The sequence below is a fragment of the Bacillus sp. 007/AIA-02/001 genome, from assembly GCF_004634455.1.
Lineage (GTDB): Bacteria > Bacillota > Bacilli > Bacillales > Bacillaceae_G > Bacillus_A > Bacillus_A cereus.
In genome coordinates this window covers 1-115,343 of record NZ_SEIY01000013.1, presented here as the reverse complement: position 1 = coordinate 115,343, position 115,343 = coordinate 1, and the positions used below count along the sequence as shown (strand labels likewise).

Here is a 115,343-nt window from a genome sequence, read left to right as displayed (position 1 = left end):
ATAATCGCTGTTGAACATATAGGGAGCACAGCAGTAGAAGGATTAGGAGCTAAACCTCTTATTGATATGATGATTGGCGTAACAGAATTGCAAATAACTGAAAAGTGGATTGAAGTTCTATCGGAAATTGGATATGAGTATGTTCCAAAAGATGCAACCAATTGGCGTTTTTTTAGAAAGGGAAAATGGAGAGCAGGTACTCATCATTTGCATGTTTATATTTATAATAGTGACGAATGGAGGAACAATATTTTATTTCGTGACTTTCTAATAAGCCATGAATGGGCACGTAAAGAATATAGAGAATTAAAAGAGATGCTTGCTATTACATATGCTTTTGATCGTGTTTCATATACAAAGGCAAAAGCACCGTTTATTCAAAACATAATAAAGTTAGCTGAAAAAAATCAATAATAATTGTCAGTGATATTGAAATTCTCATTTTATTTTAATCTTTCTCTCATGTTCTTTTCTTTTTTATTTGATAGACTGCTTGTTACAAAGCTTTTGTGAGTAAGGAGATTAAATAAAATGGAGAAGATATTAAGAAATAAATATTTTCGTGTGTGTGTTAAAATTATGGGCATTACTATTATTATTTGTAGTGTATTGATGCTATTTATTAATGTTATATACGGCAATGTTTTGAATGTAAAATGGTTAAATAAAAAATTAGGCTCTTTTGGTGAATATGGGGCTATTATCGCTGCTTCATTATGGTTTTTACGCCATATATGGGTGTTTTTAAAGAAGAAAAATATACAAGGATTTAAAAAAGTTAAAGAAGTGTATCTATTTGCAAAAAAGTTTCATGTATTAATTGGATACGCTATAATAGCTGTTGCAATTACTCATGGTGTTTACTTTTTTATAAAAGGGAGTCCTCATATTTTACTCATATACAGTGGCATATTTTCTCTATTAGCCTTAATCGCACTAGGGGTTGTTGGGTTTTATTTACAGAAAATAAATAAGAAAGAAAAATTTATGATGTATAGAAAAGTGCATCAAATCATTGTAATTATATTTGGAATAGGATTATTTATTCATTTAATTGTCTAGGAGGAACTACCGTTGCAACACATTTTAATTATTGAGGATGAGGAAAGTTTAGCAGATTTTCTAGAATTAGAACTAAAATATGAAGGGTATAAAGTAGATATACAACTAGATGGAAGAAAAGGGTTAAGCGCAGCACTTGAAAAGAATTACGATCTCATTTTGCTTGATTTAATGCTGCCTGGATTAAATGGACTAGAGGTATGTCGTCGACTAAGAGCGACTAAAAATACACCTATTATTATGCTGACTGCTCGTGATAGTATTATGGACCGTGTGACAGGTTTAGATAGTGGAGCGGATGATTATCTTCCGAAACCATTTGCAATTGAAGAACTGTTAGCACGTATGAGAGTGATATTTAGAAGAGAAGAACATATTGAAAACAAGCAGGTTTCATTTCTTACATTCAAAGATTTGCAGCTTCAGATTGAATCTCGAACTATAACTAAAGGAAATGAAGAAATTGAACTTACAAATAAAGAATTCGAGTTATTGCTTATGTTTATGAAAAATATTAATCGCGTACTTACTCGTGATGTTTTACTGGATCAAGTATGGGGATATGATGCAATTGTTGAGACAAATATTGTTGATGTATATGTTCGTTATTTGCGAAATAAGTTACATAGTGTAGATAAGGAGGAGTATATCCAAACAGTGCGTGGTGCGGGATATATAATGAAATGATAAAAAATATTATGTTTCGAATTCGAAATCTACCTATAAAGTGGAAACTAACACTTTGGTCCACTACACTAGTATTTATTTTATTCATCTTATATAGTGCTTTGCAGTTTATTGTAATTAATAAGTGGACTATAGATTATGAACAGAAACAAATAAATAGGCAAGTTACGGAAATAGCGGCATATTTCCAAGATAAAAATGATACCCTTTCGAGTAAAACATTTAAAAACAGTAAAGATTTTCTAAACAATATGATTGATAAGCATCAAATGATTCGTATTATTGACATGGATGGGGAGCCGATTATTACTGTTTCACGAGATTTTAATGAAACGTGGATAAAGCCGAAACAGGTTATAAAAGATGAGTCATTTATAAAAAGGCATTTAGAAGATCGAATATTAGTTAAGCGCATACCAATTAAAACGAAAGAGTTTACTGGAACTATTGAACTTACGAAAAACCTAGAGACATTTGATTATTTATTAAAAGTTATTTTAGTGGTAATGCTTATTGCTGGAATATTTGGATTGATATTTAGTTTTTTAGGTGGGATTCTTATAACGAAGAAACTATTATCAAGTGTTCAAAATATAACAGATACGATGAAACGTATTAAAAAGAATGGACTAAATGAACGGGTTCCAGTACGAGAAAATAATGATGAGCTTGCAAAATTATCATTTCTCTTTAACGAGATGATGGATGAAGTAGAAACTTCTTTTACACAACAGAAACAGTTTGTCGAAGACGCATCTCATGAACTAAGAACACCGTTAACAATTATTCATGGTCACTTAGCGATGTTAAACCGATGGGGGAAAAATGATCCAGCAGTATTAGATAAATCTCTTCAATCTAGTTTAAAGGAAGTAGATCGTTTAAATAAATTAGTTTCAGAATTGCTAGAACTATCAAGAGCTGAATCTGAACAATTGCATCCAATAGCAGCTGAGCCAGTTCATGTAAATAGCGTATTAAAACATGTTACACAAAACTTTGTAGTACTCCAAAGTGATTTTCAATTTGATATGAAATTCGGGGATGACGAGGCTTATGTGTCAATGCCATCATCTTACTTAGAACAAATTATTATTATCATAATGGATAATGCAGTTAAGCATACAAAAGAGGTTAATAAATATATTTGCATAGAATCCAGTTTACAATCAGGGAAAGTTACAATTCGTGTAATAGATCATGGAGCGGGAATACCTGAATCCGATTTACCATTTGTTCTTAATCGGTTTTACCGAGTTGACAAAGCGAGAAGTCGAAAACAAGGTGGAAACGGACTAGGTTTGTCTATTGCAAAACGACTTGTAGAAAAATATAACGGAGCTATTAAAATAGAGAGTAAAGAAAATGAAGGAACAATCGTTACGATTACATTACCATGTATAATAAAATAAGCCTTCAAAGAAGGGGTGCTTCTTGCATTCCTTCTTTTTTTACGATCAAATCATTTTGTTTATTTCGAAATTTCTAGTACATTAAAATTATTAAGGGGGAATAATAATGAAAGCTATCGTACATCAATATAAAACTGGGTTTGACGGTGTAGAATATAAAATATCACCTGAGAGAGCACTTAATGATGGGGAAGTTAAAGTGAAATTAAAATCAGCAGGCTTAAATCATCGGGATTTATTTATTATGAATAATAGAAAAGAAATGCAATTACCTTTAATCTTAGGATCAGATGGTGCAGGTATTGTTACGGAAATTGGAAACGGTGTTTCTGATAACATATTACATACAGAAGTTATTATTAATCCTAGTATTGGATGGGAACATGCTACTGAAGTACCGGAGTTACCGGAAGTGCTAGGTGGGCCGAAAGATGGAACGTTTGCTGAATATGTAATTGTACCAGTTGAAAATGTTGTAGAAAAGCCGTCATATCTTACTTGGGAAGAATCAGGTGTTTTATCTTTATCCGCATTAACTGCATATAGAGCGCTTTTTACTAAAGGTAGATTGAAGCGCGGCGAACACGTTTTAATTCCGGGAATAGGCGGTGGTGTTGCTACATTTGCCATGTTATTCGCGAAAGCAATTGGCGCAAAAGTGAGTGTTACTTCAAGGGTAGAGAATAAAATGGAACTTGCTGCAAAATATGGTGCAGATATTTCTTTTCATAGTGCCGGAAATTGGGAAGAGAGCTTACAAGGTGAAAAAGTAGATTTAATAATAGATAGTATAGGTCCAGCAACTTTTTTGAAATATTTTGATGTATTAAAACCAAACGGAAGAATCGTGAATTTTGGTGCAAGCTCAGGAGATAAAATTGAATTACCATTACGCGCGCTATTTTACAATCAAATTGATATTATGGGAACATCCATGGGTAGCCGTGAGGAATTTAATGAGATGATAAAGTTTATAGAAAAACATCAAATTAAACCAATTATTGATAAAGTTTACTCGTTAGAAGAAGCAATTCGAGCACTAAGCCGTATGGAACATGGAGAACAATTTGGAAATATTGTACTTCAAATGAATTAAAAAATATGATTTTGCAATTAGTATATTTAAATGAACATGTTATGTATTCCAAACATGAAAAAAATACGAATCGCCTTATTATAAAGGTTTACGAACTTTATACATAAATAGCGTATAAAATTTGTTTTATAATTGTCACATGAGTAATAGTAAAATGAGAATTAGATGAGAAAAGTTTAAGCCCATTTTCATAATGGTATTGTATACTGTGTAAATCAAGAACACTTGTAAGTAGGGAGAGAGTATTATGAATTACACAGTATTTCAGTGGTTTAATAATTTTGCTGATTCATCCAAACTATTAGATACGATAATGGTTGCAATTACAAATAGCGCTGCATACGTAGCCATTTTATTTATGCTTATCTTATGGTTTAATAATGGAAAGAAAGAGAATGCAATTAGAAAACAATATACAGTTTTATATACGACGCTTTCGGTTATTATTGCATTAGTAGTAAATGTTCTTATACATGCGGTATATTACCATCCGCGTCCGTTCGTATCACATGATGTACATCAATTAGTACCACATGCAGCAGATTCATCATTTGTTAGTGATCATTCTGTACTTGTATTTTCAATCGCCTTCGTATTTATTCTTAGAGGAGAAAAACTGAAATATATCGCGCTATTATGGGCAGTGTTAGTCGGTATATCACGTATGTATGTAGGTGTTCATTATCCTTTAGATATACTTGGTGCAGCTTTCATAACACTTGTTACGAGCGGTTTAGTAATGCAAAGTACACGTATGTTTGAACCAATAGCGAAATTCGTATTCAAAATGTATGCATTAGTAGCGAGACGAATTCCTTTCTTAGCAAAATATAACCATATCGCATAATTTTCTTATAAAAAGTTCCCATTTGGAAATCCAGATGGGAACTTTTTATAGTAAATAAGAAAAGAGTTTAGAGTGCTATGCAATCAAGTTTTGGTGAAGTTAATATTCAGAAATTTCACGCACCGTATTTTAATTAAATAAAACAAAAAATAACAATAGTTAGTTTTGCATTGTTTTAAAGGAATTAAAAAGAAAACTTCGAAACATATAGTATCGTAAACAAAAACTACAAATTTTAAAACGTATCTTCGTACGAATCCATTCCAAAAGAGAGGAGATAAGTATGCAAAAACTTCAAACGAATAAAGGCGCTCGATATATGATGATTGCTTTTATTGTTTTGTTTCTTATTATGATTTTGCGTATATTCTATATTCAGGCAGTAGGAGTCGTGCATAATGTAAATGTAAAGGACCTCGCGGATGAACAACATAATAAAAAAGGTGTTTTAGAAGCGAATCGTGGTACTATCTATGACCAAACGGGAAAGGTGTTAGTACAAGATTCTACAACGTATCGAGTTGTTGTGAATTTAAAAGGAAAAGATAAAGTGAAAAATAAAGATGAAACCGCACAACAATTAGCCGATGTACTTGAAATTGATAAAGAAGAAGTATTAAAAAACTTTCATGAGGGGCGTACGCAAGTTGAAATTGGAAAAATTGGTCGGAACTTATCTAGGGAAACGAAGGAAAAAATTAATGATTTAAAAATACCAGGTGTATCTTTTATGTCGGAAAAAGCAAGAGTGTATCCGAATGAAGATTTTGCATCCTATATACTGGGTTTTGCTAGACCAGATGATAAAGGGAATACGGAAGGAAAGTTTGGGCTTGAAAAGAGTTTGGATAAATATTTGCGCTCTACAAACGGGAATATAGAATATGTGGGTACACGAAGAGGGATTCCACTTACGAATGATATAGGAAAAGTAGAACCTGCTAAAAATGGGAATAACGTATATTTAACGCTTGATAAACAAATTAATAGCTTTTTAGAAGAAGCGATGAACAAAGCACAAGAGCATTATGATCCTTCTATGTTAATTGGCATTATTGCTGATCCAAAAACAGGAAAGGTTTTAGCGATGTCTAGTAAACCGAGTTACAATCCTAATGTAGGTGATATCGAATACTTTTTAAATGATCCGATTGCAAATGCATATGAACCAGGTTCAACAATGAAAGTTTTTACGTTAGCAGCTGCCATTAATGAAGGTGTATATAACGGAAAAGAATATTTTCAATCTGGAAAATATTCCGTTGGTTCCTCTGATATAAAAGATCATAATGGTGGATTTGGATGGGGATCAATTACATTTGATGAAGGTTTTGAAAGATCATCAAACGTAGCTTTTTCTATTTTAGAAGATCAGTTACTGAAACCAAATAAATTTAAGCAATATATGAATAAATTTGGATTCAATCAAAAAACAGGAATAGATTTACCTGGAGAAAGTAAAAATACTTTATTATTAAATACGCAAATTCAACAGGTTACAACTTCTTTCGGTCAAGGTTCTACAGTAACTCCGATTCAATTAATCCAAGCGGCTACTGCTATAGCAAATGACGGGAAAATGATGCAACCATATATCGTTGATAAAGTTGTAAATCCAACAAACAAAGAAGTTATTATGGAAAATCAACCGAAAGAAATTGGGAATCCGATAAAAAAAGAAACAGCGGACAAGGTTAGAAGCTTAATGGAGCGTGTTATAACATCTTCAAAAGGAACTGGTACAATGTATAAAGTGGATGGTTATCCAATTGGAGGTAAGACAGGAACAGCACAAATCCCGAATCCTGAAAACGGCCGATATATGGAAGGGAAAGAGAATTACATTTTCTCCTTTTTAGGAATGGCTCCAATTGATGATCCGGAGTTAATCGTATACTTAGCTATTAAACAGCCAAAGTTAAAAGGAGATGAGTATGGAGCTCAGCCGCTTGCTGAAATATTTAAACCTGTTATAAAAAACAGCCTTGAATATTTAAAGGTGAAACCGTATACCGAAAAACAAATAGCTGATGCAGCGAAACAATCTCAATTAAAAGTACAAAATTATGTAAATCAATCGATGGGTACAGCAGAGAAAAGTGTAGAAAAAGAGAAGCTACAGCCGGTAATTTTAGGAGAAGGAAAAATAATAAAACAATATCCACAGTCTGGCGAGGTAATGAGTGAAGGTGATCGTATATTTTTATTAGGGAATAACGCACAAATGCCAAATGTAAAAGGTTGGTCCATGCGTGATGTTATGTATTTCTCTAAGCTTTTGAAATTAGATTCGAAAACTTCTGGTACAGGTTATGTAACGAGCCAAAGTATTGAAAAAGGACAAGATTTACATGAAGGAGATACACTAGAACTAGAATTAGAACCGCCGTTACAACCGTTAACAGAGGCGAATACGAATTAATTCAGGTATTTGGAAGGAGCTAGATGCAAATGGCTCTTTCTTTAGAGCTGTAAGTAATTTCACGCACCGTAATTTTCAGAAAAAACAATAAATAAACGAATCAATAGAGACATGTTATTAAATATCTGATTATTTTTTATTTACAGTTAAAAATAATTGTGATAATATGGAAAAAATCAAATGCAGTGAAGAGAAGAGTAAATAAAATGAATTTTTTACAGAGAGCTCCATTTAGCTGAAAAGGAGTAAAAATTCTTTATTGAACCAAGCCTCTGAGCAGCGCATCGGAACCTATTATTAGGGGATGGTGTGACGGGAGCTCCCGTTATAGAGCTATGGTATAAGCATGAGTTAGAATGCAGTACCTGATAAGGTTAATATGGTGACATATTAACAAACTAGGGTGGCACCGCGATGATAAATCTCGTCCCTAAGATTAAAAGTCTTGGGGGTGGGATTTTTTTATTGTTTTAAAACAATTTTGAAAGCGGGGGCCAAAAATGAAAAACTTTCTTAAAGATTGGAAATATCCTTTATTACTACTGTCCGGTGTTGGTATTGCGAATTTAGGGGCATGGATTTACTTAATAGCACTGAATGTACTTGTCTATAATATGGGTGGCTCAGCCTTAGCTGTTGCTGCTTTATATGTAATAAAACCATTAGCCACTTTATTTACAAACGCTTGGTCTGGGAGTATGATTGATCGTTTAAATAAACGGAAGTTAATGATTCACCTCGATATATATCGTGCGTTATTTATCGCTATTTTACCTTTACTTCCGTCAATTTGGATTGTTTATGTATTTGTATTCTTTATAAGTATGGCCAGTGCAATTTATGAGCCAACTGCTATGACGTATATGACGAAATTAATTCCAGTAGAACAAAGACAACGTTTCAACTCATTACGTAGTTTAATAGGATCTGGTGCATTTTTAATTGGTCCAGCGATAGCAGGGGTTTTATTAATTGCGAGTACACCAGAGATTGCTATATATATAAATGCTATAGCATTTCTCTTATCAGGATTCATTACATTACTTTTACCTAATCTTGATAAGAAAGAAGCTTCGGATACAACAAGTAATACATTATCTCTTACAGTATTAAAAAAAGATTGGAACACTGTTATAAATTTTAGTAGAAAACATGTGTATGTCGTATGCGTGTACTTCTTATTTCAAAGTATGTTCGTATTAGCAACCGCTACTGATTCACTTGAACTATCGTTTGCAAAAGAGGTATTACTACTAACAGATAGTGAATATGGTTTTCTAGTTAGTATAGCTGGTGCAGGATTTATTTTAGGTGCCATAACAAATACAATTTTGTCAAAGAAATTAGCACCTTCACTTCTAATTGGAATAGGATCATTATTTATTGCAATTGGTTATTTAATTTATGCTTTTTCAAATGTATTTTTAATAGCTGCTATTGGATTCTTTATTTTATCTTTTTCAATGGCATATGCAAATACAGGATTTTATACATTTTACCAAAATAATATCCCTGTTCATATGATGGGACGGATCGGGAGTATATATGGACTTGTTATTGCGATAGTAACAATCTTTGTTACAATATTATCTGGTGTTGCGACTCAGTTCATTTCTATACAACTTGTAGTTATTGTAGGTTCATTGATCATGTTATTTATTACTATCGTCTTGTGTGTGTTTACTTTATTCCCATCACAATCTAAGTTGTATTCTACTGAATCAATAAAGTGAAACTTTAATCAGGGGGCATCCCCCCACTGATTATCAGCCCTCACCAATCGAGCTTTTACGGGCAGCAGGGTCCCCACTTAACTTTTTTGCTTTCGCTGAATTTTGAGATGGGGGTCTTACTGTCCACAAATAGCGGGATAAATTCGAAATGAACTTTGTGTTCTCATTAACAATTTATCGTATTTAATAAAAGGGTTCTTTCCCCTTTATATGGAAAAATCAATAAGGGGAAAGAACAATACCGAAAGATAAGGGTGGTTGTCGTGATAAAAACAAAAGATGAAATTGATAAAATTGTAAAAGAAATACAAAAGAAAATAGATTTCTCTGGAGTAGTTTTAGTAAAAAAAGAAAAAGACTTAGTCTATGAAAAAGCTTTGGGTTACGCAAACCAAAGTGAATGTATAAACAATACGATACAAACAAGTATACAAAATTACTTTTAACTCCTCACATTCAAGTAAATGATAAACAGTCCTACGGCTATGGAATATGGATTGAAACACGAGAAAACAAGGTATTCAAATATCATGTAATGGGATATGATCCAGGCGTCAGTTTTCGCTCGGCTATATATCCAGAATTAGGAATAACTTTAGTTATTACGTCGAATAAAGGGGCAGGACCTGAAAAATTAATGACAGAAATAGAAAGAGCTTTTTAATTATATGGATTTAAAAGAAGAGATACGAAAATAATTTAAACGGGTTCATGATTGTTTCTGTTTTGAAAAATATTTTAGTTAACGAGGAACCCTTTATTTATTAAATAAGGGTTTTTTGTAATTCTGTACAATTATATATAATTATATGGATTTTTAAATTAGAAAACATTACTATATAGTTGTAAATTTTTATTATTAATTCATATGAAAGGATGTGTTAACAATTTGTATATGATTAACGGTAGTGTGTTTATTATTTTAGGAGTTATTTGTTATTTAATTGTACGTGGAATATTAATTGGTACCAAAAATACAAAACATGTAATTTGGTGGAAAGAAATAATAAGTTTTTTATTTGTGATCTACATTTGTATGGTTGTTGCAGTAACTTTATTCCCTTTACCAATCGGTTTTCCTTTTAATATTGAAAATCTGAATCGCTCGGTCAATATAATACCATTTGCATCAATTATTAAAGACATCAATCAAATTGGTAGTGCTTATGATGGAGATACCCTATTTATGATTGGTCTAATTGTAAGAAATGTAGGCGGGAATATTTTATTATTAATGCCTTTAGGATTTTTAGCACCAATCCTATGGGATAAATATAAGAAATTCAAAAATACAATTTTATTAGGGTTTTCTATATCAGCTAGTATTGAATTGCTACAATTAATTGAGTCTTTATTTAGTGGAGTGGGACGTATTACTGATATTGATGATGTGATCTGTAATGTTATAGGTTCTATTGTTGGATATTGTATTTATATTATCTTTTTAAAAGCTATTAATAAATTTAACATTCGAGTGTTGGGTAAAGCTAATTCTAAAGGTGTGGAATTAGTTGATAAATAGGAGTTTAAACGAGTTATTAAAGGCGTACGAGTAAAAAGTACGTCTTTTTATTTTTATAAATAATGCTTAAGGCTGATGAGAAATCACATTTTCCATCTTACACTTGAAAGTAGCTATCTTATTTCAAGTATGGAATGAAAAGAGGAGAATATAATCTTTAAAGATAAACAAGTTTATAGGAGGATTCTAAATGGATATTTTACTTGTTATTCTTATTATTGTTTTGATGCAAAGTAAAGAACGAAAAGTGAAAATAAACCGTATTTGGCTCATTCCGGCTTTGTTGTGTTTTGTAACAGTTCAATCCATTATTCATATGGGACAAATAACTTTGCTGCAAGGACTACTGTTTGTTGTAATGCTTGGAATTGGCTTATGTCTTGGGATTATACGGGGAAGAGCTTTAACATTTCGATTAGATAGTGAAACAGGTCATGTACTACGAAAAGGAAATTGGGTAAGTACAATAATCCTTCTTGTTATTTTAGGAGCAAAAATTATGATTAAACAAAGTATGTTTTCGGGTAGTACGCACCAGACATTAATGGTTGTAACAAATGCCTTTTTATGTATTACATTAGGCACTGTGATTAGTAGACGTTATTATATTTGGAAAAAATATAATGAATTAACACAAAAAGCGTAAATACATTCATCCCTTGTTTAACATTGCTAAGAACGGTAATACTAATTAACATTGAACTTTTACAACAAGGGATGATAATATGATATACATTTACACAGATTTTGGTGGAACACATACTACCTCACTAGCTGCAGCGTATCATTTAAATAAATTACCAACGGATCGCAAGTTAACGAAAGAAGAAATTTTGAATGTAGATTACTTTAATAAATTGAAAACAGAAGATATGGGAAAAATTATTTTTCATGGCATAGATGAACATGGTCATCCTGTATATACGATTGGATGCGGCGCATCAAAAGTTGTTGTACCAGCGATGAAGCATTTAGGAGAAATCTTGCAAAAACATTATCAAAGTCATGAAAAGATTATTTTTTCTAATACATCACCAACCGTACCTTTACCAATGACTTTCGGTGGGCTGTTTTCTAGAAGGTTCCATATCGATTTTATTGGCGTACCGTTACTCGTATGGGGAGCAAAAATTTGCTGTGATAATATACAAAGGCTTGTTAGTTATACAAAAGAAGCTGGCCGATTAACGAATGATTATGTTGTAATTTTAGATAATGAAACTTTTAAATAGTATATGATAACAAGAAAATCGAGCAAATTCCTTGATTTTCTTTTTTATTTGTGAAATAGACAAGAAATAGTCACATTTAATATACATCTACTATAGCCAAAACAATAAAGTCCTGTTACTATTACAGGGATATTCTCTTTTCGTAACATAAATATATAGAAAAATTAGAAAAGAGGAATTGAATTAAGGGAGGAACAACATGAAGCGTGTTGCTTGGATTACTGATAGTACAACTGCGAATTTTAAAACAGAAGGAGATAACTTTGTTATCCCAATCGAAGTTATTATTGATGGAATTTCGTACAAAGATTGTGAAGAAGGTGTACGTGAAAGGGTTTATAATGCGTTAAACGAAGGTAAAACAGTCACTACTTCACAACCTAATATTGGGGAAATGGTAGAGTTATTTACGAAATGCAAAGAAGAATATGAAGAAGGATTTGCAGTTGCTATTAGCGGAAAAGTAAGTGGAACCTATCAAAATATGAAGTTAGCTGCAGAAATGGCAGGTTTTCCATTAACGGTATTAGACAGTGAAACAACAAGTTATCCAATGGATGAACTAATTAGAAAAGCGAAATCGTTATACAATGATGGTATGACTTTACAAGATATACACAAAACATTAGTAGATGAAAAAAGAAGACCTTTTCATGTATTCCCAAAGAGTTTAAAAGGTCTATATGCAAGTGGCCGTGTAAAGGGCATGCAATTTTTACTTGGAAGTTTATTAAGTGTTAACTTAATATTAGAAGTAAAAGGTGGAGAGCTTTTACTTGAAAAGAAAGTTCGTAAAATCCAAAAATGTCGAGAATATATTAAAAATGAACTTGAAAAAGAATTACCAAAAGTACTTCACATGTTCCATGCTAACGATAAAGCTGGAGCTGAAGAATGGATTGCAGATATTAGACAAGCATTCCCTGAAATGGATTTCAAATTATATCCATTACCAATTTCATTTGCAGTTCATGCAGGTGAAGGTACAATAGCAATCAGTTATTAAAGTAAAACCCGTGAATGATTCACGGGTTTTTTCAGAGAGACCTTATATACTATAAGGTCTTTTGTACCTCTTAAAATGGCTTGAATAGCGTTTATTTGAGGTCATTAGGTAGTTAGAGATTGATGACTATCTTTAACGAAAAAAGTTGAAGTCATATTTTTCAATGTTAATAAATCAGAATATTCTTTCTGTTATTTCTGCAGTTACAATCTATTTACATATAAGATTATTAGGATTATATTGACAATGAAAGAGAAAACAATAGATGGAAGGGGATGTTTTTATGTTAAAAAAAGCAGCACTAGGGATTTCATCGTTAGCAATCACAGCGTTCGTCGGATTAGGGATGGCAACAAAAGCTTCAGCTGGACCAGCAGCACCACTTACTTCACTAAACGTCGTACAAGTAGAGTCTGAGCTAGGCGGGGTAGAAACAATTAATCAGAACAGCTTCAGCACATCGCGTAACCACGGGGGAAAATATTTATATATTACAACGAAAGAAATGGGCTATGGCCAAAACCCATTTGCTAAAATGAATGGTTCTAATGTAAAAAGTATTGATTCCACTATAATTGGCGGAAGACCAATCGTTGGCTGGTATTATAAATGGGATGCTTCTGGACACCAACAAGGAACTTTTGAGTACCAAAAGACATCTATAAATGCACCGTTTAATACAATGCGTACATCGATTTATATCCAATAATTTTGAAAGCGTTCGCACATATAGAATAGTAAAAAAGGTACTTCTAGGAGTACCTTTTTTTGATTTGAATCACGTTCATCTATATTTACAATCCTAATTTCACAGCAAGAATACTTCCCATAAAACAAAATCCTTAAACGTCTATAAAATTAATATGAACGCGTAGTACAAGTCCGCTACAGTTAAAGTACGTAACTTTACATATTTCAACTCAATGAAAAAGGAAGAAACTGCAGTACTTACGCCGCAGTTTTAAATTCATCCATGAACTCACAGTTTTTTAGATATATAAACATAAACGTACTACTTGCTACTCTTTTTTAAATTCAAGATTACAAAAGGAGTAGTTAAACTTATATAAGCTTAGCTTAATGGGGATGTGGCGGAACTTTAAAATTAATTACATCTTTTTCATAGCATAAATAATTTTGTATAGGGAGATGAAAGGATTTTTTAAAATAATAAAGAAGTATGTATAAACAAATATATAAATGGTAGTGATTAGGATGAAAATCAGTAAGTTTGCAGAAGTAAATAATGTAAGTGTAGATACGATTAGACATTATATGGACCTCGGACTCGTTATTCCCGAGAAAAAAGGAAGTCACTATTTTTTTGACGAGTATTGTCAAAAGGATATAGAACTTATATTAGAGTACAAATGGCTAGGGTTTAGCTTGTATGAAATTAAAGAACTGTTTCTTTATAAAAATTTAGGGAAATCCTTAGGCTATGAAAAGGATAATTTTTATCAATCTTTATTTAAAGTAAAATATGAAAAGATTGAACAAGAAATAAAAACTTTAGAGGAACGAAAATGCAAATTAAAGGAAGCGTTACATAATTTATCTATAGAAACTGAAATTTCGAGTTCAATTTTAGGGGTAGATTTAAAAGTACTTCATTTATTTAAATGTGTTAAGTGTAACGGAAATTTAATTCTTGAAGATGGCATTATTAATAAGAATCAAATTATTGAGGGAAAGTTAATTTGTAATTGTGGTGAAGAATACACGATTATTTCAGGGGTTTTAACAGCTGGTAACTCAGTGAAAGCGTATGAAAAGAAATCACTTGAAGATTCTATTTCGGATTATATTCATGAAACTGATACTGCTTTTTTGGAAAATGTTCAAAGAGGAGGAGAATGGGCGAAAAAGAAACTAATGCAATTAGATTTAAATGAAAAAATACTACTTGATTTAGGGTCTGGTATTGGGTTCTTTTTACGAAATATTTATGAAGAACTACCGGAAGAGTGTTTATATATTGCTGTTGATCGAGATTTGAATAAACTTTTACTTTTAAAAGATGTAATTGAGAGAAGAAATGTGAAAAGAAATATTGTATTTATCTGTGCCGATTTTCTAAACATACCTATTCAGAATTATTCTATTGATATTGTAATTGATCAATCAGGTACAAGTAATTATAGTTTTGAACATGAGGAGTTCTTATTGTGCGAATTAAATTCTCTTTTTAAACACAATAGTTATTTATTAAGTTCGTTTATTTTATTTAATAAATTTAGTATAAATAGCCAAATTGCACCTAGACTCAGAGAGAATTTTACATCTGTAAAAGTAACGAAAGAAATCCAAAATCTACAGTTTCAATCGATTGATGAAAGTACTTCAAATTATTTGAAACAAGGCGGAAAGTACGAGGATTTCTTTGTTCAAGGTGAAGAAATTTATACATATTCATTTTTAGGAAAAAGATGGGGTTAACCTCAACATAAAAAGTCCGGTTATAAAACTGGACTTTTTATGTTGATTTATACTTTTTGTGATTTAAAGAAAAGGAGAATGTTAATCTACATATTTAGCACTCACTGGACAGTCTCTTGTCGGTGTATGTCTAGTAAGAGAAAAGATAGCCAAACCTAAAGATAATAAAACTAAAGATCCACCAACCCAGGCCATATTGGCGACATTATGTACTTGTTTTAAAGCTATACCTCCAACTGCAGAGCCGAGTGAAATTCCTATTTGTAGGGCTGAATTATTAAAACTTTGCTGTATATCTGACGTATCCGGGGCAGTTTGGATTAAATAACTTTGTTGAGGTGGTGCAAGCCCCCAACTCAATGCAGCCCAAACTATCATAACAGGAATAAATAGGATAATAGAAACTGCAGTAAACGGTAATATAAATAAGATTAGAGCAAATAGAGTAATAACTATCAAAATACTTTTTTGAGCGCCTATTTTATCTGATAATACACCGCCAAACGCACCGCCACTTACTGCAGCTATACCAAACACTAAATAAAATATGCTAATCCAATAAGGACTTAGGTGAAACTTATTTTCTAAAAAAGGAGTAAAATAAGCATATAGAGTATAGTGTCCTGCTAACATAAACATGGTAGCTAGATGGGCAGATCCTAGTTTAAGACTACAAACGGCCTTTAATTGGATAGATAAAGGAGTTCGGTTTTCCTCTCCAGGTATTTTATCTAAAAATACTGAAATTAAGATAATAGACCCCAATGATAAAATAGCTATACATAAAAAAATAATTCTCCAGCCAAATGTGTTTGAAATTAATATGCCTAGTGGTACTCCTAGTACAAGTGAAGAGCTAATACCCATATAAATTAATCCTAATGCTTTTGCTCGATAAGCGGGATTAACAATTTTAGCTGCAATTGTTAGGGAAAGTACTACAACTAAAGCAGTACTCATAGCAGTTAAAATTCTTGCTATCATCATAAAAGTAAAGTTCGGACTAAAATAAGTAAGTAGATTACCAATTAGAAAAATGTAAAGTGAAATAATATATAATTTTTTTCTTTCCACTTTACTTGTGAAAATCAATAATACAGGACCTGCTATTGCATAAGTAAAGGCGAAAATTGTAATTAATTGACCAGCAGAACTTAATGAAACATTAAAATCTTTAGCGATGTCTGGCAATATTCCTCCAACGATAAGTTCTACAAGACCTACCGCTATCGTTGCTAAAGCTAATATAAATACTTTGAAATTCATTTTTTATATTCCCTTCTCTGCATTATTTACCGTAGAACAAAAAAACTCCTGACTACAAACGCTAAAAGACGCATTTTGTAGTCAGGAGTTGTTGGTTCCTGGTAGAGACCCCCAAGCCATATTCTTGGAGTTATACATGATTCTCATATGTAATTAATCAACGTAATAGAAGATACCATATTATTTTTTAGATTTCAATAAAAAATTTGCATTTGTACATGTGATCTTATTAATCATTTTATTTTTTATCGTTGTAGGAGGCACTAATATCTTCAGTTGATGTGCACGGGGTTAACCCCATCTTTTTTCATTTCTTTGTAGTAATTTTTAAACACAGTGTATTGATATTGGGTTAACCCGAGAATTTACACTTTATGTAATACAAAGAAAAGTGGGGGAAAAGTGATGGGAAGTTTACGATTATATATAGAAAATAAAAAAAGAAACCAAGAACTAAGAAATATTTGTTTATATTCAATTGCAAAAACAGTATCACTATTCGGTAGCTCAATTTATAGTTTTGCATTAGGATTGTATGTTTTACAAATAACCGGATCTGCGTTACATTTTGCGATTACACTCATATTAGGAACGATTCCAATGATTGTTATGAATCCATTTGCCGGTGTCATTGCTGATAAGGTTGATAAAAAGAAACTCGTCGTTTGCATGGATGTATTAAGCGGGTGCTTATTAATAACTGTTTATATATTAAGCAACTATTATGGATTAAACTTATTCATTATTTATACTACTACCCTTCTTATGACAGTATTTACAACGTTTTTTGGAATAGGATTAGAGGCCGTAAAACCGAATATGGTTACTAAAGAACGGTTAATGAGTATTAATTCTATAAGTAAAATTATCGATTCTATATCTTTAATTTTAGGGCCTATGTTAGGGGGCATTGTTTTTGCAATCTTGGATATAAAAACTTTTATCATTATTAACGGTATTTCATTTATCCTTTCGGCTATATCCATATTGTTTATAAACTTTAAATTGTGCGAGCAAAACATAAATGAGGAATGTTCAATTAGAGAAATTAATTTTATTGAAGATATAAAGGAGGGATACTCTTACTTATTGGAGCGGAAAAGCTTAAAAAATACTTTTAGTATTTTAATTTCACTTAATTTCTTTTTAGGCTTTGCTGTAACCGTTCCGTTGCCATACATTATTAACACAGTTCTCAATCTTAATTCTAAGCAATTTGGTATGATTCAAGGGACTTTTCCGATAGGTATGATAGTTGGTGCAATATTAGTAAAAAAGATAACTGATTGTTTTTCTTATTCTTATCTATTGAAAAAAATAAGTTTTATGTTGGCAATTTTTATGATAGTTTCAGGAATACCTGTTTTATTTAAACCTATTGTAGTAAATAATTTGGTATATGTTACTACGTATTGCATGATTATGTTCTTTTTAGGATTTATGATAGCACAAATTGATATTCCTTTAATGTATTTCATGCAAAATGAGATTCCTGAAGAATATAGAGGAAGAGTTCTTAGTATTGGATTAAGCTTAGGTAAAATAATGCAGCCAATAGCACTTGCAATATCAGGACTGTTATTAAATTTCATTCCAGCCTACACGCTTCCCATTGCAGGAGGGATTGTATTTTTTACTTTGAATAAAATTTTAGCAAATAAGTTAAATTTAGAAATTCATTCAAAAGATTATAGTGTTTAACGTAACTTAAAAAGCGCAGGATCAGCATCCTGCGCTTTTCTATCGTAATTCAGCTGTTTTTCTAATAACAATCTTATCAATATCATCTTCTTCATCACCAATAAATAACCCGCGCTCTTTTAAATACGCTTCAAAATATAAATCTGCTTCTGCACGTTCATCATACGGTTTTACAGATAAAACGAAACCTAATTTGTTTTGTTCTTCTAAATGAGAAGTGGAGATGTAAGCCGGTACATTGTGGCGTAAAAAGAGTTCTTTAACCGGAATAATCATATCTTTCATTAATTTCGTTAACATACCCATTTCAAACTCGAAATTAAAGCGATCTATACTACATAAATCAGCGAATACTACACCAATAAAACCTGTATTAAATACTTCTTGATATTCTACTTCTTCATCATTACCGTAAAAATTCTTTTCGATTAAATAATTTACAAAATAAGCAATACCATCACTTTGTTCAAATGGTTTCGTTGAAAGAACAAAGCCGATTTTCTTTTGTTTATGTAAATACACACATGACATGTATGCTGAAATGTTATGTTCTTTAAATAGAGAACTTGTTGCCCCAGAGAGGCCATCAAGTACGTGATGAACAATTTGAAGTTTTTTACGAGCGAAATAATAGGATTTCTTTTGTAACTCCAATGTATCAATAAAGACAGAGCCGATAAAGCCTGTATTTGAAATGATAGGTGTTTGCTTTTTTCTTCCTCTGCGCTTTGCTTGAGCCATTGTAAAAATCATCCCTTCATGTACAATTAAAATAAAAAGAACGTTTGTTCGTATATTTATATTTTACTATTAAAACGCTATAAAGTAAAGGGTTTTTGACGAAAAAAACAACAAAAAAGACACCTGTAAAGGGTGCCTTAAACGCTGTAGGGAAGAGGGTTCATCCCTACAATTTATATTATGATACAGAAACAATCTCTTCTGTATCTTCTACATCTAAATGACAGTCCATAGTACGAACATCTTGATCTTCATGACTTCCGAAATAAATAGTAATTTTCATATGTATCGCTCCTTTATTCTAGGAATACCTAAAATAATTACTAGTAATGTTAATATTTATTATATACCACTTTTTTCATTCCGACAACGTTATATCATTTTTAATTCTTTCAGAGCGTATAGAGTGATTTATAGAGATATTTTTATAGAAATAGTTACATTTCGTATATGTTATATTTAATACTGAACGATTTGAATACGAATTTTTATGAAAGGAGAAAAAAGAATGAATTATAAACAGTTATTAATAGATAACTTCACATATAAAACGTCATATATTGCGCGTCATGTACATGGAATGAATGTAAAAGAAACGAAGGACTACATTGCTGTAGATTGTGGTTTACCTGCAGATACATTTAATATCATTACTTTACTAAACAATGATGTAACGGAAGACATTGAGAAATTATATAAAGTGATAAACAACTATAATAAAAAGAAGTTTCCAATGTGTGTTTGGTTTTGGGATAATAGCTATGAACAGACTATAAAAAACGAATTAATAAAACTTGGCTTAAAAGAAGCAGAACAAAATATTGCGATGGTAGCAGACTTAAAGACAATTCAACCAACAATAAAAATGCCAGAAGGTTTTACGATACAAAGAGCATCTTCGTTAGGACAAATTAAAAAGTTTGGGGAAACGTTAGCTAATCTATTTGGTACATCAGAGGAAGGTATACATGTGCAAACATTTTATAATGAAACTGCTTCTTTCGATTTATGGAATAGTGAAAATATGAAACTATATTTAGGGATTTTTAAAGATGAAGTCGTATCTGTTGGTTCATTAGTATGTACAAAAGATAGTATTGGTATTTATGATATAGCAACTAAAGAAAAAATGCGAGGGCAAGGATTTGGCTCCACTATGTTTAATTACTTGCTGCAAGAAGCAAAACAATTGAAAGTTGCTCAATGCGTATTACAAGCTTCACCTGATGGGATTAATATTTATAAAAAGGCTGGTTTTCAATCTGTTGGACAAATGACTGTATTTGAAAATCGACATTTAATTGAATAAATTATTCGATCCAAATTGCTTTCATGTAGGAGTTAATACATCATTATGAAAAAGATATATATCATTACAATCATTTGCACCATTATATTACTAGGTACTTTCGTTTTACATAAAGTAGATGAACGTAAGTACACGAAAGCTATTAATCAAGCAAATCATATAAAAAACATTGCACATAGAGGCGCTTCTGCGTATGCGCCGGAACATACAATAGCAGCGTATAAATTAGGACAACAATTAAAAGGAGATTATATAGAAATTGATCTTCAAATGACAAAAGACGGACATTTAGTAGCTATGCATGATGAAACAGTAAACCGCACTACAAATGGTACGGGTCTAGTTAAGGAACATACATTAGAAGAAATAAAGAAACTTAATGCAGGTTCTTTTTTCAATGAAAAGCATCCAAGTTTAGCAAAGAAAGACTTTGAAGATGCTAAAGTCCCAACACTAGAAGAAATTATTGAAACGTTCGGGAATGGTGCAAACTATTATATTGAAACAAAATCACCAGATGAATACGCTGGTATGGAAGAGAAGCTATTAGAAATTATAAAGCACTACGAAATAAGTGATAACGTTATTATTCAATCATTTAGTGAAGAAAGTCTGCAAAAAATTCATAGTTTAGATGTTACTTTACCGCTAGTACAATTACTACCTTACAAAAAGGCAGTTCAATTAACTGAATTAGAGATAAAAAAGTATAAAACATACTGCATCGGTCTTGGGATGAACTATAAATATATTGATTCCGCTTATGTAAAGAGAATAAAGAAACACGGATTAGAAGTTCATCCATTTACTGTAGATAATGAAAAAGATATGAAAAAGTTACTTTTATGGGGCGTTGATGGGATGTTTACGAATTACCCGGATCGTTTACATTCGTTATTACAATCTTAAACTATAATGGTGTAATTATCACTGAACCAATAAAACAAGTACCCACAAGTATACAAAGATGGTTTTTGGTCCAAATGGTAAGATCATTGAATGCATAAAGCCGATATTGAAATGAAATTTGAAAAAGAATCCAATACTGTTATTGGATTCTTCTTATTTAGCGCTAAGTGACTAACTTAAAGCAATACGATCTTGAATTTATAAATAAAATATTACATTGAGTATGATTTTTCATAATAATCATCAGAAAGTAACGAAAATGTAATGAAGTTTAACTACGCTTTTTATATTTTTTTGATACACTGGCTACGAGAGGAATACCGATTAATGTAGGTAAAAACCAAAACCATATAGGCGGCAATAAATTAATTAAGGGAATATGAATACCGACATTTACTAAAAGTGCAGTAACAGCACCGATATAAGAGCCTAACATACCTCTAATATGGTGATGGAGCCAATTTTTCCAACGTTTTTTTCGTGCAAGGTATCCATAAATCGCAAATGAATAAGAGAAGATTGCTACATAAAATAAATATGCGATTTTATCCCAGTTTATAATGGATAATATAATGGCAGTAACGGTGATAACGACATAGGATGCGTGATATATTTCACCCCATTCCGTATGTTTACCTTTCTTCTTTTGAGCAACCATCGCTATTATCCCAGTTATTAAACATATCGTTCCAAATAATATGTGGATGGTTAAAAGAATGTTGAAAATGCTCATCATAATTCCTCCCTTTTTATTTTTATAGTATTGCAGCATAGGAGAAAAGTTGAAACATATTGTTTATTCACTTTAATATATTGAAGTAAAGGTACTTCAAGAACAAGTTTAAACGGACAAATTTTTCTTGAGTTTAGTGAGACACGTATTACGTGAAATGAAGGAGAGACTTCCATGTTTACATCTATTACATATTTACAATCGGGCAATGACAAGCAACAAAAAATATATGATGTTTTGAATAGCCTAAACATAATGGAGGATTTAGCTTTATATAATCCCGTTCTTTGCGGGACAATCCCGATAAGAATTGATACTCCTCAATCTGACTTAGATATTGTAATGGAAGTATATAACTTTGATGTTTTTGAGCAAGAAATGAGATCTTTATATGGTTCTTATAGAGGGTTCAACATAAAAAAGAAAAAAATGAAAGGTACTGAATCGATAAAGGTGAATTTTGAATTCGAAGGTTTTGAATTTGAATTATTTGCTCAATCTAAGCCAGTGCGTAATCAAAATGCATATAGACATATGATAGTGGAGCACATGTTATTAATGCAGCATCCTCATATAAGGGAAGAAGTTATTCACTTAAAGGAACAAGGTTTAAAAACAGAACCTGCTTTTGCTCAAGTATTAAATATTGACGGAGATCCTTATGAAGAACTTATTTTATTAGGGCAGGAAATGAAATTGTGGTAAATAAAATACGTAAAAAAATCCTCCAAAAACAAAAGAGGATTTTTTTATGCCGTTAACTTCCGAATTAATTCACTGAGCAATTTAATTCCGTTAGTCATTTGTTCTGGAGAAGCATATCCATATGATAAACGAATGTACTGATCTGATTCTTCTTCATAAATACGTCCCGGGTTTAAAAGAATTCCTTTTGATAGTGCCTCTGAAAATAGTTTTTTCATCGGAATGTTATGTACAACCTTTAGCCATATAAAAACTCCACCACTAGGAATATCCCACGATGCAATATCTGCACAATATTTATTTAAAGCTCGTATCATTATTTGTCTTCGTTTTTTCAGGTGCATTCTTACGTTTGCTACATGTTCTTCATAAAAACCTTCATTTATCCATTCAGCAGCTACTCTTTGAGATAAAGAGCTTGATCCATAGTCTGTTTGCATTTTTATATCTGACAATCTATCAATAACAGGTTCTGGTCCAATTATCCATCCAATTCTAAGTCCAGGGCTAAGTGTTTTAGAGAGACTACCAATATATAATACATGTCCATGTTTATCTATTGACTTTAAAGGAGCTGGAGGTGATTCATCAATCCATAACTCTCGGTAAATATCATCCTCGATGATAGGCAACTGCTCTTTTTTACATATTTTTAATATTTCTTTTCTTCGCTCTTTGGACATCAATATCCCCGTTGGATTTTGAAAACAAGGGATTGAGTATAAAATATTATTCTTTTGACTATATTTAATTTGTTTTAACAAGTCGTTAGGTAAAATACCGTGATGATCCATTGATATACCGGATAAGTTTATATTTGCTGATTGAAAAACATGAAGTGAATATAAGTAAGAAGGTTGTTCAAGTAAAACAGTTGATTTTCTATGTAAAAGACCAATTGATATTAATTGTAATGCTTGGAGTGCACCCGAGACTATTAATATAGAACCCGGTGATGCATGTATTCCAAATGATTTTACGTATTTGCTTATTGCTTCACGTAACGGATAAAAACCTTTTTGTTCTTCGTATCCGAAATAATCTAATTCCTCACTGACGTTTTTTATTATAGATTGCATAGTTTCGAGCGGAAAAAGATGAGGTGCAAGTTCACCTTTACTAAGATGGATAAGCGTTTTATTTGCTTCTGCTTCATTTATTTCTCGCACCATTAACTTACTTGGTTTATGAATACCGGCCTTTACATATTCACTCCAATCGGGCGGGGGATTAGTTGCTAATAATGACCATGTATTATTTGTTACAATTGTTCCTGCTCCGATTTGTCCTTGAATTAAACCATCTGCCATAAGTTCATCTAGCGCAGTTATTACAGTACTTCGATTTACATGAAATAATTTTGCTAACTGCCGCTGACTAGGGATTTTACTTCCAATTGGCCATTCTCCGTTTTCAATTTTTTCTTTCATATAGTCTATTATCTGCCGATATTTGGGCACTTTTTTATCGTTTGTCATATAAAAAAACTCCCTCGTTTATTTAAAAGATTCAAAGTGGTTGGTTTTTCCGATAAATAACTGGTTGAAGACATTGTATCAACTATTAAATATGATGAAAAGAAATAATTGGTAATTTAAAAATGGTTGGTTTATTAGGGAGGGAGAGAAAACATGCATAATAAAAAATGGGATTTACGCATTATATGTGCTCACGCTTTTACAATTCTTATATGGGGAACTGCTTTTCCAGCAATTCGTATGGGGCTTGAATCTTATACGCCTGAACACCTTACTTTACTACGCTTATTAATCGCTTCATTTATACTTTTGTTATTTTCATTTATATACAAACTACGACTACCGGATTTAAAGGATATCCCAGCATTTTTTATATTTGGTGCTTTAGGGTTTACTATTTATCACATCGCATTAAACTACGGCGAAAAAACAGTAAATGCTGGATCTGCAAGTTTAATAATTTCAGTCACTCCAATAGTGACGGCAATTCTTGCTTTTGTTTTTTTGAATGAAAAAATGAAATTAAATGGCTGGATCGGTGGTGTAATGAGTTTTGCAGGAATTGCCTTAATTTCATTTAGCCAAGGCGACGCTATTCAATTAAATAGCGGGGGATTATTTATATTATTAGCGGCAATTTCAGAAAGTCTATTTTTCGTTTTCCAAACATCTTACTTAAAAAAATACGGCTTCTTACCATTTACCATATATACAATTTTGTCTAGTACTATATGTATGCTTATTTTCTTACCTGGAGTTTATCAAGAAATACTAGCAGCTCCTCTTGAAGTTAACTTGAGCGTTATATATTTAGGTGTCTTTCCAACAGTACTCCCGTATATTGCATTGGCCTATATTATATCTCGTGCTGGTGCTTCTGAAGCAACAAGTTCTCTATATTTAACGCCAATAACTGCGTGTTTCATTGCTTGGATATGGTTAGGAGAAGTGCCAACTTTAGTTTCGATAATTGGCGGCGTGATTACTATACTTGGAATTGTGATTGCTCATATACCAGTATTAAGAAAAGAAAAACATGGGAATTTAGCAAATAATCAATCCGTATAATGTAATTCAATAATGACTTTAAGATACTTTTTTATATAGTTTCTTTCTTATGTTGATAAATATAATATTTTGTATTTCAGTTAAATATTGTATGTTACATTTTATGTAGTAAGCATTTTAAAAGGAGCTGACAACATAATGAATGGAAAAAGAAAAATTTTCACATGTATTTCTATTGTAGGAATCGGACTAGCTAGTTTTTCTAATTCTAGTTTCGCAGCAAGTGTAACGGACAATTCAGTACAAAATTCTATTCCCGTAGTTAATCAACAAGTAGCTGCTGCAAAGGAAATGAAACCATTTCCCCAGCAAGTTAATTATGCAGGTGTTATAAAACCGAATCATGTTACACAGGAAAGTTTAAATGCTTCTGTAAGAAGTTACTACGATAATTGGAAAAAGAAATATTTGAAAAATGATTTATCTTCTTTACCTGGTGGTTATTACGTAAAAGGAGAGATTACAGGTGATGCAGATGGGTTTAAGCCACTTGGAACTTCAGAAGGTCAAGGGTATGGGATGATAATTACAGTATTAATGGCTGGTTATGATTCGAATGCTCAAAAAATCTATGACGGTTTATTTAAAACAGCAAGAACTTTTAAAAGTTCTCAAAATCCTAATTTAATGGGATGGGTTGTCGCAGATAGTAAAAAAGCACAAGGTCATTTTGATTCTGCTACTGATGGAGATTTAGATATTGCGTATTCTCTTCTTCTTGCTCATAAGCAGTGGGGATCTAATGGAACAGTTAATTATTTGAAAGAAGCACAAAACATGATTACAAAAGGTATTAAAGCTAGTAATGTTACAAATAATAACCGACTAAATTTAGGAGATTGGGATTCTAAAAGTTCACTTGATACGAGACCATCTGATTGGATGATGTCACACCTTAGAGCATTTTATGAATTTACAGGTGATAAAACTTGGCTTACTGTTATTAATAATTTGTACGGTGTTTATACGCAATTTAGTAATAAATACTCTCCAAATACAGGACTTATTTCAGATTTCGTTGTAAAAAACCCACCTCAACCCGCACCTAAAGACTTCTTAGATGAGTCAGAATATACAAATGCATATTATTACAATGCTAGTCGGGTACCATTGAGAATTGTAATGGACTATGCGATGTACGGCGAGAAAAGAAGTAAAGTCATTTCTGATAAAGTTTCTTCGTGGATTCAAAATAAAACGAATGGAAATCCTTCTAAAATTGTGGATGGTTATCAATTAAATGGATCTAATATTGGTAGTTATTCAACTGCTGTATTTGTTTCACCGTTTATTGCTGCAAGTATAACAAGTAGCAATAATCAAAAGTGGGTAAATAGCGGTTGGGATTGGATGAAGAATAAGAGAGAAAGTTATTTTAGTGATAGTTATAATTTATTAACTATGTTATTTATTACAGGAAATTGGTGGAAACCTGTACCTGATGATACAAAAATACAAAATCAAATAAATGATGCAATTTATGAAGGATACGATAATTAATTAAATTTGAGAATGGTTACTCAAGAAAGGAATTAGCATACGCTAGTTCCTTTTTAATATTTTGTAAAACATTATCCATTCTAAAATTTGCATAGATATACTTGCTTTTTTCATATACATAGTTACTAATGACTCAATTTTTTCGTGAGAGGAGCGTATTTCTTGGAAAAAGTATTATTTTTCGGAGACCCAGGTATTGATGACTCATTTGCCATTATGTATGGCTTACTGCATCCCGAAATTGAAATTGTCGGTATTGTAACTGGATACGGAAATGTTGAGCATATACATGCTGCACATAATGCAGCGTATATTTTGCAGTTAGCAAATAGACAAGACATTCCTGTCATTAGTGGTGCAACAAAACCACTTACAGAAGAAATTACTACGTACTATCCTGAAATTCACGGAGCAGAAGGATTAGGGCCTATCCATGTTCCAGAAAATGTATTATCTATTCCGATATATAATTTCGGCAGTATTGCTGCGATTCTTATAAAGTACGGAAAAGATTTGACAATTGTTGATGTAGGAAGATCTACCTCGTTAGCAATTGCTTTTAATTTATGGAATGATTTAATGCTAAATGTAAAAGGAATCTATTTCATGGGTGGTGTTTTTTTAGAAGTAGGAAACGTTACGCCGTTAGCAGAGGCAAATGTGTATGGAGATCCTATAGCAAGTAAAATTGTTTTCCATCAAGCAAAGAATTTATTAATATTCCCTTTAAATGTAACAAACAAAGCTGTGTTAACACCAAATGTGTTTGACTATATTCAAGCTAATTCAAAGAATCCATTCCATACGATAATGAAACCAATGTATGATTACTATTTTTCTGCATACCAAAAACTTAATCCATCTATCGAAGGGCCATTGCTTCATGATGTGGTTGCTATAAGTGGATTAGTTAACCAAAGTTTTTTTGAATTTGCGCATCGTACAGTGAATGTAGATACATACGGAGATACGAAAGGACAAACATTTGCTGATTTTCGCCCTAACTCTAAATCTGAAGGAGCCCGTATAGCTTTAGAAATAGATGAACAAAAATTCATTCAAGATTTTATAAAAATCATGTTATAAGCTGTTGTCGAAAAAGGGAATTATTTCACTACGTTGAATATAAAAATATATCCTCTTTATAAAGGAGCTTACAATATTGAATGTCCAGTTAAAGGTTGTTACGAGAGAGAATTGGGAAGATACATTAAAGTTACAAGTAAAAGAAAATCAGTTGAAATTTGTTCCATCCGTAGCAGTTTCGCTTGCTAAAGTATATATAAAACCAGATGGTGACAATGTAGAGTACATACCACTCGCTATATACGATGGTGACCTTATGGTTGGTTTTGTTATGCATGCTGTTGTAAGAGAGACATCAGATATGTATTGGATTAACGGATTTATTATTGATCAATCGCAGCAAGGTAATGGTTATGGAAAAGCAGCATTACAAGAAAGTATTAATATAATAAAAAATACTTTTAAATCGTGTAAAGAAATTAGATTAACAGTACATAAAGATAATATCTCTGCAAAGAAACTATATGAACGATATGGTTTCATATCATTAGGACAGGAGTATGATGGTGAGCAAGTATATCGTTTATTTGTTTAACTATTATGAAGTAAAGGTGTGAAATGAAATATGCAATTTACTGAATTGAAAATTGAAGTATTCATTCCTGAAGAATATATTGAAACATTAAGGGATGAATTAAATAAAATTGGAGCATGTAAAACGGGCGAATATGACCATTGTCTTTCCTATAGTTCAGTGAAAGGATATTGGAGACCTTTAGACGAGGCATCTCCTTTTAATGGAGAAATTGGTCGAATATGCGAAGGGCAAGAATGTAAAGTTGAAATAAAGTGTAAACGAGAACTTGTAAAAGATGCTCTTGAAGTTATTAATGATATGCATCCGTATGAAACACCTATGATTTATATTATACCAATACTAAATGACTATTTTGAGCAACTATACATTGAATAACTAGGAGGAATATCAATTGAAAAGTAAATTCCATCATATTGTACGAGCAGTCATGATAAAAGATGAAAAATTATTAGTTGCTGAATATATTGGCCATCATTATTTTTTACCTGGTGGCCATGTTGAAATTGGAGAATCAGTAGAGAATGCATTAATAAGAGAGTTAAGAGAAGAACTTGGAGTAAACTGTAGTATACAACAATTTTTAGGAGTCATAGAAAATCAATGGCAAGATAAAGAAGTGCTCCATCATGAAATTAATCACATTTTTGAAGTAGAGTCACAAGATTTACATACGGACTTAACACCGAAATCGAGCGAGTCTCATTTAGCATTTCACTGGATAGATTATAATAAAGAAGCCTTAAATCATTATGAAATCATGCCAATGCCTTTAGTGAAGGAATTACTAGAAAGAAAGTTAAGTGATGAACTACTAAATTGTTGGATTAGTAATTTTTAAATCACTTTATTTATAGTAAATACGTCCATCGAATAAATATAAAGAAAATAGGCTGAAAAACAAGGTACATCACCTAGTGTAAGTTCATATTTTGTTGATGTACGCATTTAGTCTATAGTCTTGTTTCTATTTTGTTTACAAAAATATATAAACTTTAACGTTTGGGCGAAATTTATATTTATAAATGGAGGGGTTCGTAATGAATCAGTTTCAACATGAATTACAAACATTAAACCTTAATGATTATCAAACTGGTAATGTTGTGTATTGGGATCAACAACAAAGCCAATATCCATATTATTACATCCAAGGCGATGCACGTCGTTGTGGCGGATGCGGAGGTTGTGGTGGACGCTGTGGCGGTTGCGGCGGTGGCAGATGTGGTGGTTGCGTAGGTTGTGCCGGATGTTTTGGTTGCTTTAATTGCTGGAACTGGTGGATTATTTAAATATAGTACATCATTAATATTTTATATGAAAGAAAGGTGTAAATACTGTTTATACTTTTCTTTCATGCTGTAATTTTGATGTGTATTAAGGGGGATTTATTTGTATACATATGATAAGTTGATTTCTTGGGTAGAGAATATAAAAGAAAAAAATCATAGTTCTGCTACAGCACTTTGTATTATAAAAAATAATAAAGTCGTATTAGAGCATTATAGCGGTTATCACTCAAATACAGCGACTAATAAAAAAGTAACTGCATCTTCGCAATTCAACGTTGCTTCTGCTAGAAAAAGTTATTTAGGATTAATGATAGCGTATGCGCTTTACGAGGGGAAAATAAACTCTATTGATGATGAAGCGATAAAATATTTTAAAGACTTTGATCCTGCATTGCTTGGTAAAACAACGATAAGACATTTAGTAACACATTCACACGGATTAGAAGAAATGAATGACGGGACAATTTTTCGTGAATTTGAACCGGGACAAGCATGGGCATATAGAGATATTAATGTAAGAATGATGACACGTCTTATTTATCAGCTATATAACAAAAGTTTTCCTGAATTGTTAAAGGAGCGTGTTTTTAAGCCTGCTAATTTTCAAGAAACAGGTTGGAGAGTTCAGCGAGATGAAAATTTAGTTGGCGTTGTTAATAATCCAAATGAAGACGCAATTAGTGAAATTGTTACGGTAGATGACGGTACTGAAAAAAATCTGTTTGTCTCAGCTAGAGAATTTGCTTATTGGGGCAATCTTCATTTAAACCAAGGTGTGATAAACGGTAAGCAAATTGTTCCAAAAGAAGTTATAAAAATCGCTACGAGTTTGCAGAGTCCAACATATGTAAATAAAGAGCTACCACAAAATGGCTTGTTTTGGTTCGTTCAAAATGAACCTGCACAATTAAGCGAACTTGGTGAACGTGTTCCAAAAGGGTCATATCAAATATTAGGGATTACTGGACCGACTATTTTAGTAATACCTGAATATAATGTAGTTGTTGCAAAAATGTATAACAAAAGATATAACTACGGCGGTGATAATTACTTATATTATTTACGTGAATTTAGTAATTTAGTCGCTGATACATTTAGTAACGGTAATAGGGCATAATTACTCCTATAACAAAAAGGAGTGATTGTAAGTGAAAGATAAAGTGAACAAAAATAAAAAACAAAATATAAAAGATGTAAATACAGAGCAAAATGCAATTTATAGCGATCCTAAAGATGCAGCTAATATGCAAACTGTACCGCAGCCGAAGGATTTTGATGAAATTGAATATTAATTTTTCATCCGACTATATGATGAATGAAAAATACGTCTTAAGTCTCATCACATATAAGAAATTATTTGATAACATATATACATAAGCATTCGAAAATGGCTTATCTTAACAAAGCTTTCTTTAGAAACATCTGATATAACCTGCAAAAGACACTTCTTTATGAAGTGTCTTTTTGTGTATATGAACTTAATTACCATTTTCCGTACAGTATCTTGCAATTTACGATGGATATACTAACTGTGAAAATCTATGTCAAGATAAAAGAAGGGGACAGTTAGTATGAAACAAACTTCTATAAATCCGTTACTAATTGTTCTAGGTACAATCATTGTTCAAATTGGCCTTGGAACAATTTATACATGGAGTTTATTTAATCAACCCCTTGTAAGTAAGTTTGGATGGAATCTTAATTCAGTAGCGATAACTTTCTCTATAACAAGTTTTTCTTTATCATTCTCAACTTTATTTGCAGCAAAATTGCAGAAAAAATTAGGACTTCGGAAACTTATTGCTACTGCAGGAATTGTTTTAGGACTCGGCTTAATACTTAGTTCACAAGTTTCTTCCTTACCACTCTTATATTTATTAGCTGGTGTCGTTGTTGGTTATGCGGATGGAACAGCTTATATTACATCACTATCTAATTTAATTAAATGGTTTCCAAATCGGAAAGGGCTTATTTCAGGTATATCTGTATCAGCTTATGGAATGGGCAGCTTAATCTTTAGATATATAAACGGAAATCTTATCGATAATCTTGGTGTATCACAAGCATTCTTATATTGGGGCATTATCGTGTTACTTTTAGTATTAATCGGATCGTTCTTCTTACGTGAGGCAATTGTAAGTAATGCTGTAACTGAAACATTGCACAATGACTATACTCCGCGTGAAATGATGCGAACGAAACAAGTATATCTGCTATTTTTTATGTTATTCACCTCGTGTATGGGTGGTTTGTATTTAATCAGTATGGTAAAAGATATCGGTGTACAACTCGTTGGACTTAGCGCAGCAACCGCTGCAAACGCCGTTGCTATGATTGCAATTTTTAATACAGTAGGTAGAATTATTCTTGGGACGTTATCAGATAAAATCGGCCGAATGAAAATTGTCTCTGCAACGTTTATTATTATAGGATTGTCAGTCTTTACTTTAAGTTTTATTCCGCTAAATTACGGAATCTATTTTGCTTGTGTAGCAAGTGTCGCCTTTTGCTTCGGCGGTAATATAACTATATTCCCAGCTATTGTCGGAGATTTCTTTGGATTAAAAAACCATAGTACAAATTACGGGATTGTCTACCAAGGTTTCGGATTTGGTGCGCTTGCAGGATCATTTATTGGAGCGATACTCGGGGGATTTCAACCAACTTTCATTATAATCGGTGTTTTAAGTGTTATTTCCTTCATTATTTCAATATTAATCCGCCCACCAAATGTAGAAAAGAAAAAGGAACTAAAACATTTACATCGGAAATTAGCTTAATTTTAAAAAGAGTCCTCATGTTAGGGCTCTTTTTTATTCCATTAACTTTGCTTCTTTACGAACTTATTAAAGACAGGACAATTTCATTATAAAATTGAATAGATAAGTAAAAAGGAGCGTGACACTTAAAATGAAAATAGTACAGCAGTGGGTACAAGAAGATAGTGATTACATAAGAGAGAAAGTAATTGAATACAATCAAAAATATCTTGCAGATGAAGAAAAAACACCTTCAGAAAAGGTTAGTTTCATAGTAAGAAATGAAAAAGAAGAAATAGTAGGTGGGGTAACGGCAATAACTTTTTGGCACCATGTACACGTTGACTTTCTATGGGTTTCTGAAGAATATAGGCATGAAGGTTACGGAAGCAAGTTAATAAAGCTTATTGAAGAATTTGCAATTGAAAAAGGGTGTAGGTTAATTAATTTAGATTCTTTTAGTTTCCAAGCACCTGATTTTTATAAGAAACATGGATATAAAGTAATTGGAGTAAGTGAAGATCATCCGAAAGGACATAATCATTATTATTTAGAAAAACGGTTAAAAAGTATATAGAATTTGTTAACGTTAGTATTTGAAATACAAATGCAATAAGGGCGAGGTTATTATTAATTTCAGTATTAATTGAATCAATTTTTATACTAAAACTGCAAGAACGTACTTTGGATAATCTTCCTAAGGTACGTTCTTTTTTTATATCAGTAGCCTATTCTTATTAACTCCAACAATAGCGGTAAAGGCAAGACTTAACTAACTTATATATATTAAAAGGAGTTAATGGTAGAATGAATAGAAGGCAGAAAATTCCTTTTATTTAAAATAGAGGAGGTACATATGAAAAAAGTTAATGTTACATACGCGATTTTGTACGATAAAACTAATGAAAAGATCTTAATGGTAAAAAACAAAGGGGAAAATGGTTCTTATTATACATTACCAGGTGGCGCAGTTAAACTAGGAGAAACATTAGAAGAAGCAGTAATTCGAGAAGTAAAAGAAGAAACAGGGTTACATATAAACGTAAACGGGATTTGTTCTATCAGTGAAGCCTTTTTCGAGGAAAGAGATCATCATGCAATTTTCTTTAATTTTCTAGGCGAAATAATCGGCGGGGAGACATATATATCAAGGCCAAAAGAAATCGAAGAGATTACTTGGATGGAATTACATATAGCAGCACCATATTTACGCATACCAGAACATTTACTATATTTATTACAAAAGAAAGAAACAGTACCTTATTTTTTTAACGGAACAATCGTTCATCAATCTTCATAAAAATATTATCTCATGTAAGGCGGGGGAAACATGGAGTTTATCGTTAATCACAAACAATTCACTCAAGCACTTTCAGAAGTCAACAAAGCAATATCAACAAAATCTTTAATTCCTATATTATCTGGTATAAAAATAACTGCAGATCAATCTGGAATTACTTTAATTGCAAGTAACTCAAATATTTTTATTGAAAAATTCATTCCTGTTTCAATTGAAGACGAAAAGATTGCAACTATTTTAAAGGTAGGAACTATTGTTGTACCTGCAAAGTATTTCATTGAAATAATAAAGAAAATGCCAAGTGATATCGCAATAAAAAGTAAGAATGAGCAAACTATTAAGATACAATCAGAAGAAATCACATTAAGTTTAAATGGATTTCCTGCAGATGAGTTTCCGAATGTACCGCTTATAGACAATCATGCAGAAATCAAGGTAGAGACAGAGCAATTGATTGAAGTATTTAAACAAACAGTCTTTGCGGTAGCAAAAAATGAATCTAGACCTGTTCTTACTGGGGTGCATATAGAGTTATCTAATAATAAGTTAATTTGCGCTGCAACTGACTCACATAGACTAGCGATACGCGAAACATTACTTTCCTCAGATGTAAAAGCAAATTGTATTGTACCAAGCGCAACCATTAGTGAACTTCTAAAATTAATGAACAGCAATTCGGAATTCGTATATATCTACCTTTCAGAGAGTCATATTATATTTACGCTCGGAACAACTACATTATATTCAAGACTAATTGAAGGGAAATATCCTAATATTTCTAACCTTATTCCAAATGATTTTAAAACGATTATTAACATAGATAGAAAAAAGATATTACAAGGTGTAGACCGATCAAGTTTATTAGCAAGTGAATGGGCTAATAACAATGTTAACTTAGAAATCATAAACGAATCCACAATTAAAATTTCTTCAAACGCTTCTCAAATTGGGAAAATATCTGAAACGCAACAAATAGATGCGATTCAAGGTGAAAAACAATTAAATATATCTTTCGATGGGCGTTTTATGGTTGATGCTTTAAGAGCAATAAAAGAAGAAACGATTACTTTAAGTTTTGGAGGTTCTATGCGACCGATATTGATTGAAGCAGGAGAGCAATCTGCAGCAGTACATCTTATATCGCCAGTAAGAGCTTATTAAGGATAGAGGAAGGGATTAATAGACAAAGCAGCAATGGTAATCTGAAATACAAAGCAAAATAATAATAACCTGAATATAAAAGCCATAGATTAATCGATATGGGGTGAGTACGATGAAGAAAATAATTGTTTTACTCATTGGTATAGTTTTAATTATTTTTGCTTTTTATCAATACAACAAAAAAGACTATGCAGCTAAAAGTACTAACTTGTATGTAGAAAACTTTAAAGGGGAAAATGATTCAATAAAAATACAATCTGCTATTAATAAAGCAGAGTCTAGTAAAATTAAAACTGTATTGCTTGATGATAAAAAGTATAAAATCACGTCACCAATCATTGTTAAAAAAGGTGTGAAATTATTATTTGGTTATGGATCCCAATTTGTAGTTGAGGGAAACTTTAGAGTTTTAGAACTAGAGAAAAACGCATCCATTGAAGGAGCGTATATAACTATTGACGATCCTAAATTTAACTCTGAAGTTATTTATTTAGACGGTAAAAATAAATATTATAACACTTGGAACAAAACACAAATAAAAGATATAAATATTATCAATTGGACGGAAACGAATAAAGGTACCGGAATTTCTTTATACTCTGCTGGAAAAGAAAATGAAATTTCGTTTGTTAACTTCGAAAATATTAAAGTTGTAGGAATGGAAACTGGACTGAAATTAGTAGCGAAAAAACCGAGCACCGGACAAGCTTGGATAAATGCCAATCGTTTTATGAACTTTTCTTTAGAAGACTGTGTAAATATGATTTATATGGATAGTCAAGTAACTACGCCAAATGAAATTAGTGGGAATCAATTTACAAACCTTCAAATACAGCCTTCAAATAAAACAAAAAGCATTATACAGGTAAGTGGTCAACATAATGAATTTCATGGGATGGTGTGGGATTTAAATAAAATAAAACATGAAAACGAACTCATTGAACTGACTGATAAGAGTATGAATACAGTGGTTGAAATGTCCAGTGTACCAGCAAATAGAGTATTAGATAGTGGGAGATCCAATATAGTGAAATAAGTTTAAATACAGAAAAAAGAGCGAATTCTTTATAAGAGGATTCGCTCTTTTTATATTTTAAAATTAAATTTCCTTCCACCAAGCGGATAAAGGATAGTCTGTAGATTTTAACGTAATAGATTCGCCAATTTGTGGCGTTGTAATTTTAACTCCTAAACGGTTAGCTTCTTTCGTAACACGTTCTATCGGGTCACTCCATTCGTGTAATGCTAACGTAAAAGCACCCCAATGAATCGGAAGAAGTAATTCTCCTTTAACATCAATATGAGCTTGTACCGTTTCTTCAGGCAACATATGAATAGCAGACCACCTCGGATCATATTGCCCGCATTCCATTAATGTAAGATCGAATGGACCGTATTTATCACCAATTTCCTTAAAGTGAGGGGCATAACCGCTATCACCACTAAAGAAAATTTTAGTCTCTTGACCAAGAATAAGCCATGAACACCATAATGAACGATCTCTATCTGTCATACCACGTCCAGAGAAATGCCTTGCAGGCGCACATACTAACTTAATATTATCAAACGTAATTTCGTCCCACCAATTATGCTCACTAATTTTACTAGGTGAAACACCCCATTTAATAAGATATTGTGCAACTCCAGTTGGAACATAAAAGTGTTTTGCGCGATTTTTTAACTGCATAATACTTTTGTAATTCAAATGATCATAGTGATTATGAGAAATGATAATCGCATCAATTTCTTGAAGGTCATCACGTTCTAAAGAAAAAGCACCACTATAACGCTTACTATTAAACAAGGGAAATGGGGAAGAGGCATCTCCAAACATCGGGTCTAATAACAGTTTTTTACCTTCTATTTTCAAAAGAGAAGCAGAATGGCCAAACCATGTAACACTCTCTAACGCTTCATTATCTTTATTTGATAAAACAACAGGCAAATCCTTTATAGGACGCAGCTTTGATTTTATTTTAAAGTAATCCGTCATTAAACTTATAATATCTTTCGGTTTAAAACTCATATCAGTATGAATTTGATTTGTATATTTCTTATTCATTCGTTCTCCTTTTTACGATTAACAATTTACGTATGTTGTTATTGTAGCTATTTGTAGTTTAAACTATATTATTTTACCTTTCATCTAAAATGCCTTGTATTTCATAAATCCGTCAAATTCATTATTTGTATCTATAAAGTACAAATCGCATAGCAGCAGCTAAGACAAATATTAAGTACATGTAAATTGTTTTTATTTAGTAAATTCCTTCTTATACGCAACAAAGAACATATGTTTCATTGTATGTTATAGAAGAAAATATGTCTCTAATAAAAGAAAGGAAGGAGAGGATGTAAGTGCACATAGAGCGAAAAAAGAAATCAAAATGTAAACTATCAAAATCTGAGGTAACGCAGCTATATGCAGAGGGGAAAAGCACCTCAGAGATTGCTACACTTGCTAATGTGTCTGCAAGGTATATTCGTATGGTTTTATCAGACAGCAACGTCCCAAGGCGCGCTATAGGGAGTTGGAAGAGAAAGTATGACATAAAAGAAAATTATTTTAAAACTTGGTCAAATAATATGGCTTATATTTTAGGATTTATAGCAGCTGACGGCGTTATACAAAAAGAAAATCAATGCGTCAGTATATCACAAAAAGAAAGTTATATTTTAGAAGATATAAAAAAAGAATTAAACACCAACCAGCCACTTTATCAAAACAAAAAAACAGACGTATATATGCTAAACATTAATAGCAAAACAATAAAAGACGACCTTATGAACATACATGGAATCATGCCATGTAAATCATTAAATATTAAATTTCCATTCGTGCCTGAAGAATATTTACATCATTTTGTTCGTGGATATTTTGATGGGGATGGTTACGTCAAGTATGAAACGTATACAGTAAGCTTTGTAGGAGGATCATATAGCTTTATGAATTCTTTAAATCAGGTACTACAAAATCACAATTTACCAGCCGATTTACTAAATCAAAATAAACATTATCGCGTCATTTTAACCGGGAGAAAATCAATACAACTATTTTCAAATTGGATTTATAAAGACAAAGATATTTATTTGCATAGAAAATATGAAGAATTTCAGAAAGAAAGTCTAAGTCTAGATCAATTAAAAGATCGAAACCTAAAAAGAACCCAATCTGCTGTTAAGCAGAGAAAACAAAATTTCCTTAAGGAATATATGAAAAATAAATGTATCGCTAAAACTTGTTCCATTTTAGAAATAAAGGAACAAACTTTTAAAAGTTGGTTAAAAAATGATAATCAATTTAAAAAAGACTATGAAAGAATTCATTCATTATAAAAATACAAAAAACCTTAGTATATCTATGCTAAGGTTTTTAATTTGAGATTATTAGAGGATACTTATTTTCGTTTATAGAAGTTAGTAAATACATAAATCTTACAATGAATTTACTAGTAAGGGAGGGGTTATGAAGTGTTTACTAATAATATTCCGGAGAATATATTACATACAGCTTATGAAGCTAAAATGATTTTCTCTGGAGATAATTCGCCATCTATAAAAATAAAAGGAACGAAACTTCAATATTTACTTGTAATGCTTCATCTTGGATCAGTAAAGATTTAGTCTTATTGTTTAATGAAAACGATAAATCTTTAAAAGAATACTTTGCCAGCAGCAGATACTCAAAAGAAATTACTTATGAAGAGTTTTTTATCTGGTGGTATCACTTTTTCTATACAAAAGTAACTGAAGAATTAATAAAACAAGGTGTAATTATAACAAGCACAAAAAAAATCAAACGTACATAATCCATCAATAACTTTAAATTAAAGTGCTAATACACTTTTACAAATGTAGCAGCTAAATCGATAAATAATTATTAGTAAATAGAGGATAATCTGAAATCAAAACCTAACATTAAGAAAATGAAATGTTTAAAGGGGAGAAGAGCCTTGCAAAAGAAATTTATCAATCCAGAAACGATGCCACCAACTTTTGGATACTCGCATGTAGTCGAAGTTACAAACGCTAAACGAACAATTTACATATCTGGACAAGTAGCGATTAACACTGACGGTCAAATAGTTGGAATTGACGATTTAGCTACACAAACGCGACAAGTATTCGAAAATATTAAAAGTGCATTGGAAACTTCGGAATTAAAATTTAATGATGTAGTCAAATTAACATTTTTCTTAACAGATATTTCTCAAATGGCCATTGTGAGAAATATTCGAGATCAATACATTGACACTAATAATCCACCAGCAAGTTCAGCTGTAGAAGTTAGAAAGTTAATTAACGATAACTTATTAATTGAAATCGAAGCAATCGCTGTAGCAAACTAGTTATAAAAAAATATTCGTCATCATAATACAATTCGTTTAAAATGAACAGATTAAACGAATTGTATTTTTATTATTTAAAATCTAATTTATATCCGAAAATATTATTATCAATAGCTAATAAAGCGAATAAATACATAACCAATCACACATTACTAATTCGGTGGAAAAGGGGATCATAATAAACACAACTAAAACTTAGTAAGTTTATTACTTTTTTACAGTTAACATAATATATATTATAGGTAGTTAAAGAAACAAAGAGATATCAGGTATCAAAAGCCAAGTAAACTATACTTAATGAGACGAATCAGAGATTTTTAGTGAGATTCACATGAAATCTTATATAAACAAATTTCTTCAGTTTTTATCGTTTTTATTTGTTATAAATTCATCACAGCAAATTCAAATCAATAATCCATTAATAATTATCGAATCAAAAACATTTTTGATCGACAAGAAATTTTTTATACAGAAAAATTATTTCTATACAAAATATAAATTAATAATTATATTTTATGTTTTACTTTATGAATTTATTGCTATTTGCACACGTTTTACAACTTCACATTATTTGTTGTTATTTCTGTTATTTAGGCTTGACTTTCATTACACTCATTGTTTTTTTATTCTAGTTAACATAACACTTATTTTTAAAATAAAAAAATCCTCCTCACCTTCAGGAAGATTTTTTATTTGCTATTATTTTATTTATATCTTCTAGTAACAATCCCAATTGTAAATGACATTGGAAAAATCTAGATTTAACAGCTCTTCCTTACGTATAAAGAAATTAGCAACCCCAGAATCGCCCCACATAATATTTAATGAATCGTCTGTATCAATTTGCAGCAATAATATGTCATGTTGCTGGTATTTTTCTTCCCATTCTCTCGGATCTGTCTGTGTGAAAAATGGATATCCACCAATTTTATGTCCTTGATCTTTACATAAATCATCATACAGTTCGCCTAATTCTGTATTATTTTCTTCATCAACAATTTCTTCCCAATCAATGTTATCACTAAAAATCATTTCAAATCGATAATCTCTTGGTGTTACTGGTTGATAAGCTAACTCAAAATTCAGTTTTGCTGCTTCAGGTATGATAAAGTCTTCTAATTCTAAAGTGTTTAAATAACTAAAATCAGTAATTACCTTATTTAAATCTTCTATAATTGTAGAATGATAAATAATTCGAAAGTCTTTTTGGATTGTTGGATGATCAAAATCTGCTCCATAAAGCTCATCATCAGCACTTACGAAAAACTGTAACATTCCCTTTTGAGGCATATATTCAACATGCGGAATTTCTTCAAAGTTTAACTGCGCAAGTAGCATCATAGGTTGTCCATTTGAGTCTTTAGGATGCTCTTGATCTATAGGTAAATACGGATAACCACCAAACTTACTCTCAAAAAGTGTTGTCTCTGCTAATGTTCCAGACACTTTAACATACGGTTTTATACTTTCTTCTAAAATACTACGATACTGCTCTAGTTCTGTCGGAATTTGAAGTTGATACGTATTCTTCATCACATTTGCCTCCCTTTAGTAATGAATTGAAAATGCCTTACTTAATTATATAGCAAGAAATAGCTTTGTGAAAAATTGTTAAAAGTCCGTTTTCACCCTCGTTTTTTGCGCACTTGGTGGACAAAGTAAATTATGTTCTAAAACCTTTTTATTAATAGTTCGAATTAAATCCGCTGCTTCTGCCGTATTTGTATTTTCTTTTAGTCTTTCTTTTAAATCGTCAATTTCTTTTGAAAGCTCAATCCACCTAGGCAAAACATGATTATTTGCTAAAGTTCTATAAAGTTGCTTTTCAGGATTGTAAGAAAGATCTTTATCGAGATTAAGAGGTTTACCTTTACCAGGTAAATTATCAAATGACCCTTTCTTTTCTGCCTCTTTAACGATAGAACTAATATGATCCTCATACGTATAGGACCAAACTTTTTCATCTTTTACTAAAATCTCTTGCTTTTTTAGTTTTTTATCTAGTTCTTCTTGATTCATAGCTTCTCTCTCCTTTTTATTTTTTAGTGTCGTTTTTGTAAATTCCAATGCCCTTAATCCTTCGAATAGCTTTTCTCGCCACCACACGCTACCATGATCGCCTTGAAACTCTTCATAAGTAATTTGGTATTCCTTTTCTTTTAAAGCTTTATACAGACGTCTATTAGCCGTTAAAAGAGGTTTGTTTTCAAGTTCTCCTACTGCTATGTAAGAATAGAGATGAGTCGCATTAGAATCTATTGATTAAATTTGATTTTCAATCCAAGGAATTTGATTTTCATAATCATCTTTTTTCCAATGTACGGATCCAGACATTGACAACACATTTCCGAAAACATGTGGATTTTGAAGTGTTGCATAAAAAGCTGCTAAGCCACCAAGACTGAAACCAGCAATTGTTGTATGTTTTGCTTCTTGATGCACACCACGGAAGTAATTCCTCCTTGAAAAATGCATTCATTTTATCATTATAAGTTAGCCCTTCTAATCGATCGACAGGATCTATAGCAACAGCAATACAAGATGGGATTTCATTTTTGTAAATTAAATAATTAAGTGTTTTTGCGATTGGAAGGTTATGAATGAATGAATTCCCATCAAATACAATGAGAAGTTCTTGAAGATGTGAAGTGTGAGAATAATCATGAGGCGTATAAATATGAATTTTACGTGTGTTATTTAAAATCGAACTATAAAAAGAATATGTTTCAATCTTTCCGGATGGATAATCATTTGAAGGAAAACGACTGCTATACTGCACGTCCATACCTATTTTTAACACAGACGCTTTATTGGTACCTTCTCCATCACCTCTCTTTCTCCTTTGTAGTATTCTATATGTAGTTTTTTCATTAGAATCCCTATATAAAAGTAGTCGTAAGTTATGTGTTTAGAGAAGTTATTGATTAGAAAGATGATCAATTGCTTGAATAGAAAGTTCCAATGATTTTATTCTTCTTTCTAACAGTGTTCTTTGAGGACTCCCAAGCTTTGACTTAACATAAATCTTTTCAATTGATGGCAACAAACCAATTAGAACATTTCGAGCGTCTGCTAAATCCTCTTGGGTGTAATGATGGGTTTCTTGATTCCAAATACTTTCTAACATAGCTAAGCCGATACTAGCTGCTTTGAGTCTTTTTTTCACTAATGTAGTATTTGCACCTTTTTGAGTCATCTGAGATAGTGCATTTTCAAGTTTACGGATTGTTGACTGTAAAGACTGTATGGATTCTACTTTATCTACATTTGATACGTTTTTCATATTAAACCTGTCCCTTCTTCGTTTCTAAATTAGTTTTCTTGATATTTGATAATACCATTTAGAAGCGAATTTTACTCGAAATATTTGAGTTGGACATGAATTGGAAGGAAAACAGCTAACAAGCTTCTATCTCCTCCCTCTTACATATTTTATATGTACTTCTTTTTTCTCGTTAAAATACCTACATGGACAAGGTATTAATATTGTATATTTTATGAACAAAAAACGTACAAACAGCATCACTTGTACGTTTTAATTTTTATTCAGTAAGATAATAAAGTAATAGCTTACGGGTTTTTTCATAATTCATGAAATCTCTATATAAAATGGGATAATTTATAATCTCTGTTTCTAGAAAACGATATTGCGGAAACCACTCAAAAAACGATTTTCTTAGCCACTTAATTTGATTAAACACAATCTCCTGTTCATTATTATTAAGCACGTAACTTAAAGTACCTGCTGTATGCATCCAATAATAATTTAAATCAGCGCTTATACAATCATCTTCTGTAAACGTATTATTAAAATCTTTTCTTATTTTTCGAATGTCACAATTCGGAAACGGTTTATACAGTGGACTAGGCATGTTCTGCAATTCATTAAAAATAACCTTTTTACCTACCACCCCTTTATTTCTCTAGCCAATTTAATAAGTTTTCATAATGATATTGAGCATCGATATACCCAAGATTATATAAATTAACGAGCTTTTCCTTATTTCTTTCTATTCCGCTTATAGGAAGCTGTACACTTGGTTGAATTACATAAAAATTATCTTTTTGTTCTTCTTGATTCATATAAGATATCGTCTCGTTATAAAAACGATAATGGTCTACTAAATTCTCTGCGATTTTCGGATATTTTCTATATAGAATTTTAGCTAGACCAGAAAATTTATTTCGCTGCTTCTCGTATCCTTCTGGCTTTGTCATAATTACAACGTTCTTTTCATAACCATCAGTTTGAGCTTTTAAAACTGGTATAGGATCTATAATTCCTCCATCTAGTAATTTTCGATTATCATATTCTACAGCAGGTGCTATAAACGGCACAGAGCTGGATGCACGGATGATTTTTAAAATATCATTTCCATGTTCTGTTTTATTATAATAAACAGCTTGTCCTGATTCGCAATCAGTCGTCCCTATAACAAATTGTTCATTACAGTTTAAGAAAGTTTGAAAATCAAATGGAACAATTTTATTAGGTACTTCATCAAATAAAAAGTCCATTCCAAATAATTCACGTTTTCGAATTAAATTTCGATAAGATATATACCTGTAATCTGATACTAGCTCTGTATTTACTTTCTTATTTCTCCCTTGTTGACGCGACAAATAGGTTGCTCCCATACAGGCTCCAGCTGATACGCCGACTACATATGGAAAGAATAAGTTCTTTTCCATGAAATATTCGAGTACACCTGCAGTATATAAACCTTTCATTCCTCCGCCCTCTAATACTAAACCGATATTCTTCATTCTATATCCCTCTGCTTCTTTTTTCTTAATTTCATATTAGCATAAGATTTTAAGATGAGGTTATATAAACTAATTACAACAATAACCAGAAACTACTAAAGTAATGTGATAATATCTTTGTGAGTAACATGTTACAATATAAGTAATTCATTCCACATATATTAAAGGAGGAATTTAATATGGGTTTATTTAGCGGTATTTTAGGAAATGCATCAAATACGAGTTCTGAAAGTGTAGAACGTGATTTAGAGAAGATTATGCTAGACGATGAAAAAGTAGAGCATGCTTATAAATTAATTCGTGATCTAATCGTATTTACAAATCGTCGTCTTATATTAGTAGATAAACAAGGAGTAACTGGCAAAAAAACAGAATACCATTCTATTCCTTATAAAAGTATTACACAATATAGCATCGAAACGGCTGGGCATTTTGATTTAGATGCAGAACTTAAAATTTGGGTGTCTAGTATGGAGGAACCAATTACGAAAGAATTTAAAGGTGACGATAGTATTTTAAGCATTCAAAAAGCGCTAGTAACCTTTACGACAAAGTAGTGGTTTTTGTATCTTTATTCATTTTCGAAATTACTAACCCGAGTATTTTGGAAGAACATACATTATTTTTGTATATTTAATCTAAAATAACATAAAAAGGTAAAGCGTATTTTAAATGCTTTACCTTTCTTTTTTGTAATAAACAAGTGTAGTTTTATCATTTAATTTCTTTATTACTTCTGTTCTTTTATACCCCATTTTCTCGTATAGAAAACAATTTCTTTCTTCTTCTAAAATCGTAGCAAGTTCAAAACTTCGTGCTTCTGGAAACATTTCTTCAATTAAAATAAGTACCTTCTGAGCAATTCCTTTCCCTTGATAGATTGGATGAATAAACATTGGACTAATCCAAAATTTATAAGGTAGTTCTTTTGCGGATATACATATCGCTCCAACAAGTTTCGAATCTATTATCACCTTATAAAAATTACTGCTGGGATTATTTATTCTAAAAATAGTTTTTTCAATAGTTTCATTTGCTGGATTTGTTTCATAGTCTTTATATTTATGTAATAAAGAGCTAAATGAGTCTATTTGCATTTGAAATATAACTTCTGCATCAGTTTCTGTCACCTTTTCTAATATAATCTCCATGTTACCAATTTAGACGCTTTCTTAAAGAAGTAATATGAGCGGTATGGTGACGACCATGCCATGCATATAGTCCTATTGCAACAGCAAGTTTTGTTTCACCAGTTTCAGGATGGTTAAATGTCTTTTCTAAATCTTCAATTTCTAGAGAATATAAAAGATTAACCCATCTTTTATGTAATGAATCTAGCATTACTAGTGAAACATCTACCGGTAATTTTGAATCAGGTAACTCTGCCCATTTCTCTTCTTTATACGGCTTAATAGTTGGATTCTTTTCTGTCAGTGCTAATTTAAAGCGTATGTAGCTATTCATATGGCTATCAACGACGTGATGAACTACTTGACGTACAGTCCAACCTCCAACGCGATATGGTGTATCTAACTGCTTCTGATCTAAATCTTTAATTGCCCTTGTTAGTTCATTAGGTAAATCTTCAATTTCTTGAATCCATGTATCAATCATTTCTTCAGTTATAGGACGTTTGTATGTAAATTGGCCAATTGGATAACGTAAATCATTCATGAATAAGTCCTCCTTATTATAAGTGTGAAGTATTTCTCCAAATATAGTGTACAAACTTCACATGTTCTCCATTTAATTCTACAGATGTTATATCTGATTCGTTTTGATAAGAAGAAAATCCGCTTTTTTCTAGTACAATTTGAGATGCGAGATTATTAGTGGTTGTTTTAGCATAAACTTCAGTAATTTCATTATTTTCCGCTACATCTAAAATTAATTTTACGGCTGCTGTTGCAACTCCTTTTTTAGTAAATTTTTCTCCGACCCGATACCCGAGCGAACTAATTCGAGTTTCCGTATCTATATCTACTAAATTGATTCGCCCTACAATTTCTTTTTCTTCATTACGAATTAAATAAAAATAAGAATCTCCATCTGCCTGTTCTATTAATAAATCGTCTAGTAGTTTTTGGAAATATTCAAATTCAAAATATTTCGAGCCACGATTTGGTACCATTGTTTCAAAAAAAGATTTATTTGTAAGTTCAAACGTAAATAAATCCTTAGCATCTTGTTTCTTTAGTTGCTCTATGTATATTTCCATTCCGTATTCTCCTTCTTGATTTACTAACTGTTATACATTCTTTTTTAATCAATTATATTCCTGCTATTTCTTTCGATTAAGTAATACAGATAGTAGCACTTTCGGATGAAAGAGATGAAATGGACTACGAATTAAATTCATCACTCGTACTAACCGAATATAAACATCAGAATTACTTGCGGATAGTCGATATATTTGCTTCGTATACCATAGTTGAAATTTTTGTTTTGTAGTTAATTCTCTCTTTAGTTGCGGGTGACGTGATATTTCTGTTGTTGTCATATCCCAAGGAGTTTCTATTATAGTAGCTGCCTTTTTATAAAATTGTTGTGTAAATGTTTTATCAAGTTGTTTTCTATCTTGCAAAAGTAATTGTAATTGGTGAGCCTCCATAGCAGCAACTGATACGCCTTGGCCGAAAACGGGATCAAAACGACATTGCGCATCTCCAATAACTAATAATCCTTCTGGTACATTATTCACTAAATCAAATCGCCGGCGTACTTGATAAGGAATTTTGTATGTCTTTATATCAGTAATTCCCTCAGCCTTATTTAAGAAGTCTGTAACATTAGAAATTGATAGATTTTCAGCAAAATCATAAAACTCATCATCTGTTTGTGGTGCTTTCTCATTTGCGTATCCACTAAAAGTAACAAAATAACGATTATCTTCTATCGTTTGAATAAGAACGCCATAAGGGTTATCAGGGAAACTAGGAGACATTAGCATATTACAACAGTCTAACTCCTCATTTTCTTTAAGTTTGAACATTTTCGTTGCGTAAAATAAATCAATACGAACTTTCTCTTCTTGTACTTTAATTTCGTATTCTCGTAGCCACTCTATACTTTTTGAGCCAAACCCACTCGCATCAACTACAAGATCCGCATGAACTTCTTCTTGTGTGTTTGTCTCTAAATATTTAACTTTTACTCCACACACTTTGTTAAGCTTTGCATCTACCAATAACTCTTTAACCAATGTTTCATATTTAATAGTAATATTTGAAATTTGATGTATTCGTTTTTGAATATGCCATTCTAGCAAAGGACGACTTTGTTGAATCATATGTACTTCCCCTATGAACGGTTGTTTCCATAGACCGAATTGATGCCATTTCAAATCACGCGTAAAGTTGTTTATAATACTACCCGCTTCTATTAATTCATTCGTAATATTAGGAAACAATTCTTCAATTGCGTTTTCTCCACCTTTTAATAACACGTGAGGATGATTACTTTGTGGAACTCTTTTTCTCGAAGACTTTCCATCCCATCTTTCATCAGCTTCTATAATGATTACTTCTTTAAAAGAAGTTGATAATGCTTTTGCTGCAAACTTTCCTGCCATACTTCCACCAATAACGATAGCCTTATTAAACATATTTTCCCCCTTAATAAAAAGAGATCCTGCCTTGTATGAATGAAACAGGATCTTAAACTAATTAACTTCTTTATCATTATACTTAAAATACATCAGTAAATTGCAACATTAAAATTAAAATACCTAATCCCCATACGTAATACGCGAATACTTTTAAGGAGTGACGTTTTAAATATTGAATCATCCATGAAACGGCTATGTATCCAAAAAACGCTGCTGATAACGTTCCGACAATTAAAGATGTACTAGAAATAGATTCTGCTTTCCCTTGAAAAACGTCTACAAATTGCAAAATGATAGCTCCAACGATGGCTGGTGTCGATAGTAAAAAAGAAAAGTAAGCAGCAGTTTCACGGTCTAATTTTCTCCATAATGCAGCGACAATTGTCATTCCAGAACGGGAAATGGCTGGAAAAATAGCAGCAGCTTGAAATGAACCGATAATTAATGCGTCTTTATATGTTATGTCATCCATTTTTTTACGACCATTCTTTTGTTTATCTGCCATGTAGAGAAAGAATCCGGTCACTAAAAACTCCCAACCGATCGTGATTCCTGTTTTTGAAATATCTTCAAAGAAGTCTTTAAACAATAAACCAATTACAACTGCGGGTATTGTCCCAACGATAAGTAATAACATGAGCTTTGAAAATGGGTTTTTAATTAAATATATAAATTCTTTTTTGTAATAAATAAAAACCGCAAGTAAAGTCCCAATATGCAGCATCGTATCTAAAAATAAGCCAGCCTCATCTAATCGGAACAAATGCCTTCCTAAATAAAGATGTCCGGTACTACTGATTGGTAAAAATTCTGTTAAACCTTGAATTATACCTAGTATGAAAGCTTCTAACCAATTCATGATGGTCTCCTTTCTCTTTTGCTTGTACCAATATATGAGGGTTAAATTTTCGATATGAAAAAAACTATATTTCTCTATGAATTTACTTTTTATTTATGGATATATATGTAAAGAGGGTTAAGGAGGGTTATTATGTGGAAGCACACAAAATTCGGTAATGTATTACTTTGGGTGGGCCCTATCCTTGTATTTTTAGGACTATGTATGACAAATGTTATTTCAGATATTCCTTTCTTTGAGGGAAAACATAAAACGGTTGGTATTGTACTTATATTTATAGGTGTAATCTGTTTTGTTGCTGCTAATCATTTGAAAAAAGGAGAAAGATATGAAGAATAAATCTAAATAAAAAACAATCCTTGCATATTAGCTAGGATTGCTTTTTATTAATGTTGATTATTTGTAGAATACTTTATCAACGTTATATTTCGCTTTGTATTCATTAATGATATATGTTTCGTAAATTTCTCTTTCTGTTGGATCTTCTACGATACATGCATCAATGCGGTATACTTCATCACGGTGATTTTTAATTGGTGAAACATTATCTTCAAAATGCTTCTTAATACGTTGTCTAATTTTACGAGCTTTACCTACGAAAAGAAGTTCGTCATTAATATTGTAAAACATAAAAATGCCGCCTTTATCTCTAGGGAACAAGTGGAAATCAATAAATCCATTAATTGGAGTAATGATTGGCTCGTCTCCTTTAATAACTTGTTTACGTTCAGTAATTGAAACATCAGCTTCAGGAATATTAATTTTAATCAAGTTCATTCACGTCCTCTTTTATTATAAAGATAAATAATAGCATACATAAGTAAGAAAAGCTATGTTCAGAGGCATATTTCATTTTATAATTCAAATATTATAGGTGTATCATGTAAACTTTTCTTCCAAATCATATGATCACTGGATTCTCCCCAGTAATCTTTCAATACATAGCTAGGTTTTCCAAACTTTTTCATCCATATACTTTGCGCATTTTTATATCCACTATCTAAACAATATTCTGTTATCCCTCTGCTAAGTAATGTAAGAAACATTGTATGTAGTAATAAACTCCCTATTCCCTTTCTCTGATACTCCGGAAGTATGAATACAGTTCCTATTTCATACAAATTTTTAAGTACACCACCTGTACAACTATTAATCAATGTACTTGCTGGACCGATTTCGATTGTTCCAATGATTTTATCGTTACTTGTATCAATTGCTAATAAAAAGTAACGACTTTCTCCGTTACTATCAAAGTCACTTTTCAAATACTGCTTTTTTGAGTTAATTTCATTTTCTATGTCATCTAATAATTGTGACAATCCTTCATCTTTGTATGTATTCGTAATAACTATACGGAAAAATAAATATAGTTCATCTACATCATTCAAATTCGGTCTTCTAACTGCAACGTTAGTCATGAATTCAATCTCCAATCCTCATTATGCCATTGTCAATACAACACTTTATATAATCTATTCATCATTATTCTGCAAAAACCTGCATAAATCCAACAGTATAGAAAGCTCATTATAAATATTGATAAAATAATTTTTATATCCATAGTTGTATGAACAGCAGGACCAAGTACCGGAAAGTGGAAAACATCGAGAACAATCATAATACCTATAAGTAGACAAGTTGCTGAAAAAGAAACAATCCAAATTCTCCTCTTTAATTTTAAAAAGGATACTCCTAAGGCTAGACCTAATAAGCCTGTAGTAAAAGGAAAGACAATTAGTTCACTGGGCTCAATAATAAATAATAGAAAAATAGTAAGAATATAAGAAAGTATTCCCTCACGAATAGAATAGAAAATAGCAAAAAAAATCGGTAATGTCGAAAATGGACTAATGAGCAAACCTATACCAGGAACTAAGTTCCCAGCTGCTTGAAACATGGTGGTCAATGCACTCATCAAAGCTGTAAGTACTAACTTATTCGCAAGGGACAATTTTCTTTTATGAACAAAGCTCGTATCATGTTCTATCATCAGTTGATACCAATAACGTACAAACCAATTCATTAAAATACCCCCTAAAGATACCACATTCATTACTTTCTATATTATTCATACACTTATGGTTTATGAGTTGCTTTCTACTAGTTATAAATCACTATATAAAATAGATACTTATAGATTGAAGATGTTTAGGGGGACAAGTCAAGTTGTGCGTTTTGGAAGCAGAATAAACTCTTTATGTTTTTAAACTGAGAATTTATATCGTATCAAGGAATAATTTCAAAAATGGTACCTTTGTTATAATCAGTTACTTTCATAGAACTGTAAACTCCTAAATATAATTTAGTTTGATCCGAATTTGTTCCTAAACTCATATAATAAGCTGGTTGCGTACCAAAATCATAATTGGTTTCAATAGCATGAAAGTCAGCATGTTTACCGTCTGTACCTGCTCTAGTATAGGCTAAAACACCCTTAATTGGAGACTGAGATTCTCCTTTCTTGGCAAGGTCAGTAAAAACAACGCTACCTGTTAAATTTGGAATTGCATTTCCCATATATGGCTGAACTCCTGTAAGTGAAGTTCCTCCAAACTTATCTGTTCTAGAATCTTTATGAAAATAACTAAGTAGAGGCAGAATACGCTTCACTGAAGTTTGTATTGTTTCATCATAATAAACCATTGTTCTCTCATCCAAAGTCTGATTCTCAGAGCAATGTCGTATAAAAGAAGTAGGCAAATCCCCTTCCCATCCTCGCCACCCAAAATTGATAAACCCATCTTGATTGAGAGTTAACCTCATAAAATGCATTTGAACAAGTTCTGTTACCGGTATAGGTTTATATTGAACAAATGAAAAAATAGACTCTACAATATCTTGTCCGACATTTCCGGCGTATTTGATATATTGATTATAAAACCTTTGAAATGAAATGCCAGTTATATTACGTACTCCTTTTGCAATTACTGTAAGTGTTTCTTGTATAGATAAAGGAAGTTCATTAAAGCGTGTAACTACAGGAGGGTTATTTATAAATGTATTTTTACTTACATCGATTTCAATTATTTTTCCTGCTATTTCTAAATCATCTTGGCTTAAATTAAATGGATCATAACCTGATCCGCCATCTCCATTTGTAAAAACAAGTTTTCCAGTCTCAGGTGAAAAGTTTAAACTATTGACTCCGTTATGATTAAAAAATGGTCTTCTTACATTCAGTAATGTTCGTCGTTTTTGAGCTTGACCATTAGATTGTAAAGTCCATTCTTCCACTGTATCAATGTGATCATATTGCGTATTTCTATTAAACCACTTTAAATTTAACGTTTTAGGGTCACAAGGATTCGGTTTAAATTGCTCAGAAAATGCACCTGGCCCTTGAGTTCCAGCTACTGAATAATGAAGATAAAATAACCCATTTTGATAAAATTGTGGATGGAACGCAAGTCCAAGCAATCCGCGTTCATCATAACCGCTACTAGAAACACCTTCTTCAAATGTACCTAATTTAATAATTAGGTGACGAATATCTAAAAATGTCTTTATAACTCCGTCCCCTATGTAAAAAATCTCCCCTAATTGAGTTGCGATAAATAGTCTTTCGGTCGATTCACCTGGAAGTATCGTTGTTTTCAATACAGTTGGTAAATTTACGTTATGAACAATGGGTCGTAAACTAACTTTAACTTTTGTCAATTAACTGTACACCCCTTTTTCTTCTTTTTTATAGAAGAATATGATTAGAGTAGTTCTGTTAGTATCAAATAAGTCGCATTCCTTTTTATTACAATTTTGTATATAATATAATTATAAATAATCTGGGGGACGAACTATGATAATCGTACTACAAATCATCTTACCACTGATTTTCACAGTCTATTTATTTACCCTCTATCGTAAAGGGACGTATGGATCAGCTTCATTTCTTTTAGCAGTCATGATAGGAATTTTCGGTTTAGAGAATATTTTTCAGCATGCTAGTCTAACAGATCATGCTATTTATCCATATTGGGGCAGTTTGAAGGCTGTTGTTATCGTTTTATCAGTCGTATTTCTATTTAAAAAAGGTGGTTTAACAGAAAAATATTGATTTTTAATGCGTTACATATTTTCTTGTTAAATTGCTTTTATTTTATAAAAGAAGAAATATTTATGTAAAAACACGAAGGGATGTGTTACATATGTCTATAAATATTATTTCAATAGTATCTATCATAATATGGATTGTGTTAATTACAGAACTTATAAAACCTTCAAAAGAACAGAATGGACGAAAAATAGTAACTTTAGTAACTGCTGGTTCCGCATCAACACTTATTTTGACGGTTTCATTTATTCAAAATGTCCCGTTTTGGAATTGATAGTGATATAACTAACAAAAATATGTATAAATAAAAAGATTAGGATTTACTCCTAATCTTTTTATTTTTTGAGGTAACACCATATGCCCAGCAAGCTAAGGTCTTGAAATAGCCCCTAAACAAAATTTGAAATTTTTCTAAAGTTATTTATGTGAATTTAACTCGTTTTCAGGAACATATATGGTCCTTTTATAATTTGAAGTTCTTTTTAAGCTTCTTATATTTTCTATACGAACGCCTAACAATGTTTAACATAAAATACGGTATTTTAACCGGGAAAGGCAATTTATATATGAAAGGAAAATAAAAGGTGAAATATGCCTTTTCTAGATCTCTCCACTTACTATCTTCTTTTATTTTTAAGAAATCAGATACATCGACTACATATCCCCTTCCTTTTTCCATCATCACATTTTTCCCGTGAACATCACAAGGAGTTAACCCTTGTTCCCTCGCATACTCTAAAGCCTCATTAATATCAAGTATTACTTGCTTAGGAATTTTAATACCCTTATGAATAGCATCGTATAAGGTAATTTCTTTTAAACGTTTCAATACTATGAAATTTTCCCCTTTATATATAAGCTTTGAATAAGAAGGATGATCTCCAATTCTTCGGTATACTTCTGACTCTTTTTCAATTCCTTCTCCTTCTCGCACGTAAACTTTCACTACCCAATCTTTGTATTCTTTGTGCATGAATACTGCGGCATAATTACCTGTTCCTAAACACTTCCAAAGTCTAGGAATATCTTTAACTACTACAGGCTCGAATTCATCCTCACTTCTTATACTTACCTCTTTTAATAATTCGTCATTTATCAATCCCACAAAACTATTTATACTCATCATTCCCACTCCGGTTTTGCTAAAAGGGGGCCCACCCACATTTTAACGAAAATATACACTAAGCGAATTTTAGCATAAAACGAGTCATCTTTCTTCCTAAAATAAAAAGCTGACTCGTTTTATTTGAACTGTTGAATACTTAATATTTATTTCGTTATTCATAGTCAAAAACCGTACGATATAAAAATATTTCTAACTATTTTCATTTTTTCAGAGGCAACTGTATAGGGCTTTTCTTCGTGCAAGTTCTCTTCGTTCATTACCCATGCCAAATCTATAAAATATTGTTTAGAAGTGTAGCAAGGGTTTGTTAATGGTTCAATTCTTCTTCCACAACTATTTTTGTTAGCAAAAACTTTTATTGTTTTAATAGTCTTTTGTTTAATTCCCACAATGCTGTTTTGTTGCTATCCCATTTCAAAAGCGTTACTGCTTCCTCAAAGCATAACCATTTATAATTAAAGTGTTCTTTAGATAATGATATGTTTTTTGTAGGGACTTTAACTCCAAAAGAAAATTCTTTTATTACATAAACCTCTTCTCCCCAAAGGAATCCTCTAACTACATCCTCTACTGGTAGTGAAGACACAGAATCTAATTGTATATATGGACATTCTCTTGTAATACCAGCCTCTTCAAACGCTTCCCGTTTTGCTGATTCAATAGGAATCTCACCGACTTCTCCGCCACCAGCTATTCCTTGCCAATAACTATAATCACTTCGGTTGAAAATAGCATATTGAATGGAATCAGTAGTTTTTATATAAGGAAATATCAATACTTGATATGGCGCTCTCATTGCTTAAGCTCCTCTCAAAAAATAAGTTTTAAATAAATATAAATAAAGAGCCGACATCACAATTCTACATTATTAATGCAGGTTTATAATGTCGGCCTTCTATTTTTAAAGAATTTTATTTTTCATAAACAGGCTTACTCTTAACAGAGGGAAAACTGCTTATTCCTTGTCGAATTTGTTTAGCATGGTTCTTCCTAAATGTTAGCAGTACCCTATATTATTCAATTGCGCCAGCAACATCATAATCATTTAAATCTAACTCAATTGGTTGTCCCAGCGCTAATTTAGCAAGTTCCGCTCCTAAGTATGGACCAGCTGTTAAACCCGAAGCTCCTAATCCATTCGCAACGAGAATTCCTTCAAAGTTAGGTAGTGGTCCGATAACAGGTAAGAATCCTGGTGTGAATGGTCTGAATCCAACTCTCGTTTCAAGCATTGTAGCATTTTCTAAGCCAGGTGCAACTGCTAATGCCTTATGGAATACTTCATGTAAACCACCTGCTGTTACACGATGATCGAAACCAGTATCATTCTCATGTGTTGCACCAATTACGACATGCCCATTGTCAAACGTTAAAATATATTGATCGTTCGGTGGCATAACAACTGGCATATTTTCTGTTGCTGTATTCTCGATTTGCAGATGAACAATTTGTCCTTTTTGGAATGTAACTAAGAAATTAATTCCTAATGGATTCAAGATTTCATTCGCCCATGCGCCTGCAGTTACAATAACCTTTTCTGCTAAAATTGTTTCATCGTTTACTGTAACTCCCGTAATATGATTTCCTTCACGGACTAATATAGCATCGCCTTTTATTAAAGTTGCACCATGTTTTTTCGCAGCACTTATTAATGCATTGCGTAATAATCTTCCATTTACTCGTGCAGCACCACTAATATGAACAGAACTATATTCGTCTGATAATGCTGGGAATAATTTTTTTGTTTCTTCAGCTGATAAGCGAGTGATTTCACCAATCTCTGGGGCATCTTCACGTCGTTTATAAGCTCGCTCTTCCATTTGATCTAACTTTTTCTCTTCAGTATGTAAACTAATTGCACCTACACGATTATATCCTGTGTCAGTTTCACCGTCTTCTTCTAATTGCTGAATTAACGAAGAATAGTAACGTGCACCGCCTTTAACAATTTTATACCATGCTTTATTACGACGCTGCGATAGCCATGGACATACAATACCTGCTCCTGCATCAGTTGCTTGTCCTAATTGTTGGCGATCCACGATAGTAACATTCGCACCTGCCTTAGCAAGATGATAAGCAGTAGACGCTCCTAAAATTCCAGATCCAACTACAATATACGATTTCATTTCAAACACCTTTTCTCTTTTGCTAATTATATAAATATAAGAACATTCCTTAGTATAATGGAAGGAATGCTTTTTTCAATGTACTCATCACAATTAATTGTTGCAGCATTGTGACTTTCTTAATCATTATTTTTTCTTCTTACGGAATAATTCAATTGTTTTATAGCCTTGTGAAAGGATCTCTATCATTTTCTCTAGACGTTTTTCACGTGTTTTTTCTTGTTTTACAGAAAAAAGATTACGTGCCCAATCTTTCTGATATCCAGGCGTTAAACTTTGATAAAACTTAAGTTCATTCGGATGATTAGCTAATAATGCTTCAACATCTTTAATTCGATCTGCATAATCGGCAACACATTGACTCATAGCAGATGTTTTCGTTGTTTTTTTCTTCTCGCGTTTTAAACCTACAACAGTAAAGACTTCATCCATACTTACCATTCGTGCAAATTTAATGTCGCTTTCTCCCACATAACCATCTTCTCCAACGTTTAATGCCGGAAACATCTCATCACGGTGAATAAACGTACTATAACGAGCATTACCTTTTTTCGGATATGCGAAGAATACGTAACCTTTTTCAATTAGTAATTCTTCATTACTAATAATAAAATTCGTTTGTTTCACCATTTCATCAAGCGTTTCTACAAATATAAAGATAGCATCGTGTTCTTTTGAGAATGCAGTTTCTTTACCTGTAAAAATGTCATAATCACTTGGTTCGTTAATAACGACCATATTTGTATACTTATTAAGTTTCAATTTATCAATAACTGACATAATAATCTTCCTTTACATTCAAAATTCATTGTACATACTTTTTCGTACTGTTCTAGTGTATTATATGTATTAAGAAAATCAAACTTTAAATCGTATTATTCTGCTGCAAAAGAACATAATTCTTTACTAGATGGGGTGGTTTTATGCCATATGTAATTCGAGATGAAGGGCTAGTTTTACAAGGGGATGATGGAAAAGAACCAATTTTTCATACATATGAAGAAGCTGAGAAAACATTAAAAACACTAACTATACCGCAGTTTCCGAAACATATTAGAAGAAAACCATTTACACCAAAAATAATAAAGATAGCCGCTTCTGAATAAGAACCGGCTATCTTTATTATTCATAACTTAATAGCAAATAAAGTATATAAAAACTCTTTATATTGATCTTCTGTAATTTCATGCTTAGTTTTTTCCCCACGAATAGCTTCAGTTAAACTTGTATTCGTTAATGAAATATGACCGGAGTTCGTCAACTTTACTGCAATTGGTCCTTTATTAAAAATAGACTTCTCATCTTCTATCACTCTTCTTTGAACATCGTTTACTATTATCTCATCAATATTATGTTTATAAAAAGCATGACAAACTTTCCATTCTCCATCAGTATCTATTCTTTCTAAAACATAATTTCCCTTACTCGTATCTTTTCGTCTCACCCGGTACGAACCATTTTTTGAAGAAACAGACTTACCAGTAAAAGGTACAGGAACAAGAGGTACTAACGAAGCTATACCTACATCAATTAAATACTGTACATTATCATAAGTTAAAATAATTGTTATATGGCCATCCTCAAGTGCCCATGCATTTATATCGTTTTTATAAACCGTACCTAATGCCAGTTGTACATCATAGCCACAGTCTCTTAAGAAATAGTAAAAAAGAGTATTTAATTCGTAGCAAAGTCCACCACGGGAACTAGTTAAAATTTTCTCTCGTAAGTTTTCCAGAGAGATTTGATTCGTATTTCGTGCTATAACATCTAAATTCTCAAATGGTATAGTGTGTGCAAATGAAAAGAGTATAGTAGGTAATTCTTCAAACGTTACTTCATTACGTTTTTTAAGATTTAATCTTGTGAAAAGCTGATTTTGTAAACTTGTCATAATTAGCACCCCTTAAAAATTTATAAGTTTAAATAATATATGCTGATTGTAAATTTTAAGGGGCACTGTAACAATTTACATTTCATTTAACTGTACCGGTACAAAAATTACGATTCACAAGGTAAATTAATAGAAGGCGTCATTACAAATGTCTTTTCTGTAATTACTTCTTTTTGGGGAAAATCAAAAGCTACGAATATAAATTTAATAGTTTATCTATAGGCAAATTATTAATATCACTTAAATCAACAAAATAGTGAAGTTGCCACGTTTGGCTCCTTTTAGCTTGATTGCTAACAGTGGTATCCCAAACAGGATAAATTCTCATTGCCATTTTCCCTGTTTGACTTTGTGTTCTCAATATTTTTTCTTTAAGAAGAATCTCTTTAGGAAAAATAAATTGTCCTAGTTTATTATCAGCAATACAAGTGATTACTAATAAATCAGGAGCAGCTTCATAAGAGAAAGCTCTATTTCGCATATTTTCATCTTTCTCCCAAAAAGAAACAAATTGACCAATTTTATTAGGAGTAACTTTTGATTTTCTAAAACGAATGGTTTTGTTATTTAAGTGGAATAAACATCCTGCATATTCTGCGTTTTGCTTTTCTTCTTTTATATTCGTAATCATTAAATTGTTAGGTTTGTAAACTATATTGTTTAAATCACGGATCGTATCATTAAAATTGTTCAAGAAAACTCCCCCTTTATTCATCTCTTAGTTTACCACAAACATCAGTTCTTCTATATCGTATATAATCATGAACTAAGTGAAATGGGGGAATTTAGCAGGATATAATTATTACTTTAATGTACTTAGTTTTTCAATTGCTTGTTGTTCAGTTGCTAAGTAAAAAATATCTTTTCCTTTATTACATTCATAAATAAAATCCTTTAAGCTTTTACTAGTATACATAGAGAAATCTCCAACAATAGCAATCTTTACCTTGTAGTTTATAAACTTTTGAAGGATATCGCCCGCAAGCCGTGTTTTTAGATCAAAGAAATCTTCACTTATTAAAGATTTATGGATAATAATATGTTTCGCATCTACCTCATATTGAACTGTTGCCATAGTATCTAATGCAGACTGAACATCCGATATTAATACCTTATCGTTCCTAATGACTGCAATATTGATTCCATCGATTACTACTTTCTTTATTTCCATAGTCCCACCCCTTTATAATTTATACAGTATGAGTAAAATTGTTTTACAAAACTTCGTATTAATCATAGATTAAATTAGCTTCAGCTATTAAAATGGCCTCTATTTTTTGTTGTAAATATATATTTTTTATTGCTAATACGGTCAATGAAATTAATGATAGTTTCTCTTTTTTATATTTTTGAATATATATGAGATTACTTTTACTTGTTATAAAAATATTGTGGAGTAACATAACTTAACAAACTATCCAAAGTGTTAATCTCGGCATACGGTTGTATTTTGGTAGTATTCTTGATCTTCTGAGGGTTAAACCACACACCTTTTATATTTGCATTTTGAGGACCAGCAATATCCTTTTCTAAGTCATCTCCAACAAATAAAGTATTTTCCGGTTGTAAATTTAACTTATTTAATGCTAGTTCGAATATACGTTTATCAGGTTTACTAAATCCCACTTCTTCAGAAATAATGATTGTTTCAAAATACTTATTTAAATTCGTGTTAAATATTTTAGCTTTTTGCCTCTGAGTTGAGCCATTTGTTATAATTCCAACTTTAAAGTGCTTCTTTATTTGATTTAAGAAATGAATAGTATTTTGGTCTATTGAAAAACATCTAGGGAAATTATTATTCCAAAAATCTTGGATGTAATTGCGTGGCAATCTATACTTCGGCGTGAATTCATCAAACAATGATTCTAAAACTGTCGTTTTATTACTTATGCCATATTCTCTTTTATCGTGTTCTTTGAATTTCTGTAACATGTTGCTTTTAGCCGCACCATCTACATTTTCATAACACTTTTCTAAAACAATTAAAAATAATGCCTCTACTGCTTTATCCCTATCAAGTAATGTATCATCTAAATCAAACAGCATCGCTTTATAACCCATCAAATCATTTCACAACCTTTCTCGCATGATTTAAATAATCCTTAGTTCACACCTTAATCGTTTACTAAATTAGCAAAAAACTCTAAAGTTTGTGAAGTACACTCTATAATTTCGCTAGCTTTTTTTATATTGAAATTCATTTCCGTTTCCCCTTCTAGTAAGTAGCGAAAGTATATGTTCACACAGTTTAAGAAATCACATGCAGTTCCCAATATTATACATTGGTTTTTTAGAAATATAAATCGTTCAGCTTTTCATACGATAAGTTTTTTCAAGCATACAATTATTTTTTCATAAAAAGGAATATGGCTAATCATATTTTTTGGAGAATACACATTCTTGAAAATGAAGCTAATACGTTAAACGTCCTATGAAGTTCCTATTGTATCTCCACATAAACTCCAGATAGTACGGCTATAATGACTACCAGAGGTGATATTATGAAAAACTATCATATTCTCGTGGTAGAGGACGATCAAGAAATTCAGGAATTAATTAAACAATTTTTAATGACGCAGCATTATACAGTGATAGTCGCTTCAGATGGACTAGAGGGTATGACACAATTTAATAAGCAATCATTTGATTTAATTCTTCTAGATGTCATGATGCCCAATCTTAATGGGTTTGAAGTTTCTAAAATGATTCGAAGTCAGTCAAACGTACCAATTATTATGCTAACTGCGTTGGAAGAAGAGGAAGATCAAATGAAAGGATTCGACCTTGGGATCGATGATTATATAACAAAGCCCTTTTCGTTTCATGTTTTGATTAGACGAGTCGAAGCTGTACTTAGAAGAAGTTATGATAAAAATGTAAATAATCATTTGGTATTTAAAGAAGTGTGCATTGATGTTGATGCATATAGAGTATATGTAAATGACGTTGAAATTATATTAACGACAAAAGAGTTCGAAATTCTACAACTACTATTTCAAAATGAGAGAAAAGTACTGACAAGAGAAAATATCGTAGAAAAAGTTTGGGGATACGATTATTTTGGAGAAACACGAATAATTGATACACATATTAAAAACCTACGCAAAAAATTAGCTATCCCTTATATTAAAACAATAAAGGGTATTGGTTATAAAATTGATGAATAGTATTGTAAAACTCATGAAAATGAAGCAAATTACTTATAAACTCTTTATGACTACATCTCTCATTTTGTTATCCTTTGCAGTGTTGATTTATTTAACTTTATATTTCTTTCTCCCTACGTTTTATGAGCAATACAAAACAGATCAACTTCAAACAGGGATAAACGAAATCATTGATAAGTCTAAAAATCTTACGTTTCAAGATGCGATACCACTTTTTGATGAATACGCAAAAAAAAATAATGCGATGCTTTATCTTCAAAATAAAGAAGGAGTAATTATTTACTCTCCTTCATTTTCTTTTATTCAAAGTGGTACGCAAAAAACAGTAGTTACTAAAGCAACACGATTCGAGAATGCAAGTACCCTCAGCAATTCATATAATGTTACGAAACCAATTCAATTCCAAGATGGTAGTTTAACGCTTATAGTCTTTGCTACATTTCAACCGATTGATGAAGCTTCACAGGTTTTAGTACGCTTTCTCCCCTATATTAGTATCATTGTGCTCGTTATTGGTATAGGGAGTGCTTATTTTTATTCCAGGTTTATTACAAAGCCACTTATTTATATTAATGAAGGTGCACAAAAGATGGCAAATTTAGATTTCTCCGAAAAAATTGAGGTTCGCTCTACAGATGAGTTAGGAGAATTATCTAATAGTTTGAATGACATGTCTATTAACTTACAACAAGCTATGTTTGATTTAAAAAAAGCAAATGAACAATTAAAAAATGATATTGAAAAAGAAAGAGAAATAGAAACAAAACGCAGAGAGTTTTTTGCGATTGTAGCACATGAATTAAAGTCCCCTCTTACTGTAATGAAAGGATACTTAGAAGGAATGATATACAATATTGGCCCTTATCAAAATCGCGATCAATATTTAAAGAAGAATCATCAAATTATTGAAAGTATGGAACAATTAGTTCGTGAAATTTTAAGCGTATCGAAATTAGAACAACACACCTTCAAACTAAAAGTAGAGAAAGTTAATCTTTCAAAATTAATAGGTACAATTACAAAAGATCTCGAATTTTTTGCTTCTCAAAAAAACATCGAAATAATAAAAGAAATTGATTTTGACCTTTCTATTTATACAGATTGTGCTCTTTTAGAAAAAGCATGTAAAAATATTATACACAATGCGGTTATGTATTCACCACATAATGAAAAAGTCTATATAAAGTTAAGTGAGGATTCGAAACAAGGTCAAATCAAAATGCAAATTATAAATACAGGTGTCAATATTAAAGATGAAGATTTACAACAAATTTTCAAACCATTTTATCGAATTGAAAAATCAAGAAATCGAAATACTGGAGGAAATGGTTTGGGGCTATATATTGTTAAACAAATTCTTGAAACACTAGATATAAAGTATTCAATGAAAAATATGGAACATAGTGTGCAATTTTGCATGAGTATTCCATTATCTAAACATAAAAACAAACAAACTCTCCTTTAAATAGGACGAGTTTTTTTGTTTTTGTAGTAAGTATAAACTTATTAACAGGTTTTTCATTTGATGATATGTATGTTCTTAGAGCTGCTTTTGATAAGCAATCTGTGCAAGATCTTCTTGGGAATTTAATAGTTGTTCGCCAATCTACCCTGCATTTACTTAGAAGCTTAGATAAAGAAGCTTGGTCACAAAGAGGAAATGCGAATAATTCTGAAGTTACAGTTCGTGCATTAGCATACATTATTGCTGGTCATGAGCTTCATCATCTTCAAATTATAAAAGAACGTTACCTTGGTCCTGATTTATATCCAGCAACTTAATATTTGAAGAAAATGAGTCCTATTTATGTAGTGCTCTTTTTCAGTATTTATAACGAATTAGCGCTTAGAACCATGGCAATTAAATGCATTTATTTATAAAATTCACCACATAATATTTATGCTATCCCTTCTTATTCTGTACATAATTTTCTTTAGGCTGATATACTATAAACGCAATAGTTCTGGAAAGGTGATGATAGTATGTATGAACAACAAAATAATAGAGATAGAGATCAAAAAATGATGTTTTCTATGCAAGGAGTTCCCACAAATAAAATTAACATGCATCAATTACCTAAATGGATTAGAATTTTTGGCTATTGTGCGTTTGGTTGGATAATAGTATTTAGTTTAATTATGATTGTAGGTTTAATTCTGCAATAACTATACAGAGTAGGTAAACGGGACGATATTTAGGTCATACATCTAGGTAATGTCCCGTTTTTTATGTGTGATTATCCCATGATATAGGTAACCAATTATAATAAAAAGAACCTGTAGAATATCCTACAAGTTCTTTTTATTATATTATTAAAACGGGAACAACAAACTATTTTAACATTCAGTACAGGGAGACCATTTTGATTATGGCTTGATTTTATTATAAATCAAATATAAGCTTTTGAAAGGTCTAGATTTTGAAAATTATGTGAATTAAAAAGCTACGATGTTTATATTAGATTTCATTTACGACCAACTTCTTCTTACTTAAATACACTGCACGATCTGATTTTTTAGCAACCTCCTGTGAGTGCGTCACAACAATAATGCATTTATTCTCTTTATGTGCAAGTTCTTGAAATAGTTCTATTATATCCATTGCAGTTTCCTCGTCGAGGTTTCCTGTCGGCTCATCTGCAATCAGTAAATCAACATTACAAGATAGTGCTCGAGCAATTGCTACACGCTGTTGTTGTCCGCCGCTTAGTTGCAGGACGTTTCGTTTCGCTTCAACTTCTGTGAGTCCTACCCTTTCTAACAATTCTAATGCTCTTGCTGTTTTATTTTGCACTTTAACACCCGTAATTTCCATTGCTGTTAAGACATTTTGAAGAGCTGTCATATAGGTTATCAAATTATAAGATTGGAAAATTACAGATACATTTTGATTACGGTATCGATCCAAACCAATTTTTCTAATATCTTTACCATTATACAGTACATAACCATTTTTAGGGACATCCAGTCCACAACCTAAGCTCAGAGTTGTGGTTTTACCAGATCCAGATGGTCCTAAAATCGTGTAGAAATGTCCTTTTTGAAAAGAAAAGTTAACATTATCTAGTATCGCTACATTTTTCCCATTACTTTCATAATAATAATCCAAATTTTTAAACTGTAAAATCGTCTCCATATTAAGCCTCCTCATTCATCTTTTAAAAGAATTTGTTTTGGGTTTAAACGTAGAATAGATAATGATGGAAGAAGCGTTGCTATTATAGCAATAGCCAGTCCAATTCCACCCATTTTCCCTACATCTTCTCCTGTTACACTTACATCAATTTTATCAATTGGATCTTCTTTTTGGTTTTGTAGAGTACCACCAGATCCAGCCATCATTACAGTACCATGTTGCGAAGTATCTGTTTCTTCGCTTGCAGTAGCAATTTCATTCGAAAGTAAATTATCCCCGATATATTGAGAAACTTTAGCTCCTGTTGTTATGGATAATCCAAATGCTAAAATAGCGACACACACTACTTCTACTACGAATTGCGCTATCAATTTCCACTTTTTCTCTCCAATAGACAATAGAATTCCCATTTCTTTACGACGTCCTTTAATTGATAGCATAATGATTAATCCTAAAATAATTGCACCTGCAATCGATACAATATAAATAATCATTTGAGAAGTCGAAGAGATATTTTCGATAGGACCAATCATTTGCTTGTACAATGAATCATGCGCATCTAATTTATAATAATTAAAATCAATGTTAGATTTTTTTGCTTCTTTTTTAAATGCATCAATATATTGTGGATCATTCAAGAAATACACGACTTGACCACTACTTATACCTTGGTCTACTTCTAATTTTTTCATAGTTGAATGCGGCATATATAGTTTATTAGCTGGATCCATAATAGGAGGAGCCTGTTGACCCATTGCTTGCTCATTTGTTTCGTAAATGCCGATAATTTCAACCTCAAGAGTTTCCTTCTTATCCCCTGATTGTACTTTAACTTTGTCTCCTACTTTCAAATTGTTTAATTCCGCTAATCGTTTTTCCATTAAAGCTACATTCTGATCTTTCATTTGCTCTGTTATTGGTTTTCCATCAATGATTTTACTTTTTCCGTTTTTAAAGCTTTCTTGTAATGCAGTCTTGCGAACTCCCTCAATCATAAAAGAAGCATTCATATCTATTTCTGTACCAGAGCTTGAACCGCCTCGCGCAGCCGTCATTCCCACTTTACCTTTTCCTTCTTCTTCTCCTTCTGAAGCTCCTACTAGTTTAAGCCCATCAGAAATACCGAAAGTGTTAGCTATGTAATTATAATCTTTTACATACTTGGACTTCGCTAATTGATCTGTTTCTTTTGCATCGAGCTGCGGCGGATTTGGCATTTCTCCAGTTTCCTTAGCTTTTTGACCTATTTTGTCGAAATCAAGACCTAAAGTAACATCTGCACCAAGTTTTTTTCTTGCAGCATCCGCTGCTTTTTTTGATGCATTTTGGATTGTGAAACCTGAAAGAACCAAATTTGTAACAATCAGAAAAACTGCCATCAAAATTAATGATGTTCCTATCCTTTTTTTCATACTGAGAATTGCTCGTTTCATAAAATTCATTTTTCTTACCTCCTTGATAACTTGTATTCTATATAGGTTATCTAGAGTTTATATGGAGCTAATCGGTAGTTTAACTAGAGATATAAGGAGTTTATGTGTAGTTATTCATTTACCTGTTCAAGAAAAACTAGAACACAAATTCAAAAATGCAGTCGTTTTTGAATATTGGTAAGGAGTTAGTCAATTTAAGAGACTTATAGAAAAGAGAGGTTAAGCTTAATTTAATGTATATAATATAAAAAATATATTTATTGTATAATTTCTATACAATAAATATAGAGAAGCTATTTGTGAATATCTAGATGGGAATTGTTAAGTTCCTCATAGAAATTACATCTTTTAATAAGAAAAGAAACAAGTTAACATTCTTTTATAAGGATAAGAATATTAACTTACTTCTTAAATTTTAGTATAAATTATTTATTGTAAGCTTTATAATATAATATGCAAATTTATCACCTATTTTTATAATTCAAGCACCTACTATTAGGAAAAGAGAATATTTCCTAATTAATTTAAAACATAAATTTTGTCTATGTTTTAAACAATATGTATTTTGGAGGAGGTTAATTTGATTTTTTCAAAACTCATTGATCGGTACGCCTTATATGATTTACACAAAAAAAGAAGTGTAGCGTTTCAGTTTACTTCCCTTTCTAACACTTCATTAAATATAAAGAACATAGAATCTTTTTATAAAGTAAAACCATCACATTTTCATTTTGACATTAAGCATTCAAAGCAGGAAAATGAATACATAGTTGGGCAATTCAACTATAAAAGTTCGGTTCAATCCGGTGATTCACACAACGACTCTGTAACTGGGGAATTATTCTTACATAAAAATGAAAATGCACCTCATGTTATCTTTGTTCACGGTTGGAGAATGGATTCTAACGAACGTGTGAAAAAAATATTCCACGATCATATGACCAGCCTGAAGTGGAATATGTATTATTTCACTCTACCCTATCATTTTGAAAGAAAACCCGATCAATCCTTATTCAGTGGAGAGTATATGGTAAGTGCAAATATTGAACGAACATTACAAGCAACTAGACAAGCGGTAGCTGATTTACGAGCTTTGATTAAATGGATTAAAGCAAATAAAAAGGGGCCCCTGATTCTAATAGGAATTAGTTTAGGCGGATTTATTACTAACTTAACCTCTCTTGTTGAAGAAGAAATTGATGTATTAGCATCCATTTTCTATGCAAATCGACTTTCTTATTCGATTTGGAATACAACTCCAGGTAAATTTATTAGAGAAGACTTGGAACATCATGGTGTTACGTATGATGATTTAATAGATTATTGGAAAATCACTGAACCGAGTCAAGCATTGCCAAAAGTAAAAAAAGAAAATATTTTATTAATTTCAGGTAAGCATGATCTATATGTGCATTCTGAGGATACAGACTACTTGTGGGAATCTTGGGAAAGACCTCCACGATATATTTATAAATGTGGGCATGCCGGGATCGTTCTTAAACGTAAAAAAATTGCAACTGATACTATTGATTTTATTCAAAATCGATTGAACTCCCCACACTTATCCAATGTCATGCCTTAAATCGCGAGATTACTAAGTACAAAATCTTATACTTATATTGTTATATTTTTTACTAGTCACCTTTGTAAACCTTAGCCCCAAGCCTTACACGATTGAAAATGAAATAAAATAAATAAGGAACTAATTTACCATATGGAAAAACATTGCTCAGCATTTTCACCAGTGGTCCCTGTATATGCAATATTACATACAAAAATCTTTATGTATTACGTTATTAATTTAAAAATAAATTATTCATCCATAAATCTATACCATCCGTATTTACAGTTATGGATACCCTAATTACATATGAAAAAGAGAGAAGAACATTGGCTAGTTCTTCTCTCTTTGTTTATTTTTAAGATAACTATCTATAAAATTTTGCTTTTCATAATTCTTCATGAGTCTAGAAAAGAATCTAATCCTTTTCTAGACTCAAAAATAAATTTTTCTAATGTACATAATTACAACGACATTAAACCACTTTGCTCTTAAATCCACTACTTGTATTATTGATTGCATGAAACTCCTTCTTGAGAAAGGTTTTAATTTCCGAATATTCTGTTGACCGTTATAACATATCCAATTTACAATTTAATTGTGGTGTTCTTTCACAATTAAACTACTTAGAATACACTTCATTTATTTGAAAACAATTACAAATAGAGGTGCTAAAATGAAAACTAGAGTAAATCCAGAATTATTACAAGGATTAGAGATGTTTCCGGATCTCGATTTACGCCCAGAAAATTTGCAATCAATCAGAGAAGGAATAGCTCAAATGAGACCACCTACCGTTGTTGATGACTCTCTTTCTTTAACAGATAAAGTCATTGTTGGGCCTGATGATAATCCGTTACCATTACGAATTTATCGTCCAAAATCAAATCATGAATCTTTACCTGTCTTATTATGGATACATGGTGGAGGTTATATCTTAGGGTCTATAGATGATAACGATGATACTTGTATGAGGTTTGCAAAAGAAGCTAGCTGTGTGGTCGTGTCTGTAGACTACCGCTTAGCACCTGAACACCCTTACCCAGCACCAATTGAGGATTGTTATTCAGCTTTAAAATGGATTGCTGATAATGCAAAGTCATTAAACATTGATTCGAATCGAATTGGGGTTGCAGGAGTAAGCGCTGGCGGTGGACTAACAGCAGCATTATCATTATTAGCACGAGATCGAAAATATCCTTCAATTTGTTTACAAATACCACTATATCCAATGATTGATGACAGAAATGATACACCTTCAGCGAATGAAATTAAAGAGGGATTTGTTTGGAACCAAAAGGCAAATGAAGCTGGCTGGAAAATGTATTTAGGAGAAATGTATGGAACGGATCAAATCCCTGCCTATGCAGCACCTTCTCGAGCTGAGGATTATAGTGACTTACCGTATACTTACACATTTGTTGGTCAATTAGATCCATTCCGCAGCGAAACATTAACCTATGTAAGCAAACTAGCACAAGCTGGTGTTGATGTGGAGTTTCATTTATATCCAAATGCCTATCACTGGTTTGAAGGGTTAAATCCAAATGCCGATGTATCTATTTATGCTGTGAACGAAATAGTACAAGCAATAAAGACTGGTTTCAAACGAGTATCCAAGGTTGAGGCTTAATCCCATTACAAGAGAAACACTTATAAATAGTATATATGTATTTATCATTTAAATATAATAGCCGATTCTAAATAAGAATCGGCTATTAATATGTAAAATCCGCCTAATATATCAAGGTTGAGAAACAGATATAAGATGTTTAGGCGATGTGTTTATTTTCTCTGCTAATGCTTTTATGTTCATCATGATTTGAAGTATTTCTTCTTTTGTGGTTCTTGGGTTGATAGAGCAAAGTCGAATTACTACTTTTTCTTTTAATTTAGTCGTACTTAGCATAGCAAATCCTCTTTGATTAATTTCTTCCACCAATTTTTTGTTTATTTCATGAATTGTATCTGTAGATGTTAGCTCACATGGAATATAACGAAAAGTAACAATTCCTAATTGGGCAGGTGTTACTACTTCCCAATCTTTTTCTTTCCTTAAAAACTCTTCAACTTGTTCAGCTAGCATAATGCCATGATCAATTGCCTCACGAAAAGCTGTAACTCCGAATGCTTTAAAAGAAAGCCATACCTTTAATGCTCTAAATCTACGAGAAAGTTCAATTCCACGTTCCCCAAAATTCACTTTTTCTTCTATATTAGTTTCTGTATCCTTAATATACTCTGGGATCATACGGAATGTTTCACTTAAATATTGGCTATTTCGAATAAGTACACAACCAACATCATAAGGCTGAAAAAGCCATTTATGCGGGTCTAACGTTAAAGAATCGGCACGATGAATTCCACTTAATAACTCCCTTCCTTTTTCACTGAGAATTGCTGCAGCCCCATAAGCCCCATCCACGTGTAGCCATATATCTTCATCACCACATACATCAGCCAATTCATCGAGGGAGTCCACCGCTCCGCAATTCGTTGTCCCTGCATTAGCAATAACACAGAATGGTTTTTTCCCTTTTAATCGATCTTCTTTTATTTGTTTTCTTAAAGTACTAACTGAAATTTTTAAGTCTTCATCTGTCTCAATTCGGCAAATTTGATGCTGTTTAAAACCTAATACTTTAAGTGCTCGATCTACAGAAAAATGAGTTTGGTTAGAAAAATAAACAATCGCATTTTCTATGTCATTATTCAGCTTGACCTGTCTCGCTACAGTAAGTGCAGTCAAATTAGCCATGGAACCACCACTGACAAATAGTCCTTCAGCTGAATCAGGGAATCCTAGCATTGATTTTAACCAGTTAATTGTCGTTAATTCAATTTGTTCGGCACCTGCACCTACTATCCAAGCTGTAGGAAATACATTAAACCCACTTGCTAAAAAATCTGCTAATACACCAACATAATTATTAGGACCTGGCACAAAAGCCATAAAATGAGGATGATCCACATGAGTAATTTGATTAAACACATTGTTATTAAGAAAATGAAGTAATTCTTTTGGATTAGATCCGTTTTCCGGAATCGTTTCAATTAGCTTGTCTCTAAAAATATTACTATCAATCGTTTCTGAAACTGGTTTACTTTTTAAATGATTCATATGATCAACAATCAAGTCAACCGCTTGATATCCTAACTGACGCATCTCTTCGGCTGATAACTGTAATTTTTTTGTCATTTGATTTACTCCTATTCTATTTAAAAAGGCGAGTTCTTGCTCGCCTTTTCATTTTTTATAATTTGTAATCACAAATTGTTTGTATTGGATTTTGAAGAATCGTGTTGATTAACCCATGGATGTGATTTAATATTTCCTGTATTTTCTCTGCTTCATATACGGTTTGATCATATCCAAACTTTATTGTAAGTCTTTCTTCAGGGAAGCACATAATTCCATACTTTACATGTGGCTCATCAACAACTTCGTAATCCGTGATAGCAAAATGTCTGTTTTCATTTGAAGAAAAGATTGCTGGATTAGTTGGATAGTTTTCAAAAACCCAAAGATGGTCAGTCAACTCAGTTTTTAATTCACTTTGCTTTTGTATATCAACAAATGAATAGTATGCATACTCATTACATTTCAATGTCTCTAGTTGTACCTTTTGCAGGAAGTCCACAAAAGATTGCGTTTCTGTCCATGCTAATCGGATAGGCAAAACATTTGTGAACAGACCGAACATATTTTCAATTCCTTCTACTTCGGGAGGTCTGACTGATACTAGATTAGGCAATACTACTTCTCTCGTTCCGTTGAATTTGCCAAGCAATATTCCCCATACAGCTAGTAATGCCGTATTCATAGTTATATTATTTTTAGTTACAAATGTCTGTAACTGATTAGTCAAATCCTTGTCTAATGTTAAATCCATAAAAGTGAAGTTTAACCCTTCACTTTTAGATGGGACTTTCTTTTTAGGAATACTAATTTTCTGATTGTATCCTGATAAATAATCTCGCCAAAAATGACGTGCTTTCTCATGATCTTGTGCCAAAGTCCAATCTATAAATGTTTCAAAAGGTTTTACCATGGGTAACCCCGCCGTAGTTCCAGCATTTGTAGTTTCGTAGAGCTGGAATAATTCGTCTATCAAAATGCTGACGCTCCAACCATCACATAATAGATGATGGGAACTCCAAATTACTTTATGCTCGTTATTACCTAGTTGGAATATACAGAGACGTGTCATAAGTTCATCATTTTTAAATCCTCGACTTAAATTTTCATTCATCCACTGTTTTAGGAATTCTTGCTGTTCTTGTTTCGTCATCTCAATCAAGTTTTTTATTTCTGAATTTATTTGAACATCATATAGAACAGCTTGCCAAGGTTTTGCTTGTTCATCTTGCACAATTATTGTTCTTAAAGAATCATGACGATCAACTAATTGTTGGAAACACTGAATAAAGAGTTTAATATCCAGCTCCCCCTCAAGTGCCCAAATTGTTTGTTCAAAATATGCATTTGTATCAGGTTCATTCGTAGCATGCTCATAAATAACTTCCTGGAAAGGTGCTAACGGGTAAATACGTTCTATTTTTATATCCGGCATTTTTTCTTGTATTTTGTTAAGTGTATGTTGATTAAGTTGTTTATCTTTAACATTTAGTAATGTAGCTTTATTATCATTCATTATGTTTACATCATTTGTTTGTGAACTTGAAAACTGGTCTAGCTTTTTAACAAATTGAACCATGTCCCTTAATATAGGAAATGAAAATATATTTTTTGGTTCAAGCTCGAATCCTTGTCGATACAGTCTGACGGACACTTGAATCGCTTTTATCGAATCTCCACCTAAGGCGAAGAAATGATCATTTACTCCAACTTGATCTATTTTGAGTACTTCTTGCCAAATACTAGTTAATATTTTTTCCATTTCAGTTTTTGGGGCAATAAATACTTCATTTTTTTGTTTCTCCGGAGTAGGTAGCGCTTTTCTATCTAATTTCCCGTTTGGAGTCAGGGGTAATTGGTCCAAATAAACAAAATAAGAAGGAATCATATAATCTGGCAAGTGATCTCGCAAATGCTTTCGTAGTTCTGTTGTACTAATATTTTGCTCAGTTACCACATATGCAACTAAAAATTTTATTCCGTTCTCATCTGTTTGATCAATTACGACAGCATGTTCGACTTGTTTATAAGTTAGAAGACAATGAGAGATTTCTTCTAACTCTACTCGATATCCCTGAATTTTCACTTGGTAATCTTGGCGGCCTAAAAATTCAATATATCCCTCAGAATGCATTTTTCCACAATCTCCTGTTTTATATATAAGACCAAAATCAGGATGTGACACAAACGCTTCATTTGTTTTCTTTTCATCATTTACATATCCTTTAGCAAGGCCCACTCCCCCGATATATAAATCTCCAATTACACCAACAGGGCACATTTTCTTTTCATAGTTCAACACATAATACGTTTGGTTTGCCAAGGGCATCCCATATGGAATACTATTCCAATGTGATTCCACCTGTTTGACCGGATAATAAATTGACCAAATCGATGCTTCTGTTGCCCCTCCTAGTGAAACTACTTCTGCAATTGGAAAATGTCTTTTTATTTTTTCTGGTAAAGAAAGCGGAATCCAATCTCCACTATGTAAAACTAAACGTAAAGAAGGATATTCAAAATGAGAACCTACTTGATCCAATGCCAAATCCATGATTGCAGGCACTGTATTCCAAATTGTAATCCCTCTACGTTCGACAGTGCGGATTAATTCTTGCATGTCTCTTGGATCACGAATCATTATTAACATTGCACCTGTGCTTAAAGCTCCGAAAATATCGTATACAGATAGGTCAAAACACATGGAAGAGATACCAATAATACGATCATCTTCATTCACCTCATATTTTTGATTTATGTCTTGAATAGTATTTGTAACCGCTTGGTGAGTAATAATTACTCCTTTTGGTTTTCCTGTACTTCCTGAAGTGTATATAATATAGGCAATATCTTCTGGACCAGCAATAGCGGGCATATCTTCTGTTGTATAAAATGACAAATGATTTTCTTCATAAAGACTAGGTTCTAATAAAAGCTTGCATGAGCTATTTTTTAAAATATATGTTTGGCGATCTAAAGGATGATCGGGATCAATCGGAACATAAGCGGCACCTGATTTTAAAATACCTAACATATTAACAATTGTGTCAACTCGCCTTTTTGCTAAAAGACCCACTTTGTCACCTAGACCAATACCTTGCTCTTTTAAGAAGTGGGCAATTTGATTAGAACGTTTATGAAGTTCCGAGTATGTTAACCATTCTTGTTCAAATACCACTGCTACTTCATCCGGCGTACGTTTTACTTGGTCTGTAAATAATTGATACAGAGTAGTTGAAGATATTTTTTCTGTTGTTTCATTGTATTGCTTAATTAGAGTTTGATCCGATTCTTTCATATGCAAAGATGTTATATCGCTTTGTTTCACCAATTGTTCCAATAAGTCAACAAATTGGGAAAACATTGCTTCTATTACATCAACATCAAACAACTCTTCAACATAGTTCCAGCTAATTAATAACTCTCCATTTTTTTCAATTACTACATTATCCAAATACACTTGTGGAGTCCGAGCATGAATATAACGAAGAGAACCAAGTTGTTCCCAAGAGAAAGCACCTGCACCTGCTAACATCGAGGTGAAAACGATTGGCATAACTGCTTTTGGCGTCATTTGATGATATCGAGTAAAATCTCGAATAAAGTTAACTCCATCGTAATGACGATGTTCAAGGCCATCTAATAAAGTAGCTTGCGTTTCTTTTACTCTAGTAAAGAAAGTTTGCTCTGGTTTTACATCAACATCCAATAAAATAAGTGATGTGAAATCTCCAACAATCTGTTCTACTTCATCATGAACAGGATAACGGTTAAATACAGTCAAGTTAATTGCTAATCGACGTTGATTACTCCAATATGCCAACACATCACCATATATTGTACAAAGTAGAGCGGAAGGCGTTACCTCTTTCTCTTGTGCTAACTTTCGTAGCTTTGTCCATTTTTTATTATCCAGGATTTTTGTAAGTGATTGGAATTTAGGAGTAGCAATCTCTGCTGGATCCTTTTTTAACAGCAAAGAAGGTGCAAATGGAAAGTCAGAAAGCTTACTTGTCCAATAATCTTTTGCTGTTTTATATTCTTCGCTTTGTTCCATTTCATCATAGATAAACATATAATCTTGAAAATCAAAAGATAAAGATTCTAATTTTTGATTTGGTTTATAATAATAATGCAACAAATCCTGTCCAACAATGTTCATGCTTGCTCCGTCCATTAATAAAGCATCGTATCGAAAACATAATAAATACGTGTCTTCTTTTAAAAGAAAAGCTTTCAATTCAAACAAAGGCCATTGCCCCAAAGGGAATACATGGTTAGTCATTCGAGAACGCTCTTCTTGTAAGCGAGCATGGTGATTCCTATCATCTAAATCTATGAGACTCACTATTTCAATCTCGTAATCAGGAACACTTTGTAATATTTGCTGTTTTCCCTCTGGTAAAATTACAGCTCGCAACATTGGATGACGATGAATTACCTTTTGAAAACTTTTTGAAAGACGATTGATATCCAATGCTGTTTCATATTCAAAATATGTTTGAGGGGAAATACCACTTAATTCAAACTGTGAATTCCGTCCTATCATATACGCGGTCTGAACTTCTGTTAAGGAAAATGGCTTAGACAAATCTTTAACATGAGTTGGTCTACTCTCAAGGTTTTCCTCTTTATGTTCTAGCTTTACACAAGAACTCAGTTGAGCGATTGTGGGGTGCTTAAAAAAATCTGTTGTACTTATTTTTAAGCCGTCTTTTCTTAATAAATTAATTACCTGAAGTGCTTTAATAGATTCTCCTTTTAATGCAAAAAAATTATCATGAATACCGATTCCCTCGATCTCCATAACTTTTTCCCATGCACGCACTAATTTTTGTTCAATTTCATTGCGCGGAGCAACGTATGGAATTGATACATAATCTGTTTGTGTTATATCCAACAATCTTTTTCTATCCACTTTTCCATTTGGATTCAATGGAATCTCTTCTACCTGAATCATTTTTTCAGGAATCATAAACTCAGGTAATTTATCACTTAAATATTTTCTGATTTCACCAAAAGACACCTTGTTATCCGATACATAGTAGGCAGCTAATAATTTCCTATTTCCATACACTTGATCAACAACGATAGCCTGGTTTATTTCTGGATATTCCCTTAATTGAGTTTCGATTTCTCTTAATTCAATCCGATACCCCCGAATTTTCACTTGATGATCCATTCTACCTAAATATTCAAGTTCTCCATTAGGCAACCAACGAACGAGATCACCTGTATGATACATCATTTCCCCTGCCGCAAAAGGACTCGGTACAAACTTTTCATCTGTCAGTTTATTTTTACCAAGATACCCTCGTGCTACCGCTACGCCAGCAATGCAGAGTTCACCGGGAATTCCAAATGGTTTTAATTGGCCATACTTATTCAATATATAGGAATGATAATTCGGGTTAGGTTTGCCAATCGTAACTTCTTTGGAAGTGCTCAACTCTTTTACTGTTGCGCAAATGGTTGTTTCTGTGGGACCATAAATATTTAAAATTGTTGCTTCACTGATACAACGAATTTTTTCAACCAAATCAATGGAAAATGATTCTCCTGCTAATAAAATAGATTTTAAATCTTTTAGAAAAATCGCCCCTTCTGGATCACTCAAAATCACTTCCATTCGCGATGGCGTTGATTCCCATAAATCCACCTTATGTTTTTTGACCAAATGAGCCAATTCTTTTGTTGCAAACTGGTCCTCTGTAGCAATTACTACTTTTGAACCTTGCGTTAAAGGAAGACATATTTCTAACAAGGAAATATCAAAAGATACACTAGCAAGAAACAAGAACGATTGATTAGCTTTTACTTTTTCTCTCATTACATTTAAAAAATGAACTAGCGATTTTTGTTCTATCATTACCCCTTTTGGATTTCCTGTCGATCCTGATGTGTAAATAACATAAGCTAAATCATTAGGATTATGTTCTCGTACTAAATTACTTTCTTCACCTTGAAAAAGATATTCTTTATCAAGATACAGTACTTCACCTGCAAATTGTGGCAATACTTCCTCTGTTCGCTTACTAAGTAAATATTTTGCTTGACTATCTTGTAACATATATTCAATTCGTTCAGTTGGGTAGTTAGGGTCTATTGGTAAATAGGCTGCTCCTGCTTTTAAAATCCCCATCATACCAATAATCATTTCTAATGACCGATTTACCATAACGCCAATAATACTTTCTTTTGAAACACCTTTACTTTGAAGAATAGAAGCCAATTGATTCGCTTTCTTATTCAATTCTCTATATGTCAAAGATTGATCATTACAAACAACAGCAATTTGATCTGGAGTTTTTAATACTTGCGCTTCAAACAAATCTTGAAATGATTGAAACAAGTCTATGCCCGTTTGAAAAGTATTCAATCCTTCTAACAACTCTTTTTCTTCTTCTGCAATAATACAAATATCTTTCAATGCCAAATTCGGATTTTGAGAAACTTGCTTTAAAACATAACAATACGAATTGGCAAACTGTTGCAAAGAAGAGAATGAACGGGACTTGCAAGAAATTTGAAATTCAAATTCATTATGTATTTCATTCCATTTTCTTCGTATCCATAGGGCTAAATTATTCTCTGCGTATTCTTCTAGCGAATTTTCATTATGTAATCCTTCCATCCCGATTACAATTTGAAAAGGAGTTAAATTGTGTTTAACTAATAATTCAGAGAGCGGATACTCCTGATTTTCATACCCGAATAAAGTCGTTTGTTCAATCTCATTTACTAATTGTTTAAAGGTGTGATGCGGCTGGATTTCACTTCCTAAAGGAATCAACTTATTAAGATTCTCACTTTGTTCAAGATTCTTTTCAATTATAGGAATACCAATAGTAATTCTTTCTTGATCCGTATAATGTGCCAAACAAACCCTTAAAGCGGCTTGAAACCAGCTAAATAATAATAAATCTTGAGACTTACTTATTTTTTGTATACTTTTACTAAATTCTACATTCACTATGACTTGAACGTATTCACAAGGTGTTTCTTTATTTAGTTGGTAATCGCTATTAAATTTAAATACAGAAAAATCGAGAATCTCGGAAGATAATTGCTCCTTCCAAAACGCTTCTACTTCTTTATTTTCATGAATCGAACTTCGATCTTTAATGTGCATTTTTATCTTTATCCCCCTAATATTCATTTCTTCTACTCGTTAATTTTCAAGCCAACTTCAAGCCCATGGAGAAACACTTGATGACTATCCAAACATAAAAATTGCTGAATATCTTCAAATTTCATATGACCAACTGAACAAACCCCTAAATTTAATGTCTCAGCAACCATATTTAAGGTAGCAGTGATAATGCCTGACTCAATACAAGCAAATAAATATCCATCTGAACCGTATTTCGGGATGGAAGCGTTCGCATTATAAACCAAATAAACTGAGAAGGCAGATTGAGTAAATAAATCCTGATTAATTAACTCATGATCACTTTTGATTACTTGATCAATGTTGTTTACAATCACAAGACTATTTTTTGATGGGTTATAATAATAAAATCCAGCTTTCATATCCTCTATACGTTTTGGTTTTACATAAACAAAGATATCAATGGGATAGAGCCCGCCTGCACTTGCGTAATGATAGTATATTTTTTCTTCCCTAACCTGTTTTAGAGTTGATAAGAATCGGGAAAATTCCGAAAAACTAATATGTTTTTCCATATCAAATTGACGACAAGACCTACGTTCCTTGATTATAGTAGGTAGCTCATTTGTTGTTTCAAGTTGAATTTCGGTCGACCGTGCAGCAACGTGCGTGCGATTTAATTGTTCACTCATATACTTATCTAACTTTTCTTTAGAAAAGCGAATCTGGTTGCTATATGGATTTGAAAAAATCTTTTCTTGTGAAGAAAATACTTCTCTTGGGTGTAATATATTACTTACTAACACACGATTTTTTATCATGAGCTCTATGTTTTTTTGTGTCTCTTCTACATTTTCTAACGAAAAGCGCTCTACTAGTTCACTAATTTTCACACCTTTTTGAGCCATAAAATAAAAATCTGGAAACCACTCAGACAGAATACCTGTAAATCTCATTTCCCCTATCAAAACTTCATTATGCAACTTCTCCCAATGCTTAATCGGAGACCAGTAATAAATTTTCTCGCTCATATAACCCTCCATAAACGTTTAACTTATTTTTGAAATGCAATTTTCTAATTTACAAAAATTTTTTCGGATTCTGCTCCTTGTCTCATAGTGATTATAAATACATGCACTTTAACGAAACTTGAAAATAATGAAATAACTTTTTCTTCATTAAAATTTTTTATTTCATCATAAAAAATGATTTCTTTTTGGATATTTCACATCCTTTCCCATAGTAATCCTATAAGGTATAAACCATTTATAACATTGAGAATATTCATGTATTTCCAATGTGAAATTATTGTAATGGATTGGAGAGCGGTTGAATATAGTTATTAAATCAAATAATATTGAGAAAGTTTTATTTATTATATCGATAAAATTTTATGATGTAATTCATTACAAATAGATTAAGAAAAGAGTTTTAAATTTTTCTTAATCAGTTAGTGTGAAAATATCACATACTATTACATACAATCGAGTTACTTACATTTCATATTCAAAATAGAGAAAAGACACCTTGAATGGTGTCTTTTCTCTATTTTAATTCCATATACTTTTTACGCCTTTGTTATTTTTAAACGATTTGTAGGAATTAATACAACTCGAACATCTAGTTCGTTATATGTTCGAATATATAATAAACATTATATGAATTACGAATGTATTTCAGGTAATTTTATAAATAAACTCAAAGATATCTTCTCCTCCTACTGTCACAAAAGAAATAATCTATTGCTTATTTCTTTTATTAAATTGTAATATAATTACAGTATGTGAAATTATATTACATTAACTTTAAAAACGAAGTGAGAATAATCTTCATTTCGCTTTTTTTATTTGCAATCCTTGTTAAATTTGCTCAATGCAGTATTTATTTCCACATTCTTCGCTTTTATTTAATCGGTTTCTCTGTTTTTAAGACAAATGAACTTAATGCAGGAACTTTAATTTTATTGTCATGGACAACATAAAGTGGTGTACTTCCCGCCTGCTTCCCATCTACTAGTACTTTCCAAGGACCTTTCGATGGAAGTGTTATTTCAACAGCTTCTCTATTTGCATTGTGAGCCACTGTAAAGTATTCATTTTTATTCCCCTCTATTGTATAAGCTACAGTATTTTTCGGAGCATCAATAAATGATACGTGTGTTTTTATTTGCTCTGCAGATGTCATTCGAAAAGCTGAGTACTTTTTGCGTAATTCTATTAAACCCTTCATATAATCTACTTCATTATTAAACGTTGCACGGCGCAGCCAATCCATCTGGTTAATTGAATCTGGAGATTTGTAACTATTATGATCACCGTATTTCGTCCGCATAAACTCTTGCCCTGCATGTAAAAATGGAATCCCTTGTGATGTTAATAAAATTGAAGAAGACAATTTGTGCATTTGTTTTCGCATTTCTTCACTGTCACCTGGATTAGTTAACTCAAGTTTATCCCATAATGTATGATTGTCATGTGCTTCCACATAAGTTAATACCTGTTCAGGATCTTGATAGGTAGACGAATTTGTATCAAAGTCAATACCTGCTGTAATGCCTTTTTTAATACGATCTTCCATGTTTTGCTTTCCATTTACAAAACCATTTTCCTTTTCCTCAAATACACTACCTTTCAACCCATCACGTATATTATCGTTAAAATGAGCAATCCCTTTCATTTTCTCTGCATTTTTTTGATTTGCTTTCAACTCAGCTGCAAGAGGTGTATTTAAATCCCATCCTTCTCCGTGTAGTATAATAGAAGGGTCAATTTGATTAACAGCTTTACGTATTTCATTCATCGTTTCATAATCATGAATACCCATTAAATCAAAACGGAATCCATCTAAATTGTATTCTTTTGCCCAATATGTTACGGAATCTATCATAAATTTCCTCATCATTTTTCTTTCTGAAGCAGTATCATTTCCTACTCCAGTTCCATTTGCAAATGTTCCATCTTCATTGTAACGATAATAATAACCTGGAACTAACTTATGAAAATTAGATTCAGCAGCATTATACATATGGTTATATACTACATCCATCACTACTCGAAGATTATTATCATGTAGTGTTTGAACCATTTGCTTTAATTCAGTTATTCGAACAGTTGGCTCATAAGGATTTGTAGAATAGGAGCCTTCTGGAACGTTGAAATTTTTAGGATCATATCCCCAGTTATATTGCGGTTCATTTAAAGTCTCTTCATTTACTGAAGCATAATCAAATATCGGTAAAAACTGAACGTGAGTAACACCAAGCTCCTTTATATGATCAAGTCCTGTTTTTACACCTCCTGGCCCTTTTGTTCCTTTTTCTGTTACACCTAAATACTTCCCTTTCTGTTTAATACCACTTTCAGGTTGAATGGAAAGATCGCGTACATGTAACTCATAAATAATAGCATCTTCCGGATTTTTAAATTTTGGCTTTTTGTTTGCTTTCCATTTTTTCGGATTTGTTTCTTCTAAATTAACGACTGCACCTTTATCGCCATTTACAGAAGCAGCACGCACATATGGATCAACCGCTTCAGCCCACTTATCACCAATTTTGACCTTATACGTATAAAAGAGCCCTTTTTGGTTCCCCTTTAGTTCTGCTGTCCAAGTTCCCTTTTCACCTTGTTGCATGTTTATTTCAGCACCTATTTTATCGTTCCAGTTTTTATATGTAACTAACTTCGCTTCGCTTGCAGTAGGAGCCCATAAACGGAACTTTGTATGTTGCGGAGTATATGTATTTCCTAAATCGTTGCCACCATAATAAAATAAATTATCAAATTCTTCGCTACGAATGACTTTACCAATTTCAGTATTCGTATCAGCTAAGTTTTCAATTTTAACTTTGTATGTTTGTTTTAAATCAATTTTCTGTTCCGTAATTATTTTAACCTTATTAGTAATATCTCCACTGTTTGTATCATAAGGAGTAATATTTTTAATTTTAATGCCTTCAATTTCAATTTTCTTTTCCTTAATATGAAACGGGACATTAGTCGTTACAGTAATTTCATTGAAACTATCAATAGTTGCTTTTTGAATTGAGAGATCCGATGAAGGCTTAGAGTTATATACTTTTTCATCACCCGAAAGAATCCATACTTCAGCACGACCGTCCTTTATATTTTCAATCCAACGATCCCCACCATCTTTTTCCCATTCATTTGTTCGAACTATAAATCCTACACGATTATAGTCACCGTCTATTTTTATCTTCGCGTATTTTCCAAATTCATCTTCACCAGTAAATTCATAAGATGAACCATTTGCATTTTCTCCCCATAACCAAAGATTCCAGTCTTTTGTATTTCCAAGCTTTTCTTTGTAATGAATGATAATTTCAGTTGTTTTCGAATTTGAAACTGCCTTCACACTCTGAAAAGAGAAAACAGATGATAACATAATGATTAAAGTAAGTAATAAAACTGTTTTGTTAATTAATCTTTTTGTAATTTGCACCACATACACCCTTTCTTCAAATATTACTAACGATTTATTATGCTTTTACTGAATAAAACTGCTTAAATTTATCTAGAAATCTCTTTAACTTCACCTCCATATTGGCTATTTTACGTATGTATTTCAATGACCTTTTAATACGAAAGCGTTTGCATTAACGCTTAAAAAAATAGATTTGTTTATGCCTTCATATATTTGTAAATACTAAAAGATCAGGGAAATCATTTTAAAGCAATCGTTTGTTATCGCTTTCATTTTATAGACTTTCTACTAAGAGGTCAATATATTATTAATTTTCTGTTTTTATACACTTTAAACCTTATTGATTTGTCACTACTTCTTAAAGAGAAAGCGCCTCATTATTGCTTAGTCATTTTATTTTCAATAATACATTGCTACGTAAAAAAACAGCTAATATCCTTAAAATGACATTAGCTGTTTTTCATAATGTATTAATATATGAATGAGAACTATATTTCTAAATTACTTAATTTTTGCTGCATCAAATGCTTTTTGAACTGCTTGAACTTCAGCTGTATTCGCACCATATTTATTAGTTGCCACTCGAATACATGCTGATCTCAATTCTTTGAAATTAGAAGTCATGTTTAACTCATCTGTATTTGCATAATAGAAAATATCAAACATTTTATCTTCACCAATTCCTTTAACAGTTACTCCGTTATGAGTTCCGCCTTTCGCAATGAGATACGCAACTTTATTAATAATACTTGAATTAAAATGAACACCGCCTTGATCCCATCCATTAAAATCGTTAAATTCACTGTAATCATCTGGATAAGGTACTCCAAGTGAAGATGGAACAGAAGCTGGGTTTTCCATATCACGGAAAACAGATCCCGTTTGTTCTCCCATTGTCCAGTTGAATTTTCCATTATTTACGTATTTCTCAATAGATGTTCCCATAATATCAGATAATGCCTCATTAATCGCACCGGATTCTCCGTAATATTCAAGATTAGATTCGCTAGAAGTAACAGCGTGTGTAAATTCATGTCCAGCTACGTCATATGCTTTAACAATAGGATCGCCATATACAAGCATACTTCCATTATTAGCACTTAATGCATTCTGCCAATTTTTCGGATCATTCGTCTCTTCAGAATCCCAAGCGTGTACAACTGAAACTACCTTTTGTCCCTTATTATCAAAGCTATTACGCTTGTATTTATCTTTATAAAAATCAAATACTTTTGTTGCTAAGTAATGAGCACTTACTGCTTTCGGATCGTTAAATGTTGCCGAAGTACTAGTCGCTAATGTACCAGGATAATAGCTTTCTTCTTTAGTAATATCTCTGTAATTCACATCATATGTTTCAATTCCTTGCCCTCTTGTATAATCAGCAAGAGCATATTTGCCATTACTTTGTTTAGAGATACCAAATGAACGAGAAATACCTAAATCATCTTTTCCTGTTCCAGTTAATGATGTAAGACTGCTTTGTTTACTTTTCTTTAAAGCTCCAACTAGTTTGTCACTGGCTTTTAAGTTAGATTCTTGTACCATATTTTTTAACATATCACCATTTTGTGCATTTACTAAATAAGTACCAGAAACATAGTTTGGTGTTGCAGCTTCAAAGGTAACTTGGTATGCATTTTTAGCTTGTCCATTATTTTCATCAACAAAAATAACCTCTTTAACTTCTGGCTCAGAAATAAACTTGAGATCGTTCCCGTACTTCGTATAAATAAATTGTTTTGCTTCATCTTTTGATAGATTAATAGGTTTTTTCAATTCTTCTTGTTTTAAATTTTGCGCGCTATCACCTGAAACACTTTTAATAACACCATTATTATCTACGTGTGCAGTTAATTGATGGCCATATACTTCTTTTCCTTCGTATGTTTGTTGCATACGCACAAGTGTAGTTCCATCATACGAACCACGTTTTTGAAGAACTTTATAATCTACTCCTGCTTCTCCATTGACTTGTTTTTGGGACAGAGCTTGTTCTGTTTTCTCCTTAAGTGCATCCTTTACTACATTTTCTGGTGCCTTTTGTGACGGTTGTGTAAGTTCACCCGAACGGAACGATTCCTCTTGAATTTGAACTTGTAGTTGATCTGTTTCCTCTGCATGACCTACGCCATATGGTGCCACAGCTGTTAAAGCTAATCCTGTTGTTAATGCTACCTTAGTTAATGTCTTTTTGTTTTTCATTATTTCACCTCGTATAATTTTTGAAATAGAAAGCTTGTACAAAGTATACTGTCTATTTCTGTCGGAAAAAAGAGAAAATACGAAATTTATGTAACATTATGCAAAATTACATAAATTGTGGTCAATATTATAAATAATGAACGGAACACATATGTACATTAATTCGAATAAAAGAGAATCCTTATAGACGCTCATCCAATTGGTTAGTTATTAATTATCTATATTCATTCTAATAAAAGTATACTTACATCTAAATAACAACATAAAAACCCACTCTTTACTATTGTAAGAGTGGGTTTAATGCTATTAAAATAACAATTACTATAAGAAACCTTATAATTTATATTTTTTTAGTAATCCTATTAAGTTTTTTATAAAATTCACCTTTTGTCTTTGTATGATTAAACTCATTTGGATTAATATTTGCTTTTTGTGAGAGTGCTACAATTTCTTCTTTTGAAATTGAGTCTTTCGTATTTATAGATGCTATATTTGTGTATTTTCCGTCTTCTGTTTTTGGAATTTCTAAAATCCCTTTATTCACGAGATCAACTACAGCCTTATGCTCTGAAGAATGTAAATCTACACCAGTAATTTTCCAATTACGCATAACTTTTGGAGTGTATACACCATTCTTTACCTCTTTTAAATATGTAATAGCAAGGTTACGAATGGTTCCGCCTGTTTCTCCAAATGCATTCTCTTGTTTAGATGACCAAATTTGTTCAAACTTACGCCCCTCTAAAGCTCCCCCTTTAGCCTGAAGAGCCTCCATTCTATATGCATTCATTCCTAGCGTCATAACATCGCTCATTTTGATTGGTTTGTTTGTACGAATAGAGCGTAAATTTGTAATTCTGCTTCCATATGGTTTTGTTAAGTCAATTTCGTATTTTACGCCTCCAAAGAAATCGTTCGTACTGTATTTAGATGCACGGCGGGTTTTATCAAAGCTAACGGTTACATCTCCGGCACGAGATGAGTTAAAATATCCTGCTGCCCATTCCATATAGTCTTTTAAATCTTTTCCAGAAATCTTATATACTGTAATTTCTCCCAAGGCATATTGGTAATTGTACGCAATATCTTTTTTCTTAATAGGACCTGTATCTAAACGGGCATAATCATTATCAATTTGATGGGCTACTACATCCGCTTTACTGTAGTAGAGCATGACTTCATGAAAGAAATCTGATAAAGGTGTTTCTTGAATCTGAACACTTGGAATACCCTTTATTTCATTTTCAGGAACAAGATTTCTACCCTTTAATTGAGCGACTACAACATTTGCATCTCCTCTCGCATATTCGTGAAAAGGTGTTAATGCTTCTTCAAGTGTAGGATCAGATAATATCGTTGTTCCATCAGCATTTTTTACAGGTATAGCGGTAGCAGTTTTATTTTTTAAAGTCAACTTCCCATCTTGCTTTGTAAAAGTAAGGTCAATACGTGAAATATGTGTTCCATATTTATCTGGTTCTGTAATAATTACGCCATTTACAACTTCTTTTTTTACAAGTTTATGCATGTGAGCCGCAAAAATAGCGCTTAGTTCCGGACAAGCATTTGCAATATCTTGAACACCAGTACCAGGGATACCATTCTCATTTTCTAATCCCATATGCATAACTCCTACCATTACATCTGCTTTACCTTCTAATTCCTTAATTGCCTTTTTCGTCTCTTCTACCGGATTTTTCACCACTAAACCATCTAAGTGATCTGTCCCTTTTTCAAAATCACTAATCATTGGTGTATTCATACCAATAATCCCAACTTTAATTCCACCTTTTTCTACAATTGTATATGCAGGAAGAAAGCGCTCTCCATTTTCCTTATAAATATTTCCTGCTAACGTTTTTCCCTTATATTGCTCACTAACTTTTTTCAATGTATCTAATCCAAAATTGAATTCATGATTTCCAAATGCCCAGGCGTCATATCCCATTGTATTCATCGCTACCATCATTGGCGATTGTGGTTTATCGTTGAATAATTCTACTGAGTTTCCTTGAATTGTATCCCCAGCATCTACTAATATGGTATTTGGATTTTCTTGACGGACCTTCTTTATAACCGTATAAAGCTGCGTCAAACTTCCACTCATATTTGCTCCATCAAGCGCATAATCCCAAGGCATAAATCTACCATGAATATCTGCAGTACCTAACAATGTGATATTAACTTCAGATTCCTCAGCCTTAGAGATAGGTGGTTTGACTATTACTGCTGTTCCAAGCAGTAATAGAATTACAAAGTAACATACATAGTTCTTCCATTTCATTTTTTGCATAATAATAATATTTCTCCCCTTTTTGTACTTTCATAAAGTTGCTTGAACTTTAAAAATGTAACTTATTATTCAGGAAACTTCAACTACAAAAGATAATTTTGAAGGTGGTTCTGTTGCAAAATAAAGAGAATAAATTGCATACATCCCCTAACAGAATTGTATTTTATCGTTTCCTGACAGAATACCCCTTCCTTAAGCGTGTGAAGAGTACTTTCAAAATAAGGACATATCATTCATCATCATAAAATCATTATTTCAATTTACTAAAATTCGCATATAAAATATGTTATGATGATTATTTTTTTGAATTTCATTGTCGAAGTATTTCCTTCTCAATGAAAATACTTCCAAAAAAATAACCCCGCTCTTCATTTAAGACGGGGTTACACTTATACAGAAAATCGGATAGTTTCATATTTTCTTAAGCTTATTGGTTACTTTCAACTAATTTCATTCTATTTTTGTTTTCTTCTGAATCAATATGAATCAACCGTTTTCCCTGTTTATAATACGCATCAATAAATAGGGAATGATTTTTACTTTTCAATTTCACAAAGTAATTTTATCTCTTTTATTTGTGAAATATGACGCTGTTCATGTAAATAAATCAGTTCTATCCACTGATCAAGGGATAATTCTCCAAGAGCTGGATGCATCACTGCTTTTTTCGCTAATATAGACTCATCTTCTATTGTACTCAGGAAACGCATCAATTCTTTTCTTGATTCGTTTAGCATATTGAGCATTTGCTCCACTTCAAATGGTTCTTTACTTGGTTCAATCATTTCTGGAGCTATAAACTTTTTCGTTCTATCTAATAAAATAGTGTGAATTTCTTTACGCTCATTTTGGGTACTATCTAACTTTTTTAATCCTGATGAAATAACTGTTATAACTCTCTCATCTAATAAAACTAAATGATGACAAACTTGTGCAATACTCCATTTATCCTTATCTGGTTTCCTATTAAATTGAGCATCACTCAACAAATTAATTTCCTCAACTAATTGATCTCTCGTTTCATAAAACTTGTCATTTACAAATGTATCCATGTGGATTCTCCTTTCATTGCAACCTACATACTTAAATTCCTACGCTAGAAATATTATCTTCAAAAAAAGTTTTTCTTTCACTACTATTCCAATTTCATTTTAAAGCTACAAATGAAATTATTTGTTTTTTATATCTTTTTAATTGGCACAAATAAATTAACCTTTAACTTTCCATCTAGATCTTCAGCAACATTATTTAAGCAAAACTCTAAATTATCTCTATCATAATCTGCATCATACTCACTATTTGGTAGCCACTCTGCATACATGTATTGATACGCTTCACTTAATTTATAAGGTTCATCATAGAACTGGTATAGACCATATGTACCTCCATCTAATCTTTTAAATTGCACATCATGATACTTTTCTTTATCGAAGTTTTCAGGAATCGTAACACATGCATCATGCCGGCACTTATGACTTGCAACAAGTTCAGGATTATCTAATGATATTCCGATAAATGATTGCTCTGGTGGATAAAGTTTATTTTCAATTGACCAATTCAGTAACTTTCCCCAGTGATCTTGTGGTTCAAAGTAGCTACCAGTTCGTCTTATATATGCTACTTCTAATGGTGGAAATTTTTTTATAAAAACTTTCATTTACATCTTCTCCCCTATAAATATGTACACTGTTTATTTAGCTTTCTTTAAATATTTATTCCTTCTTAAATAAAAAGAATCCTCTAATCACATGAATTTTAATTGAAATACAATTGATTACTATTACTACTAAAGTAGTATGTACTTTCATACTTTTATTTGATTTTAAATTCTTTTTAAATCGATATATTAATTGTAAGAAAATAAAAAGGTGGAGGATTTTAATTGATTAAAGGAATATACGAAGCGCATTTACCAGTATAATGTCCTATCAATTTATCATTAAATAAATGTAAAAAATGACCCTGTTTATTCATTTTTAATGCGTATGTATGTACATTTGTTAATTTATTCGATATATTATGGGTATTGAATGATTACGTGAAGTGTATAGGTCGCTTATATAACACCTTATATTTTTATATCCGTGAAAACTACAAAGTGTATGAAAATCCATTTGTCAAATGAATTTAGTGCGGAAGGAGGTTTGTGGTTACTTCATAGGGTATAATAATCAGTTTTTTACTGATAAAAATATAGGAGGCGACATAATGTTTCGTACGATTTCAAATTTCATGAGAGTAGCTGAGATAAGAAGGAAAATCCTTTTTACACTAGCGATGTTAATCGTTTTTCGAATTGGCACGTTTATTCCAGTTCCTCATACTAACGCAGAGGTATTAAAAGTACAAGATCAAGCTAACGTTCTAGGTATGTTAAACGTATTTGGCGGAGGAGCATTGCAACACTTCTCAATCTTTGCTGTAGGTATTACACCATATATTACAGCTTCCATCATAGTACAGTTACTACAAATGGATGTTATACCTAAATTTTCGGAATGGGCAAAGCAAGGAGAAATGGGCCGTAAGAAATCAGCTCAATTCACTCGATACTTTACAATCATTCTCGCATTCATACAGGCCATCGGAATGTCTTATGGCTTTAATAATATAGCAGGTGGACAATTAATAACAGATCAAAGCTGGACTACATACTTATTTATTGCGACAGTTTTAACTGCAGGTACTGCATTTTTACTTTGGTTAGGCGAACAAATTACCGCTAACGGAGTTGGTAATGGTATTTCGATGATTATCTTCGCAGGTCTCGTTGCCGCCATTCCAAATGTTGCAAATCAAATTTATTTACAACAATTCCAAAATGCTGGCGATCAGCTATTTATGCACATAATAAAAATTGTTTTAATTGGACTCGTAATTTTAGCGATAGTTGTTGGTGTTATTTACATTCAACAAGCTGTACGTAAAATACCGATCCAATATGCAAAAGCTGTTTCAGGAAACAATCAATATCAAGGAGCAAAAAACACTCATTTACCGCTTAAAGTAAATAGTGCTGGTGTTATACCAGTTATCTTTGCTTCTGCATTTTTAATGACGCCGCGTACAATTGCGCAGCTCTTCCCTGATTCAAGCGTATCAAAATGGTTAGTTGCAAATCTTGATTTCGCACATCCAATTGGAATGACACTTTATGTCGGTCTTATCGTTGCTTTCACATACTTCTACGCATTTATTCAAGTAAATCCTGAACAAATGGCTGAGAATTTGAAAAAGCAAAATGGATATGTTCCTGGTATTCGTCCTGGTAAAGCAACTGAACAATATGTAACTAAAATTCTATACCGTTTAACATTTATCGGTGCAATTTTCTTAGGTGCTATTTCTATATTACCGCTCGTATTCACGAAAATTGCTACGTTACCACCTTCTGCTCAAATTGGTGGTACAAGCTTACTTATCATTGTCGGTGTAGCACTAGAAACTATGAAGACGTTAGAAAGCCAGCTTGTAAAACGTCATTATAAAGGCTTTATTAAAAAAGTGAATTAATTATCAAAAACACAGTTGGTTATTTTTCTAACTGTGTTTTTGATTTTATCAGTCCTGTAATATACAGGGCTATTGCTTTATTAAACTACATCTCCTTCTCTAATAACCGCCCTTTTTTGAAATAAGTCCGTAGTGTTGAACGATTGGCCAAAAATACACCAATCAATATAAGACAAGCCCCCATTCCCATTGTAGGATTTAAAGGTTCTCCTAAAATGATATATCCCACAATTATTGCAATTAATGGTGATACATATAACCACGTCGATGGAAATACTGGATTTGTTTTTGATAAGAGCCAGTAATATAATCCGTGTCCACCAATCGATCCGATAAATATGAGATATAAAATAGGCCATTGCACACTCCATGAAGTTAATACGGTTACATTTGGTTGTTCTACAATAATAGATGCGATTAGTAGTAAAATCCCTCCATAAAACATTTGAATACCGTTAATAAGAAATGGTGATACATTTGATAAATCTGACAGTATTTCTTTCGAACGAATAGAGCCTATTCCGTAAAATAACTCCCCTATAACTAACACAATACAAGCAATACTCCATATGAAACTTACTTGTTGATGCATTCCTGGTAAAGAAACAAATATAACACCTGCTAGTGCAATAACTAAAGCAACGAGTTGTTCCTTTTGTAATTTCTCCCTATTCCTCTTTGCTTGTATTAATAAAATCATCATTGGTCCCGTAGCAGAAAGAACAGCAGCTAATCCCGAAGAAATATATTGTTCTGACCAATATAAACTTGCGAATGTCATAAATGTTAAACAAAATCCAGCATACATAATGCGTTTTGAAAATATATGTGGCATAATTTCTTTTCGCTTTAATTTAAAAATAATCATAAGGATTATGCCCGCTAAAAAGAAGCGAATTCCTGCTGAAAACAACGGTGGCGCCCCTGCTTCAATTCCAATTTTTATCGTTAAAAATGTTGTCCCGAAAATAATACATACTAAAATGTAATTAAAAATGACCATTTTGCTTCCTCCTTTTTACTCTTAGAATGAGTATAGAGGCTATGGTGTATAACAGTGTATCGGTACATATAACAGTTACTTCAAGTTGTAGTTGATTCCCTATATATTTTTCGCTTTAATTAAGTTAAAAAGAAAAATAGGTGAACCTATGAAAATTGTATTGCGTAAAGAAACAAACATACCGTATTACAAGCAAATATATATGCAAATTGTTGACAGAATACAAAGTGGTATGCTTTCACATGGTGAATCTCTTCCTTCTTTACGTTGTATGGCCACAGATTTACAAATCAATGTATTAACAGTTCGTAAAGCGTATAAACAGTTAGAAACGAAAGGGTATATACGCATCGAACAAGGAAAAGGTGCTTACATATATAAACGGGTAAAGAAAGATTTCAAACCAATTCCGTATAAATGGCAACAAATGAAAACGATTAATGTTATGCGTTCTCAATATGCAATGAATAAGCACCGTAAATATTATAATTTTTCACAAGCAATTCTGTATCCTCGTCTGTTACCAAATCCATTTTTGGCAGATGAAATGCATAAATTGCTGGATAAAAATCCGATGTTGTTAGCAACTTATGGGCCAGTTCAAGGCGATTATGAATTGCGAGTTGAAATAGCAAATTACTTAAATGAACACCAGAAATTAGTGACAGACCCATCTCAATTATTAATTACAAGCGGCGCACAACAAGGAATTGATTTAATTGCTCAAACATTATTAAAACCTGGAGATATTGTATTAGTAGAAAGTCCATGTTACAGTGCTGCGCTTGATATTTTCATCAATAAAGGTGTTCAAATCATTCCCGTTTCTCTTGATAATCATGGAGTTCGCTCCGACTTAATTGATGATATTTGTCAAAGTAAAAATCCCGTTTTATTGTATACGAATCCCACCTTCCAGAATCCGACAGGTACAGTAATGAGTAAAGAACGAAGAATGGAACTTATAGAACTATCGGAGTTATATCAATTTTTTATTATTGAAGATGATTCTTTCGGAGAAATATATTTTGAGGATGCTATAATCCCGCCCCCAATCAAAAGTTTTGATAAGGATGGCCACGTAATATATATAAAAGGATTTAGTAAAACGTTAGCACCAGGACTGCGTATCGCGGCACTTATTGCCGATGGTCCTATTTTTGAATGGCTATATGCAGTAAAAGGTTCAATGGATATCGGTAGTCCTTTATTAACACAGAAGGCACTTCTACCGTTTTTACGTGCAGAACGTATGAAAAACCATTTAGAAAAATTACGTACAGCTTTACAAATGAGACGTGATTTAACAATTGATATATTATCGCCATTAAAAGAACTACACTTTGAAATACCAAATGGAGGTTTTAATTTATGGGTGACACTACCTGATTCGATAGATCCCTTTACCTTATTACAAAAAGCAAATGAAGTAGATGTCTCTTTTTTACCAGGAACAGCTTGTCTATTAAATTACGAAACAAATGATAACCAATTAAGAATTAGCTATTCAATGTTAAACGAGAAAGATATGGAAATTGGATTAGAAAAATTACACGATACAATACGAAACAGTATTTGTTAGAAGTAATATCACAATAGCTAACAATAAATAATACTCGAAAATGAAAATGTATAGTATGGGATATTATTTATTGTTGAGCTTTTTCGTTATTCTGAACAACCGGTTTTAAAACTTGTCTTTCTTTTAATTCTTCAACAATACCATATTGATCAATAATAATTGCTTTCATTTCCTCTCCTCCTTGCTGTTTATTTTAATAACATACAATTATTTCTCAAAATTTTTTGCCTTGAATTAACATATAATTATTTTTGGGGGTAATTATGCAAGAAGCATTATAAAGTGAAACTTTAATCAACCCTCGCCAATCGGGTTTTTTCGGGAAGTTGGTCCCCTCCCAACTTCTTTACTTTCCCTGAATTTTAAGATGGGACTCTTACTGCCCAGCAAATAGCGGGATGAATTCCACCACGAATCTTACACACATCTTAGAATCATCCAAAACTGTTTTATTGATCAAATTCAAAAGAAATGGAGCTAACTATATGAGTGAAAAGATGTTTAAAATAAACGGAATTGATATATGTACAGAAAGCTTTGGAAACCCTAAGAACCCTGCTATTTTATTAATTATGGGTGCTACATGTTCCATGGTTTATTGGGATGAAGAGTTTTGTGAGCTGTTGGCTAGTACGGGGAAGTTTGTTATTCGCTTTGATAACCGTGATGTTGGGCGCTCTGTTGCCTATGAACCTAGAACTTCCAATTACACAGTAACAGATATGGCTGAAGATGCAATTGGAGTACTAGATGCTTATCATATTGATAAAGCTCACCTATTTGGCATGTCATTAGGTGGTATGATTGCTCAAATTGCCGCTGTAAAACATCCCGAAAGAATTTTGACGCTAACTTTACTAGCGACTAGTGTAATAGGATCTGATGACAATACTCGCGATTTACCTCCAATGGATGAAATGATTTTAACACATCATGTAAATGGCACAAGTATAGATTGGGCAAATAAAAATGATGTGGCAGAGTATTTAGTTTCAGGATCTCGTCTATTATGTGGATCAGAACGAATATTTGATGAAAATAGAGTTTATAAACAAGTAAAACAAGAAATAGAACGCGCAAACAATTTATTAAGTATGTTTAATCACGCTTTACTTCAAGGTGATGATGCATATGAAGGTGTACTTCAATCCATACAAGCACCTACATTAGTTATTCACGGAACAGACGATACAGCACTACCATTTGAACATGGCCTCGCACTAATTAATGAAATTCCAAACTCAGTACTATTAACCCTTAAAGGGGCAGGCCATGAAAACCATCCAGATGACTGGGAAAGCATAATTAATGCTGTTTCTAAACATACATCTAAAATTTAGATAAATAACTAATGGAAGGGTCACAAATTGTATTGTGCCCCTTCCATTTACAAACAAAACCCCATCACTGTATTCGTATGTATAGTGATGGGGACTTCTTATATTTTTCTATGTTTAAAAAAATGGACAATCTAATTGATCAACAGATTCCCATAATTTTTTTTTTGCATTTTCAGTGGATGTATTTGTGTCTAGTGTCATGTTTTTAAAAGGGTTTACTTCGACTTTTAATAAGGATGAAGGCTCCACATATAATGAGAAAACATGGCTGCTTGGTAAAGCTTTAGAAACGTCAATATCTCCTACTTGTTTAAATAGTTGCTGCGCAGCAAAGAAGAAGAAATTAGTTGGATTTGATTGTTTATTCAGCCACGCAAGCATTTCAGGTGATACCGATTTATGAATATTGATTTTTACTCGATCACCACGTTTATATCGCCTAGATCGCATACTTCCACCAACTAACTTATCGTTAAGTTTGTAAATCCTAACTCTTTTTGCTTATGCTCTCTATATTTTGGCGAACAAGTATAGACTAATAATCCTCGTGCATTTGTAAATAACGGATTATCTACAAAGATTACATTTTTGAGTCGTCCTTTTTGCTTTAAAATCATTTTTAAACTGTTTTTAATAATTACTGCACCCCCGCCATAAATAAACACGTATGGATCGTCTTTCATATCATCAATTTTATTTATAATATCTGTTGCAACACGCGCTGCTAAACCTAATAGCGCTGGCTGTGATTCCTCAACTAATAATGTATTTCTCGGATGCTTATCATTTAAATAAATTTGATTGAATTCTGTAATGCTATCAATCGTTTTAGTTGGATACTTCCGGTTCCATCTCGTAATGATTTGTAGTAACGTCTCTTTTACACCATAAGATAAACCTTTACTTAGTTGCGGACGGAAATTCACCCCTAATGAAACGACTTCTTCTGTCGTCCCTGCGCCAATATCAAAAGAGAGTAGAGTTTTATCTACAAAATCAATTTCAGAAACTTGATTTTGCTCACATTCTATTTTATGTTTCACAACATTTCCTTCTTCATCGTATACAATGCCCCACGTCCCAGAAGCACCCTCAGGTAGGCATTTACAATACTCAATTGAAACATTAATTGTCACATCGCGTCCGTTCGGATAATGGAAAATAACCTTATGATTTCCCATATAACGTTTTGCATTTTCAGCAGCTATTTCTTGTGTAATAAGCTGCATAGGAAGAGCGACAGATAAATCATAACGAATATTAATATGGCTAGAAGTTGGACTTTGACGCATAGCGCTTACCGCCAAACCTGATAGTATTGTAATAACCATTAACTCATCCGTTGACTTATTTGATTTCTTCTCTACCTCAGTACCTTTTAATTGATCTTGAATGACTTTTTCTCCAACGATGTATCGTACATTATTTAGCATTAACGATGGCGAACTTATAGTCACATCAATGTGGTTTTCTAATTCAGATAATGAAACATCTACCTCATCTAAGAGTCCTGTAGGCTCACCTATATATAAAGAATAAATACTCGGAATAAAAATAGGGTCTTGCCCTTTAACCATTAACTTCAAACCGTTGTTTCCTGCATCTGCACCAGCTTTTAAAAGTATAGACATAACTACCCCCTAAATTAATCTGACATCCCTTCCAAATATATGCGAGCCCATTCTTTTACATTCAAATGTATTGTAATTTTTTATTTATCATAGAACTAAAATATTACATACTTACATATTTCGTGTAAAAAGTATTTGACATGATACTTTTCCAATTTTATACTTATATTTGTAAAGAGTTTTTTACAATCGAGGGGGCAATTATTTCTTGAATACTAAAAAAACTATTTTTATAATCATTGTTTTAGCATTAATTGCAATACTAGTACATGGCACATATAAATACATAACTGAAGGTTCTATTTTGGGCGGTACGATTTTTGCTATTTCGTTAATACTTAGTAATTTAATTAATTACATTACTTGGGGAGATCCCCACGGTGTATCAGAAGAAAGTCAAGATGAAATGGGACAACAAATTACATATAAAAGCTTTAAAATTGCATATTTTGTGCTTGTAATTGTAATGTTCCTTATATTAATCTTCTCTGAAGGATTTTCTATGGGGGCTAATTTAGATGGAGTAAAAAACCTCCCTCTGTTCATCGCAATTTGCTCTTCCTTCTTTATTTATCCTATTGTCGAACTCGTAGTTGCAAAACAATATAAATAAAAAGATGAGGTTTTCTACATGTAGAAAACCTCATCTTTTTATATTTACATACCCTCTACAATTGCTTTTAATTTGTTCACAGTCCGCCAATTCCTAACTGTAGCTGGTGTATGTAACTTCTGAAACTGGTTCATTAATTTAGAATTTCGAATGCTATTTTTGAAAAACAAATAAACGACTTTCTCATCTATATAGCAATCTTCAAGTTCACTTTTAAATATAAGCAATTGACTACTCTCTTCTTCAGAAAGTACATTCGCTAAAAAAGCAACATGAACACTTTCTCCTTCTAACAATGAATGAACTTCATACGGACATTGCTTAATAATATTTATAAATTCATCATGTGTTCTTAGCATGACTGGAACATCGAAATCAAATTCATTTTTTATTTCCGTTTGTATTCGGTCTTTTAGAAAGTTTATATCTTCCTCAGATTCGAACACGATATTACCACTTTGTATATACGTTTTCACTTGTTTTAACCCTATTGATTCAAACACTCGTTTTAACTCAGCCATTTTGATTACTTTATGTCCACCGACATTGATTCCTCTTAGTAATGCAATATAAAGTGTCATACTATTCCCCCCACAATAAAATGAACTTATCAATTGAATCGATTTCCCCACTCATATTTCTCGGATATTTGTTTTAATTCTTCTAACATATCATGAATAGATAATACCTCAAATAAAATAATATACTCACTTGAAAAATGGTGATGATAATGATTTGGTTTATAATCTTTTAAATCATTTTTATAACTCCAAGTTGAGATATTAAAAAATTCACAAACTAACACTGTAAGAAAAACTGCAATCCCAGTTTTAATCACTCTTCCCCCAACGATATTCCATTTTCTATCTTGATTTATTTTTTATATCCTTCATTTCTATTTCATTTTATATACATATATTGTATATTATTAAAATAAAAAAACCTACTACATGAATATTCAAGAGTAAGTTTTCTATCTCATTATTTCATTATAGACAAATGCATTATTATTTGTTGGCCTATTGGTCCCATTCTTCTAAAACCTTTATCTTGGAAGCCGACTTTTGCATATAAATTTTGTGCAGGAATATTTCTTTCATTCACAGCAAGTACAACTTCATTTTTTATTGGAAAATAACGTTTTACAAACTCTTCTAATAATAACAATGACTTTTTAGCGAATCCTTTTCTTTGTCTATTGTGATTAATAGAAAATGATGTTAAAAGTAAAGCATCCTCATTATCTGTGAACTCCTTTACTCTATCTCCCGTTTCCAATGCGAAAAGACCCACCGGTACCCCATTGTAATCTAAAATAACAATCACATTTTTTGTACGATCACTTTTTGCTTTCTCCAGTAATGCGCTTGGATCTGATGTAAACTGAACTTGTTCACTTGGTAAAGTAAATGTTTGTATAACTTCTTTATATTTCTCCTTATACGGAACTAATTGAATTTCCCCTGTGTGTATGTTCATGCTAAACTCTCCCATTTTTTAGCTTATTAACTTATACCTTGTTGTGCTTTTGAATGCACTCTTCCATCTAAAAAGGTAATTTCAACAAATGAATTTGGATTGTTTCCTTTCCAAGCAAAAATTTGTTTAATTTGTGTAGAATGTTCTACCCCTTCTTCTATAAGTAAATCTCCTTCAAAACCAATTAAATCTTTCACTTCTGTATAAGTCATCCCTTCATTTATACTCGAAAAATGATTTATATTGATAGACTCTTTCTGTTGCCTTTCCATCACAGTAGAAGAAGTTGCTGTTTGATTTTTCACTTCTTTTCTCTGTTCACACGCTGTCATACTGAAACCTAAGCATAAACTAAACAATATACATGCGCTTTTTTTCATCATAACAGTTGTCCCTCCCATCATAATTAAACCATATTTTTCCTTAAAAATAAACTGAATATTTAATATTATATTTAAAAACCTCGTACAATTAAGTACGAGGCTAATTTCATTTATTCAAATGATTATTTGATTGATCATCCTGTTCTTTTCTTAACTCTTGTTCTTCATCTTTTGGTAATTGTTTATCATTATCTTTAATTGGATTCGTTTCTCTATTTTCTATCATATCATTTGGAACTTGTGGCATTACTCGGCCCACAATAGCGGCTAATTCATCTAGTATACCTTCACCTGTTTTTCCTTTTTTAATTTGCTTTCCGATTTGTTTGAGCCGTTCATACGTATCAACATCTGCTACAACGACTGCATTAGCACCGTCAGGGTCATTTTTTAAACTTTCTGCAACAGAGTATTTAATTGATTCAACTCGAGTTCGATCAAGTTTTGCTTTTACATCAATACCTACAATAGCATATTTTCCAACAACGACCGCTGTTGCATCATTCACACCTGGCACACTTGCTGCTAAAGATGCTAAATGATCTGCTGCTTTTTCATTTGGCTTATTTGATTTATTCGTATAATTAACATTTTTCATTGAAACATTTTTTTGTTCCGGCTTTTCGTTTGGATTGTCTTTTTTTCCAATACTGCATCCAGTTATAACGAAGCAAAGCATCAATATATATATTAGAGTTTTCATTATTTTCACCACTTCACTATTAAGGTTTAATCATAAATTTTTTCAACAGCTTGCATTTTCTTTACCTTTTCCTCGGCCCCGCTATTAGCATTAATGAATATTTGGTACGTATCTTTTCCTAAAGTGCCTACAAATTCATAGCAAAGCACTTCATTATGCAAATCATTGACTACTAAAGCTTTACGTTCTTCCATGACTTTTACATCCGGATTGATTTTCTTTCTTGCTTCTGCTGCAGTTAGCTTTGCCGATGGAACTGTTCGCTTTTGATGTGACGCTAAATATTCTTTTGCGGAGAACCCAACGATAGAACCATCATCTAAAGCAATTTTCATTTGGATTGCTTCTGGATAAATTCGTACTCCATTTTCATTTACTACATACGTAAATACACCAACATTATCATATTGAGAGCTATCATAAAGCTCCATATTATTAAACTTATGGTCCTTTAAAAATTTCAAACCTTTACTACCTGCATCGTTTAAACTAACTTTCTGTTCTTTAATTTCGCGGTTATTCATAACCCAAATTGGATATCCGCCTTTTCCGGTAATATCCATATAGAACTCATTATTCGTTGCTTCATCTTTAATTTTCACACTATAGAAGGATTCTTTCGCACCTTTTCCGCTTTTCTCAACATCTACTTTTTCATTTCCTTTTAAATTCAAAAACGATTTGGCAATTTTCGCCGCTTCATCTTTAGAAATTGCCTTTCCTTCCGCTTCAAATCCGCCTTTTTTATTTTTTTGCGCACTTGTAAAGGTCGGTCCGAAGTTTGTAGAAGAATATGATGTTACGTTTTTCTCTACAGTTTTCAATCCATCAATAATTGTGTTATCTGCTGGATCGCGATTTGATGCAAGTGCCATTTCTACATCCATCCAGCGTAAATTATTTTTCAAAACAAGATGTTGTACTTTTCTTAGTTCATCTTGTATATTTCCTGCATTTGAATATAAAGTTTGCAACGTTTTATATTCTTGCTCATTTAACGGTTCTTTTTCTAAATCACGAATGGCTGCACGGTAACTAAAATCACCGATATTCGCTAAAAATTCTTCCGTTTTATTAAATGGCATTAATGTTAAAGGAAGTTGCCCTACATCTGAGCGAGCTTCAGATGTTAAACGCCATACATCCGCTAATGCAGGTGATAAAGATGATCGTGAATTCATCGCAAGTGTTGTGCCAATTTTATCGTGTAATAAATCGACTTCGTATGCTAAATCATGGAATGCACGTTGATAGCTATTTTCCGCTCGAATTAAAACTGCATTTTTCTCTTGGTGCTCTTTATAGCCCCAATAGCCTGTTCCTACTACACCGACTGTTAATAATACAATGATAATACCTCGTAACATTGTCCCACCTCCGCTCTATTTACAGAAAATATGTTTACCGATTTTTTTAATTTGTGGACGAGTCCAAATCCATTTACTAGTCGCGGTATCTGGATTGAAATAATATAAAGCATTTCCTGTTGGATCCCATCCGTTAATCGCATCTAAAACTGCTTTTTTTGCTGTTTCATTTGGCGTTAAATATATTTGCCCATCGGCTACCGCTGTAAATGCTCTAGGCTCAAAGATTACACCTGAAACAGTATTTGGGAATGACGCACTTGTAACACGGTTCAAAATGACAGCAGCTACTGCAACTTGTCCTAAATATGGTTCACCGCGTGATTCTCCGTATACTGCGTTTGCCATAAGCTGAATATCATTTTGAGAATAACCGTTCGGAACATTTGTCCCTTTATTTTGAGGTGGTTTATTCTCTTGTGCAGTGCCACCGCTATTTCCTTTATTCGTTGTCGTCCCTTTATTAGCAGTTGACTTGTCATACTTCGTTGCCTTCACGAGCATTTGCTTCGTTTTAGCTCCAGCTAAACCATCAACGGGTAATCCGAATTTCTCTTGAAAATTCCGAAGTGCCCAATATGTACCCCATCCGAAAACACCATCCACTTTTCCCGTATAAAACCCGTTATATTTCAAACGAGATTGCAGTTCAATGACATCTTCGCCAGATGCTCCTCTTTGAATAACTTGATTAGAAAAAGCTTCTACATTCTTTAATTGTATACTACTGACCATTAAAGACAGTCCTATGAACGCAAGTAAAACTGCTATTTTAAAAATAGCTTTTTGGCGCATAATTTTCCCTCCTTAATTACGGAAATGATTTCTTGGTTATGTTTTGTAAAAGCCTCGCTTTTATGTAAAGAAGACAAAAAAATCCAAACTAATATCGTTGAAAAAATATGTAAACAATATAAAAAAGGATAAAAGGAGTTCATCATGAAAAAATTGTTAAAACGTGTCGCACTTGTCATTCTGTTCCTAACAACATGTTCAAATATATATACAGGCTCATCAATTGTTCATGCGCAGCCGCCGTATGCCAAATGGGGTAAACTTGCCGTAGAAAAGACGAAAGAACAATACCCAAAAGCAGAAATTATTGACTATCTTCATATAGGTAGAAAACCAAAAACAGTTCAAATAACTGTTGAAAAATTTAAATTGTGGTTACGTGAGAACGGAAAAGAATACGGTGTTTTTGTTGATGTAGAATTTGAAACGAAGACGGAGAAATTTATAAAGTTGTCGTTTCAGAAGACGAGTAGATAAAGTGAAACCTTAATCAGTGGGGGTTTTGTTCATCTCCCACTAATCATCAGCCCTCACCAATCGGACTTTTACGGGCAGCCCGACAAATAGCTGGATAAAGTGAAACCCCCACTGTTAAAAACAGACACAGTGGGGTTCTTGCATTTCTAAAATTCTTTTCTAAAGTTTCGATTCCCTAAAAATCTTACCAATATACAAATAGCACCAATTACAACTGCTATTCCTATACTGTATAAAAGTACTTTACCATATCCACCTATTCTCGGATCTAAAAACGGATATGGATACCAATTCACGATTGGACCACGTATTAAGCTATATACAACGTAAAAAAACGGGAATAAAAGCCAACTTGCAGCTTGTTTCCAAGTGATTTTCTTAATAGGTGGATTTAAAATCCAATCTAAAAGCATTGTAATCGGCATGATATAATGTAGCACAGTATTTACCCATGGTATTGCCGTTTGAAGTGACTCTTCTAATCCTCTTAGTAACAAAAAATAAACGAGTCCTGTCGTAAGTATATATACCGTCGCCGCACCACGAAGTATACTAAACTGCTCTGAGCGACCAAATGTAGCTGTTCCGATACTACTTAAAAGGAGAATACATGCAACTAAAATGTTACTTTCGATAGTAAAGAAACTAAAAAAGTTAACTGGATTGAACGGTTTCACTTGTGCCCTGATTATGAATTGCGTAATAATGGCGCTACATACTAGAAGACTTAAACAGAATCTAAATAAAGATAAAATTTTTTCATCCTTCATACATTCCCTCCTTTTCTTATATATAATTAGAATTTCCCTGTACATGCTCAATAAATAGTTTTAATGGAACGAGCCCACGTTTTGGCATATGACTACTTATAATAGCTACTACTTCTAACTGAGGAATGATAACGATGTATTGTCCGCCGTATCCCATAGCGAAATATATACAATACGGTATGTGAAATCTTTCGGTATGTAATACCCACCAGTGATATCCATATGCGCCGACATGTTCATATGTTTCAAAATGCGCCCTACTTGACTCTTCTAACCATTTCGCTGATACAATTTCTTTTTCATTCCAATATCCATTTTGCAAACATAATTTTCCTAATTTTAATAAATCGGTAGATTTCATTTTCATACCGAAGCCGCCGACATATATACCCTGCGGATCTTGTTGCCACTCGTATTCGTTAATTTCTAATGGATTAAATAAATATTTCTTTGCAAACCGCTCTGTCGACATTCCAGTAGCTTCTTGAATAATATAGCTCAGTAAATGAGAAGAACCTGAATTATAATTCATTTTTGTAGCAGGTTCTTCAATTATTGGCTTTTCTAATATGTACTGTACCCAGTTCTCTGATTCTACAAAGTCATTTGGGAATACTACTCCATTCCCAAACTCTTTCCAGTCCTCACCAGTAGTCATTGTTAATAAGTGATATAGTGTTAAATTATGTTTTCCCCTAGGTACATTTTCAATCCACTCTGTGATCGGTGTATGTATATCATTTATATAGCCCTTATCAACTGCAATACCAATTAATAAAGATACGATACTTTTTGTAATCGAATTTATTTTATATAAGTTATTTGCACATTCGGGTGTTTTATAATACTCAGTTGTTAATTGTCCTTTTTGATAAACAAGAAATGTATTCACTTTTTTCTTTTCGAATTTATTTTCTAGTTGCTTGAAATCCAAAAACTTTACCTCCATTTAAATAGTTAATCCATTTATTATATCTTGTTCCTTCATTTTAAACATAATTGTGCTCAAATAAAAATAAACCTGTCAGCCATAATGAACTGACAGGTTTATTTTTATAATTTTGTACGAACATTCCAAAGCTCTGGGAAGAATTGTTGATCAAGTACTCGCTTTAAATAAGAAACACCGGAGGATCCACCTGTACCCATTTTATGTCCAATAATTCTTTCTACTGTTTTCATATGACGGAAACGCCATTGTTGTAGCCAGTCTTCAATATCAATCAATTTTTCAGCAAGCTGATATAAATTCCAATATTTTTTCACATCCGCATACACTTCTAACCATGCTGCTTCTACTGTTGCATCTTCTTCATAAGGCTGCGTAATATCACGGTTTAACACATCTTTATGAATAGGGAATCCTTCTTTTACTAATGCTTGAATCGCGACATCATATAGACTTGGTGCATGTAGCGCTTTATGAAGTCGTGCATGTAATTCTGGATCCTTTTCATAAATTTTTAATGCATGTGGCGTTTTATAGCCAAGTGCATACTCAATCATACGATATTGATACGATTGAAAACCTGAAGCTTGACCGAGTGAATCACGAAACTCAATATATTCTGATGGTGTTAATGTCGCAAGAATATCCCAAGATTGAATAATTTGAGACTGAATTTTTGATACACGTGCTAACATTTTAAAAGCTGGTTGTAATTTATCTTGTTTAATAGATTCAATCGCCGCATTTAGCTCATGTAAAATGAGCTTCATCCAAAGCTCACTTGCTTGGTGAATAACGATAAATAACATTTCATCATGATGGTCTGATAATCTTTTTTGAGAAGATAGTAAACTATCTAATTGTAAATATTCCCCATACGTCATATTCTCTTTAAAATCCGTATGAATCCCTTTTTCCATAATTACTTTTTCATTTTCTTTCATATTAGCCAAACGCCCCTTTTATATGATTCTACTTATATTGGTCTAATAACGGCTCGAACTGGACTTCCATCCGCATCAGTTAATGCAAGTGGTAATGCAATCAATTCATAATCACCGTCTGCTACATGATCTAGTACGACATTTTCTAAAATATGAATTCCATGTTTAAATAATTGATGATGCGCTGCTAATTCTTTATCATCTAGCGGATCAACTGATGGGACATCTACTCCGATTAAACGAATACCTTTCTCCGAAAGAAAAGGTGCTATGTCTGCACGTAAATGAGGGATCACATCTGGAAATTCTTCAGCTTTTCCATGTGAAGATGTACGTAATAATAATCGTTCTACACCTTCTAAATGAAAGCTTTCTAATTCCTTTTTTCCGATGCTTTCAAGATTAGAAACGTCAATAATCCGTGCTGGGCCAACATAAACTTGAACATCTAAATCCAATACTTTCTTTCCATCATTATCAAAATGAAATGGTGCATCAATATGAGTGCCTGTATGAATACTCATCGTTAACTTTCCAACATTTACTGAGCCACTTTCTTCTTTTGACCATGAAACTTCATATGAGAACGGTGTGTCTCCTGGCCACGTTGCAATATCATTATTTAGCGGTTGTGAAATATCAATCCACTCTGATGTTTTCATGCTTATGCCACAACCTCTCGCTTATTTTCAAACTGTTTATACTCTTCTTCTTTCATAATTTTCTTTAATATTTGTACAGATTTCCACACTTCTTCATATGTGTTATATAAAGCGACCGGCGCAAGTCTTACTCCATTAGGTGCTCGGAAATCAGGGATAACTCCATTTGCTTTTAGCGCTTTACAAATACGTGCTGCTTCTGCATGTTCTAAATATATGTGCCCGCCACGTTTTTCATCCTCTAATGGATTTCCAATTGTAAATCCGAAATCTTTTAATTCGTGATCAATTAAATTCAGCATATATCTTGTAATATGTAAAGATTTTTCGCGTAAACGTTCAATACCAGCATCTTTAAACATTTCAAGAGAACCAATTAAAGGTGCTGTACTTAATACGTGCGGTGTACCAATTTGATAAGCACCTGCATGATCGGCAGCTGTTAATGTATGCTCCATATCAAACTGTTTATCTTTTCTAGAACTAAACCATCCAGACAATCCTGGCAGTCTATTAAAATGTTTACTATTTACATAAAGGCCTGCAACACTACCCGGTCCTGCATTTAAATATTTATAATTGCACCAAACAGCAAAATCGACATCCCAATCTTTGAAATGATGCGGAATAGATCCTATTGAATGGCATAAATCAAATCCAATGTGAATGCCGCGTTTATGAGCTTCCGTTGTTAAACTTTTCATATCAAGAATTTGACCACTTCTATATAAAACAGAAGGTAATAAAATTAAAGCGATATCATCTTCCATCGCATGGATAATATCTTCTTCAGAAAGTGTTCTACCATCTCGGCTTTTCACTCTTACTAAATGCTCCTCTGGGTCTAATCCTTTTAAACGAATTTGACTTTGAAGTGCATAAATATCTGATGGGAAAGTCAATTCATCCGCAAGTATTTTTGTACGTATTCCTTTCGGCTCATAAAACGTCGCAATAACTTGGTGTATATTCGCAGTTGTGGAACCGGTTACAATAGTTTCTTCCAGTAAAGCTCCAATAAGAGGGGCTGTAAGTTTACCTAATTTCTCTGAAAGGAAAAACCACGGATGCTCACCTTCTGTCCAGCCGTCAATACCATACTCTTTCCACGAATCTAGCAACGTAAGTAATGATTTCTCTGCTCTTTTTGAAAGTAGCCCTAATGAGTTTCCATCTAAATATATAGTACCTTCTTTTTTATAGAATTCAGTTTGAAAATCTTTCAGTTCATCATGTTTATCACATTCAAGCGCATACTCATAAGTTGGTTGAAATGGTTCTTTATACATGGTGTCACCTTCTCTTAATTTTCTTTTTATTCTAACTAATTGAAATATATCACCTTAATTGATACAACGTCAATGATATTATGTCAGTTGACTTTATATATGAACTTCTTTTACAATACAATTATATTTTCAGATATTTCAGTATAAAGAGGTGATTCTTTGAAAAACAGTACCCTTTCATCAAGAAAACACCGCTCCTTAGAAACGAAGAAGAAACTATTACACTCTGGTTACACTATTTTTATACGTAACGGATTTCAAAAAACGACAATTACACAAATTATTAAACATGCAGAAACCGGATATGGTACAGCATATGTATACTTCAAAAACAAAGATGATCTCCTAATTAGTTTAATGGAAGATGTTATGAATCGTTTTTATAATATCGCTGAACGCTCTTTTTCTCCACAAACAAAAGAGGAAGCACGTATAATGATCCAAAATCAAGTTAGAGCATTCCTGCAATTAGCAGATGAAGAACGCGCTATTTTGCAAGTTGTAGAGGAAGCGATAGGATTATCAAGAGAAATACGGCAAAAATGGGATGAGATTCGGGAACGTTTTATAACAAGCATTAAACAGGATATTACTTACTCTCAAGAAAGTGGATTAGCACAACCTAATTTAAATAAAGAGATTGTAGCACGCGGTTGGTTCGCGATGAATGAATCGTTTCTTTGGACTATTATGCAAAATGACAAAAAGATTAACTTAGAGGAAATTGTGTATACGTTAACGGAGATGTATACGACCGGGTTATATAAATAGCACACCTTCAATAAATAAGGTGTGCTATTTTACATCTATAAAAATATATTATCCGGGTATGGTAGTGCTAAAGGAGGCTTTTCAGAAAATGAGAAATATTGTAGTTTTAAAGATTCACCATCTATCGATTTCAGTTTTCCACTAGTAATTTCACATTCAAACACAACAACAATATATTCTACTTGATCGCCATTCGGATATATATGACGGAACCTTTCCCCTCCAAATACCCCTTTTTGTTTTTTTACTTGCACTTTCAAACCCGTTTCTTCCCACACTTCACGAACTACCGCTTCTTCTGGAGTTTCTCCAGGCTCAATTGCTCCAGCCGGCAAACTCCAATATTCTCCGCCAGGATATTGAAATAAGAGTTCTCCCTGCTCGTTTTTAATAACTGCAGCTACACTTGGCATAAATATTAGTTCATGTCCTAATTGCTCCCGGATTTTTTTATAATATAGCGACATCGACATATAATTCTCTCCCACTCCATTAATGAATAACTGTATTTTCTGACATATATTCTATAATAATACCAATAACAATTTCTATATAGAAAGGATAAGAAAATGACCCAAGTACAACTAGTAAATAGCTTTCTATCATTTTTAGGAACGACAAAACAGCCTACTAGCTTAAAGTTTTTAAATGAGCTTATTAAAGCTCATCAAGAAAAAGTAAAAGAACCAATACACTTATCAAATATGAAAGAACTTATTTCAAGGTCTAACGATTGGCATACATCTCCTGTATTAAAGAAAATTCAGATTTTCGGTTATATCGATGGTATTCCAACTTCTATTAATGATAATGTTTTAAAACGATATTTCCAAGGTAAGAAAAGAAAAGAGAACAAATCATTACATCTTCTGAACTTAATTATTGGATAACAGAAAGATTTTGTGTTGATAAAGAAATATATGAAAGAGCTATTGAGATTTTCAATGAAAAATCTTCAAATAGAATATTACAAACAAGTTCTTTAATATCTTTAGGCTGAGGTAAATAGCTAGTTGAAGGAGCAATTTCAAAATTAAAGCTTATATGTCCACATCCAGTTAGCCACATATAGTGACATTTCAACTCTTCATCGAACATATATTTCACAATATCTATAAATAATAAATCTCCTGCGTATTGCAACAGAAACTCCATATTCGAGCTACAAGTATAATAATTGTCATCGTCATCAAGATTTTTTATATTATATTCCGCCAAATCCCATAAAAAATCTTCTTTTAATATATTTTTAATTTTTTCAACAATGCTTATCCCCCCGAATTTTCCCAAGAATAACTCTCTAATCTACTTAAAATAATTTCAGTAAATTCTTCAGCAATGTCCTTAGAAATCTCACCACGATTTCCAATAATATCCCAAGCAATATTAATTGAAGTCCATCTCATCAATGAATTCTTTCCAAATTTTAAAAACTCTATTATTTCCTCCTCTTTCATTTCACTTAGAATTGCTTTTAATTCACTTTCTTCTAATTTACTTCTTTGATCATAATCAGTTTGATTTAGTATTTTTACATATTCCTTACTTTCTTGATAAAAAGCAATCTTTACTTGTTCTGGTGATAAATCCGCTAATAGTTTTTCAATTTCTTCAGCGCCTATTTCTTTACCTTTATTTATACATTTGAAATAACATCCCATTTTAACTTTTCATTAATTTCACTCATAAGTTGGGGTATTACTACTTCACCATATTTTTTAAAACATTCATGAGTTCCTTCGTAATTTTAAAATAAAGTTTGATTAAAAATATCGTGTTAACCCGTATTCTATGGTCAATAAAAAGAATCCATTTTGAAAAAGATTGATCAAAATGGATTCTTATCCAGCAGGTTTATGTTTTGGTTTTATAAAAAAGTTTGATCATTTTCTATCAATGAAAACAATTAATTGACTATTTTTATTATGAAGAGGTCGGAGCAGGAAATTCATCAATTTTGATACGAAGTAAACTATAAGGTTTCTGTCGTAAGTCTTTTCCATAATGAAATCTAGGCTGACGATGTAATTGGTTCACAATGACATACAAATATTGATCCGGACCAATTGAAAAAGTATCCGGCCACAAAATTCTCGGATCATGTGCGATAGCTTCCATTATGCCATTTGGCAATATCTTACGGATACTGTTGTTTTCATAATCTCCAGCATAAACAGCTCCCTTTGCATCGGTGATCATTCCATCAGACGCACCTTTTTCTCCCCAATACTCCACATGATAAGGTAAATTCATGTCCGGTATCGTTCTGTCTCTCAAGGCTTCTGTTGAGATCGAGAACAAATGCCGACTGGTTAGTGGAGCAAAAAATAATATCTTTCCATCGGGAGAAATCGCAAGACTATCAGACGCCAACCTAAATGGAGAAGTTGAACCGTCTTTGTTTCGATTCATTAAAATTTGACCTTCTACTTTCGGTAAAAAATAGGGATCGGGTGAAGTTGAATTTGCTCCATTTAACCGTCTAAACGCGTTTCCATTTGATAAATCTACGACGATAATAGCTCCTGGTCCTCTTGAAGAAGAATCCGTTATATAGGCATAACCTGCTTTTCCAACACGAAAATCAAAACGGACATCATTCAGATAAGTTGTAGGCAGGACAACATCTTCTGTAAAGGTATATACTTTTCTTATTGTATTGGTTTCTAAATCAACAGCGACTAATTTTGCCCCCCCTTTAATAGGTTCAGAAAAATTGGGTGCCGCTGTATCTAATATCCAAAGCGTTCCCCTTCCATCAGCAACTACACTTTGGACACTGATGAAAGTCATTGGGATATTCTCGGGATTAACCAAATTGGTTTGTAAATTAGGATAAGGCTGCAATTTATCCTCAAAAATTTCCGCCACCGTAAATTTAACATCGTCTCCCCATTTCGGAAAGCAAATGAAAATACGACCGGTTTCTGAAACAGTAACACCTGTAGGCATAGCCCCATAAAATGCATAAACTAGTTCTAAATTACCGAAATATTTTTCACTAGGTAACATAGGTTTCATAATATCCTCCTCAAGCATTCAAATGGGATATCTCCTATATATGATTTATATTTTTTCTAGTGCATGTTTCTTAATAAGTTTTTCTATACGAAAAGATGATTGAATTGATTGTTTTCGAAATTTAATAAGTCTGTCAGAAGAAAGGAAACATTTTAATTTAAAGGTCTCCAGATGAAGTAGAATTCAATTAGCAGGTAGCTAAGTTCAACATTCCCGAATCAACGTTAAGCTAGTATAAAAAATGGGGAAATATCCCCCTTTAAATTTGTGAAAAAATGTACTTAAGCTAAACTGCCCGTTAGTTTAAGTGTAACACTTCACAAACAATCTATTGAGTATTCTTATTATTCCTGTTTCCTCAACAATCTGGCCCTTTAATTGAACAATACAACTGAAATTTAAGGGGCAAAAGAAAAATCTTATATTAATACAGGGTTTTATCAATCTTTTTTATAAATTATCAAACTTTATTTTAAATCAATACCACACTTTATTCCATGTTCCATGAGTGACTAACGGGTGCTTTGAACAAGAAAATAAAGGTGAGTACATATTATACATGACTAATATGCGCTCACCTTTATTTTTTTAGGATTTTTAGCTTTTAGGTCTTGATAATAATTTTTAGTGGTTTTATTAACAATTTATATTTAGTAAAATTGCTTTTTATGAATTTAATATAAGTCCAAAGAATTTCCTGGTCAATATAATAACGTATATCAGCACACTTTTTCTTTATTCAGTCTACTTACAATTCCAACTATAAATTTATATTCAATCCTCCTCTTCTTAGTTTTTTTAAACCCTTCTTTCGTATCAAAAATAAAACACGTTTTCCGAAACCAAATTCGTACATATAAAGACTCAAAATAAATAGGTTTTATAATTCCTCGTTCCTCAAATTCAGTTCCATCTTTATTTTCAGTTTCTGTTCGAACGAACCACCTATTTCCGAAGCCAATTTCAATATACTTCACATAAGTCCCCCTTTCGGAAATTAATTTCTAACTGTTCTATTATTTCCCCGGTAAGCGCACATTCCGACAGAACATGAGCCCACAAAGAAAAAGTAGATTGCAAAAATCTACTTTATAACTTATATTTTTGCATTCGTTTATAAAATGTACTACGGGGTACATTTAATAGTTTTGCAGCTAACGAAACATTTCCATTTGTCTTTTGTAATGCTTCAATCATGCTATCACGCTGTATTTTTTTACGAAAATTCAATGTATGTTCTGTTTTATTTTCAACTTGTAACTCAAGTTGTTGTTGATTTCCCCTCATTGTTTGCAGCAAAAAAGCGACTTGTTTTTCGCATATTTCCCGTCCTTGCGACAAAATGTAAATGCGTTCTAATACATTTACTAGTTCCCGAATATTTCCGGGCCATGTATGTTGTAAAAATTGATTGTATATACTCTTTGGAAATACAACATTCCAATTCTTCCGTTCGCAAAAGTGTTGTATAAAATATGGGATATCCTCTTTTCTTTCTATTAACGATGGAACATATAACGGATAAACGTGCAAACGATAATATAAATCTTGACGGAATTTCCCTTCTTCTACTAACCGTAGTAAATCTTTATGTGTGGCAGTAATAATACGAATATTTACTGGTACCAATTTTGAACTCCCAATTGGAGTTATTGTGCGTTCTTGTAAAACACGCAATAATGCTACTTGCATCTCTGGTGGTACTTCACCAATTTCATCTAAAAATAATGTTCCTCCGTTTGCTTGTTCAAATTTCCCTTTATATCCTTGACGTCGCGCACCTGTAAATGCACCTTCAGCATAACCGAACAATTCACTTTCCATTAATTCTTTAGGCAAAGAACCGCAGTTAACAGCTATAAAGGGCCCGTCTTTTCTTGGACTATTTTCATGAATCGCTCTCGCGACATATTCCTTTCCTACTCCTGTCTCACCACATACATACACACTAGCATCAGTCGGTGAAACAAGCTTAATTTCTTCTAGTGTGTGTTGAAATGCTCTGCTTGTCCCGGTAACTCCTGAAAAAGTAATCCCTTTTATAAATGTGAGAGCAGAATATGTATTCATTTGTTTATTTTCCTTTAAATACATACATTTCCCAATCATTCTTTCATTACTATATACTGGTATCTCTAATTTAGTTTCCAATCCATGGTGCATTAACTCTTCAAGTTTCATTCTTGACCAATTATTTATTCGTTCACGAACGCTCTTACTCGCAGAAACGATAACATCACGATGATTACAAATAACTACTTGTTCATCACTATCAATGACATCTAAAAAACGATGGATTAAGTGTAATTCATTTTGATGAACTCTTATGCTACATTCACGTTCTATCGCATGTGCAATTGAAGTTACCATACCGAGCATATATGGATGCGAAAATTCAATCGGACACGAGAAATCTAGAACACCAATTAATTTCCCATCATCATTATGAATGGGAGCAGCCGCACAACTCCAGCTATGAGATGCCACGGTGTAATGTTCAGTACCACTTATCATAATAGCTTCTTCAATTTCTAGCGCTGTTCCAATTGCATTTGTGCCAACAGCTGATTCCGTCCATTTTACACCTTCAATAAAATTAATATGTTTCGCTCGCTTTAACGTTTGTTTATTTCCACTTAACGATAGAACATAACCATCTGGATCGATTAATAATGCCATCATTTGTAGTTCATCAATGGTTTTTCTCATATTTTGTATTTGAGGTAATGCGATATCAAGGAAAATTTCACTCTTTTTCTTTTGTTCTTGAAAAATGTTAGAAGACAAAATTTTCTGACCTTTATTCATATGAGGATTAACATTAGCCTGTTTACATCGATGCCACGATTCTGAAATTCTTTGATTTATGCGATTTGAATCAAGAACACCTTCATTAACAAACTTTTTCCATGTATGTAAGTAAAACGGTGAAGCTAACATTGTATCATCTCCCTTTTAATTGTTTTGGAGATTTATAAAACATACTTTTATTATAAAACTGAATAAAAGCGTTTTCAATACAACTAGCAAGACGACACAAATATGTTAATAATTTGAATATCTTAATGCACTTCTTTATTCTTTTTTAGTAGCACTATATTTTGTATAATGGACGCAAAGAAAATACATAACCAAAACCACTTTTGTGGATTACCATTTATAAAGAAAACAATCACGGCTATTGCAAATAAAATAGTGGATGCTAAACTAAAATATAATTTTGTTTTAATTTCTCTTATCCCTCACCCCTCTGTTACTTTACAGTACATACTAACTCTTCATTTTTCATCTCTACTATGTACTCCTGTAAAACATATTCTTTCCCTCCATGGTTTTCATACCATTCATGTATTCCTTTAATATGCCTCTCGTCACTTCTAATTTTCGATTCTATTTCATTATACTGTTCATAACTATCATATTCCCATATGGCAAATACTTCAGACGTACCATTCTTATTATCTTTCATCCAGCGTCCTATTAGCCTAGAACCATGCTTTAATTGATTAGGTAAGTTCGTGTGATTGAAATGATCATTAAATACTTCTATGAATTCATTTTTCACTACATAGTACTTCCTTCTGTAAAACATACTTCTTCACCTCTTTCATGAAAAGTATTAGTAAATCTTCCCATCACTACCGTATTATAATACTTTCCATCCGATAGTCTTTTGTCATTTTTCAAAATGCCTTCTACTTCAAAACCTAATTTTTTATAAAGATGAATAGCTTTCTCGTTTGTCTCTAATACTTGTAAAGATATTTTATTTACTGCATTTTCGTCAGCCCATTTAATAGATTGTTGTAATAGGCTCTTCCCCATTCTATATCCCCAAAACTCTTTTAAAATACAAACGCCAAACTCCACTTTATGAGATAATCTCTTAAAATTTGATCCTTCACATCTTGAAAATCCAACAATTCGATTGTGCACTTCTACAACTAAAAAGAGATTCTTCGTTTCTTCACTATCTGTTTTTATTATTTTTTGAAACCCTAGGTCATCTATAAATCCCTCTCCAGCATCTCTATCCATATTTTCAGTTTCTCCATCAATCTGAACTCTAATTTTCGATAACTGCTCAGCATCTTTTTCAGCTGCAGAACGAATTGTATAAGTTAATCCATTTATATGATACTCTTGCTCTTTTACAATCATGTCAAACTCCTTTCAAATCAATATAATGGCGCTATTACAACTTGTTTACCTTGTTTCTCAAATTCCTGAACAGTTTCTTTACTAGCCTCTTCGTCAGTTATAATAAGGTCAACTTCTTTTAGAGACTCTCCTCTTATAAAACAATCTATTCCAAGTTTATTATGCGGAGCTAAACAAATATTTCTTCTAGCAATTTCACTTACTCTTTTACTAAAATAAGCAACTTCAGGTGTTGCAGTACTAATACCTTGTAATGAAATGCCTCCACCTGTAGAGAAATAAAGATCAATAGAAAATCTACTTATCAATTCAGAGGCAAATGTATCAGTAATATTTCCTGAAGGCTTTACTTTTCCACCAATTAAATATGTATCGATGTTCTTATATTCTCTTAGATGACCAGCTATTTCTATAGAATTCGTAATAACCGTAAATGATACTTCCGGTAAATATTTCAGCATCGCATTATGAATGGAAGCCCCGCCAATAAAAATAGAATCATCTTCTTGTATATAAGATGCCGCAACTTTTGCAATTGTGTTCTCATATATTGAGCTATCACTATAACGTTTAGCTGGTTCCGCAGCTAAGTTCCTCACTCGCGTAAGTTCAATTGCACCTCCGTGCGTTCTTTTTAATAAACCATCCTTTTCCATAATAGACAAATCTCTTCTTATAGAATCAATAGACATTTCAAATCTTTCCGCAAGTTCCTTTGCGATTACTCTTCCATCTGTATTAAGTAGTTCTAAGATTCTCTCTCGACGTTCTTCAGTAAACATGTTATCACCACCGTTATTGAAGATTCAGAAACTTAAACTTTATTTTAATTATATGTATGCCTCTTCTGTTTTACAATATTTTCAGTTCTTATTTATTCCGTTTTATACAGTCTTCTCCCGCTTTCTATCCCATTAATTTGCCAACCGAATAAATGTATATCTGTATATTACGCAAAAATACTTTCTTTTACCTTCCTGTTGATGTAAAATTATTCCTATGTTTTACTTTTTAATACAGAAAGGGATTACTATGAAATCATTAATCAAAACGACATGTACAGCATTATTATTTACTGGAATATTAACAGGATGTAATAGCAATACTACATCAAAACAAGAAAAGAGCGCTCTCGAAAAGAATGCAATGCACTATGGAGAAATAGTTAAAAACGAATACTATAGAGCGACAGTTGAAAATGCAAAGTTTGAAAAAATAGACAAAGAGCGACGCCTTACTACTCGTGTTATGATTAATAATGTTCGGGACGATGGACAAACTATTGATCTTTCGGAAATAAAATATTTCATACAAGATGAAAAAACTGGTCAGAAATATGAAGGTGAAGCTCATCCGATAGATGACGAGCACTATAAAAATGTTCCACACGAATTCTCTTTAACTACTGACGTTGTGTTTGAACTGAAAACTTCACCAAAAGATTTAAATAATATGTATTTATACATAGATAGCAAAGCAGCGCCGTTAACAGATACATATTGGAAGCTTGATAATTTAGTATCTAAATAGAAAGACCAGTCTTACTGAAGTGCACCCCAATTGTTAGACACATAATTAACAATTGGAGGTGCATTTTTTATGGCTAAATTTTCTTCAAAAGA

Annotated in this window: 111 protein-coding genes, 6 pseudogenes, 1 riboswitch and 1 other annotated feature (1 of these 119 running past the window's edge); of the genes and pseudogenes, 57 read left to right on the top strand and 60 right to left on the bottom strand. The window is 32.3% G+C overall.

Going from position 1 to position 115,343, the window contains the following annotated elements:
• The 16 genes and pseudogenes from ES895_RS21870 to ES895_RS21795 form a co-directional block, all read left to right on the top strand.
• A protein-coding gene (locus ES895_RS21870; RefSeq protein ID WP_000372690.1) for a GrpB family protein crosses the window boundary here: on the top strand, window positions 1–414 show its 3' portion. 96 nt of this gene lie to the left of the window's left edge; the window shows 414 of its 510 coding nt (coding positions 97–510); its start codon lies beyond the left edge, outside the window; it ends in the stop codon at window positions 412–414.
• A 117-nt stretch (window positions 415–531) separates the two neighbouring features.
• Window positions 532–1,062 (top strand): hypothetical protein, encoded by a 531-nt coding sequence (locus ES895_RS21865; RefSeq protein WP_000411453.1) that lies wholly within the window; start codon window positions 532–534, stop codon window positions 1,060–1,062.
• Between the two features lie 12 nt (window positions 1,063–1,074).
• On the top strand, window positions 1,075–1,749 hold the full coding sequence (locus tag ES895_RS21860; protein WP_001163828.1) for a response regulator transcription factor: 675 nt from the start codon (window positions 1,075–1,077) through the stop codon (window positions 1,747–1,749).
• Window positions 1,746–3,161 carry a HAMP domain-containing sensor histidine kinase gene (locus tag ES895_RS21855; protein ID WP_058839783.1) on the top strand — a complete coding sequence of 472 codons (1,416 nt, stop codon included), beginning with the start codon at window positions 1,746–1,748 and terminating at the stop codon, window positions 3,159–3,161. Before ES895_RS21860 ends, ES895_RS21855 begins: the two co-directional genes overlap by 4 nt.
• 106 nt (window positions 3,162–3,267) lie before the next feature.
• Window positions 3,268–4,257: a zinc-binding dehydrogenase gene (locus ES895_RS21850; protein ID WP_000644550.1), complete on the top strand. Its 990-nt coding sequence runs from the start codon at window positions 3,268–3,270 to the stop codon at window positions 4,255–4,257.
• 247 nt (window positions 4,258–4,504) lie between these two features.
• Window positions 4,505–5,104, top strand: coding sequence for an undecaprenyl-diphosphatase (locus ES895_RS21845; protein WP_001110118.1), 600 nt, complete (start codon window positions 4,505–4,507; stop codon window positions 5,102–5,104).
• Window positions 5,105–5,387: 283 nt separating this feature from the next.
• The gene (locus ES895_RS21840; protein ID WP_016110079.1) at window positions 5,388–7,526 is read left to right on the top strand and encodes a penicillin-binding protein; all 2,139 of its coding nucleotides are present in this window, start codon (window positions 5,388–5,390) and stop codon (window positions 7,524–7,526) included.
• 176 nt (window positions 7,527–7,702) lie between these two features.
• Window positions 7,703–7,961, top strand: a binding site (T-box leader).
• Window positions 7,962–8,026: 65 nt separating this feature from the next.
• Window positions 8,027–9,259 carry an MFS transporter gene (locus ES895_RS21835; RefSeq protein WP_097998509.1) on the top strand — a complete coding sequence of 411 codons (1,233 nt, stop codon included), beginning with the start codon at window positions 8,027–8,029 and terminating at the stop codon, window positions 9,257–9,259.
• Between the two features lie 263 nt (window positions 9,260–9,522).
• Window positions 9,523–9,923 (top strand): annotated as a pseudogene (locus tag ES895_RS21830) (hypothetical protein).
• 13 nt (window positions 9,924–9,936) lie between these two features.
• A pseudogene (locus tag ES895_RS30130) lies at window positions 9,937–10,005 on the top strand (GNAT family N-acetyltransferase); the annotation flags it as partial.
• Between the two features lie 143 nt (window positions 10,006–10,148).
• Window positions 10,149–10,781 (top strand): VanZ family protein, encoded by a 633-nt coding sequence (locus ES895_RS21820; protein ID WP_000281849.1) that lies wholly within the window; start codon window positions 10,149–10,151, stop codon window positions 10,779–10,781.
• A 190-nt stretch (window positions 10,782–10,971) separates the two neighbouring features.
• Window positions 10,972–11,427 carry a CcdC protein domain-containing protein gene (locus tag ES895_RS21815; RefSeq protein ID WP_000353706.1) on the top strand — a complete coding sequence of 152 codons (456 nt, stop codon included), beginning with the start codon at window positions 10,972–10,974 and terminating at the stop codon, window positions 11,425–11,427.
• A 79-nt stretch (window positions 11,428–11,506) separates the two neighbouring features.
• Window positions 11,507–12,013 (top strand): DUF3189 family protein, encoded by a 507-nt coding sequence (locus ES895_RS21810; RefSeq protein ID WP_000639421.1) that lies wholly within the window; start codon window positions 11,507–11,509, stop codon window positions 12,011–12,013.
• Window positions 12,014–12,212: 199 nt separating this feature from the next.
• A complete protein-coding gene (locus ES895_RS21805) occupies window positions 12,213–13,019 on the top strand; it encodes a DegV family protein (protein ID WP_000831921.1) in 807 nt (268 codons plus the stop codon).
• 283 nt (window positions 13,020–13,302) lie between these two features.
• Entirely contained in the window at window positions 13,303–13,728 is a 426-nt protein-coding gene (locus ES895_RS21800; protein ID WP_135238638.1) for a DUF4879 domain-containing protein, read from the top strand.
• A gap of 506 nt (window positions 13,729–14,234) precedes the next feature.
• Window positions 14,235–15,458 carry a MerR family transcriptional regulator gene (locus tag ES895_RS21795; RefSeq protein ID WP_058839779.1) on the top strand — a complete coding sequence of 408 codons (1,224 nt, stop codon included), beginning with the start codon at window positions 14,235–14,237 and terminating at the stop codon, window positions 15,456–15,458.
• Between the two features lie 81 nt (window positions 15,459–15,539).
• On the opposite strand, the gene ES895_RS21790 is transcribed toward ES895_RS21795, so the two are convergent.
• Window positions 15,540–16,724, bottom strand: a complete 1,185-nt coding sequence (locus ES895_RS21790) for an MFS transporter (RefSeq protein ID WP_001009822.1) — start codon at window positions 16,722–16,724, stop codon at window positions 15,540–15,542.
• 58 nt (window positions 16,725–16,782) lie between these two features.
• Window positions 16,783–16,882, bottom strand: a riboswitch (purine riboswitch).
• A gap of 247 nt (window positions 16,883–17,129) precedes the next feature.
• Between ES895_RS21790 and ES895_RS21785 the strand changes: the two genes are divergently transcribed.
• The gene (locus tag ES895_RS21785; RefSeq protein WP_135238637.1) at window positions 17,130–18,425 is read left to right on the top strand and encodes an MFS transporter; all 1,296 of its coding nucleotides are present in this window, start codon (window positions 17,130–17,132) and stop codon (window positions 18,423–18,425) included.
• A 39-nt stretch (window positions 18,426–18,464) separates the two neighbouring features.
• Here the strand turns inward: ES895_RS21785 and ES895_RS21780 are convergent, their stop codons facing one another.
• A complete protein-coding gene (locus ES895_RS21780; protein ID WP_002196556.1) occupies window positions 18,465–19,178 on the bottom strand; it encodes a hypothetical protein in 714 nt (237 codons plus the stop codon).
• A 496-nt stretch (window positions 19,179–19,674) separates the two neighbouring features.
• Here ES895_RS21780 and ES895_RS21775 point away from each other — a divergent pair, with 496 nt between their 5' ends.
• Both ES895_RS21775 and ES895_RS21770 read left to right on the top strand, forming a co-directional pair.
• Window positions 19,675–20,475, top strand: coding sequence for a GNAT family N-acetyltransferase (locus tag ES895_RS21775; protein ID WP_135238636.1), 801 nt, complete (start codon window positions 19,675–19,677; stop codon window positions 20,473–20,475).
• Window positions 20,476–20,520: 45 nt separating this feature from the next.
• On the top strand, window positions 20,521–21,384 hold the full coding sequence (locus ES895_RS21770; RefSeq protein ID WP_000725521.1) for a glycerophosphodiester phosphodiesterase: 864 nt from the start codon (window positions 20,521–20,523) through the stop codon (window positions 21,382–21,384).
• A gap of 271 nt (window positions 21,385–21,655) precedes the next feature.
• On the opposite strand, the gene ES895_RS21765 is transcribed toward ES895_RS21770, so the two are convergent.
• Window positions 21,656–22,117 (bottom strand): DUF2306 domain-containing protein, encoded by a 462-nt coding sequence (locus ES895_RS21765; RefSeq protein WP_000021728.1) that lies wholly within the window; start codon window positions 22,115–22,117, stop codon window positions 21,656–21,658.
• Between the two features lie 174 nt (window positions 22,118–22,291).
• Between ES895_RS21765 and ES895_RS21760 the strand changes: the two genes are divergently transcribed.
• Entirely contained in the window at window positions 22,292–22,822 is a 531-nt protein-coding gene (locus tag ES895_RS21760; RefSeq protein ID WP_000495170.1) for a DUF4269 domain-containing protein, read from the top strand.
• A 44-nt stretch (window positions 22,823–22,866) separates the two neighbouring features.
• Here ES895_RS21760 and norG read toward each other — a convergent pair whose 3' ends face one another.
• Window positions 22,867–24,300 (bottom strand): efflux pump transcription regulator NorG, encoded by a 1,434-nt coding sequence (norG, locus tag ES895_RS21755; RefSeq protein ID WP_000180304.1) that lies wholly within the window; start codon window positions 24,298–24,300, stop codon window positions 22,867–22,869.
• 153 nt (window positions 24,301–24,453) lie between these two features.
• Between norG and ES895_RS21750 the strand changes: the two genes are divergently transcribed.
• From ES895_RS21750 to ES895_RS21690, 14 genes are all read left to right on the top strand, one after another.
• On the top strand, window positions 24,454–25,368 hold the full coding sequence (locus tag ES895_RS21750) for a DMT family transporter (RefSeq protein WP_000551611.1): 915 nt from the start codon (window positions 24,454–24,456) through the stop codon (window positions 25,366–25,368).
• 138 nt (window positions 25,369–25,506) lie between these two features.
• Entirely contained in the window at window positions 25,507–26,868 is a 1,362-nt protein-coding gene (locus ES895_RS21745; protein WP_001013601.1) for a family 8 glycosyl hydrolase, read from the top strand.
• A 162-nt stretch (window positions 26,869–27,030) separates the two neighbouring features.
• Entirely contained in the window at window positions 27,031–27,954 is a 924-nt protein-coding gene (locus ES895_RS21740) for a nucleoside hydrolase (protein ID WP_000416780.1), read from the top strand.
• Between the two features lie 76 nt (window positions 27,955–28,030).
• Window positions 28,031–28,489, top strand: coding sequence for a GNAT family N-acetyltransferase (locus tag ES895_RS21735; protein WP_001102678.1), 459 nt, complete (start codon window positions 28,031–28,033; stop codon window positions 28,487–28,489).
• Window positions 28,490–28,519: 30 nt separating this feature from the next.
• The gene (gene cutA, locus ES895_RS21730) at window positions 28,520–28,867 is read left to right on the top strand and encodes a divalent cation tolerance protein CutA (protein ID WP_001160775.1); all 348 of its coding nucleotides are present in this window, start codon (window positions 28,520–28,522) and stop codon (window positions 28,865–28,867) included.
• Between the two features lie 16 nt (window positions 28,868–28,883).
• Window positions 28,884–29,330, top strand: coding sequence for an NUDIX domain-containing protein (locus ES895_RS21725; RefSeq protein ID WP_000836836.1), 447 nt, complete (start codon window positions 28,884–28,886; stop codon window positions 29,328–29,330).
• Window positions 29,331–29,529: 199 nt separating this feature from the next.
• On the top strand, window positions 29,530–29,778 hold the full coding sequence (locus ES895_RS21720) for a heterocycloanthracin/sonorensin family bacteriocin (RefSeq protein WP_001071345.1): 249 nt from the start codon (window positions 29,530–29,532) through the stop codon (window positions 29,776–29,778).
• Window positions 29,779–29,878: 100 nt separating this feature from the next.
• A complete protein-coding gene (locus tag ES895_RS21715) occupies window positions 29,879–30,895 on the top strand; it encodes a serine hydrolase domain-containing protein (protein WP_135238635.1) in 1,017 nt (338 codons plus the stop codon).
• A 31-nt stretch (window positions 30,896–30,926) separates the two neighbouring features.
• Window positions 30,927–31,070, top strand: coding sequence for a hypothetical protein (locus tag ES895_RS29400; protein WP_000653680.1), 144 nt, complete (start codon window positions 30,927–30,929; stop codon window positions 31,068–31,070).
• Between the two features lie 279 nt (window positions 31,071–31,349).
• A complete protein-coding gene (locus ES895_RS21710) occupies window positions 31,350–32,558 on the top strand; it encodes an L-lactate MFS transporter (protein ID WP_000815135.1) in 1,209 nt (402 codons plus the stop codon).
• 130 nt (window positions 32,559–32,688) lie between these two features.
• Window positions 32,689–33,114: a GNAT family N-acetyltransferase gene (locus tag ES895_RS21705; RefSeq protein WP_000706905.1), complete on the top strand. Its 426-nt coding sequence runs from the start codon at window positions 32,689–32,691 to the stop codon at window positions 33,112–33,114.
• Between the two features lie 279 nt (window positions 33,115–33,393).
• Window positions 33,394–33,837 carry an NUDIX hydrolase gene (locus ES895_RS21700; protein ID WP_000757608.1) on the top strand — a complete coding sequence of 148 codons (444 nt, stop codon included), beginning with the start codon at window positions 33,394–33,396 and terminating at the stop codon, window positions 33,835–33,837.
• A 30-nt stretch (window positions 33,838–33,867) separates the two neighbouring features.
• Entirely contained in the window at window positions 33,868–34,998 is a 1,131-nt protein-coding gene (gene dnaN, locus ES895_RS21695) for a DNA polymerase III subunit beta (protein WP_098605551.1), read from the top strand.
• Window positions 34,999–35,110: 112 nt separating this feature from the next.
• A complete protein-coding gene (locus tag ES895_RS21690) occupies window positions 35,111–36,034 on the top strand; it encodes a hypothetical protein (RefSeq protein WP_000721076.1) in 924 nt (307 codons plus the stop codon).
• A gap of 63 nt (window positions 36,035–36,097) precedes the next feature.
• On the opposite strand, the gene ES895_RS21685 is transcribed toward ES895_RS21690, so the two are convergent.
• Window positions 36,098–37,060, bottom strand: coding sequence for an MBL fold metallo-hydrolase (locus ES895_RS21685; protein ID WP_001037071.1), 963 nt, complete (start codon window positions 37,058–37,060; stop codon window positions 36,098–36,100).
• 296 nt (window positions 37,061–37,356) lie between these two features.
• Here ES895_RS21685 and ES895_RS21680 point away from each other — a divergent pair, with 296 nt between their 5' ends.
• From ES895_RS21680 to ES895_RS21670, 4 genes and pseudogenes are all read left to right on the top strand, one after another.
• Window positions 37,357–38,334 carry an LAGLIDADG family homing endonuclease gene (locus ES895_RS21680; protein ID WP_135238634.1) on the top strand — a complete coding sequence of 326 codons (978 nt, stop codon included), beginning with the start codon at window positions 37,357–37,359 and terminating at the stop codon, window positions 38,332–38,334.
• Between the two features lie 135 nt (window positions 38,335–38,469).
• Window positions 38,470–38,622, top strand: a complete 153-nt coding sequence (locus ES895_RS29395; RefSeq protein ID WP_002005131.1) for a hypothetical protein — start codon at window positions 38,470–38,472, stop codon at window positions 38,620–38,622.
• Window positions 38,607–38,818, top strand: a pseudogene (locus tag ES895_RS21675) (hypothetical protein); the annotation flags it as partial. The gene ES895_RS29395 and the pseudogene ES895_RS21675, both read left to right, overlap by 16 nt.
• A 133-nt stretch (window positions 38,819–38,951) precedes the next feature.
• Complete coding sequence (locus tag ES895_RS21670) at window positions 38,952–39,347, top strand: RidA family protein (RefSeq protein ID WP_001169714.1); 396 nt, start codon at window positions 38,952–38,954, stop codon at window positions 39,345–39,347.
• Window positions 39,348–40,064: 717 nt separating this feature from the next.
• Here the strand turns inward: ES895_RS21670 and ES895_RS21665 are convergent.
• The 5 genes and pseudogenes from ES895_RS21665 to ES895_RS21645 all read right to left on the bottom strand — a co-directional run bounded on the left by ES895_RS21665 (window position 40,065) and on the right by ES895_RS21645 (window position 44,114).
• The gene (locus ES895_RS21665; RefSeq protein WP_000799821.1) at window positions 40,065–40,880 is read right to left on the bottom strand and encodes a YwqG family protein; all 816 of its coding nucleotides are present in this window, start codon (window positions 40,878–40,880) and stop codon (window positions 40,065–40,067) included.
• Between the two features lie 78 nt (window positions 40,881–40,958).
• Window positions 40,959–42,174 (bottom strand): annotated as a pseudogene (locus tag ES895_RS21660) (DnaJ family domain-containing protein); the annotation flags it as partial.
• Window positions 42,175–42,264: 90 nt separating this feature from the next.
• Complete coding sequence (locus tag ES895_RS21655; protein WP_000800309.1) at window positions 42,265–42,630, bottom strand: hypothetical protein; 366 nt, start codon at window positions 42,628–42,630, stop codon at window positions 42,265–42,267.
• Window positions 42,631–42,889: 259 nt separating this feature from the next.
• Complete coding sequence (locus ES895_RS21650; protein WP_087967071.1) at window positions 42,890–43,258, bottom strand: YxiJ-like family protein; 369 nt, start codon at window positions 43,256–43,258, stop codon at window positions 42,890–42,892.
• A 4-nt stretch (window positions 43,259–43,262) separates the two neighbouring features.
• Window positions 43,263–44,114 carry a patatin-like phospholipase family protein gene (locus ES895_RS21645; RefSeq protein WP_000789291.1) on the bottom strand — a complete coding sequence of 284 codons (852 nt, stop codon included), beginning with the start codon at window positions 44,112–44,114 and terminating at the stop codon, window positions 43,263–43,265.
• Window positions 44,115–44,293: 179 nt separating this feature from the next.
• Here ES895_RS21645 and ES895_RS21640 point away from each other — a divergent pair, with 179 nt between their 5' ends.
• Window positions 44,294–44,671: a PH domain-containing protein gene (locus ES895_RS21640; RefSeq protein ID WP_000522476.1), complete on the top strand. Its 378-nt coding sequence runs from the start codon at window positions 44,294–44,296 to the stop codon at window positions 44,669–44,671.
• Window positions 44,672–44,791: 120 nt separating this feature from the next.
• Here ES895_RS21640 and ES895_RS21635 read toward each other — a convergent pair whose 3' ends face one another.
• From ES895_RS21635 to ES895_RS21615, 5 genes are all read right to left on the bottom strand, one after another.
• Window positions 44,792–45,265, bottom strand: a complete 474-nt coding sequence (locus ES895_RS21635) for a GNAT family N-acetyltransferase (protein WP_002005126.1) — start codon at window positions 45,263–45,265, stop codon at window positions 44,792–44,794.
• A gap of 1 nt (window position 45,266) precedes the next feature.
• Complete coding sequence (locus ES895_RS21630; RefSeq protein WP_000999082.1) at window positions 45,267–45,788, bottom strand: YfiT family bacillithiol transferase; 522 nt, start codon at window positions 45,786–45,788, stop codon at window positions 45,267–45,269.
• A gap of 16 nt (window positions 45,789–45,804) precedes the next feature.
• On the bottom strand, window positions 45,805–46,332 hold the full coding sequence (locus ES895_RS21625; RefSeq protein ID WP_000409239.1) for a GNAT family N-acetyltransferase: 528 nt from the start codon (window positions 46,330–46,332) through the stop codon (window positions 45,805–45,807).
• A 63-nt stretch (window positions 46,333–46,395) separates the two neighbouring features.
• Entirely contained in the window at window positions 46,396–47,718 is a 1,323-nt protein-coding gene (locus ES895_RS21620) for an FAD-dependent oxidoreductase (protein ID WP_135238633.1), read from the bottom strand.
• Between the two features lie 82 nt (window positions 47,719–47,800).
• The gene (locus ES895_RS21615) at window positions 47,801–48,580 is read right to left on the bottom strand and encodes an undecaprenyl-diphosphate phosphatase (protein ID WP_001104298.1); all 780 of its coding nucleotides are present in this window, start codon (window positions 48,578–48,580) and stop codon (window positions 47,801–47,803) included.
• Window positions 48,581–48,712: 132 nt separating this feature from the next.
• Here ES895_RS21615 and ES895_RS21610 point away from each other — a divergent pair, with 132 nt between their 5' ends.
• Window positions 48,713–48,919, top strand: coding sequence for a hypothetical protein (locus ES895_RS21610; RefSeq protein ID WP_000265477.1), 207 nt, complete (start codon window positions 48,713–48,715; stop codon window positions 48,917–48,919).
• Window positions 48,920–48,976: 57 nt separating this feature from the next.
• On the opposite strand, the gene ES895_RS21605 is transcribed toward ES895_RS21610, so the two are convergent.
• The 4 genes from ES895_RS21605 to ES895_RS21590 form a co-directional block, all read right to left on the bottom strand.
• Window positions 48,977–49,357 carry a nucleotide excision repair endonuclease gene (locus ES895_RS21605; RefSeq protein ID WP_001048941.1) on the bottom strand — a complete coding sequence of 127 codons (381 nt, stop codon included), beginning with the start codon at window positions 49,355–49,357 and terminating at the stop codon, window positions 48,977–48,979.
• A gap of 77 nt (window positions 49,358–49,434) precedes the next feature.
• Window positions 49,435–49,998, bottom strand: coding sequence for a GNAT family N-acetyltransferase (locus ES895_RS21600; protein ID WP_000185958.1), 564 nt, complete (start codon window positions 49,996–49,998; stop codon window positions 49,435–49,437).
• A 32-nt stretch (window positions 49,999–50,030) separates the two neighbouring features.
• Window positions 50,031–50,603: a YybS family protein gene (locus tag ES895_RS21595; RefSeq protein ID WP_033690230.1), complete on the bottom strand. Its 573-nt coding sequence runs from the start codon at window positions 50,601–50,603 to the stop codon at window positions 50,031–50,033.
• A gap of 203 nt (window positions 50,604–50,806) precedes the next feature.
• Window positions 50,807–52,237, bottom strand: a complete 1,431-nt coding sequence (locus ES895_RS21590) for a PQQ-dependent sugar dehydrogenase (RefSeq protein WP_000169999.1) — start codon at window positions 52,235–52,237, stop codon at window positions 50,807–50,809.
• Window positions 52,238–52,373: 136 nt separating this feature from the next.
• Here ES895_RS21590 and ES895_RS21585 point away from each other — a divergent pair, with 136 nt between their 5' ends.
• Window positions 52,374–52,631: a hypothetical protein gene (locus ES895_RS21585; protein ID WP_000587708.1), complete on the top strand. Its 258-nt coding sequence runs from the start codon at window positions 52,374–52,376 to the stop codon at window positions 52,629–52,631.
• A 91-nt stretch (window positions 52,632–52,722) separates the two neighbouring features.
• A complete protein-coding gene (locus ES895_RS21580) occupies window positions 52,723–52,902 on the top strand; it encodes a hypothetical protein (protein ID WP_000026326.1) in 180 nt (59 codons plus the stop codon).
• 189 nt (window positions 52,903–53,091) lie between these two features.
• Here the strand turns inward: ES895_RS21580 and ES895_RS21575 are convergent, their stop codons facing one another.
• The 4 genes from ES895_RS21575 to ES895_RS21560 all read right to left on the bottom strand — a co-directional run bounded on the left by ES895_RS21575 (window position 53,092) and on the right by ES895_RS21560 (window position 56,663).
• Window positions 53,092–53,751 (bottom strand): protein kinase family protein, encoded by a 660-nt coding sequence (locus ES895_RS21575; protein ID WP_000026533.1) that lies wholly within the window; start codon window positions 53,749–53,751, stop codon window positions 53,092–53,094.
• A 358-nt stretch (window positions 53,752–54,109) separates the two neighbouring features.
• On the bottom strand, window positions 54,110–54,550 hold the full coding sequence (locus ES895_RS21570) for an NUDIX hydrolase (RefSeq protein WP_001202618.1): 441 nt from the start codon (window positions 54,548–54,550) through the stop codon (window positions 54,110–54,112).
• A 217-nt stretch (window positions 54,551–54,767) separates the two neighbouring features.
• Window positions 54,768–55,883 (bottom strand): NAD(P)/FAD-dependent oxidoreductase, encoded by a 1,116-nt coding sequence (locus ES895_RS21565; protein WP_097998995.1) that lies wholly within the window; start codon window positions 55,881–55,883, stop codon window positions 54,768–54,770.
• A gap of 126 nt (window positions 55,884–56,009) precedes the next feature.
• Window positions 56,010–56,663 (bottom strand): YdeI/OmpD-associated family protein, encoded by a 654-nt coding sequence (locus tag ES895_RS21560; RefSeq protein WP_000110844.1) that lies wholly within the window; start codon window positions 56,661–56,663, stop codon window positions 56,010–56,012.
• A gap of 143 nt (window positions 56,664–56,806) precedes the next feature.
• Here ES895_RS21560 and ES895_RS21555 point away from each other — a divergent pair, with 143 nt between their 5' ends.
• On the top strand, window positions 56,807–56,989 hold the full coding sequence (locus tag ES895_RS21555; RefSeq protein ID WP_001147161.1) for a hypothetical protein: 183 nt from the start codon (window positions 56,807–56,809) through the stop codon (window positions 56,987–56,989).
• 20 nt (window positions 56,990–57,009) lie between these two features.
• On the opposite strand, the gene ES895_RS21550 is transcribed toward ES895_RS21555, so the two are convergent.
• From ES895_RS21550 to ES895_RS21535, 4 genes are all read right to left on the bottom strand, one after another.
• Complete coding sequence (locus tag ES895_RS21550; RefSeq protein ID WP_000202805.1) at window positions 57,010–57,777, bottom strand: arylamine N-acetyltransferase family protein; 768 nt, start codon at window positions 57,775–57,777, stop codon at window positions 57,010–57,012.
• 190 nt (window positions 57,778–57,967) lie between these two features.
• Window positions 57,968–58,471, bottom strand: a complete 504-nt coding sequence (locus ES895_RS21545) for a MepB family protein (RefSeq protein WP_135238632.1) — start codon at window positions 58,469–58,471, stop codon at window positions 57,968–57,970.
• A gap of 108 nt (window positions 58,472–58,579) precedes the next feature.
• The gene (locus ES895_RS21540) at window positions 58,580–58,948 is read right to left on the bottom strand and encodes a DUF4180 domain-containing protein (RefSeq protein WP_000403462.1); all 369 of its coding nucleotides are present in this window, start codon (window positions 58,946–58,948) and stop codon (window positions 58,580–58,582) included.
• Between the two features lie 200 nt (window positions 58,949–59,148).
• Entirely contained in the window at window positions 59,149–59,841 is a 693-nt protein-coding gene (locus tag ES895_RS21535; RefSeq protein ID WP_135238645.1) for an HAD family hydrolase, read from the bottom strand.
• Window positions 59,842–60,281: 440 nt separating this feature from the next.
• Between ES895_RS21535 and ES895_RS21530 the strand changes: the two genes are divergently transcribed.
• The 4 genes and pseudogenes from ES895_RS21530 to ES895_RS21515 all read left to right on the top strand — a co-directional run bounded on the left by ES895_RS21530 (window position 60,282) and on the right by ES895_RS21515 (window position 63,113).
• Entirely contained in the window at window positions 60,282–60,947 is a 666-nt protein-coding gene (locus ES895_RS21530; protein ID WP_135238631.1) for a response regulator transcription factor, read from the top strand.
• The gene (locus tag ES895_RS21525; protein WP_001084897.1) at window positions 60,940–62,412 is read left to right on the top strand and encodes a sensor histidine kinase; all 1,473 of its coding nucleotides are present in this window, start codon (window positions 60,940–60,942) and stop codon (window positions 62,410–62,412) included. The genes ES895_RS21530 and ES895_RS21525 overlap by 8 nt, the downstream gene beginning before the upstream one ends.
• 41 nt (window positions 62,413–62,453) lie before the next feature.
• Window positions 62,454–62,729: pseudogene (locus ES895_RS21520) on the top strand (DinB family protein); the annotation flags it as partial.
• 201 nt (window positions 62,730–62,930) lie between these two features.
• Complete coding sequence (locus tag ES895_RS21515) at window positions 62,931–63,113, top strand: hypothetical protein (protein ID WP_000273232.1); 183 nt, start codon at window positions 62,931–62,933, stop codon at window positions 63,111–63,113.
• Window positions 63,114–63,405: 292 nt separating this feature from the next.
• Here the strand turns inward: ES895_RS21515 and ES895_RS21510 are convergent, their stop codons facing one another.
• Both ES895_RS21510 and ES895_RS21505 read right to left on the bottom strand, forming a co-directional pair.
• Entirely contained in the window at window positions 63,406–64,083 is a 678-nt protein-coding gene (locus ES895_RS21510; RefSeq protein WP_000447855.1) for an ABC transporter ATP-binding protein, read from the bottom strand.
• Between the two features lie 11 nt (window positions 64,084–64,094).
• Complete coding sequence (locus tag ES895_RS21505; protein ID WP_001010214.1) at window positions 64,095–65,525, bottom strand: ABC transporter permease; 1,431 nt, start codon at window positions 65,523–65,525, stop codon at window positions 64,095–64,097.
• Window positions 65,526–66,096: 571 nt separating this feature from the next.
• Here ES895_RS21505 and ES895_RS21500 point away from each other — a divergent pair.
• Together ES895_RS21500 and ES895_RS21495 are read left to right on the top strand one after the other, a co-directional pair.
• Window positions 66,097–67,098, top strand: a complete 1,002-nt coding sequence (locus ES895_RS21500) for an alpha/beta hydrolase (protein WP_070757840.1) — start codon at window positions 66,097–66,099, stop codon at window positions 67,096–67,098.
• A 655-nt stretch (window positions 67,099–67,753) separates the two neighbouring features.
• The gene (locus ES895_RS21495; protein ID WP_135238630.1) at window positions 67,754–68,710 is read left to right on the top strand and encodes an alpha/beta hydrolase; all 957 of its coding nucleotides are present in this window, start codon (window positions 67,754–67,756) and stop codon (window positions 68,708–68,710) included.
• 111 nt (window positions 68,711–68,821) lie between these two features.
• On the opposite strand, the gene ES895_RS21490 is transcribed toward ES895_RS21495, so the two are convergent.
• The 8 genes from ES895_RS21490 to ES895_RS21455 form a co-directional block, all read right to left on the bottom strand.
• Window positions 68,822–70,276 carry a pyridoxal phosphate-dependent decarboxylase family protein gene (locus ES895_RS21490; protein ID WP_065703944.1) on the bottom strand — a complete coding sequence of 485 codons (1,455 nt, stop codon included), beginning with the start codon at window positions 70,274–70,276 and terminating at the stop codon, window positions 68,822–68,824.
• Window positions 70,277–70,331: 55 nt separating this feature from the next.
• The gene (locus tag ES895_RS21485; RefSeq protein ID WP_135238629.1) at window positions 70,332–77,348 is read right to left on the bottom strand and encodes a non-ribosomal peptide synthetase; all 7,017 of its coding nucleotides are present in this window, start codon (window positions 77,346–77,348) and stop codon (window positions 70,332–70,334) included.
• A gap of 32 nt (window positions 77,349–77,380) precedes the next feature.
• Entirely contained in the window at window positions 77,381–78,358 is a 978-nt protein-coding gene (locus ES895_RS21480) for a SagB/ThcOx family dehydrogenase (RefSeq protein WP_135238628.1), read from the bottom strand.
• A gap of 871 nt (window positions 78,359–79,229) precedes the next feature.
• Window positions 79,230–81,788, bottom strand: coding sequence for a type I pullulanase (gene pulA, locus ES895_RS21475; RefSeq protein ID WP_135238627.1), 2,559 nt, complete (start codon window positions 81,786–81,788; stop codon window positions 79,230–79,232).
• Window positions 81,789–82,271: 483 nt separating this feature from the next.
• Window positions 82,272–83,975, bottom strand: coding sequence for a M4 family metallopeptidase (locus ES895_RS21470; protein ID WP_000791453.1), 1,704 nt, complete (start codon window positions 83,973–83,975; stop codon window positions 82,272–82,274).
• A 340-nt stretch (window positions 83,976–84,315) separates the two neighbouring features.
• Entirely contained in the window at window positions 84,316–86,268 is a 1,953-nt protein-coding gene (locus ES895_RS21465; RefSeq protein WP_135238626.1) for a bifunctional metallophosphatase/5'-nucleotidase, read from the bottom strand.
• A gap of 536 nt (window positions 86,269–86,804) precedes the next feature.
• Window positions 86,805–87,320 (bottom strand): DinB family protein, encoded by a 516-nt coding sequence (locus tag ES895_RS21460; RefSeq protein ID WP_097813679.1) that lies wholly within the window; start codon window positions 87,318–87,320, stop codon window positions 86,805–86,807.
• 128 nt (window positions 87,321–87,448) lie between these two features.
• Window positions 87,449–87,925 (bottom strand): AraC family transcriptional regulator, encoded by a 477-nt coding sequence (locus ES895_RS21455; RefSeq protein ID WP_135238625.1) that lies wholly within the window; start codon window positions 87,923–87,925, stop codon window positions 87,449–87,451.
• A gap of 551 nt (window positions 87,926–88,476) precedes the next feature.
• Between ES895_RS21455 and secY the strand changes: the two genes are divergently transcribed.
• Entirely contained in the window at window positions 88,477–89,781 is a 1,305-nt protein-coding gene (gene secY / locus ES895_RS21450) for a preprotein translocase subunit SecY (protein ID WP_000490135.1), read from the top strand.
• Window positions 89,782–89,866: 85 nt separating this feature from the next.
• On the opposite strand, the gene ES895_RS21445 is transcribed toward secY, so the two are convergent.
• Window positions 89,867–90,784 (bottom strand): DMT family transporter, encoded by a 918-nt coding sequence (locus tag ES895_RS21445; RefSeq protein ID WP_000234333.1) that lies wholly within the window; start codon window positions 90,782–90,784, stop codon window positions 89,867–89,869.
• A 148-nt stretch (window positions 90,785–90,932) separates the two neighbouring features.
• On the opposite strand from ES895_RS21445, the gene pdxR reads away from it, so the two are divergent.
• Window positions 90,933–92,366: a MocR-like pyridoxine biosynthesis transcription factor PdxR gene (pdxR, locus tag ES895_RS21440; RefSeq protein WP_000706791.1), complete on the top strand. Its 1,434-nt coding sequence runs from the start codon at window positions 90,933–90,935 to the stop codon at window positions 92,364–92,366.
• Between the two features lie 485 nt (window positions 92,367–92,851).
• A complete protein-coding gene (gene mleBCA / locus ES895_RS21435) occupies window positions 92,852–93,706 on the top strand; it encodes a BCA family alpha/beta fold macrolide esterase (protein WP_087967048.1) in 855 nt (284 codons plus the stop codon).
• Between the two features lie 114 nt (window positions 93,707–93,820).
• Here mleBCA and ES895_RS21430 read toward each other — a convergent pair whose 3' ends face one another.
• Window positions 93,821–94,156 (bottom strand): hypothetical protein, encoded by a 336-nt coding sequence (locus tag ES895_RS21430; RefSeq protein WP_001257760.1) that lies wholly within the window; start codon window positions 94,154–94,156, stop codon window positions 93,821–93,823.
• A gap of 11 nt (window positions 94,157–94,167) precedes the next feature.
• Window positions 94,168–95,337, bottom strand: a complete 1,170-nt coding sequence (locus ES895_RS21425; RefSeq protein WP_000025622.1) for a ParM/StbA family protein — start codon at window positions 95,335–95,337, stop codon at window positions 94,168–94,170.
• Between the two features lie 208 nt (window positions 95,338–95,545).
• Here ES895_RS21425 and ES895_RS21420 point away from each other — a divergent pair, with 208 nt between their 5' ends.
• The gene (locus ES895_RS21420) at window positions 95,546–95,950 is read left to right on the top strand and encodes a hypothetical protein (protein WP_001093143.1); all 405 of its coding nucleotides are present in this window, start codon (window positions 95,546–95,548) and stop codon (window positions 95,948–95,950) included.
• 44 nt (window positions 95,951–95,994) lie between these two features.
• On the opposite strand, the gene ES895_RS21415 is transcribed toward ES895_RS21420, so the two are convergent.
• From ES895_RS21415 to sleB, 6 genes are all read right to left on the bottom strand, one after another.
• The gene (locus ES895_RS21415; RefSeq protein WP_000177395.1) at window positions 95,995–96,531 is read right to left on the bottom strand and encodes a DUF1697 domain-containing protein; all 537 of its coding nucleotides are present in this window, start codon (window positions 96,529–96,531) and stop codon (window positions 95,995–95,997) included.
• Between the two features lie 400 nt (window positions 96,532–96,931).
• On the bottom strand, window positions 96,932–97,444 hold the full coding sequence (locus ES895_RS21405; protein ID WP_002061531.1) for a GNAT family N-acetyltransferase: 513 nt from the start codon (window positions 97,442–97,444) through the stop codon (window positions 96,932–96,934).
• 11 nt (window positions 97,445–97,455) lie between these two features.
• Window positions 97,456–97,812 carry a hypothetical protein gene (locus tag ES895_RS21400; RefSeq protein WP_000976447.1) on the bottom strand — a complete coding sequence of 119 codons (357 nt, stop codon included), beginning with the start codon at window positions 97,810–97,812 and terminating at the stop codon, window positions 97,456–97,458.
• Between the two features lie 106 nt (window positions 97,813–97,918).
• Window positions 97,919–98,515, bottom strand: coding sequence for a YhcN/YlaJ family sporulation lipoprotein (locus ES895_RS21395; protein WP_000854053.1), 597 nt, complete (start codon window positions 98,513–98,515; stop codon window positions 97,919–97,921).
• 26 nt (window positions 98,516–98,541) lie between these two features.
• Window positions 98,542–99,882: a germination protein YpeB gene (gene ypeB / locus ES895_RS21390; protein WP_000943727.1), complete on the bottom strand. Its 1,341-nt coding sequence runs from the start codon at window positions 99,880–99,882 to the stop codon at window positions 98,542–98,544.
• Window positions 99,883–99,897: 15 nt separating this feature from the next.
• On the bottom strand, window positions 99,898–100,677 hold the full coding sequence (sleB, locus tag ES895_RS21385) for a spore cortex-lytic enzyme (protein ID WP_001249053.1): 780 nt from the start codon (window positions 100,675–100,677) through the stop codon (window positions 99,898–99,900).
• Window positions 100,678–100,821: 144 nt separating this feature from the next.
• Between sleB and ES895_RS21380 the strand changes: the two genes are divergently transcribed.
• Window positions 100,822–101,154: a DUF3889 domain-containing protein gene (locus ES895_RS21380; RefSeq protein WP_000734903.1), complete on the top strand. Its 333-nt coding sequence runs from the start codon at window positions 100,822–100,824 to the stop codon at window positions 101,152–101,154.
• 146 nt (window positions 101,155–101,300) lie between these two features.
• Here the strand turns inward: ES895_RS21380 and ES895_RS21375 are convergent, their stop codons facing one another.
• The 5 genes from ES895_RS21375 to kynU all read right to left on the bottom strand — a co-directional run bounded on the left by ES895_RS21375 (window position 101,301) and on the right by kynU (window position 105,768).
• Entirely contained in the window at window positions 101,301–101,924 is a 624-nt protein-coding gene (locus tag ES895_RS21375) for a Pr6Pr family membrane protein (protein ID WP_000650952.1), read from the bottom strand.
• A 16-nt stretch (window positions 101,925–101,940) separates the two neighbouring features.
• Window positions 101,941–102,858 carry a serine hydrolase domain-containing protein gene (locus ES895_RS21370; protein ID WP_000346265.1) on the bottom strand — a complete coding sequence of 306 codons (918 nt, stop codon included), beginning with the start codon at window positions 102,856–102,858 and terminating at the stop codon, window positions 101,941–101,943.
• A 119-nt stretch (window positions 102,859–102,977) separates the two neighbouring features.
• Window positions 102,978–103,817 carry a tryptophan 2,3-dioxygenase gene (gene kynA, locus ES895_RS21365; RefSeq protein ID WP_000661957.1) on the bottom strand — a complete coding sequence of 280 codons (840 nt, stop codon included), beginning with the start codon at window positions 103,815–103,817 and terminating at the stop codon, window positions 102,978–102,980.
• A gap of 32 nt (window positions 103,818–103,849) precedes the next feature.
• The gene (gene kynB / locus ES895_RS21360; protein ID WP_000858061.1) at window positions 103,850–104,479 is read right to left on the bottom strand and encodes an arylformamidase; all 630 of its coding nucleotides are present in this window, start codon (window positions 104,477–104,479) and stop codon (window positions 103,850–103,852) included.
• 2 nt (window positions 104,480–104,481) lie between these two features.
• On the bottom strand, window positions 104,482–105,768 hold the full coding sequence (gene kynU, locus ES895_RS21355; protein WP_135238624.1) for a kynureninase: 1,287 nt from the start codon (window positions 105,766–105,768) through the stop codon (window positions 104,482–104,484).
• Between the two features lie 159 nt (window positions 105,769–105,927).
• Between kynU and ES895_RS21350 the strand changes: the two genes are divergently transcribed.
• Window positions 105,928–106,539, top strand: a complete 612-nt coding sequence (locus tag ES895_RS21350) for a TetR/AcrR family transcriptional regulator (RefSeq protein WP_000798551.1) — start codon at window positions 105,928–105,930, stop codon at window positions 106,537–106,539.
• 35 nt (window positions 106,540–106,574) lie between these two features.
• Here ES895_RS21350 and ES895_RS21345 read toward each other — a convergent pair whose 3' ends face one another.
• The gene (locus tag ES895_RS21345) at window positions 106,575–107,012 is read right to left on the bottom strand and encodes an NUDIX hydrolase (RefSeq protein WP_000062929.1); all 438 of its coding nucleotides are present in this window, start codon (window positions 107,010–107,012) and stop codon (window positions 106,575–106,577) included.
• Window positions 107,013–107,108: 96 nt separating this feature from the next.
• Here ES895_RS21345 and ES895_RS21335 point away from each other — a divergent pair.
• Window positions 107,109–107,500 (top strand): annotated as a pseudogene (locus ES895_RS21335) (hypothetical protein); the annotation flags it as partial.
• Here ES895_RS21335 and ES895_RS30255 read toward each other — a convergent pair.
• The 8 genes from ES895_RS30255 to ES895_RS21300 all read right to left on the bottom strand — a co-directional run bounded on the left by ES895_RS30255 (window position 107,419) and on the right by ES895_RS21300 (window position 114,503).
• Entirely contained in the window at window positions 107,419–107,829 is a 411-nt protein-coding gene (locus ES895_RS30255) for a hypothetical protein (protein ID WP_002103198.1), read from the bottom strand. The pseudogene ES895_RS21335 and the gene ES895_RS30255 sit on opposite strands and share 82 nt — an antisense overlap.
• Window positions 107,808–108,200, bottom strand: a complete 393-nt coding sequence (locus ES895_RS21330; protein WP_135238623.1) for a hypothetical protein — start codon at window positions 108,198–108,200, stop codon at window positions 107,808–107,810. Before ES895_RS21330 ends, ES895_RS30255 begins: the two co-directional genes overlap by 22 nt.
• 262 nt (window positions 108,201–108,462) lie before the next feature.
• The gene (locus ES895_RS21325) at window positions 108,463–109,560 is read right to left on the bottom strand and encodes an L-dopachrome tautomerase-related protein (RefSeq protein ID WP_015382380.1); all 1,098 of its coding nucleotides are present in this window, start codon (window positions 109,558–109,560) and stop codon (window positions 108,463–108,465) included.
• Window positions 109,561–110,279: 719 nt separating this feature from the next.
• Entirely contained in the window at window positions 110,280–110,537 is a 258-nt protein-coding gene (locus ES895_RS21320) for a DUF3977 family protein (protein WP_000873827.1), read from the bottom strand.
• 112 nt (window positions 110,538–110,649) lie between these two features.
• The gene (locus tag ES895_RS21315) at window positions 110,650–112,500 is read right to left on the bottom strand and encodes a sigma-54-dependent Fis family transcriptional regulator (protein WP_061655921.1); all 1,851 of its coding nucleotides are present in this window, start codon (window positions 112,498–112,500) and stop codon (window positions 110,650–110,652) included.
• Between the two features lie 313 nt (window positions 112,501–112,813).
• Entirely contained in the window at window positions 112,814–113,152 is a 339-nt protein-coding gene (locus ES895_RS21310) for an NIPSNAP family protein (protein ID WP_000499983.1), read from the bottom strand.
• Window positions 113,125–113,721: a GNAT family N-acetyltransferase gene (locus tag ES895_RS21305; RefSeq protein ID WP_000635686.1), complete on the bottom strand. Its 597-nt coding sequence runs from the start codon at window positions 113,719–113,721 to the stop codon at window positions 113,125–113,127. The genes ES895_RS21310 and ES895_RS21305 overlap by 28 nt, the downstream gene beginning before the upstream one ends.
• Before the next feature lie 17 nt (window positions 113,722–113,738).
• A complete protein-coding gene (locus ES895_RS21300; RefSeq protein WP_000493659.1) occupies window positions 113,739–114,503 on the bottom strand; it encodes a DeoR/GlpR family DNA-binding transcription regulator in 765 nt (254 codons plus the stop codon).
• A 250-nt stretch (window positions 114,504–114,753) separates the two neighbouring features.
• Here ES895_RS21300 and ES895_RS21295 point away from each other — a divergent pair, with 250 nt between their 5' ends.
• Entirely contained in the window at window positions 114,754–115,251 is a 498-nt protein-coding gene (locus ES895_RS21295) for a hypothetical protein (protein ID WP_000838469.1), read from the top strand.
• Window positions 115,252–115,343: the final 92 nt, after the last annotated feature.

What these genes read in the sequence shown, in the direction of transcription:
- ES895_RS21810 (WP_000639421.1), top strand. Translation starts at nt 11,507, where the DNA reads ATGATATACATTTACACAGATTTTGGTGGAACACATACTACCTCACTA.
- ES895_RS21770 (WP_000725521.1), top strand. Translation starts at nt 20,521, where the DNA reads ATGAAAAAGATATATATCATTACAATCATTTGCACCATTATATTACTA.
- ES895_RS21330 (WP_135238623.1), bottom strand. Translation starts at nt 108,200, where the DNA reads ATGGGATGTTATTTCAAATGTATAAATAAAGGTAAAGAAATAGGCGCT.
- ES895_RS21515 (WP_000273232.1), top strand. Translation starts at nt 62,931, where the DNA reads ATGTATGAACAACAAAATAATAGAGATAGAGATCAAAAAATGATGTTT.
- ES895_RS21835 (WP_097998509.1), top strand. Translation starts at nt 8,027, where the DNA reads ATGAAAAACTTTCTTAAAGATTGGAAATATCCTTTATTACTACTGTCC.
- ES895_RS21600 (WP_000185958.1), bottom strand. Translation starts at nt 49,998, where the DNA reads ATGACTAACGTTGCAGTTAGAAGACCGAATTTGAATGATGTAGATGAA.
- ES895_RS21845 (WP_001110118.1), top strand. Translation starts at nt 4,505, where the DNA reads ATGAATTACACAGTATTTCAGTGGTTTAATAATTTTGCTGATTCATCC.
- ES895_RS21620 (WP_135238633.1), bottom strand. Translation starts at nt 47,718, where the DNA reads ATGTTTAATAAGGCTATCGTTATTGGTGGAAGTATGGCAGGAAAGTTT.
- ES895_RS21640 (WP_000522476.1), top strand. Translation starts at nt 44,294, where the DNA reads ATGGGTTTATTTAGCGGTATTTTAGGAAATGCATCAAATACGAGTTCT.
- ES895_RS21445 (WP_000234333.1), bottom strand. Translation starts at nt 90,784, where the DNA reads ATGGTCATTTTTAATTACATTTTAGTATGTATTATTTTCGGGACAACA.
- ES895_RS21305 (WP_000635686.1), bottom strand. Translation starts at nt 113,721, where the DNA reads ATGATTGTAAAAGAGCAAGAGTATCATATAAATGGATTAACTTATACA.
- ES895_RS21510 (WP_000447855.1), bottom strand. Translation starts at nt 64,083, where the DNA reads ATGGAGACGATTTTACAGTTTAAAAATTTGGATTATTATTATGAAAGT.
- ES895_RS21525 (WP_001084897.1), top strand. Translation starts at nt 60,940, where the DNA reads ATGAATAGTATTGTAAAACTCATGAAAATGAAGCAAATTACTTATAAA.
- ES895_RS21325 (WP_015382380.1), bottom strand. Translation starts at nt 109,560, where the DNA reads ATGAAACCTATGTTACCTAGTGAAAAATATTTCGGTAATTTAGAACTA.
- ES895_RS21380 (WP_000734903.1), top strand. Translation starts at nt 100,822, where the DNA reads ATGAAAAAATTGTTAAAACGTGTCGCACTTGTCATTCTGTTCCTAACA.
- ES895_RS21400 (WP_000976447.1), bottom strand. Translation starts at nt 97,812, where the DNA reads ATGATGAAAAAAAGCGCATGTATATTGTTTAGTTTATGCTTAGGTTTC.
- ES895_RS21375 (WP_000650952.1), bottom strand. Translation starts at nt 101,924, where the DNA reads ATGAAGGATGAAAAAATTTTATCTTTATTTAGATTCTGTTTAAGTCTT.
- ES895_RS21795 (WP_058839779.1), top strand. Translation starts at nt 14,235, where the DNA reads ATGAAAATCAGTAAGTTTGCAGAAGTAAATAATGTAAGTGTAGATACG.
- ES895_RS21465 (WP_135238626.1), bottom strand. Translation starts at nt 86,268, where the DNA reads ATGCAAAAAATGAAATGGAAGAACTATGTATGTTACTTTGTAATTCTA.
- ES895_RS21535 (WP_135238645.1), bottom strand. Translation starts at nt 59,841, where the DNA reads ATGGGTTATAAAGCGATGCTGTTTGATTTAGATGATACATTACTTGAT.
- ES895_RS21850 (WP_000644550.1), top strand. Translation starts at nt 3,268, where the DNA reads ATGAAAGCTATCGTACATCAATATAAAACTGGGTTTGACGGTGTAGAA.
- ES895_RS21485 (WP_135238629.1), bottom strand. Translation starts at nt 77,348, where the DNA reads ATGCACATTAAAGATCGAAGTTCGATTCATGAAAATAAAGAAGTAGAA.
- ES895_RS21395 (WP_000854053.1), bottom strand. Translation starts at nt 98,515, where the DNA reads ATGAAAACTCTAATATATATATTGATGCTTTGCTTCGTTATAACTGGA.
- dnaN (WP_098605551.1), top strand. Translation starts at nt 33,868, where the DNA reads ATGGAGTTTATCGTTAATCACAAACAATTCACTCAAGCACTTTCAGAA.
- ES895_RS21625 (WP_000409239.1), bottom strand. Translation starts at nt 46,332, where the DNA reads ATGGAAATATACATAGAGCAACTAAAGAAACAAGATGCTAAGGATTTA.
- ES895_RS21595 (WP_033690230.1), bottom strand. Translation starts at nt 50,603, where the DNA reads ATGAATTGGTTTGTACGTTATTGGTATCAACTGATGATAGAACATGAT.
- pdxR (WP_000706791.1), top strand. Translation starts at nt 90,933, where the DNA reads ATGAAAATTGTATTGCGTAAAGAAACAAACATACCGTATTACAAGCAA.
- ES895_RS21855 (WP_058839783.1), top strand. Translation starts at nt 1,746, where the DNA reads ATGATAAAAAATATTATGTTTCGAATTCGAAATCTACCTATAAAGTGG.
- ES895_RS21805 (WP_000831921.1), top strand. Translation starts at nt 12,213, where the DNA reads ATGAAGCGTGTTGCTTGGATTACTGATAGTACAACTGCGAATTTTAAA.
- kynA (WP_000661957.1), bottom strand. Translation starts at nt 103,817, where the DNA reads ATGAAAGAAAATGAAAAAGTAATTATGGAAAAAGGGATTCATACGGAT.
- ES895_RS21605 (WP_001048941.1), bottom strand. Translation starts at nt 49,357, where the DNA reads ATGAACTTGATTAAAATTAATATTCCTGAAGCTGATGTTTCAATTACT.
- ES895_RS21750 (WP_000551611.1), top strand. Translation starts at nt 24,454, where the DNA reads ATGCATAATAAAAAATGGGATTTACGCATTATATGTGCTCACGCTTTT.
- sleB (WP_001249053.1), bottom strand. Translation starts at nt 100,677, where the DNA reads ATGCGCCAAAAAGCTATTTTTAAAATAGCAGTTTTACTTGCGTTCATA.
- ES895_RS21760 (WP_000495170.1), top strand. Translation starts at nt 22,292, where the DNA reads ATGTTTACATCTATTACATATTTACAATCGGGCAATGACAAGCAACAA.
- cutA (WP_001160775.1), top strand. Translation starts at nt 28,520, where the DNA reads ATGCAATTTACTGAATTGAAAATTGAAGTATTCATTCCTGAAGAATAT.
- ES895_RS21490 (WP_065703944.1), bottom strand. Translation starts at nt 70,276, where the DNA reads ATGACAAAAAAATTACAGTTATCAGCCGAAGAGATGCGTCAGTTAGGA.
- ES895_RS21630 (WP_000999082.1), bottom strand. Translation starts at nt 45,788, where the DNA reads ATGAATGATTTACGTTATCCAATTGGCCAATTTACATACAAACGTCCT.
- ES895_RS21430 (WP_001257760.1), bottom strand. Translation starts at nt 94,156, where the DNA reads ATGCGATCTAGGCGATATAAACGTGGTGATCGAGTAAAAATCAATATT.
- ES895_RS21610 (WP_000265477.1), top strand. Translation starts at nt 48,713, where the DNA reads ATGTGGAAGCACACAAAATTCGGTAATGTATTACTTTGGGTGGGCCCT.
- ES895_RS21315 (WP_061655921.1), bottom strand. Translation starts at nt 112,500, where the DNA reads ATGTTAGCTTCACCGTTTTACTTACATACATGGAAAAAGTTTGTTAAT.
- ES895_RS21565 (WP_097998995.1), bottom strand. Translation starts at nt 55,883, where the DNA reads ATGAAATCGTATATTGTAGTTGGATCTGGAATTTTAGGAGCGTCTACT.
- ES895_RS21295 (WP_000838469.1), top strand. Translation starts at nt 114,754, where the DNA reads ATGAAATCATTAATCAAAACGACATGTACAGCATTATTATTTACTGGA.
- ES895_RS21790 (WP_001009822.1), bottom strand. Translation starts at nt 16,724, where the DNA reads ATGAATTTCAAAGTATTTATATTAGCTTTAGCAACGATAGCGGTAGGT.
- ES895_RS21575 (WP_000026533.1), bottom strand. Translation starts at nt 53,751, where the DNA reads ATGAGTATAAATAGTTTTGTGGGATTGATAAATGACGAATTATTAAAA.
- ES895_RS21720 (WP_001071345.1), top strand. Translation starts at nt 29,530, where the DNA reads ATGAATCAGTTTCAACATGAATTACAAACATTAAACCTTAATGATTAT.
- ES895_RS21455 (WP_135238625.1), bottom strand. Translation starts at nt 87,925, where the DNA reads ATGAAAGTTTTTATAAAAAAATTTCCACCATTAGAAGTAGCATATATA.
- ES895_RS21570 (WP_001202618.1), bottom strand. Translation starts at nt 54,550, where the DNA reads ATGAGAGCGCCATATCAAGTATTGATATTTCCTTATATAAAAACTACT.
- ES895_RS21310 (WP_000499983.1), bottom strand. Translation starts at nt 113,152, where the DNA reads ATGTTTTACAGAAGGAAGTACTATGTAGTGAAAAATGAATTCATAGAA.
- ES895_RS21690 (WP_000721076.1), top strand. Translation starts at nt 35,111, where the DNA reads ATGAAGAAAATAATTGTTTTACTCATTGGTATAGTTTTAATTATTTTT.
- ES895_RS21495 (WP_135238630.1), top strand. Translation starts at nt 67,754, where the DNA reads ATGAAAACTAGAGTAAATCCAGAATTATTACAAGGATTAGAGATGTTT.
- ES895_RS21705 (WP_000706905.1), top strand. Translation starts at nt 32,689, where the DNA reads ATGAAAATAGTACAGCAGTGGGTACAAGAAGATAGTGATTACATAAGA.
- ES895_RS21655 (WP_000800309.1), bottom strand. Translation starts at nt 42,630, where the DNA reads ATGAAAAACGTATCAAATGTAGATAAAGTAGAATCCATACAGTCTTTA.
- ES895_RS21560 (WP_000110844.1), bottom strand. Translation starts at nt 56,663, where the DNA reads ATGTCAGTTATTGATAAATTGAAACTTAATAAGTATACAAATATGGTC.
- ES895_RS21555 (WP_001147161.1), top strand. Translation starts at nt 56,807, where the DNA reads ATGCCATATGTAATTCGAGATGAAGGGCTAGTTTTACAAGGGGATGAT.
- ES895_RS21775 (WP_135238636.1), top strand. Translation starts at nt 19,675, where the DNA reads ATGAATTATAAACAGTTATTAATAGATAACTTCACATATAAAACGTCA.
- kynB (WP_000858061.1), bottom strand. Translation starts at nt 104,479, where the DNA reads ATGAAAACATCAGAGTGGATTGATATTTCACAACCGCTAAATAATGAT.
- ES895_RS21685 (WP_001037071.1), bottom strand. Translation starts at nt 37,060, where the DNA reads ATGAATAAGAAATATACAAATCAAATTCATACTGATATGAGTTTTAAA.
- ES895_RS21550 (WP_000202805.1), bottom strand. Translation starts at nt 57,777, where the DNA reads ATGACAAGTTTACAAAATCAGCTTTTCACAAGATTAAATCTTAAAAAA.
- ES895_RS21665 (WP_000799821.1), bottom strand. Translation starts at nt 40,880, where the DNA reads ATGAAGAATACGTATCAACTTCAAATTCCGACAGAACTAGAGCAGTAT.
- ES895_RS21460 (WP_097813679.1), bottom strand. Translation starts at nt 87,320, where the DNA reads ATGGATACATTTGTAAATGACAAGTTTTATGAAACGAGAGATCAATTA.
- mleBCA (WP_087967048.1), top strand. Translation starts at nt 92,852, where the DNA reads ATGAGTGAAAAGATGTTTAAAATAAACGGAATTGATATATGTACAGAA.
- ES895_RS21700 (WP_000757608.1), top strand. Translation starts at nt 33,394, where the DNA reads ATGAAAAAAGTTAATGTTACATACGCGATTTTGTACGATAAAACTAAT.
- ES895_RS21345 (WP_000062929.1), bottom strand. Translation starts at nt 107,012, where the DNA reads ATGTCGATGTCGCTATATTATAAAAAAATCCGGGAGCAATTAGGACAT.
- kynU (WP_135238624.1), bottom strand. Translation starts at nt 105,768, where the DNA reads ATGTATAAAGAACCATTTCAACCAACTTATGAGTATGCGCTTGAATGT.
- ES895_RS21480 (WP_135238628.1), bottom strand. Translation starts at nt 78,358, where the DNA reads ATGAGCGAGAAAATTTATTACTGGTCTCCGATTAAGCATTGGGAGAAG.
- ES895_RS21785 (WP_135238637.1), top strand. Translation starts at nt 17,130, where the DNA reads ATGGGAAGTTTACGATTATATATAGAAAATAAAAAAAGAAACCAAGAA.
- ES895_RS21530 (WP_135238631.1), top strand. Translation starts at nt 60,282, where the DNA reads ATGAAAAACTATCATATTCTCGTGGTAGAGGACGATCAAGAAATTCAG.
- ES895_RS21425 (WP_000025622.1), bottom strand. Translation starts at nt 95,337, where the DNA reads ATGTCTATACTTTTAAAAGCTGGTGCAGATGCAGGAAACAACGGTTTG.
- ES895_RS21540 (WP_000403462.1), bottom strand. Translation starts at nt 58,948, where the DNA reads ATGGAAATAAAGAAAGTAGTAATCGATGGAATCAATATTGCAGTCATT.
- ES895_RS21765 (WP_000021728.1), bottom strand. Translation starts at nt 22,117, where the DNA reads ATGAGCATTTTCAACATTCTTTTAACCATCCACATATTATTTGGAACG.
- ES895_RS21585 (WP_000587708.1), top strand. Translation starts at nt 52,374, where the DNA reads ATGATAATCGTACTACAAATCATCTTACCACTGATTTTCACAGTCTAT.
- ES895_RS21710 (WP_000815135.1), top strand. Translation starts at nt 31,350, where the DNA reads ATGAAACAAACTTCTATAAATCCGTTACTAATTGTTCTAGGTACAATC.
- ES895_RS21800 (WP_135238638.1), top strand. Translation starts at nt 13,303, where the DNA reads ATGTTAAAAAAAGCAGCACTAGGGATTTCATCGTTAGCAATCACAGCG.
- ES895_RS21865 (WP_000411453.1), top strand. Translation starts at nt 532, where the DNA reads ATGGAGAAGATATTAAGAAATAAATATTTTCGTGTGTGTGTTAAAATT.
- ES895_RS21415 (WP_000177395.1), bottom strand. Translation starts at nt 96,531, where the DNA reads ATGACACTTTATATTGCATTACTAAGAGGAATCAATGTCGGTGGACAT.
- ES895_RS21405 (WP_002061531.1), bottom strand. Translation starts at nt 97,444, where the DNA reads ATGGGAGAGTTTAGCATGAACATACACACAGGGGAAATTCAATTAGTT.
- ES895_RS21815 (WP_000353706.1), top strand. Translation starts at nt 10,972, where the DNA reads ATGGATATTTTACTTGTTATTCTTATTATTGTTTTGATGCAAAGTAAA.
- ES895_RS21470 (WP_000791453.1), bottom strand. Translation starts at nt 83,975, where the DNA reads ATGAAAAACAAAAAGACATTAACTAAGGTAGCATTAACAACAGGATTA.
- ypeB (WP_000943727.1), bottom strand. Translation starts at nt 99,882, where the DNA reads ATGTTACGAGGTATTATCATTGTATTATTAACAGTCGGTGTAGTAGGA.
- ES895_RS21635 (WP_002005126.1), bottom strand. Translation starts at nt 45,265, where the DNA reads ATGGAGATTATATTAGAAAAGGTGACAGAAACTGATGCAGAAGTTATA.
- norG (WP_000180304.1), bottom strand. Translation starts at nt 24,300, where the DNA reads ATGACAAACGATAAAAAAGTGCCCAAATATCGGCAGATAATAGACTAT.
- ES895_RS21505 (WP_001010214.1), bottom strand. Translation starts at nt 65,525, where the DNA reads ATGAATTTTATGAAACGAGCAATTCTCAGTATGAAAAAAAGGATAGGA.
- ES895_RS21645 (WP_000789291.1), bottom strand. Translation starts at nt 44,114, where the DNA reads ATGAAGAATATCGGTTTAGTATTAGAGGGCGGAGGAATGAAAGGTTTA.
- ES895_RS21745 (WP_001013601.1), top strand. Translation starts at nt 25,507, where the DNA reads ATGAATGGAAAAAGAAAAATTTTCACATGTATTTCTATTGTAGGAATC.
- ES895_RS21580 (WP_000026326.1), top strand. Translation starts at nt 52,723, where the DNA reads ATGTCTATAAATATTATTTCAATAGTATCTATCATAATATGGATTGTG.
- secY (WP_000490135.1), top strand. Translation starts at nt 88,477, where the DNA reads ATGTTTCGTACGATTTCAAATTTCATGAGAGTAGCTGAGATAAGAAGG.
- ES895_RS21840 (WP_016110079.1), top strand. Translation starts at nt 5,388, where the DNA reads ATGCAAAAACTTCAAACGAATAAAGGCGCTCGATATATGATGATTGCT.
- ES895_RS21780 (WP_002196556.1), bottom strand. Translation starts at nt 19,178, where the DNA reads ATGATTTTTACAATGGCTCAAGCAAAGCGCAGAGGAAGAAAAAAGCAA.
- ES895_RS21300 (WP_000493659.1), bottom strand. Translation starts at nt 114,503, where the DNA reads ATGTTTACTGAAGAACGTCGAGAGAGAATCTTAGAACTACTTAATACA.
- ES895_RS21615 (WP_001104298.1), bottom strand. Translation starts at nt 48,580, where the DNA reads ATGAATTGGTTAGAAGCTTTCATACTAGGTATAATTCAAGGTTTAACA.